Source organism: Abyssibius alkaniclasticus, assembly GCF_020447305.1.
GTDB lineage: Bacteria > Pseudomonadota > Alphaproteobacteria > Rhodobacterales > Rhodobacteraceae > Abyssibius > Abyssibius alkaniclasticus.
This window is the reverse complement of the sequence record NZ_CP095732.1, coordinates 962,501-1,077,843: the sequence shown is the minus strand read 5'-3', so window position 1 is coordinate 1,077,843 and position 115,343 is coordinate 962,501. Positions and strand designations below refer to the sequence as shown.

The following is a 115,343-nucleotide window of genomic DNA, read 5'->3' as shown; positions in this document are numbered from 1 at the left end:
CCCGCGCTGCACCACTGTCAGCCTTGTGCGCATGGGCGATATGCGCGCGGGCAACGAAATTTCAAACTATGCCGCCGAGATGCTGGAATGGCAAAGCCCCACGGCCATTGCCTTTACATTGCGCGAAGGGTTGAACTGGACCAATGGCTACGGCCCCGTCACCACCGAAGATGTGAAATTCTCTTTCGAGCGCATCGCCGGGTCTGACAGCGCCTGGTCCTACCAGTTTGAAATGCTCGACCATGTCGAAGTGGTCGACGCGCGTTCGGGCATTATCCACCTCACCCAGCCTTTCGCACCCTTCATTGCAATCGCCCTGCCATTCTATGGCGGCCATATCGTCAGCAAAGCCGCAACCGAGGCGGTGGGCGGCAGCTTTACCACGCAGATGCCCGCCGAATGCGGCCCCTATCTGATGGAAAGCTGGGAGCAGAACCAGCGCGTAACGCTGGTGGCAAACCCCGACTGGACTGGCGAAGCCCCCAGTTTCCGGAAGATCGAGTTCTATATCGTGCCCGACGATCAGGCGGCCTTGCTGGCCTATGAGGCGGATGCCTTTGACATGACGCGCTTTGCCGTGACCTCGCTTGACACATTGCGCGCCAATATGCCCGCAAACTCGACGCTGATCGAGGCCCCCTCGACCACCTACACATGGTTGACCGTGAACATGGCGGCGGAAAACCTGCGCGATGCGCGCGTGCGTCAGGCCATCCAATATGCCTATGACAGCGACACGGTGCTGGCGGGGGCCTATAACAACGCGGTCGAACGCTCGGCAGGGGTTATCCCGCCCACCTCGCAATATGCGCGCGATGGCAATATCATCGGGGCGCGCGATGTGGAAAAGGCCCGCGCGCTGCTGGCCGAGGCCGGCATGTCGGACCTGACCCTCACGCTTTATGCCCTGAATGACAGCAGTTCACAAACCATCGCCCAGATCATTCAGGCGACAATGGCCGAGGCGGGGATCACCATCAATATCGAACCCGTGGACGAGGCAAGCTACTGGTCGCTTGGCGACAAGACTGCCGGCGATGACTGGCTGAATATCGAGCTTGTGCTGATGTCCTATGCGGGCGGCACTGACCCGACCGAGAACCTTGTCTGGTTCCGGCCCGATCAGGTGGGCGTTTACAACTGGTCGCATTTTGACAGCGCCGAGTTTGAAGAGCTTTATCAGGCTTCAATGGTCGAAACCGATGTCGCGGCCCGCAAGGTGATGTTCAACCGCATGGAAGACCTGATGGAGGAGTCCGGCGGGTTTGTGTTTATCTGTTTTGAGCCCTATCTTGCGGTGCATGACAGCAGCATCAGCCCGACCATCCTGTCCGACGGTCACCCCGACCCGACCCGTTTTACCAGAATGTAAGGCGCAGGCGGCGCCGTGTGCTGCGGCGCCGCAACTCTTGTGACATGACGATGGAAACCGACTCTCCGCGCTTTCGGCGCTATACTGCCGCACAACGCCGCGAAATGCTGATCGCGGCGGGGCTTGCCTGCCTTGCGCGTGGTGGCATAACCGGCTTTACGGTCGACAAGATCTGCGCCGAGGCCAACGCCTCGCGCGGGCTGATCACCCATCACTTCAAATCGAAAGAAGGTTTGCTGCGCGCGGTTTACGCCGCCGCCTATGACCGGATGCTCGGTGCCGCCGCCCCGGGCCGTGTGGTTGACGCCGATCTTGTCGAGATGATCGAGGCGCTGCTATCTGACGCGCTTACCGACCGCGACACGTTGCGCGCCTGGCTCGCGCTGTGGGGCGAGGTGGCCAATAGCCCGGCCCTGCGCGACGAACATCGCCGCTATTACGACCATTACCATGACAGGGTGATCGTCGGCATCCGCCGTGCTGCGGCGGGGCGCAAGCTGGCCATTGCCGAAGGGGCGCTGGCCATAATGTTCATCAGCCTGATCGACGGGTTATGGCTGCAACGCTGCATCGACCCTGAACGGCTATCCAGCCAGGATGTGCGCGATGCCTGCTACAACCTGCTCGAACCCTATCTCGGCCCGATCCGCCCACAGCAGGGTTAAGACCAACGCGCCACTCTCATGCGTGCCGGGCCGCCGCCTGGATCAGGGCAGCCTGTGATTTACCGTCTTGCTAATAACTGACCGGTCAGTTATTTATTTACGCATGGAACCCGACTCGCCCTCCGAACCGAAATTCCGCCGCCGCGCCAAGGCCCGCCCGGGCGAGGTGCTGGATGCCGCGCTTGCCCTGTTCACCGAACAGGGGTTTGCGCGCACATCCGTGGCGCAGATCGCCAAGCGCGCCGATCTGTCCAAAGGCGCGGTCTATCTCTACTTTCCCTCCAAAGACGCCATTCTCGAAGGCCTGGTCGAACGCATGATCGCCCCGCTCTCCGACGAGGTTTTCGAGCGGATCGCCAGCCATCAGGGTGACCCGCGCCCGCTTCTGGCGCAATTCCTGCGGATGCTGGCCGCCATGCTGGGCGATGATACCCGCCGCGCCGTGCCGATGATCGTGCTGCGCGAAGCCCTTGCCGCCCCGGATATGGCCAAGACCTTCCGCAAGGCCGTGCTGGACCGCGCCCTGCCCGCCGTGACGGCGCTGCTTGCACAGGGGATGGCGGGTGGCTTTATCCGCCCGCTCGACCCGGAACTGACCGCACGCACCGTGGTTGGCCCGATCATGGCGCATATCATCCTGCACGAGGTGTTCAGCATCACGCCGCGTGACGGCCTTGCGATAGAGCGGTTGGTTGAAAACCATCTTGCCATTCTGCTGGCCGGACTGGCCCCCGAAAAAGGCGCAAACACATGAGCAACCTGCCCGACTGGCTTGTTTCGATCATCGTGGTCTTCTACCCCGGTTTTGCCGGGCCAATGATTACCGAATATAATGGCTATGCCGAGGCGGATTATGTCTATGTTGCCCCCGCCGCCGCGGGCCGGATTGTTGAAATCAACGCCGAAGAAGGCGCGCCCATCGCCGCGGGCGCGGTGCTGTTTCGCATCGATGACACGCATCAAACCACCGCATTGCGCGCCGCCGAGGCGCAGGTTGCCGTGGCGCGTGCAACGCTTGACAACCTGGCCACGGGCAGCCGCGCGGCCGAAATAGACGTGATCCGCGCCACGCTCGCCCAGGCCGAGGCCGACCAGCGGCTTGCCCGGCTCACGCTTGAACGCTCGCAAAACCTGCTGGCCAGCGGCGCGGTCACACAGGCGCGGATTGATGGGGACACCGCCGCCTTGCAAGGTGCCGATGCGCGCGTTGCCCAGCTTCAGGCGCAGTTGCAGGTGGCCGAATTGCCCGCGCGCGATGCCCAGCGCATTGGGGCGGAAGCCGCGCTTGAAGCCGCGCTGGCGCAAGCCGATGATGCCCGGCTGGCCCTAAAGGACCGCACGGTGTTTGCCCCTGCCGACGGGGTGGTGGACGAGGTGTTTTATGCCGTGGGCGAGGTTGCGGGTGCCGGCGCACCCGTTGTCGCGATTTTGCCCGAAAACAGCCTGAAGGCGCTGTTCTACATTCCCGAAAGCGACCGCGCGCAGCTTTGGCTTGGGCAGGAATTTGCCGTGCAGTGTAGCGGCTGCCCGGATGGCATTACCGCCCGGCTGCTGCGCATCGCCCCCAGCCCGCAATACACACCGCCCATCATTTACAGCCGCGCGGAACGCGCACGGCTGGTGTTTCGCGCCGAGGCGGAAATCCTGAATGCCGCGGGCCTGCTGCCCGGCCAGCCGCTGACCCTGCGGCCATGACCATGCACGCCGCTCCGGCCATTTCCGTTACCGGGCTGACCAAGATTTTCGGCAAACGCAAGGTTGTCGATAGCTTTGATATGGAAGTGCCGGCGGGCGCGATCTACGGCTTTCTTGGCCCCAACGGTTCGGGCAAGACCACCACCATCCGCATGATGTGCGGGCTGCTCACCCCCGATGCGGGCAGCGGCACCTGCCTTGGCTTTGACATTCTGCGCGAGCAGAACAAGATCAAGGAAAATGTCGGCTATATGACCCAGCGTTTTTCGCTGTATGAAGATCTGACCATCCGCGAAAACCTCGACTTTATCGCCCGCATGTATCGACTCAAGGCGCGCAAGGCGCGGGTGGATGAGGCATTGGAACATCTGGGCCTAGCCGACCGCGCCAAGCAGCTTGCAGGCACGCTTTCGGGCGGCTGGAAGCAGCGGCTGGCGCTTGCGGCCTGCATGATCCACACACCTTCGCTGCTGCTGCTCGATGAGCCAACAGCGGGCGTTGACCCGAAAGCACGGCGCGATTTCTGGGATGAAATCCGCGCGCTGTCAGCCAAGGGTGTCACCGTGCTGGTCTCGACCCATTACATGGATGAGGCGGTGCAATGCGATTACATCGCCTATATCGCCTATGGCAAAAAGCTCATCGCCGGGCCTGCGGCTGAAATTCCGGCCATGATCGGGTTGCATACATGGCGCGTGACGGGGCCGGATATTTCGAAGCTCGAAGCCGATTTGCGGCTGGAACCCGATATCGGGCAGGTGGCGCGGTTCGGGGCGGTGCTGCATGTTTCCGGCACCAACCGCGACGAGCTTGAGGCGCTGGTGAAACATTATCAAAGCTACGGCACGCATGAATGGGTGGAGAAAAAGTCGGAGCTGGAAGAGGCGTTCATCTACCTCATGGCGGGCACGAAGGACAATTTCGCGGCAGACACACCATGAGATGGGGCTTTTCCATTGCGCGGTTTCTGGCGGTTCTCTCCAAGGAATTCGTGCAGATGCGGCGCGACAAGATCACCTTTGTGATGATGATCGGCGTGCCGATCATGCAGCTTCTGATCTTCGGCTATGCCATCAATTCCGACCCGCGCCACCTGCCTACTTTGGTTGAAATGGGCGATGAAGGCCCGGTCACGCGCGCCATTCTCATGGGGATGAGCAACTCGACCTATTTCGATTTTCAGGGCACGGTTACAGGCCCGGAGGAAGGCGACCGTGCCCTGCGCGATGGCAGCGCGAATTTCGTCATCGTCATTCCGCAGAATTTCGAGCGTGATATTCTGCGCGGCCTGTCGCCCGATATTCTGCTCTCGGCCGATGCGTCCGACCCCGCCGCCGTTGGCGGTGCCGCAAGCGCCATGAGCGGCATTGTCGCCACCGCCATTGCCGAAACCCTGACCGGCCCGCTGCGCTTTGCCGCCGGTGCGCCGCCGCCGGTGGGGGTGGTTGTGCATAAGCAATATAACCCCGAGGGCAGCACCTCGATCAACATCGTGCCGGGGCTTTTGGGGGTGATTCTGTCGCTGACAATGGTGATGATCACGGCGGTGGCCATTGTGCGTGAAAGCGAGAAGGGCACGATGGAGACACTCATCGCCACGCCCGTGCGCCCGTTCGAGGTGATGCTCGGCAAAATCCTGCCCTATGTGGTGGTTGGCTATGTGCAAACGGCGGTGTTCCTGCTGGCCTCGCGCCTGTTGTTCAATGTGCCGTTCATCGGCGCGCCGCTGGCGTTTTTCATTGGGTTCAACCTGTTTGTCATCGTCAATCTGGCGCTGGGTTTCCTCATCTCAACCGTGGCGCGCAGCCAGATGCAGGCCATGCAGCTTTCGTTTTTCACCCTGTTGCCCACGATTTTGCTGTCGGGCTTCATGTTCCCCTTTGCCGCCATGCCGGGCTGGGCGCAAACCATTGGCAGCGCCATCCCGGCCACGCATTTCCTGCGGCTTGTGCGCAAAGTCATGCTGAAGGGCGCAAACCTGGCCGATATTGCGGGCGATCTGGCGAATATCGCGCTGATCTTGCTGGTCATTTCGGTCATTGCCTTGCGCCGCTACCGGCAGACACTCGACTGAGCAATAAACCTACTAAAAAAATCAGGATTGACATACCCAACTCTTTTAGTAGGTTTAGCGCGCAATCGTCAAAACCAATACCAAGGACCATTTATGACCCGCATCTTCACGGCCAGCCTTGCCACGGCCCTGCTGGCCGCCCAGCCGCTTCTTGCCGTTGAAAAAGCCGATGTGCTGACCACCTATGCCGATATCGCCGCCGCCAAATACCGCGACAGCCTGACCAGCGCGCAACAGCTTGATGCCACGATCGCCGCCTTTCTGGCCGCCCCGTCGCAAGACGGGCTGAACGCCGCGCGCACTGCCTGGCGCGCCGCCCGCGTGCCCTATATGCAGACCGAGGTTTACCGTTTCGGCAACCCGCTGGTTGATGACTGGGAAGGCCGCGTCAATGCCTGGCCGCTCGATGAAGGGCTGATCGACTATGTCGACCCGGCCTATGGCGGTGCGACAGACGAGAACGGTTTTGCCGCGCTCAATGTCATTGCCAACCCGATATTCACCCTGTCCGGCGCCGAGATTGATGCAACCGAAATTACACCCGAACTGCTGCAAAACACGCTGCAAGAGGCAGACGGGGTGGAGGCCAATGTCGCCACGGGCTATCATGCCATCGAATTTCTGCTTTGGGGGCAAGACCTGAACGGCACAGGGCCGGGTGCCGGCAACCGCCCCTGGACCGATTATGCCACAGACGATGCCTGCACCGGCGGAAATTGCGACCGCCGCGCCGCCTATTTGCGCGCAGCCAGCACATTGCTGGTGGCCGACCTTGACGAAATGGCCGCGGCCTGGGGCGAGACTGGCGCGGCACGTGCCGCCGTTCTGGCCGATGAAAACGCCGGCATTTCCGCGATGCTCACCGGCATGGGCTCGTTGTCCTACGGCGAATTGGCGGGTGAGCGCATGAAGCTTGGTGTGCTGCTGAATGACCCCGAAGAAGAGCAGGACTGCTTTTCCGACAATACGCAATATAGCCATTACTATGATGGCGTCGGCATTCAGAATGTCTATCTGGGCCGTTATACGCGCATTGACGGCAGCATTGTTTCCGGCCCGTCGCTGGCCGATCTGCTGGCCGAGGAAACCCCCGAGCTTGCGTTGCGGCTTGAGGCTGAAATCGCCGCATCGGTTGAAGCACTTGGCGCGATTGTCGATGCCGCAAAAGCCGGCATGGCCTATGACATGATGCTGGCGCGCGACAATGAAGCAGGCGAGGCGCTGATCCTTGGCGCGGTCGATCGGCTTGTCACCCAAACCCGCTCGATTGAACGCGCGGTGACAGCGTTGGACCTGACCGCCATTTCGCTTGAAGGCTCTGACAGCCTGGACGCGCCGGATGCCGTGTTCCAGTAAACCCATAAAAACGCCCCCGCCCGGCTGCGGCGGGGGCTTGATCCTGCATAAAAGTCTGTTCTCATGTTCCTGTCTGGCCCGTTGAAAATTGCCGCCGCGCTTGGCCTTGGCCTCAGCGCCTTTGCGCTGGCCGCGCAAACGCCAGCCGGTTGGGATATCACCCGCGCGCCCTTGCAAACCATCCCGCGCACGGCGGAAGAAGCGGCGCGCATCGCCACGGTCACGGCCCCGACAACCGATTTTTCATCGGCCGAGCCCTTCGAGGTCAACAGCGGCGGCGGCACAACCGTGCGCGCGCGCAATACAACCGATGCCTTCTCGCTGCCCTCGGCCAACACCTCATTTGCGCGCGAACTCGACTTCAAGCTTGGCAACGGGCTGTTCACGAAGCTCTGGGTGTCCTCACCCTCGTCAACCCTGGCCTCCGACGGGCTTGGCCCCTTGTTCAACGCCCGTTCCTGCCAGTCGTGCCACATCAAGGACGGGCGCGGCCATCCGCCCGAACCAGGCGATGACAACGCCGTGTCGATCTTTCTGCGCATCTCGGTGCCGGTGGATGGCATGGCCGACCTGACCCCGATCGAAGCCTATCTTGCAGCACTTGATGGCGCGGTGCAGCGCAGCGCCCCCGACCCGACCTATGGCGGCCAGTTGCAGGATTTCGGCGTGCTTGGCCATGCCGCGGAATACAGTTTCGACGTGGCTTATGACGAAATCGAAGTTCCGCTTTCAGATGGCGAGGTCGCCTATCTGCGCGCCCCGACCTATACCGCCGCCAACCTTGGCTATGGCCCGCTTGCGCCGGGGGCGATGCTGTCACCACGTATTGCCCAGCAGATGATCGGCCTTGGCCTGCTCGAAGCCATCGCGCCCGCCGATATTCTGGCGCTGGAAGACCCCGACGATGCCGATGGCGACGGCATTTCGGGGCGCGCGCAAATCGTCTGGTCTGACGAGTTTGGCCAGCCAATGCTGGGCCGTTTCGGCCACAAGGCGGGCCAGCCCAGCGTGAATGCGCAATCGGCTTCGGCTTTCGCGGGCGATATCGGCATTTCAAGCCCGCTGTTCAACACGCCGTCGGGCGATTGCACCCAGGCGCAGGCCGCATGTATGGCCGCGCCAGACGGCAGCACCGGCAGTGATGACGCAACGGAAATCAGCGCCGAGGGGATGTCGCTTGTCACGTTTTATGCGCGCAATCTTGCCGTGCCCGCCCGCCGCGATGTCGACACCCCCGAAGTGCTGCGTGGCAAGGACATATTCTACACGACCGGCTGCACCGCGTGCCACACACCGAAATTCGTGACCGACCGGCTGGTCGACCAGCCCGAGCAGAGCTTCCAGCTGATCTGGCCCTATACCGACCTGTTGCTGCATGATATGGGCGAAGGCCTGGCCGACAATCGCCCCGAAGGCCGCGCCAATGGCCGCGAATGGCGCACGGCCCCGCTTTGGGGTATCGGGATGACCGAAACCGTCAGCGGCCAAAGCAATTTTCTGCATGACGGGCGGGCGCGCAACCTGCTGGAAGCCGTGCTATGGCATGGCGGCGAAGCCGAGGCGCAGCGCGATGCGGTCATCGCCATGCCCGCCCCCGACCGTGCCGCCCTTATCCGATTTCTGGAGAGTCTATGAAAAAGCTGCTGACCCTGCTCGCGCTTGCCGCCGCACCCGTACAGGCCGATATTGCCGAAGTGGTCGAGGGCTACATCCTGCCCGGCTACATGGCCTTTGCCGAAACCACGGCAGAATTTGGCGCCATAGCGGCTGAAAGCTGCGAATTGCCGGTTTTGCGCAATGCGTGGAACGACAGTTTCGATGCCTGGCTTGCCATCAGCCCCATACAGTTCGGCCCGGTCGAGCTGCAGGGCCGCGCGCTTGCCATTGCCTTCTGGCCCGATGAACGTGGCACAGGTGCGCGTGTATTGGCATCATTGCGCGCCGATCAAGACCCGATCATTTTCGAGCCCGGTGGCGCGGCGCGGCTTTCGGCGGCGGCGCGCGGCTTCTTTGCGCTGGAATATCTGCTGTTTGACGAGGCGTTTATACCCACCTCCAGCTATGATTGCGCGCTGATTGCGGCCCTCGGCGACGATCTGGCGCAACAGGCGGCGGCAGTGCTGGAAGCGTGGCAAGGCGGCTTTGCCGAAACGCTGCAAACCGCTGGCGCGGAGGGAAACCTGACCTTTCTTAGCGCGCGCGAAGCGCAGCAGGCCTTGTTCACCGCCCTGCTGGTCGCGATTGAATTCAATGCCGATACCCGGCTGGGCCGCCCGATGGGCACGTTCGAGCGGCCGCGTCCCTTGCGCGCGGAAAGCCGCCGCGCCGGGCGCAGCTTGCGCAATGTGGCGCTTTCGCTGGAAGGGGCCGCGCAACTGGCCCGCCGCCTGACCACGGTGGAAACCCCGAACACGACCGCCGCCTTTGCCCATGCCCAGGCGCTGATTGCCGATCTGGATGACCCGGATTTCGCCGGGGTCGCCACCCCGCAGGGCCGCTTCAAGCTCGAAGCCTTGCAACAGGCCATCCGCAGCATTCGCGACGCGATCCTGCTTGAAATCGGCCCGTCGCTCGGGGTTGTGGCGGGCTTCAACGCATCAGATGGAGATTGATATGGCAACGCGACGTGGCTTTCTGGCATCGGTTCTGCTCACCGCATCCCTGCCGCAACTGACCTGGGCCGATGCGGGCGCGCCCGCCTATCTGGGTGCTGCAAAGGAACCCGATGGCAGTTTTGCGCTTTTCGGGCTTTCAGCGGCTGGCGAGGACAGGTTTCGCCTGCCCCTGCCGGCGCGCGGCCATGCCGGCGCCGCGCATCCGATGCGCCCGGAAGCGGTGATATTTGCGCGCAGGCCCGGCACCTTCGCGCGGGTGCTGGACTGTGTGACCGGCCAGGTCATGCACGATCTGGCCGCACCGCAAGGCGCGCATTTCAGCGGCCACGGCACCTATTCCGGCAATGGGGCCTTGCTGTTCACCGGCGAGGTGAACAATGCCAGCGGGCAGGGCCAGATCGGCATCTGGAATGTCGATGAGGGCTATGCGCGCCAGGGCAGTTTCGCCTCTGGCGGTATCGGGCCGCATGAAATCATGTTCTCGGTTCGCAACAACTTGCTGGTCGTGGCCAATGGCGGCATTCAGGCCGCGCTGGATGATGAGCGCACCACGCTGAACCTTGAAACCATGCAGCCGAACCTGACCTATCTGTCGCAGGGCGGCGAGGTTGTCGACCAGTTGCTTCTGCCCGCTGAACTTCGGCTCAACTCTATCCGGCATCTGGCGCAGGCCGCCGACGGCACGGTCGCCTTTGCCATGCAATGGCAGGGGGAAGCGGGCGTTGTCACCCCGCTTTTGGGCCTGCACCGCCCCGGCCAAAGCCCGGTTCTGGCAGAAATGCCCGACATGCTGGCGCTGCGGCTGAAGGGCTATGCCGGCAGCGTGGCCTTTTCGGGCGATGGCGCGCGCGTGGCCATAAGCTGTCCGCGCGGCGGGCTATTGGTGGTTTTTGACCGCGACGGAACGCTGCAAACCAGCCACTCACGCGCCGATATATGCGGGCTTGGCAGCGCGCCTGACGGGTTTTTTGCAACCGATGGTCTGGGCGGCATTGCCCGCGTGCAGAACGGGGCGCTGCACATGCTGAACGCCGCCCCACGCGCATGGGACAACCATTTGATTACCCTTTAGCGCGGCGGCAGGCGCACGGCCCCGTCCAGCCGGATGGTCGTGCCGTTCAGATAGGCGTTCTCGACAATCTGGCAGGCCATCAGCCCGAACTCCTCGGGCCTTCCCAGACGCGCCGGAAAGGGTATGTTCGCGGCGATCTGCGCGGTGGTCTCCGGTGGCAAAGCCTCCATCATCGGGGTGGAAAACAGGCCCGGCGCTATCGCCATCACCCGAATGCCCGGCTTGGCGAATTCGCGCGCGGCCGGCAGGCACATGGCGGCAATGGCCCCTTTGGACGCGGCATAGGCCGATTGGCCAACCTGCCCGTCTTCAAAGGCTGCCGAGGCGGTGTTGATGATCACGCCCCGCTCGCCGCTTGCAAGCGGTGCCAGCCCCATCATTGCCCGCGCAGCATAGGACATCACGTTGTAACTGCCGATCAGGTTCACGCGGATCACGCGCTCAAACAGCTCGAGTGCCAGCTTGCCCTCGCGCCCGACGATGCGCGCCGCCGAGGCGATGCCCGCGCAATTCACCACAATACGCGGCGCATCGCCGAAATGGGCGATGCTTTGCGCCACGGCGGCTTCAACCTCGGCGGCATTGGCCACATCGCATTTTATGGAAAATCCGCCAGTTTCAGCGGCAAGCTGCGCGCCCTTCCCGGCGTCAAAATCGAGTATCGCCACGCGCGCCCCGCGCGCCGCCATTGCGCGTGCCGTGGCCGCCCCAAGCCCGCTGCCGCCCCCGGTTATCAGTGCCACCTGCTGGTCAATCTGCATCGCGCGCCCCTGTTGTTACCACGGTATCACAAACAGCGTTATAACCGGAAACGCCACCAAAAGCGCCACCCGAAGCACATCGGAGGCGACATAAAACAGCACGGCGCGATAGGTGTCGCGGATCGGGGTTTCGCGGTCCATCGCGTTGATGATGAACAGATTCATGCCCACAGGCGGGGTGATCAGCCCGACCTCGACCACCACAAGCACCAGAATGCCGAACCAGATGGCCAGCTGTTCAAGGTTGATGGCGGCAAGCGCCCCGGCATTCACCCGCCGCAGCCCGAGCGCGGCAATCTGCTCGCGGCTCAGCTCTGCGCCTTGGGCGATTGCATCGCTGATCCCGGCCAGCATATCGGGCGCAAGCTCTGCCCCTTTGGCCAGGGCGGCGGTGGCGCGATTTGCATGAAGCTTGGCCATGCTGACAAAGGTAAAGTCCAGCCCCTGCACCACCGGCCAGAAAATAGGGATGGTGAGCAGGATCATCGACAGGCTGTCCATCAGACAGCCAAGCACAAGATAGAATGCCAGAATGATAACCAGCACCAGCCAGGGGTTCAGCCGCTGTTCCACCACAAAGGCCGCAAGCTCTTGGGGCACCTGTGACAGCGCCAGAAAGCCGTTGTAAAACGCCGCCCCCAGCACGATGAAGAAGATCATGGCCGTGGCGCGGCCGGTTTGAAGAAAACTTTCGGCAAGGGTTGCGCGGGTCAGCCCACCATTGAGCCGCGCGATGATGCCCGTGGCCAGCGCGCCCACGGCGGCCCCTTCGGTTGGCGTGAAAACGCCCGCATAAATGCCGCCCACCACGGCGACAAACACCAAAAGCACCGGCCAGACCCGCGCCAGCGCGGCAAAGCGTTCGCCATAGCCCATGCGCGGGCGAATGCCGGCCGCAGCCGGATACAGCCGCACATAGATCGAGATGACAATCACATAGCCCAATGCGGCCAGCAGGCCCGGAATGACGGCGGCAAGAAACAGTTTGGCGATGTTCTGCTCGGTCAATATGGCATAGATGACCAGCACGATAGAGGGGGGAATGAGAATGCCAAGCGTGCCGCCGGCCGCCAGAGTGGCGGTTGAAAACCCGCCGGAATAGCCATAGCGGCGCAGCTCGGGCAGGGCCACGCGGCCCATTGTGGCGGCGGTGGCCAGCGAGCTGCCGCAAATCGCCCCGAACCCCGCACAGGCGCCCACCGCCGCCATTGCCACACCGCCCCGCCTGTGCCCAAGCCAGCTTTCGGCGGCTTTGAACAGCGCCTGGCTCATCCCGCCCAGCGTGGCGAACTGGCCCATGAGCAGGAACATCGGAATGATGCTGAGCGCGTAGTTGGAAAAGCTCGTATAGGTTTCGGATTTCAGCCGCGCGAGCGGCTGCGTTGCATCGCCGGTGATGATGGTCAGCCCGACAAAACCCGTGACAAACATCGCCAGCCCGATGGGAATGCGCAGAAAGATCAGACCCAGCAGCGCGGGGAAGGAAAGCAGGCCAATGGCAAAATCGCTCACCTGTCGGCCCCGCGATTTTCGAAAGAGCTGGTGCCACCCAGGGCCGCGCCCCACTGCAAAACCGCCAGGTAAACGGCGACAAGCGCCGCGGCGACCGCCCCGATCAGGCTGGCGGCATAGGCCCACCACAGCGGAAATTCGAGCAGAAAGCTCGTTTGGCCTGAGCCGTATTTGCTGAGCAAGCCGCGCGCCAGTTGCACGGCGATCAGCACCAGAACGGCAGCGAACAGGGTATCGGAAACCCGTGCCAGCACCCGGTTGGCACGGGCCGACATGCGCGCGGTAAATACATCCACCGCCGCATGGCCGCCGCTGATCTGGCAGAGCGGCAGAAAGGCGAATACGGCAAAGGCCACGCCCGCTTCCACCAGCTCAAAATCTCCGTTGATCGGGCCAATGCCAAGCCCGAGCAGCCATGTGGCCAGCTCGGGCATCTGTGCCTGCGCCCAGGCGCCATGCAGCAGCCTGTTCAGGCTGCGCCCGAGGATCGACAGGCAGGTCAGCAGCACGAGCAGGCACAGCACGGCACCACCCAGATAGGCCATGATGCGCGCCAGTTTCAGCATGAAACGGTGCATGTTCAACCCGGTCCGGAGCATGGCGCGCGGCCTAGTTGGCGGCGCTGTATTCGGCCATGAGCGCGCGCGCCTCATCAATCAGCGCCTGCCCGTCTATGCCTTTCGTGGCCATTTCCGCAACCCAGGTATCATAGATCGGCGCGGCAAGCGCCTGCCAGCGTTCGGCCTCGGCCCGGGAAATGGTGATGATGTTGTTGCCCAGATCGACCGCAACCTGCCGCGCCGGGCCATCGGCGGCCTGCTGGGTATTGCCTGCAAATACCGAAAACTCCAGCCCGGAATTGGCATCGATCACGGCCTGCAAATCGGCCGGCAGGCTGTTATAGACATCCTCGTTCATGGCCAGCACAAAGGTCAGCGTATATAGCGCCGGGCCTTCAAATTCGGTGTGGTTGCCGACCAGTTCCGCCACTTTCAGCGAGGTTGTCACCTCCCAGGGCACGGTTGCGCCGTCTATCACGCCCTTGGACAGCGATTCTGAAACCGCGGGCACGGGCATCCCCACGGGGGTTGCGCCCAGAATTTCCAGAAGCTGGTTCACGAGCCGCGAGCCGCCGCGAATGCGCATCCCGACCAGATCATCCGGCGTTTGCACCGGATCGGCCGTATGAAACAGGCCCGGCCCATGCACCCAGGTGCCCAGCACATGCAGCCCTGAAAATTCGGTATCGGCCATATGCTCTTCAAACATTTTCCAATAGGCATAAGACGCGGCACCGGCATCGCTGACCATGAAGGGCAGTTCGAACACTTCGGTCGAAGGGAAGCGGCCCGGCGTATAGCCGACCACGGTCCAGATAATATCGGCCACACCGTCCTGCACCTGGTCGATCAGCTCGGGCGGAGTGCCGCCAAGCTGCATCGAGGGATAGCGCTCGATCTTGATACGGCCGGCTGAATCACGCTCGACATTATCGGCCCAGACATCGAGAATTTGGGCCGGCACGGTCGATTGCGCGGGCAAAAACTGGTGCAGTTTCAGGGTGAATTCCTGCGCCAATGCGCCGCTTGCAGCAATTGCCGCCAAAGCCGCCGCGCCAAAAAGCCCGAAAACAGTTCTACGGTTGGTCATGTTCATCCTCCATGAAACCTTTTCCGCCTTCGCCCTTTATGGGCAGGCGAATGCCCGGAATCATCCATCAATGTTTGCTTATTAGCGTCGCGGCGATGCGCCTGCGACGGGTCATGGCGCGAACCCTGTGCGCCATGCAACGTAGCGCCAAATATGCACATTTGGCGCGGCGCTGCAATCCCGACTATACCCGTTCGATGACCAAAGCGCTGCCCTGGCCAACGCCCACGCACATTGTGGCCAGCCCGTAGCGGCCGCCGCCGCGGCGTAGCTGATAGGCCGCCGCCATGACCAGCCGTGCGCCCGACATGCCCAGCGGGTGGCCCAGCGCGATGGCGCCGCCATTGGGGTTTACGTGATCGGCATCATCCGCCACGCCAAGCGCGCGCAATGTGGCCAGCGCCTGGCTTGCAAAGGCTTCGTTCAGCTCGATCACATCCATCTGGCCAATTGTCAGCCCCAGCCGCGCCAGCAGTTTCTGGCTCGCGGTCACGGGGCCAATGCCCATGATGCGCGGGGCCACACCGCTTGCCGCAAGGCCCAGAATGCGCGCGATGGGCTTTAGCCCATGCGCCTTGGCCGCCGCTTCCGAGGCGATGAGCAGCGCCGCCGCCCCGTCATTCACGCCCGAAGCGTTGCCAGCCGTCACAGCTAAATCCGCGCCGTTGATGCCCCTAAGCTTGGCCAGCTTTGCCGCGTCGGTATCGGGGCGGGGATGTTCATCCGTGTCCACAACGACCGCATCTCCCTTGCGCTGCGGGATGGTGACGGGGGTGATTTCATCGGCAAACAGCCCAGCCGCCTGCGCCCTGGCCCAGCGCGCCTGGCTGCGGGTGGCAAAGGCGTCCTGGTCGGCGCGCGTAATACCGTATTCGGCCGCCACATTATCGGCGGTTTGGGGCATTGAGTCTGTCCCATAATCCGCCTGCATTTTCGGGTTGATGAAGCGCCAGCCGATGGTCGTGTCATAAATTTCGGCGGTGCGCGCAAAGGCCGCTTGCGCCTTGGGCATGACAAACGGCGCGCGGCTCATGCTTTCCACACCACCGGCGATGATCATATCCTGATCGCCCGCGCGAATGGCCCGCGCCGCCATGCCCACCGCATCCAGCCCCGATGCGCAAAGCCGGTTGAGCGTGACGCCCGGCACCGTTTCGGGCAAGCCCGCCAGCAGCGCGGCCATGCGCGCCACATTGCGATTGTCTTCGCCCGCCTGGTTGGCCGCGCCGAAGATCACATCATCAAGCCCGGCCCAATCCAGCGACGGGTTGCGCGCCATGAGCGCGGCAATCGGCAATGCGGCCAGATCATCGGCGCGTATGCCCGACAAGGCACCGCCATAGCGGCCAATCGGGGTGCGGGTTGCGTCACAAATCAGGGCATCCATAGGGGCAGTCCGTTGGTTTGGGCGTGGCTGGTCTTGGTTTGCGGGAATTTTGCGGCTTTGGCAATCATCGCTCGACGCCAATTCACGCATTCGCTAGCCTTGGGCAAGCATAACAACCGATGGCCGCCCGCATATGTATGATGAAAATGACGCAACCGGCCTTGCGGCGCTTGTCGCCAAAGGTAAGGTTTCCCCCGATGAGCTGCTCGATGAGGCGCTTGCACGTGTGGCCGCGCGCAACCCCGCCATCAACGCCGTGGTGCTTGTGCAGGAAGACGTGGCGCGCAAATCCATTGCCAAAGGCCTGCCCGAGGGGCCGTTCAGGGGTGTGCCGTTCCTGCTGAAAGACCTTGGGGCCGAAGCGATAGATTTTCCCACGCATAGCGGCTCGCGGCTATCTGCCAACACGCGCTACAGCTATGACAGCGAAATTTTCAAACGGATGCGCGCCACGGGCGTGGTCACTTTCGGGCGCACGACATCGCCCGAGGGCGGGGTTGGCCCGGTGACAGAGGCGGCGGTCTATGGCGGCCCCACGCGCAACCCCTGGGGGTTGGCGCATACGTCGGGCGGCTCGTCGGGTGGTGCGGGGGCCGCGGTAGCGGCGGGCATTCTGCCAATGGCGCATGGCTCGGATGGTGGCGGTTCGGTGCGGATTCCTGCCTCTTCCTGCGGTTTGTTCGGCTTCAAGCCCACGCGCGGGCGCTTTCCCGACGGGCCAGCGGCGGGCGAAGGTTGGGCCGGCATGGCAATCGATGGTTTCCTCACCCGCTCCGTGCGCGACAATGCCGCGATGATGGATGCCTGTGCCGGCCCCGATCTTGGCGCGCCCTATGTCGCCCCGCCGCTGGAAAACGGCTATCTGGCCGCCATCCAGCGCCCGCCGCGCCGCTTGCGCATCGGGCTTTGCGATACGAATTTCAGCGGCCAGCCCATCCATGAAGATTGCGCCGAGGCTGTGGCCAAGGCGGGTGCCCTGCTGGAAAGCCTTGGCCATAGCGTGGCGCCAACCCGCCCCGATGCCGACCATATGGGCATGATGCGCGCCTGGACGCGCATTGTTGCCTGCGGTGGCGCGCTTTCCTTGCAGCAGGCCGTGGCCAGACGCGGCAAACCGCTGGCCGCGGATGATGTGCAGGGCATTTCGCGCGGCGCGCTGGCCTTTGGCAAAACCCTGAGCGGGGCCGACTATCTGGCGGCGGTCGAGAAAATCCACAGCTATGGCCGCGAAATGGCCCGCGCGCTCCAGCCCTATGATGTGCTGCTTTCGGCCACTTTGGCCGAGCCGCCTGCCAAGGTCGGCCGGTTTCACCATGACCGCGAGGATTTCGAGGCCTACCGGATTGGCAAGGGCGGGGTGTTTGAATATTCGCCCTTTTGTGCCGCCTTCAATGCCAGCGGCCAGCCTGCCGCCTCTGTGCCGCTGCATTGGAACGCGGCGGGCCTGCCGGTTGGGGTGCATCTGGCCGCGCAATTTGGCCAGGACGAGCTTCTCATCGCACTTTGTGCCGAGTTGGAAGCCGCGCAACCCTGGGCCGGCAAGCGGCCGGATTTCGCCTAGGAAACCGCCTTGCGCGTTATTCCGCGCAAGGCGCAGTTGCCTGTCGAATCTTGGCCAGCACCGTGTGATACTTGCCCGGACACGCGCCCGAAACATGGACCAGATGTGAGCAGAACCCTGAGACACCAACTGCTTGTTGCCGCACTTGCCGCAAGTATTGCAGGCGGGCTGGCCTGGCCCGCCAAACAGGTATCTGCCTTTGAAATATTCGGCATAAGGCTGTTTGGCAGCGACACCCCGCCTGCGGGCGGCTATGCGCTTACAATTGATGAAGGCAGCCTGACAAAGGCGTTGTTGCGCGATGTGCGCGCGGCCTCGACACTCTGGGCCAAGCGGCGCAGCGCGCTGGGTGAGGGTGACAATCTGCTGACAATGGCCAATGCCGATTATCGCGCCATTCTGGCCAGCCTGTATGCCAATGGCTATTACAGCCCGCAAATCTCGATCACGCTGAACGGGCGCGAGGCGGCCGACATCCCCTTTGATGCCGAAATCGGCAGCGGGGCAGATGTGGCGGTTTCTGTCATTCCCGGCCCGGCCTTCAGCTTTGGCGCCGTCAGCATTGGCCCGCTTGCACCCCCGGCCCAGCGCCGCAACGACCGTGTCGAGGCACCGGGGTCCACCGGGCTTGTGGCAGGTGCGCCCGCCCGTGCCGGCGCCATTGGCGATGCGACAGATCTTGCGATTGAGGCCTGGCGCCAGCAGGGCCACCCGCTGGCCAGCGTGGCGGCGCGCAGCATCACCGCCGATCATGCCCGCAGCGAAATGGATGTGCGTGCCACCATCGACCCCGGCCCGACCGCTGGCTATGGCCCTGTCACCTTTGGCGGCCAGACCCAGACGCATGACCATTTTCTGGCCCTGATGACCCGCCTGCCCGAAAATGCCCTGTTCGACCCTGACGACCTGGAGGCCATGCGCGCGCGGCTGTTGCGGCTGGGTGTGTTCAGTTCGGTGCGCATCGAAGAGGCCACGGCGCTCGATGAAAACGGGCAACTGCCCATAAATGTCAGCCTGCGCGAATTGCCCTTGCGGCGCGTTGGCGTTGGGCTGACACTGTCTTCGGTCGACGGGTTCGGGGCCGAAGCCTTCTGGTTTCACCGCAACCTGTTCGGGCATGGCGAGCGGCTGCGCTTTGACGCCGCCATTTCCGGCCTTGGCCTCGGGGTGGATTTCAGTGCCGCCGATTATGCGATCGGCGCCGCCTTCACCCGCCCCGGCGTGCTGTTGCCCGACCTCAATTTTGTGATGGAGTTTACCGCCGAGCGTGAAACCACATCCGGGTTTGTAACGCGCAATGCCGAATACCAGATCGGCTTTCAATACCGCACGGGCCCGTTCAGCGCCGATGCGGCCGGCTTTGCCGCCTATAGCGACATTGACGACGGTATCGGCTTTCAGCGCTATAACATGCTTGGCCTGCATTTGGGCGCGCGCTATGATCGGCGCGACAGCGAACTCGACCCGCGCCGCGGCTTTTACCTTGAAACCGAGCTTACCCCGTTCTGGGAATATCAGTCTGGCCAGGGCGGGCTGGCGGCCGTGCTTGAAGGGCGCGGCTATATCCCCCTTGGTGCGGACGAAAAATTTGTGCTGGCGGGGCGGGCGCGCATTGGCAGCCTGATGGGCTTTGATGCCAGCAACGCCCCGGCCAACATGTTGTTCTTGTCCGGCGGCGGCAATTCGGTGCGCGGCTATGGCTATAACAGCCGCGGCATTGGCAGCGGAACATCGCTTGCCGGTGGGCTGTCGCTGATCAACCTGTCGGTCGAGGCGCGCTGGGCAGTAAGCGAAACGTTTGGCCTGGTTGCCTTTGCCGATGCCGGGCTGGTGGGCAGCACCGCCCTGCCGGGCGAAACGGGTGAGTGGCATACCGGCATTGGCCTTGGTCTGCGCTATCAAACCGGGCTTGGCCCGCTGCGCGTGGATATTGCGCGCGGGCTGAACCGGCAAAGCGGAGATCCGGAAGTGGCGCTTTATATCGGTCTGGGGCAGGCGTTTTGAACATTCGGCAGATCATACTCACCGGCACGCTGCTGCTGGCCACGCTTGCCAGGCCCGTGCTGGCGCAAGACAGCGAAAACGGCGCGATCCTGTCCTGGATCGAGGAGTCCATCTCCAGCCCCGGCAGAATGATCAGCATTCGCGGGGTCGAAGGCGCGCTAAGCTCATCGGCGCGGATTGCCGAAATCACCATTGCCGATGAAGATGGCGTCTGGCTGCAATTGCGCGATGCGCAGATCGACTGGCGGCGCACGGCCCTGCTGCGCGGACGGCTGGAAATTGACAATCTGCAAGCCGGGCAGATCAACTTCATCCGCAAACCCCTGCCAATGGATAGCGGCCCGAGCCCCGAAGCCAGCGGCTTCAACCTGCCGGATTTGCCGGTCGATATCGAAATCAGGAACGTCTCCAGCGATGACATCCGCCTTGGGCAGGATGTGATCGGGCTGGAAGCGCAGCTTGCCCTGCAGGCCGCCTTCACGCTGAATGGCGAGGGGCTGAATGCCGAGCTTGGTGCCACGCGGCGCGACGGGGCGGGGGGCGATATTGCGCTGTCCTTGCGCTATACGCGGCAAAGCACCGAATTTGTTATCGATGCCACGGTGAACGAACCTCAGGGTGGTGTCATCGCCAATGCGCTTGGCCTTGACGGCGCACCGGCGCTGGCCGCGCAGGTTTCGGGCGCGGGAATACTCGACAATCTGACCGTAACGCTTGGGGTGGATGTTGGCGGCGCGCGGCTGATCGCGGGGCAGGTGCAACTGGCCGACTATGCCGATGGCCGCAGCCTGGAACTGGCGCTGAGCGGGCAGATCGCCGGGCTTTTGCCCCAGTCCTATCGCCCGTTTTTCGAGGGTGAAAGCGCAATTGCCGCGCAAGGTATTCTGCGTGAAGCCGGCGGGATGCGGCTGGACCAACTGACGGTGGACACCGCCGAAATGCAGATCAATGGCAGCCTTGATACCGCTGATGACGGGTTCATACGCCGCGCAAACCTGTCCATTGCCATTGCCCGCGCCAATGGCACGCCGGTCACGCTTCCCTTTGGAAATGCGATTGCCCTGGCCGCGGCCCGGCTGAACCTGAGCTACGGCGAGGCGCAAAACGGCCGTTACACGCTCGATTTCACGGCGCAGAACCTTGTTGTGCCGGGCTTTGATATTGCCGAAATTTCGGGCGCCGCCTCGGGCTTGGCGCTGAACCTCGATACGCCCGAAGCGCGCGCCATCAGCGGCGAATTCAGCGGTGCGCTCAGCGGCGTTGTGCCGGATTCCGCGGCAACCGCACAGGCGCTTGGCAGCGAAATTGCGCTTTCTGCCGCCTGGGATTGGGAAAGCGGTGCGCCGCTGAACCTGCAATCGGCCAGCCTGTCGAGCAAGGGTTTGCAGCTTGGCGCCAGGGGCGGGATTGCCGGGGTCAGCTTTAACGGCGAGATCGACGCGACCATCGCCGATTTGAGCGCGTTTTCGGCACTTGCCGGGCGCGATATTGCCGGTGCGATCGCGCTGACGCTGAACGGGCAACTGCCGCTTCTGGGCGGGCAGGTCGATGTCGAGATCGACGCGACCGGCGAAAATCTGCAAATAAGCCAGCCGCAGTTTGACGCCCTGTTCGCAGGGGCAAGCACCGTCACCGGGCGCGTTTTGCGCAACGAGGACGGGGTGACGCTTGACGGGCTTGTGCTGACCAGCCCGCTGGCCAATCTGGCGATGGGCGGCAATCTGAACAGTGACACGCTCAACCTTACCGGCACGGCCGAACTCAGCGATATCGCCCCGCTGATAGCGGAGCTTTCAGGCCCGGCCAGGCTGCGGTTTCGCGCCTCTGGCCCGCATGAGGCGCTGGCGTTTGGCGCGGGGCTTGACACCGCGCTTGGGGCAAGTGCGAATGTTGAAGGCACGCTGGGCACCCTGCTTGATGTGAATGCCCGCTTCGCCAATCTGCCCTTTGCGGCCCTGTCCAGCTTCGCACCCGAACTGGGGCTGGTCGGCACAGGCTCGGGGCAAGCGCGGATCGGCGGCAGCGTTGATGACCCGCAGCTTGCATTTTCTGCCGAGGTTACGGGTTTTGGCGCGACACTGGCGCAAGGCAATGGCCTGCCGCTGCTGGATATACGCGCAAACGGCACGGCCAGTGCGCGGCAGATCCGGCTGGATTCGGCCGAAATTTCCGGCGATGGCGGGCTCAATCTGCAACTGGCGGGCGATGTTGCGCTGGATGCAAGAACGCTTGATTTGCGCGCTGGTTTTGAAAGCCTGCCGCTTGCGCTTGCCAACGGGTTTGCCCAAGGTCTGGGGCTTGCGGGCCAGGGCACAGGCCAGCTTCAGCTGACCGGCAGCTTTGATGACCCGCGCGCCGATTTCACCGCCGAGATTGCGGGTTTCGGCGCTGCTTTGGCGCGCGATTACGGGCTTGGGGCGCTGAATATTAGCGCAAGCGGAAATGCCAGCCTGCAACAGATCAACCTGACCTCTGCCACATTTTCCGGTGCCGGCATTGCCATGACGCTGTCAGGCACGGTCGCGCTGGACCGTCAACTGCTGGATTTGCGCGCAGCAGGCCAGGTGCCGCTCGCGCTGAGCCGGCGCTTTTTGGAAAGCGCGGGGATCGGGCTGACCGGTCAGGCCGATTTTGCGCTGACCATCGGCGGCAGTTTTGACAGCCCCGCTTTCGAAGGGCGCGCCGCAACCAGCGGGGCCAGCCTTTATGCCCCCGCCTATCGCGTGCGGCTCGACAATCTGGACCTGCGCACGAATATCACCCGCGATGCCCTTAACATTGCCAGCGCCACGGCCGATTTTCAGGGTGGCGGACAGATCAGCCTGAACGGGCGCATCGGCCTTGGCGCGGGGTTTCCGGCGGCGCTTGTGGCCGAGCTTGACAGGCTCACCTATTCCGATGGCGAGATGGTCACCACCACCCTGAATGCCAGCCTTGCGCTGAGCGGCCCGGTTCTGACGGCCCCGCAGCTTTCAGGGCGGGTGGATCTGCTCAACACCGAAATCCAAATTCCAAGCGGGTTCGGCGCGGCCGCCATTCCCGACATCACCCATATCAACATTCCCCGCCCCGTGCGGCGCACGCAGTTGCGCGCGGGCCTGGAGCCGGAAGCCGCCAGGGCCGGGGCGCCCTTTGCGATGGGGCTGGATGTGGCCGTATCTTCGAACGGGCGGATTTTCGTGCGCGGGCGCGGCCTGGATGCCGAGCTTGGCGGCACTCTGCGCGTGACCGGGCGCAGCGGCAATCTGGCCACCACCGGCCAGTTCGACCTTGTGCGCGGACGCATGGATTTGCTGGGCCAGCGGCTGGTTTTCACCCAGGGCAGCGCGCGCCTGCTTGGCCGCCTGATCCCGATTCTGGATTTACGCGCCCAAACCCGCAGCGGCGACTATACGATCAACCTGCAACTGGCAGGCCCGGCCACGGCACCCGACATCATCCTGTCATCCGTGCCCGAATTGCCGCAAGACGAGGTTCTTGCCCAGCTTGTTTTCGCACGCGGCATAGACTCGCTTTCACCGTTCCAGATCGCCCAGTTGGCCAGCAGCCTGGCCGTGCTGAGCGGGCGGTCCAACGGTGGTTTGCTTACGCGCCTGCGCGAAGCCTCCGGGCTCGACAATCTCGATGTGCAATCTGTCGATGGGGCAACCTCGGTCACGGCGGGGGGATATCTGCAAGACAATCTCTATTCAGAGGTTGAAATCAACGACCAGGGCGATGCGAGCCTGAGCATCAATATCGACATTATCGACGGTCTGCGCGGGCGCGCCGCGCAGGGCAGTGGCGGCGATACCAGTATCGGAATTTTCTTTGAGCGGGATTATTGAACCCCGCCCGCATTTCAGCCGCTAACGCACCACATAGACCGAACAATTGGCATGGCGCACGACCCGCGCGGCATTGGGGCCAAGCAGAAAATCTTTCAGATCGGGGCGGTGGGCGCCAATGACGATGAGATCGGCCTCGTTGATCCTTGCGGTTTTCAGCACTTCTTCATAGACATTGCCAACGCTGATGATGCGCCGCACGCTGGCCGAACGTTCGACGCCCAAAACATCGACGACCAGCGATTTGAGCTTCACGCCCGCCGTATCGCGCGCCGAGGTTACGGCATGGTCCTTGAAATACGCACCCACCACGGTTGAGCCGAAATCCGGCATCACGGTGATCACGTCAAGCTGCGCATCATGCGCCATCGCCATTTCATTGGCCACTTCAAGCAGGCGGTGCTGCTCATCCGGGCGGTTGATGTCGACCGAGCATAGGATTGTGTCCATCATGCCGTGGCTCCTTTCAGCGCGTGGGTTCTGGCGCGGCGCATCTGCACAAAGCCGACAAGGCCCAGCAACAACAATGCCGGAATGAAGATCAACTCCTTCGGCAACTGGCTGGCCGGCGAGGTGACGGCAGTGATCGACACAACCTCGTCGCCGTAAAAGTCGAAATCCGCTAGCGTTTCGCCAAATTCGCTGCCGAAAGCCGGCTCGTCCAGACGCTGCACACCGTCTTCGGGGATGAGGATGATGCCCAGCGCATCGAGCCGTGCCTCGGCCCCGTCAACATCGGGGGTAAGAATGCGAACGGTCACATCCTTCATTTCCAGCGTGTCAAAGTCGGGGCCGGATATTACAAGCCTGAAGGGGCTGCCCGGTTCGGCATTGGCCAAAGCCTCGCTAAAACCTGCCGGGTCAGTTTCATCGAAGGGCGCCTGAATCTGGTCCATGAAAATGCCGGGGCGGAACAGCGCCAGCGCAATGGCCAGCAGCGCCACGGTTTCCCAGATACGGCTTTTGGTCATGAACCAGCCCATTGTGGCGGCGGTGAACACCAAAATCCCGATGGTGGAGACCACGAACACGATGATCCCCTGATACCAGGTGACATTGATCAACAGCAGATCGGTATTGAAGATGAACACGAAGGGCAGGGCCACGGTGCGCAGGCTGTAAAAGAACGCAATGAAGCCGGTGCGGATGGCATCACCCCCCGACACGGCGGCAGCAGCGAAACTCGCCAGCCCCACAGGCGGTGTGACATCGGCCATGATGCCGAAATAGAACACGAACAGATGCACGGCTATCAGCGGCACGATCAGCCCGGATTGCGCGCCAAGCTCCACCACAACGCTGACCATAAGTGAGGATACAACGATGTAGTTGGCCGTGGTCGGCAGGCCCATGCCCAGTATCAGCGACAGGATCGCCACGAAAATCAGCATCAGGACAAGGTTGCCGCCCGACAGGAATTCGACAAACTCGGCCATGACCTGCCCGATACCGGTCAGCGAAACCGTGCCGACGATGATGCCGGCAGTGGCCGTTGCAAGGCCGATGCCGATCATGTTGCGCGACCCGTCGATCATGCCGTCGATCAGGTCTTTGAACCCGTCCTTCAGGCGGCTGATGGCATTGGCTTCGCCACGAAAGAAGGCTTTCAGGGATTTCTGTGTCAGCAGAATGCCAAACAGCAGGAAGGTCGCCCAAAAGGCCGACAGGCCCGGCGATTTACGCTCGATCATCAGAAAATAGACCAGCACGATGATCGGCAGCAGGTAGTAAAGCCCGGATTTGTAGATTTTCGCAAGGTCGGGCAGTTCTACCACCTCGGCATTCGGGTCATCCGGCTCCAGATCTTCGGATTTGGAGGCCAGCCAGATCAGCGCCAGATAGACCAGCCCCAGAAGCGCGGCCAGCACCCATCCGGCACCGTTGGGCACCAGCGAGACAATGGCCTGCACGGGGTATTGCGTGGCATAGCACAAAGCCGCGAAACCGGCGAAAAATGCAAACATGCCGCCGATCGTGCGGCCCATTGAAACCACCTTGTTGCCGATTGTCGGCATTCTGGTTTTGACCGCTTCAAGATGCACGATATAGACCAGCGCGATATAGGAGATGACGGCAGGCAGGAAGGCGCTGGTAATCACCTCGACATAGGAAATGCCGACATATTCCACCATCAGAAAGGCCGCAGCCCCCATGACCGGTGGCATGATCTGCCCGTTGACCGAGCTTGCCACTTCGACCGCGCCCGCCTTTTCCGAGGAAAAGCCAACGCGTTTCATCAGCGGAATGGTGAAGGTGCCGGTGGTCACGACATTGGCGATGGACGAGCCCGAAATCAGCCCCGTGGCCGCCGAGCCGACAACCGCCGCCTTGGCCGGGCCGCCGCGCAGATGCCCGAGCGCACCAAAGGCCATTTTGATGAAGTAATTGCCCGCCCCCGCCTTGTCGAGCAGGGCGCCGAACAGCACGAACAGGAACACGAATTTGGTGGAAACGCCCAGCGCAATGCCAAACACCCCTTCGGATGTGATCCACATATGGCTCATCGCCTTGCGCAGGCTGGCCCCGGCCCAGCGAATCTGGTCGGGCACCATTTCGGATGAGCCGAAGAACACATAAGCAAGGAAGATAACCGCCAGCGCGACCATGACGGGGCCAAGCACGCGATAGGCCGCAATGAACAGCACGATCAGCCCGGCCAGCGCGAACAACGCGTCGCTATCATCGGCAAGGCCGCCATTGGAAACGATCTTGGCGTAGAAGAAATAGCCGTAAAGCGCAAGAAATGCGCCGCCAAGGCCAAGCACCCAGTCATACCAGGGGATATAGTCGCGCGGGCTCGACCTGAACAATGGATAGGCCATTGCCGCAAGGAACACCGCGAAGGCCAGATGAATCTGGCGGGAATTGTTGATCAGGTCGCCGGGCAGGATATAGGGCGCCACGGGCGAGGCCAGAAGCACCTGGAATATGGCCCAGATCAGCGCAACAGCAGCCACAAACAGGCCAACACTGCCAACCGGGCTACGCGCGCCGCTATCGCTGGCGGCGACCAGTTCCTGAAGCTCTTCCTCACTCAACGCGCGTTTTTCTGATTTTGACATATGCCCCCCTGTCGCCGATTTCCGGCTGGTTTTGTGCTGTCAGCCCCGGCCCTTTTGAAGGCGGGTATCCGGTGGCAACGCATCGCCACCGGACCTGTTTTGGTTTTAGTGTCGACGCAAACGCCTACTCGATCAAGCCGGCTTCGCGGTAGTAACGCTCGGCCCCGGGGTGAAGCGGCGCCGACAGGCCTGCGGTTGCCATTTCGGCAGGGTCAAGATTGGCGAAGGCCGGGTGCAAACCGCGGAAGTCTTCGAAATTGTCAAAGACCGCCTTGACCAGCACATATACAACATCGTCCGACACATCGGCCGAGGTTACGAGTGTGGCACCCACACCGAAGGTGGTGACATCCTCATCATTGCCACGATACATGCCGCCCGGAATAACCGCGGTGCGGTAGAAGGGGTTGTCGGCAATCAGCGCCTCGATTTCGGGGCCGGATACCTCGACCAGCACGGAATCACAGGCGGTGGTGGCTTCCTGGATCGAGCCGGAAGGATGGCCAACGGTATAGACCATCGCGTCGATCTGGTTGTCACACAAGGCGGCCGACTGTTCGGCGGCCTTAAGCTCGGTGGCAAGCGCAAAATCGTCGGTTGTCCAGCCCATAGCCTCCATGACAACTTCCATCGTGCCGCGCTGGCCTGAACCGGGGTTGCCGATATTCACGCGCTTGCCAAGCAGGTCTTCAAACGAGGTGATCCCGCTATCGGCCCGCGCCACAATGGTGAACGGCTCCGGATGGATGGAGAAAACCGCGCGCAGTTTTTCAAACGGGCCTGCATCGGCAAAGGACGATGTGCCGTTATAGGCATGATACTGCCAGTCGGACTGGGCCACACCGAATTCCAGCTCGCCCTCGCGAATGGTGTTGATGTTATAGACCGACCCGCCGGTCGATTCCACCGAACAGCGCACGCCGTGGTCGCGGCGGTCTTTGTTCACAAGCCGGCAGATGGCGCCGCCTGTCGGATAATAAACACCCGTCACACCGCCGGTGCCGATTGTGATGAACTCCTGGGCAATGGCGGCGGGTGCCATCAGCGTTGCCGCAACAACGCCCAGCGCCGCATATTTCAGTTTATCAAACATCATAGTCTCCCTTTGGTTATTGATGTCGCGATTGCTGTCACTGGTCGTAAACTTCGGCCAGTAGAACATTGGTTTGTGCAACCTGCGCGATGCGCGCCCGCGCCCGCTCGCCCGACCGGCTCAGCACAAGGCCGATGACGGTTTCCACGAAGAACAGGGTTGTCACATAGGATGAATAGAAATGCGGGCTGGCGGTTGGCACCACGAACCCGGCCGAGGCAAAGCGCAGCGCCGGGCATAAATGCGTATCGGTGATGACTATCACATACACGCCCTGTTCATGCGCCAGTTTTGCCGCCGCGATCGAGCGTTCGGCAAAGGGCGGTTTGGTGACGATCAGCACCACATCATCCTGCGTCAGCCCGGTCAGCGCGCCGCCCAGCGAGGCCCCCATCCGCCCGGCCATATGCCAGTTGGAGGCACAGAAATTTGCCATATAGGACAGGTATTCGACAGCGCCGGTCGAGCCCAGCGCCCCCAGAAGCACGACCTGATGCGCCTGCACGAGCTTGTCCACCGCCGCATCCAGAAGCGCCCGGTCGATTCCGCGGCCAAAGCTGGTCAGGTTTTGCTGGCAGGCCGCCAGATGCGCATCCAGAAAGCTGGTCTGCTCGTCGCCATGATCTTGCTGCAAACGCTCGGCCTTGTTGGCAAAGCTGCGATAATCACGCTCGATCTTGCCGCGCATTTCTTCGCGCAGCTCCTCAAAGTCGGAATAATTCAGGGCCTGTGCAAGCCGGCTGAAGGCGGCAGGCGAAACGCCACTATCAAGCGAAACCTTGCGCAAGGGGCGGGTGGCAATATCAAGCGGGTTTGACACCAGAAACTGCGCCGCATGACGCAGCGCGTCTGACAGCCCATCATACTGGTTTGCCAACCGTGTCTCAAATGACAATGACACTCGCGCCCCCCGCTTTATACCGTTCTGGTAGTGTTGACTTTGTTTCACTCTTTGTCAAATGGTGTATCATTTGTTTCAGAGTCGCTGCACCACCGTCCCTGCCTCAGCCAAAACCGGAACCCCCATGAACCATGTTTTTCCCCGCAACCCGAAATCGCTTCCGCCCATCGCCATGCGCGGCGAGGGTGTCTATCTCTATGATTCGACAGGAAAACAATATCTCGATGGCTCCGGCGGGGCGGCGGTGTCCTGCCTTGGGCATGGCGATGCGGATGTGACCAGCGCCATCAAGGCACAACTCGACAAGCTGGCCTTTGCGCATACCGGCTTCCTGTCTTCCGAGCCGGCCGAATCATTGGCCGACAGGTTGGTCGCCCATGCCCCGGCGGGAATAGACCGGGTCTATTTCGTCTCGGGCGGCTCGGAAGCGGTAGAGGCGGCAATGAAGCTCGCCCGGCAATATATGATTGAAATCGGCCAGCCGGAGCGCAGCAAATTCATTGCCCGCAAGCAAAGCTACCACGGCAATACGCTCGGGGCGCTCGGCACGGGCGGCAATATGTGGCGGCGCGCACCGTTCGATGCGGTGATGGTTTCCGCCAGCCATATCGAGCCGTGTTACGCCTATCGTTTGCGCGAGGATGGTGAAAGCGAGGCCGATTACGGGCTGCGCGCAGCCAATGCGCTGGAGGCGGAACTGCTGCGCCTTGGTCCGGAAAACGTGATCGGCTTTCTGGCTGAACCTGTGGTCGGTGCCACGCTTGGCGCCGTGCCTGCCGCGCCGGGCTATTTCACCCGCATCCGCGAAATTTGCGACCATTATGGCATATTGCTGATACTGGACGAGGTCATGTGCGGCATGGGGCGCACCGGCAGGCTGTTTGCCTGCGAAGCCGATGGCGTTTCGCCCGATATCGTGACCATTGCCAAGGGGTTGGGCGGCGGCTACCAGCCGATTGGGGCCATGCTCTGTCAGGGCAAAATCTACGATGCCATCCGCGAGGGTTCCGGCTTTTTCCAGCACGGCCATACCTATATCGGCCATCCGGTTGCCTGCGCGGCAGCCGATGCCGTGCTGAAAAAGCTGACCGAGGGTGGCATGGTTGCGCGCGCGGCCAGAATGGGCGCCAGGCTTGAAGCAGCCTTGCGCAATGCTTTTGGACAGCACCCGCATATCGGCGATATTCGCGGGCGTGGCATGTTTCAGGGCCTTGAAATCGTAAGGGACCGCGAAAGCAAAGACCCGTTCGCGCCGGGCTTGAACGTGGCAGCGCGGCTGAAGAAGGCCGCCTTTGCCAACGGGCTGATCTGCTATCCGATGGGCGGCACGATCGACGGGCAGCGCGGCGACCATATCCTGCTTGCCCCGCCTTTCATCATAACCGATGCGCAAATCGACGAGCTGGTTGGCAAGCTCGCAACATCATTGGTCGAGGTGCTGTAATGCACCTGCCCAAGCTTATGGTTGCCCCCAATGGCGCGCGGTTGCAAAAATCCGACCATCCGGCAATTCCGATCACCCTGCCGGAAATGCTGGCCTGCGCGGCTGATTGCGCCAAAGCTGGGGCCGATGGGCTGCATCTGCATATTCGCGACCAGAGGGGCCATCATTTGCTGGATGCCGGGGTTTACCGCGAAGCCGTGGCTGCGCTGGCCCAGCAATGCCCCGACCTTACCGTGCAAATCACCACCGAGGCGGTTGGCATCTATTCGCCCGCCGAACAACGCGCCGTGGCGCTGGAGTCGGGCTGCGCGCATGTCTCGGTTTCCGTGCGCGAAATCAGCCGCGATGGCCCCGCTTTTGCCACGCAGTTGTTTGCCGATTGTGCGGCGCGCGGCATCCATTTGCAGCACATTTTGTATGACCTGGCCGATGCTGAATTGCTGGCCGGCCTCGTGCCCGCCGCGCAGCTTTCATCGCCCGATCTGCAAGTGCTTTTCGTGCTGGGCCGCTATAGCGCCACGCGCAATTCCGACCCGGCCGAGCTTGACCCGTTTATCGGCTGGATGGATGCGCTAGGCATCCGCCCCGACTGGGCGGTTTGCGCTTTCGGTGCCGGGGAAACCGCCTGCCTGTTGCGCAGCGCAAAACTGGGGGGCAAATGCCGCCTGGGGTTTGAAAATTCAACCCTTATGGCCGATGGTAGCATCGCGCCTGATAACACCGCGCGGGTGGCGGAAGTGGCGGCGCTGCTGGCCAAAGCCTAGCGCCGTGCGGCAATTGCCTGGCCTGCCGCTACCGCCGATGACCAGGCCCATTGAAAGTTGTAACCGCCCAGCCAGCCGGTCACATCCACCGCCTCGCCAATGGCAAACAGGCCCGGCACGCGGCGCGACTCCATCGTTTTGGATGAAAGCGCGTCGGTATCGATGCCGCCCGCCGTGACCTCGGCCTTGGCGAAACCTTCGTTGCCCGAGGGGCGGAAGCTGAGATTCGTCAGCGCCTCGGCTGCCGCCTTCAGAACTGCATCGGGCATATTGCCAAGCTGGCCCGCAAGCCCCAGCCGCGCGGCCAGAAGATCGGCCAGCCGTTGCGGCAGATGCACGGCCAGTGCGGCCTTGAACTGGGCGCGCGGCATGTCGCGCTTGGCGGCCAGCAATTTGCTTTCTGCATCGGGCAGCACGGTCAGCGTAATCGTATCGCCGGGGTGCCAGTAAGAGGATGCCTGCAAGATCGCCGGGCCGGACAGGCCCTTATGCGTGAACAGCACCGCTTCATCAAAGCTGGCACCATTGGCGCGCGTCTGCCCCTGAAAAGACACACCGGAAATCTCGCGAAATGCGGCATCCTCTGGCGGCAGGGTCAGCGGCACAAGGGCCGGACGCGGGGGAATGACATTCAGCCCGAATTGTGCGGCAATCTCATAGGCCACGCCACTTGCGCCCATTTTTGGAATGGAAGGCCCGCCCGTGGCGATGACAAGGCTTGCCGCCTGCGCATCGCCCACATGAAACGCGCCATCGGCATGGCGGATTTCGCCAATCGGGGTGGAAAGCCGGATTTCGACCCCGCCCCTGGCGCATTCTTCCAGCAGCATCGCCACGATTTGCCGCGCCGAACCATCGCAAAACAACTGCCCCAGCGTTTTTTCATGCCATGCAATGCCGTAGCGTTCGACCAGCGCCACAAAATCCCATTGCGTGTAGCGGCTTAGGGCGGATTTCGCGAAATGCGGGTTTTGTGACAGGTAGCAGGCCGCATCGGTGCGCATATTGGTGAAGTTGCAGCGCCCGCCACCGGAGATGAGGATTTTCTTGCCCGCCTTTTCTGCATGGTCCAGCAGCAATATCCGCGCGCCTGCCTGGCCCGCAGTGGCCGCAGCCATCAGCCCGGCCCCGCCGGCGCCCAGAACAATCGCATCATAGACCATGCGGCGTGCTTCCCGTTGCAAAACCTGCCCAATGGCAGCATTCAGGGATTTACACAAGCACGCCGCAACTGGCCACCATGCTTATGCGCGCACCTTCTGGGTTTGCACGCCAAGCCCTTCAATGCCAAGGCGCACTGTTTCGCCACCCGCCAGATAGCGCGGTGGCTTCTGGCCCATGCCCACACCCGGCGGTGTGCCGGTCGAGATGACATCGCCGGGTTGCAGGCTCATGAATTGCGAGCAATAGGCTATGAGATGCGGCACTTTATACACCATCGTCGCCGTGGTGCCGTTCTGGTAGCGCTTGCCATCCACCTCTAGCCATAGCGCAAGCGCGTTGAAATCGCCTACCTCGTCGGGTGTTACAAGCCAGGGGCCGGTCGGGCCGAACGTATCGCAGCCCTTGCCTTTGTCCCATGTGCCGGCGCGCTCGATCTGGTATTCGCGCTCGGAAACATCATTGATCACGCAAAAGCCTGCGACATGGTCCAGCGCGTCGGCCTCGTCTATATAGCTTCCGCCCTTGCCGATCACCACGCCAAGCTCGACCTCCCAATCGGTTTTGACCGAGCCGCGGGGAATTTGAATATCGTCATCCGGGCCGATGATGGCCGAGGTCCATTTGTTGAAAATCACCGGTTCGGGCGGCACATCCAGCCCGCTTTCGGCGGCATGGTCGGCATAGTTCAGCCCGATGCAGATAAACTTGCCCACCTGCCCCACGCATGGCCCAAGGCGCAAACCGTTCTGCGGCGTGCCGCTCACCACGGGCAGCGCGGAAATATCAAGGGCTTGCAGCCGCGCAATCGCCTCGGGCAGCAGCGCATCGCCCGCAATATCGGCCACATGGCCCGACAGGTCGCGCACCTGTCCTTCTGAATCCAGGCAGCCGGGTTTTTCACGGCCTTCAGGCCCGTAACGCAGAAGTTTCATAATATCCTCAATGTTCAGATTTTGCAGGGGCAGTGCAGCCCAGGCCCAGCCTGGACTGCACCTCGTTTCAGATCAATCGTAAAGAACGGCGGCAATTTCCGGATCGTCGATATTGGCCTGGTTGTAGTAGTAAAAGCCCGTATCGATGATGGGGGGCAGGTCTTCGCCATTCAGCGCCGCAACCGCAGCACGCACGGTTTCATAACCAATGCCAACCGGGTTCTGGGTAATCGCGCCGGCCATCAGCCCTTCGCGAATCGCATCGGTCTGGGCCTTGCCAGAGTCAAAGCCGATAATGGTGAGGCCTTCGCTGCCCATTTCGCGCACGGCGTTTACAATACCAATGGCAGAGCCTTCGTTGGTGCCGAACATGCCGTCAAGCTCGGGGTTGGCGGTAAGGATGGCCTTGGCAACCTCGGTCGACTGCAACTGGTCGCCCGCGCCATACTGAACGCTTACGACCGTAATGTTCGGATAGGCTTCGGCGATGCGGTTCAAGAACCCGTCGCGGCGGTCAATGCCGGTGCGGCTGGTCTGGTCATGGGCAACAACGGCCACCGTGCCTTCGCCGCCAATCAGTTCGGCCATCATATCGGCAGCCAGCGATGCGGCGGCCACGTTGTCGGTTGTGGCAGTCGTGACTGGAATGTCGCTATCGACACCGCTGTCAAAGGCAACGACCGGAATGCCCGCTTCGGCCGCTTCGCGCAGCAACGGAATGGCGGCCTGGCTGTCAAGCGCGGCAAAGCCGATGGCAGCAGGGTTGTTTGCCAGTGCGGCCGACAGCATATCAATCTGGCGGTCGACCATCGTTTCATTGTCGGGGCCTTCAAAGGTGATGCGCACGCCAAATTCTGCGGCAGCCTGGTCGGCACCCGATTTCACGGCCTGCCAGAACTGGTGCTGGAAGCCTTTGGAGATGAGCGGGATGTAGATTTCGCCATCCTGGGCATAGGCCGATGGGGCGGCCCCGAAGGCGAGTGTGGCGCTAAGAGCGCCGATGAGTAGGCGACGTGACAACATGTGGTTTCCTCCTTGGTTGTCGGTTGTTCCGGCTGGTTTTTCTGGCCGGGGTTCTTGGGAATTTCGACTAGTTCGACTTTTTGCGGCGCATCATATCGGCATAGACCGCCAGAATGATGATCGCGCCGGTGACAACGGTCTGCCATTCCTGGGCGACCGACAGCACGCGCAGCCCGTTGGTCAGCACGGCCATGATCAGCGCGCCGATCAACGAGCCGAGGATCGAGCCGCGCCCGCCCGAAAGCGAGGTGCCGCCGATAACCACGGCCGCAATGGCTTCCAGCTCATAGCCAAGCCCCAGCGCCGGTTGCGCCGAGTTCAGCCGCGAGGCGATGAGCAGCCCGGCGATGCCCACAATCGCCCCGGCCAGCGCATAGATCGCAATTTTCCAGCGGTCGGTATTCACGCCCGACAGGCGCACCGATTCCTCGTTCGAGCCGAGCGCAAAGCAATAGCGGCCCAGCACAGTGCGGTTCAGCACATAGGCGGTTGCGCCGGCAACAATGAACAGGATCAGCACGCCATTCGGAATGGGCACGATGGGGAAGATCTCGCCAATCAGCGAGCCGCGCGAAATTTCGCTAAAGCCCGGCGTGTCGTTGAAATAGATCGGTCTTGTGCCGGAGATGACAAGGCTCAACCCTTTGAGGATGAGCATCATGCCGAGCGTTGCAATGAAGGGCGGGATCTTCATTTTCGCAACAAAACTGCCGGATAGCGAGCCACATACCGCCCCTGTGGCCACCGCAGCGACAACGCCAAGCAACAGGGGCATTCCGGCATAGGTAAGGACAACGCCGGTAATGACGGCGCAAAAGGTCATCATCGTGCCGACCGAAAGGTCAATCCCGCCGGTAATGATCACCAAAGTCACCGCAATCGCCAGCACACCATTCACCGATGTTGCCTGCAAAATCGCGATCATGTTCGAGGTTTGCATGAAATTCGGCGAGGCGATGGAAAAGCCGATCAGCAGCACGATCAGGCTGGCAAAGGCCAGAACACGCTGGTGGGTGCCCGCCGCAACAAGGCGCGACAGCGCCGATTTCGGGGTGCTGGCTGTGGTGCTGCTCATACTCTCTCCTCCGCGACAGGCCGCGCGGTGTCGCGCTGTGTTGCCAGTTCCATGATATCTTCCTGAGTGGTGCCCGCCCCGCCCGGCAAAACGCCGGTAAGCCGACCTTCGCACATGACCGCAATGCGGTGCGACAGGCGCATCACCTCGGGCAGTTCCGATGAAATGACGATGATTGCGCGGCCCTGTGCGGCAAGTTTTTCCAGCAGGGCGTAAATTTCCGATTTCGCGCCAACATCAATGCCGCGCGTGGGTTCATCAAAGATCAGCACATCGCAATCGCGCAACAGCCATTTGGCAATAACCACCTTTTGCTGGTTGCCGCCCGACAGCAGGCGCACATCCTGCATATCCGATGGCGTGCGGATGCCGAGCCTGTCGATATAGGCAAGCGCCGTGTGCTTCATGGCGCCCTCATCCAGCACGCCTGCGCGGTTGGTAAACCGGCCCATATCGGCCATCGCAATATTGGCGCGCACGGTCATATCAACCGCAAGGCCAAAATGCTTGCGGTCTTCCGACAGATAGCCGATGCCCGCCTGCACCGCCATATAGGGGCTGCGGATATCGACGGGCTGGCCGCCGACCAGAATCTCGCCCGCATCACGCGGATCGGCCCCAAAGATGATGCGCGCAACCTCGGTGCGGCCCGCGCCCATAAGGCCGGCAAAGCCCAGAATCTCGCCCTTGCGCACCGAAAAGCTGACATCGCGCACGTCTTTGCCGCGCGACAGGTTGCGCACTTCCAGCGCGACCGGGCTTTGCGATGTATCGGGCACATCGGGCGCATTCTGGGTGACTTCGCGCCCGACCATAAGCTGGATGATCTTTGACAGCGGTGTGTCGGCGGCATTCAACGTGTCGATATAGGCGCCGTCGCGCAATATGGTCACACGGTCGGCGATGCGCTTGATCTCGTCCATCCGGTGGCTGATATAGACAATGCCCACGCCATCGGCCTTGAGCATTTCGATCACCCGGAACAGCTCGGAGATTTCGGCATCGTTCAGCGCGGCGGTCGGCTCGTCCATGATCAGAACGCGCGGGTTGTAGGACAGCGCCTTGGCAATCTCGATCAGCTGCTGGCGGGCAATGGTTTGCGTGCTGACCTGTATGCGCGGGTCCATCACAAGGTTGAGCGAGGCGAAAATCTCGGCGGCCCTGCGGTTCAGCGCCGCCTCGTCCAGCCGCCCGAAACGGCGGCGCGGCTCGCGCCCGATCAGCACGTTTTGTGCGGCGGTCAGATCATTCATCAGGCTCAGTTCCTGATGGATAATGCCAATGCCAAGCGCCTGGGCTTCGCGCGGGCTTTCGGGGGCAACGGGCTGACCGTCGACAAACATTTCGCCGCCATCGCGCGCGTAAATGCCCGACATGATTTTCATGAGCGTCGATTTGCCCGCGCCGTTTTCGCCCATCAGGGCATGAACTTCGCCGGGGCGGAGATTGAATTGCACGTCTTTCAGCGCGTGAACGCCCGGAAAGCGCTTTTCAATCCCCTTCATTTCGACCAGATAACTCATCCTCCCGGCCCTCCCAAGCCAGTTTTCGTCTCAGATCGTCACTCCACCATCCACCAGAACGGCCTGCCCGGTGACAAAGCGGCTGCCATCCGACAGCAGATGCACCACGGTGGGGGTAAGATCATCAACCGTGGCCAACCTTCCCATAGGCTGGCGGGCGATGAAATCTTTTTCGGCCTGCACCGGGTCTGGTGCCGAGGCGATGCGCCCGCGCAGCGACGGTGTATCAACCGTGCCGGGGCAAAGCGCGTTGCAGCGCAGATTCCGGGCGACAAAATCGGCGGCAATCGCCTTGGTCAACCCGATCACCGCAGCCTTGGTTGCACCATAAGCCGTGCGGTTGATGAAGCCTTTTTCCGACGATGCCATCGAGGACATGTTCAGAATTGCGGCACTGCCCTCGCTTTTGGCACGGCGCAACAGGCCGGGCACAAAGGCGCGGCACATGCGCACCATCGAGGTGACGTTGAGGTCGAGCGCAAAGTTCCAATCGGCGTCGGTCAGCTCCAGCACCGTGCCATGATGCACGACACCGGCACAGTTGAACAAACCGTCGAGGTCGGGCAGGTCTGCGGCCAGCGCATCGATCGCACCCTGATCAGTAACATCCAGCACGCGGGTCTGGATATTCGGCTCATCGCCAAGCGCCGCCAGCAGACCGGCATCCAGATCGGTGGCAATCACCTGCGCACCGGCCGCGGCACAGGCGCGCGCCGATGCCGCGCCAATGCCTTGGCCTGCGGCGGTTATCAGGATCGTTTTGTTCTTCAGCACCATGTCAGCCCTCATATTCACATCACCGCGCCAATTTGCCAGGGCACGAATTCCACCCCGCCAAAGCCCAGCTCTTCGCTTTTTGTTTGCCCGCCCGAGGCGATGGCGATGAACATTTCAAAAATTTCGCGGCCCTTCTCCTCAAGGCTCACCCCATCGGTGACGATGTCGCCGCAATTCACATCCATATCTTCGGACATGCGGCGATACATTTCGGAATTGGTGGCCACCTTGATGCAGGGCGTGGGCATGTAGCCCGACACCGAACCCCGCCCGGTGGTAAACACAATCAGGTTGGCGCCCGAGGCGATTTGCCCGGTCACCGAACAGGGGTCAAAGCCCGGGCTGTCCATGAAGACAAAGCCCTTCTTGTCGATCTTTTCGCCAAACAGATACACATCGGTCAGCGGGGCGCTGCCGCTTTTGGCCACCGCACCGAGTGACTTTTCCAAAATCGTTGTCAGCCCGCCGCGCTTGTTGCCGGGGCTCGGGTTATTGTCCATCTCACCCTTGTTGCGCGCGGTGTAATCTTCCCACCAATGCACGCGCTCGATCAGCTTTTCGCCCACCTCCACCGAAACAGCGCGGCGGGTCAGCAGATGCTCGGCACCATAAATTTCCGATGTTTCCGACAGGATTGTCGTGCCGCCATGCCGCACCAGAATGTCGGATGCCACGCCAAGCGCCGGGTTGGCGGTAATGCCGGAATAACCATCCGAGCCGCCGCATTGCATTCCGACCATAAGCTGTGACAGCGGCGCGGGCTTGCGCGTGGCGCTATTGGCCAATGCGGCAATGCCGTGCAGTTCCGTCAGGCCCTTTTCAATGGTCTTGCGGGTGCCGCCCTCGTGCTGAATGGTCATGTAACGCAAAGCACCATCGGCGCGGATGGCGCGCCCCCCCACCAGATCGGCGATCTGCATCACTTCGCAGCCAAGGCCGATCAGCAGGATACCCCCGAAATTCGGGTGCTGGGCATAGCCCGACAATGTGCGGAACAGCGTGGCATAGCCCTCGTTGTCGCCCGACATGCCACAGCCCGTGCCATGCGTGATCGGCACAATCCCGTCGATATTCGGATAGGCGTCCAGAAAGCCGGATTTCTGCGCCGCCTCGGCAATGAATTTTGCAACCGAGCCTGAACAGTTGACCGAGGTCAGAATGCCCAGATAGTTGCGCGTGCCGACACGGCCATCGGCGCGATGAAACCCGTTGAATGTGCGATTGTCGCTGATCGGCGCAAGGGCCACGGAATCGCGCGCAAAGGCATAGTCCTGCGTATGCTCGCCCATGCCCAGGTTTTGCACATGCACATGCTCACCCGGCGCAATATCGGCCTTGGCCTGGCCAATGATCTGCCCGTAGCGCAGCACGTTTTCACCCGCTGCTATAGGTGAAATGGCAAGTTTATGCCCCTGTTTTATGGTTTGCGCCGCCACCGCGCCCGTCTTGCCAATCGCTTCGCCTGCGGCAATATCGGTCAGGGCCACGGCGATATTGTCCTGCGGATGCAAAACCAGCATACGATTTTTCAGGCTCATGGCGCGCGCTCCTCTGGCCGACCATCGGCGCTTTGGGTAGGATGATGACTAGCTTGACTTGCTGCATATGTCAACTAACATGTCAGTTGAAGGAGTCAAAATGACCGAGCCGCCGCGTATGCTGGATATTGAAGGATTGGACGGGCCATTGGGCCAGCGGGTTTATGGCGTATTGCGCGATAAAATCCTGAACATGACATTCGAGCCTGGCATGGTGCTGCGCAAAGGCGCGCTTTGCGCCGAGCTTGGTGTATCGCGCTCGCCCGTGGCCGAGGCGCTCAGCAGGCTGTCATCCGAAGGGCTGGTCGATATCGTGCCGCAATCCGCCACGCGCGTGTCGCGGCTGTCGCTTGCGGAACTGCGCGAGGAAAGCTTTTTGCGCGAAGCGGTCGAGGTGGCCGCCGTGGCCAAAGTGGCGCAAGAGCGCAGCGACGAGCAACTGGCCAGACTCACACGCAACCTGCGCCTGCAGGGGCTGCTGGTTGAAGATGCGGATATTCCGGGCTTTTTTGAAGCCGATGTCGCCTTTCACGAGCTTATCCTCAGCTTCACCGGCTTTCCCAAGGTCGTTGCGGCCGCGGGCCAGTTGTCGCTGCAATTGCAGCGCGCACGGATGCTGCTCTTGCCCGCCCCCGGCCGCCCGGCCGAGGCGGTTGCCGAACACCAAACGATTCTGGATGCGATCCGTGCGCAAAACCCAAAAGCCGCACGCGATGCGATGAGCTACCATCTGGGCCAGCTGATCGACCGGATCACCCCGCTGGAACGCCAGCACCCCGGCTATTTCCGCACGACCATGTGAAAGGCACAGCATGAACCTGACCAGGACCCGCCTGTTGAACCACCGCACCGCCCGGCCCATTGAACTGACCCAGCTTGGCTTTGGCTCGGCACCGCTTGGCAATCTCTATCACCGGGTAGAAGAGGAAGACGCCCAGGCCACCTTGCAGGCCGCCTGGGATGCGGGGCTACGCTATTTCGACACCGCGCCGCAATACGGGCTGGGGCTGGCCGAACAGCGCGTTGGCCGGGCCATTGCACGTTTTGGCAACACGCTGACCCTGTCCACCAAGGTCGGCCGGCTGCTGAAGGATTGCGCCCCAAAAGATGTTACCCCCGAAGCCTTTGTCGATGTGCCGCAAAAGCGCATTGTGTTCGACTATACCTATGACGGGATCATGCGCAGCTATGATGACAGCATCGCCCGGCTTGGCAGCGACAGGATCGACATATTGCTGCTACATGACATAGATGCCGGCACGCATGGGCAAGAAGGCGAAGACAGGAACCTGCGCGAATTGTTCAGCGGTGGCGGCTATCTTGCGCTGAACGAGCTGCGCGAGGCCGGGCGCATTGCCGCCATCGGCGCGGGCGTCAACACCTGGCAGATTTGCGAAAAACTGCTGGGCGAAGGCGCGTTCGACTGTTTTTTGCTTGCCGGGCGATACACGCTATTGGAACAGGACCCGCTTGAAACCTTTTTGCCGCTTTGCACCAAACGCGATGTCGGCATCATTCTGGGTGGCCCCTATAATTCCGGCATTCTGGCCACGGGGCCGATAGAGGGCGCGCGTTACAACTATGCCCCCGCCCCGCCTGCAATTCTGGATCGGGTTGCAAAGATCGCCGCCATATGCGCCGATCACGCCACCCCGATGATTGCCGCCGCCCTGCAGTTTCCGCTGGCCCATCCGGCGGTGAAAACTGTTATCCCCGGCGCCGCCAACCCGCGCGAACTGCGCCAGAATATTGCGATTTTTGAAACGGATATTCCAGTTGCCCTGTGGTCAGACCTCAGATCGGCCGGGCTGATCCGCGCCGATGCACCCCTGCCCAAGGAGCCACAAGATGCTGCGTAACATTCCCGCGCTGCTTTCACCCGAGCTGCTGCACAGCCTGCGCGCTATGGGGCATGGCGATGAAATCGTCATTGCCGATGCCAATTTTCCGGCCACAAGCCATGCAACACGCTGTCACCGGCTGGACGGTGTCAGCGCGACCGACACACTTGCCGCGGTTCTGGCGCTTTTGCCGCTCGACGGTTTTGTGCCCGATCCTGCACTTGTGATGGAGGTGGTGGGGGATCCGGACACCGTGCCGCCCATCATCGCTGCGTTTCAAGACATCATCGATTCAAAGGCCGACGCCCCGCGCCCCGTTGCCAAGCTGGAACGCTTCGCCTTTTACAGCCGTGCCAAAGCCGCCTTTTGCATTGTGCAAACCGGCGAGACCCGGCTTTACGGCAATATCATCCTGAAGAAAGGCGTCATCGGCCCATGATCATCGACGCCCACCAACATTTCTGGCAGCTAGATCGCGGCGATTATGGCTGGCTGACCCCTGCGCTTGCACCGCTTTACCGCGACTTTGCACCAGAAGATCTGGCGCCGCTGCTCGATCAACATGGCATTGGCGGCACCATCCTTGTGCAGGCCGCTCCCAGTTTGGCCGAAACCGAATTTCTGCTGAATATCGCCGCAAAGACCCCCTTCGTTCTGGGCGTTGTGGGCTGGGTCGATTTTGAAAGCCCGAAGGCCGCTGCCGACATCGCCCGCCTTGCCGCAAATCCCAAACTGGTTGGCCTGCGCCCGATGATTCAGGACATTGCCGATGATGGATGGATGCTGCGCGACGCGCTGACCCCGGCCTTTGAGGCGATGATCACCCATGATCTGACCTTTGATGCGCTCGTTCTGCCCCGGCATCTGCCGCATTTGCGCAGCCTTCTGGCGCGCCATTCAAAGCTGCGCACGGTCATCGACCATGCCGCAAAGCCCGAAATCGCCGCCGGGCATTTCACAAACTGGGCCAGCGACATGGCGCTGCTCGCCCGCGACAGTCGCGCCTATTGCAAACTTTCCGGCCTGCTGACCGAGGCGGGCGATGCATGGACGACGGCCAGCCTGCAACCCTATATCGCGCATATGTTCGAGCATTTTGGCGGCGACCGGCTGATCTGGGGCAGCGATTGGCCGGTCCTGACCCTGGCCGCACCCTATGAGGATTGGTTCAATCTCGCGCAGTCATTCACCAGAAATCATGGTGCTGAAGGCAAGGTCTTTGGGCAAAACGCACTGGCTGCATATGGGCTGAGCCCCGTGAAAGACTGACGCCCGGCTGTTCAGGCAAGGGCGAATGAACAGAATTTGCGCGCCATTGTTCACTGGCCGTCGTATCCGCAAAGGCAGGGAATGCCCAGTCGGTGTGGTTGAACATCGGCGCAGCATCAATCATATAACTTCATACATCTGATCGTTTTTGCTTGCTTTCTGAATGTCATTGCGCCACATGTTGGGCGACGACACAGGAGAGCAGCATGGCAACCAAAGCGGCGATAATAGGTTCGGGGCATATCGGCACCGACCTGATGGTGAAGATCCTGCGTAAATCCCAAACGCTTGAACTGGCAGCGATGGTGGGGATTGACCCCGCCTCCGAAGGCCTGGCATTTGCGCGGCGACAGGGCGTGGCGGCAATCGATACTGGCGTAGCAGGGCTGCGCAATCATCCAGATTTTGCCGATATCGGCGTGGTGTTCGATGCAACATCGGCAGCTGCGCATCGCCATAACCTGGAAGCACTTTCCGACAGCCGCGCCGTGATGGTTGACCTGACACCAGCCGCCATTGGCCCCTATGTTGTGCCGCCGGTGAACCTTGCCCGCCATGCGGGGGCCAAGGTGGTGAATATGGTCACTTGCGGTGGGCAGGCGACCATTCCGATCGTGCGGGCAGTCTCTCGGGTGGCCAAGGTCGCCTATGCGGAAATAGTTGCCTCCATCGCTTCAAAATCGGCCGGGCCGGGCACGCGGGCGAATATTGACGAGTTTACCACCACCACGGCCCGGGCAATCGAACAGGTTGGCGGGGCAGAACGTGGCAAGGCGATCATCATTCTCAACCCTGCCGAACCACCGCTGATCATGCGCGATACGGTAATCTGCCTGTGCGCGGAGGCCGCGCCCGAGGCGATCGTCACCTCGGTTGAAGCGATGGTCGCCGAGGTGCAGACCTATGTGCCGGGCTACCGCCTGAAGCAGGCCGTGCAGGTCGAATCCGTGCCGTCCGGCCTCTGGCCGGGCGCTCCGGCGGGCATGAAAGTCAGCGTGTTTCTGGAGGTCGAGGGCGCCGGGCACCATTTGCCCACCTATGCCGGCAATCTTGATATCATGACTTCGGCCGCGCTGCGCACGGGCGAATTTCTGGTTACAGGCGCATTGGAGGCGGCACAATGAGCGACAAACGCATTTACATTACCGATGTGACGTTGCGCGACGGGATGCACGCCATCCGCCATCAGTATGATATTGGCCATGTGCGCGCCATTGCTCAGGCGCTTGATGCGGCCGGGGTCGATGCGATCTCGGTTGGTCATGGCGACGGGCTGTCGGGCAGCAGTTTCACCTACGGGTTCGGCGCGCATTCCGATGCGGATTGGATTGAGGAAGCCGCCAAGCATTGCAAATACGCCAAGCTGACCACATTGCTTTTGCCGGGCATCGGCACGGTTGAAGACCTGCGGCGCGCGGCCGATATCGGTGTGCGCGCCGTGCGCGTGGCCGCCCATTGCACCGAGGCGGATGTGACCGCGCAGCATATGGCAGCGGCCAATGACCTGGGGCTAGAGGTGACGGGGTTCTTGATGATGAACCACCTATCACCACCCGAGGCAGTCGCCCGGCAAGCCGGACTGATGGAAAGCTATGGTGCCAAAGTTGTGTATATCACCGATTCTGCCGGGGCCTTGCGTATGAGTGGCGTGCGCGACCGCGTGGCCGCCTATCGCGCGGCGCTGAAGCCGGAGACCCAAATCGGTATCCATGCGCATCAGAACCTGTCGCTGGCTGTGGCCAACACCATTGCGGGCATCGAGGCGGGTGCGCGGCGGGTCGACGCCTCGCTGGCCGGAATGGGCGCGGGTGCAGGCAATTGTCCGCTTGAGGCGTTCATCGCCGCGATCGAGGGGATGGGCTGGGAACATGGCTGTGATGTCGGTGCGCTGATGGACGCCGCCGATGACCTTGTGCGCCCCCTTCAGGACCGCCCCGTTCAGGTGGATCGTGAAACGCTGACCATTGGGCAGGCCGGGGTTTATTCGAGCTTTCTGCGCCATGCCGAAAAGGCCAGCAAAGCCTATGATGTGCCGACCCGCGCGATCCTGGCAGAAGCCGGGCGGCGCAAGCTGATCGGCGGGCAGGAAGATATGCTGGTTGACATTGCCCTTGATCTGGCACGCGGCGCATGAGCGGCGCGCTTCTGATCACCGGCGCTTCGCGCGGTATTGGTGCCGCCTGTGCGATCGCGGCCGCCGCCGATGGCTGGGCGGTGGGTGTAAACTACAATTCCAACGCCGCGGCGGCTGAAAAGGTTGTCGGCGCAATCACCGCATCCGGCGGGCACGCCATAGCCCTGCCCGGCAATGTTGCCAGAGAGGCAGATGTGCGCGCCATGTATGACGGGCTGGAAGCCGCCTTTGGCCCAGTGCGCGGGCTCATCAACAATGCCGGCATTCTGGATGCCCCCGCGCGGCTGGTCGATATCGATCTGGCGCGCTGGCAGCGGATTTTCGACACCAACACCACGGGCAGTTTTCTGGTTTTGCGCGAGGCGCTGCGCCGCATGGAGGCAGCGGGCAATGGCGGGGCGGTTGTGAACATGTCCTCGATGGCTGCACCTTTGGGCGCGGCGAACGAATTTGTAGACTATGCCGCCAGCAAGGGCGCGGTGGAATCCATGACCATCGGGCTGGCGCGTGAAATGGCGCCGCTGGGTATTCGCATCAACGCCATCCGCCCGGGCCTGATTGATACCGATATGCAGAAAACTCCCGGCGGGGGTGATCGTTTGGCGCGGCTGATGCATAGCGTGCCGATGGGCCGCGCGGGGCGGGCCGATGAGGTGGCGGCGGCGGCAGTCTGGTTGCTGTCGGATGCAGCAAGCTACATTACCGGTGCGATTATACCGGTCAGCGGCGGTCGCTAAACCCGCAGCACCTCGATGCCCGCCAATTTTGCATCCGCGATCATCGCATCGCTTGCGCCGGTATCGGTTATGATTTTCGAAACCCCTTCAAGCGGGGCGATTTGCGCGGGCAGACACTGGCCGAATTTGGAATGGTCGGCGACAATCCACACTTCGCGCGCCTGTTCCAGCATCACGCGGTTCACATAGGCTTCGGATGAATCATAGGTGGTCAGCCCGCCCTGCGCATCGATTCCATCGACCCCGATCACGGCAATATCGAAATTGACATCGCGCAACGTGCGCTCGGCGATATGGCCCACCATTTCGGCCGTGCGGCGGCGCAATGTGCCACCCGTCAATGTGACGGCCACGTCGCTTGCATCGCGCAAATCGAGCGCGACATTCACCGCTGTGGTGACCAGTTTAAGCTCCATCCGCCGGATTGCGGGCAAAATCTGCATAACCGTTGTGCCGCCGCCCAGCGCAATGGTGCTGCCCGGCGCGATCATGCTGCCCACATGCGCACCAATGCGGCGTTTCTCCGGCAGAAAGGACATGACCTTTGCATCAAACGGCAACTCCTCGCGCCGTTGCGGCAACGACGCGCCGCCATGCGTGCGGGTCACCGCGCGCAATTCGCTCAGCTCGGCAATATCGCGGCGAATTGTGGCCAGGGAGGCATCCAGCAGAGTGGCCAGATCCTGCGCCGACACGGTGCCGCGGCGTGCAAGTTCTGCCAGTATGCGTTCGTGTCGTTCGGCGCGGATCATAGGTATTTTCCTCTGGGTTGATTGGGATTGCCGCAACTGGCCGCAAATTGCAATCTTTCTGAAAGGATAGCCGATAAACGCGCAAAAGCAATCATTTCTATATAGACTTTTGCGCGTTATTGCCTAGACTGGCTGCCAAACAACCCAGATTCGGAGAGCCATATGTCACGCCACAAACTTGTTCTTATTGGTGCCGGAAGCACCGTTTTCACACAAAGACTGGTGGCCGACATTATTCTGGCGGGCGAAGAAAACCTGTGGGAACTGGCGCTGGTGGATATCGACCCTGTGACACTGGATGCCGTGAACAAGCTGGTCGGCAAAATGCTTGTGGCCAAAAATGCCAATATTCCTGTGACCGCAACGACCGAGCGGCGCGATGTGCTCAAGGGTGCCGATTTTGTGGTAACGACCATTGCCGTAGGGGGGCGCAAAGGCTGGCAGCGCGACATCGAAATACCGCGCAAGCACGGTATTTACCAGCCAGTGGGCGATACGGCCATGCCCGGCGGCATCAGCCGCGCCATGCGCATGATCCCGCAGATGCTTGCCATTGCCAATGATGTGGCCGAGCTGTGCCCCGATGCGCATTTCTTCAACTATTCCAACCCGATGACCGCAATTTGCCGCGCCATCCGCCGTGAAACCGATGTGCCGGTTGTGGGGCTGTGCCACGGTGTGCATCATGTCGAAGGGGTGATCTCGCGTTTCCTGGGCGTTGAGGAGGGTGATCTGACCAGCTTTGGCATCGGGCTCAACCACCTGACATTTCTGACACGGTTGCGCCACAAGGGCTCCGATGCCGTGCCAATGCTGCAAGCCAGGCTCGATGCACAGCAAGACGGTTTGGCCGAAGAACTGGCCGGCAAGAAAATCTGGGATAACATCGTGCTTGGGCGCGCACCGCGCTGGGCAGATGACCCGTTTGCATGGGGCATGTTCCGCACATACGGCATTTTCCCCTGCGCAATGGACCGGCACGCGGTTGAGTTTTACCCCGAACGCTTCCCCGGCGGCGCCTATCATGGCCACAGGCTGGGGCGCGAAGCCTTCCCGATTGATGAGCGGATTGCGCTGGGCGATACCTGGTATGACGAGATGCTCGCCATCGCCAATTCGCCCGAACCGCTGCCGCCCGCCTATTATGAAAACGTGCCCGGCGAAAGCGAACAGCTTCTGGAGATCATGCACTCGCTGCTGTATGACAAGCGCGACGTGTTTTCGGTGAACCTGCCCAATACCGGACAGGCGCCTTATTTGCCCAATGGTGCAGTTCTGGAATGCAACGCGGCTGCTGTTGGCGGCGGGTTCGCCGCACTTCAGGCCGACCCGTTGCCACCCGCATTGGTGGCCAAGCTGAACGCAAAAATCGAGGCGATTGAAATTACCGTCGATGCCGCTGTGAAGGGCTCGCGCGATTTGATGGTCGAAGCGCTTTTGGCTGACGGCACGGTCGGCACACCGGATGTGGCGGCGAAGCTTGCTGACGAGCTGATCGACAGCCATCGCGAATTTCTGCCACAGTTTGCATAAAGGGCACCAGATGCTGATTATTGATGCCGATCCGACCCGCATGATTGACCTTCCCGGCGTGGGCCCCTGCCCGCGCCCGGTGGATATTGACCAGTCTGTCACCGGGTTCAAACGCCTGAAATCGCTGCGGATTTACAGCTTTCAGCCCGAAGTGACGATCGAGGGTGAAAGCGAGGGCGACGAGGTTTTTGTGTTGCCTCTGGGCGGCACGGTCGCGATGGAGATTGCCGGCGAACACCCGCTTTCGGCCCATCTGTCCGATATGGGCGATTGTGCGCTGTATATGATGCCTGATCATGCCTATACGCTCAGACCGCAAAGCCATGTGAGGGTTGCCTATGCGCGCGCGGCGGCATCGGGGCGCATACCCAGCTATACAAGCGATGCGCAGGAGGGCAATACGGCCGAGGCGCTGGCGTATCAACTGGCCGATCTGGCCAATGGTGCAATGCTGAGCCTGCCCGCCAATCGCGAGCGCCTGGTGCATTTACGCCACGGGGCGCTTATGGCTGGCGACAGACTGGTGCGCGCGCCGCAAACGCTGGCGCTTGCAAAGGGCGAGTCGGTTTCTCTTTGCGCAAAGGGCGCAGCGCGGGTGTTGGTGCTAAGCGCCTGAAACGCCTTGCGGCGCCGTGCAATTTGCCGGGCCGTTTGGCCTTTTGCGCTAGCCTGCCACCCTTGGCAAACGCTGCACCGCGAAATTGGAAAACAGGAACTCGTAGCCTGCCTTGTCGACCGCGGCATCGGCCACAGGGTTTTCGCCGTAGCGCCCGCCAAACAACCAGGCAAAGGCACGCACAGGGTGGCCAAGCTCGCGGATAAAATCCTGCTGGGCGCCTACGATCTCATCCTCGACCACTTGCGGGTCTTCCATGCTGACTTTGGTATGGTTACGCGTATGGCTGGCCACGACATGTGGGCCATCCAGCGCGCGCAACTCATCCCATGACAACGCGGTGCGGCCATCGTGGTATTCGCCCTTGACCGTGGTGAGCGTGCGACGGGCACAGAACTCGGGCTGGGCCGCAGGCGGGCAGGATGAATAGGCGGTAACCGCCATGAACCAGCCGACCAGCCCGTGGCGTTCAAGCAAGGGGCGGGCCACATCGTAATTGTTGCGATAGCCGTTATAAAAGACCGGCAGAATGCCGGGGCGCGCCATTGGCCAGCGCCCGGTGGTCAGGTATTCGGCCAGATCATCTTCGCGCACCGGCGCATAGCGCGCGGCCAGCGCGGCAAATTCGCGGTCATAAATGGCGGCGTTGGCCGCCGGGGTCAGGTGGTAGTTGACCACCCGCAGGCTGGGCATGGTCATTGGATTTTCTGCAAACGGAAATTGGAGAAAAGATAGCGATAGCCTGCCTTGATCAGCAGATCATCGGCGCGCTTGTTGAGGCCAAACTCGGCCCCGTAAAGGTAGCAGAATGTGTCGACCTCGGCGCCAAGCCCGTCTTCAAGCTCTTGCTTGGCGATGACGATTTCATCATGCAGCACATCATCCGGCGTATCGGGGTGCAGGGCTGTGTGGTTGCGCGAATGGCAGGCCACGAAATGCCCGCGCGCATGGGCATCGCGCAACTCGGCCCAACTTAGCGCGATGCGTTCGCCCGCATATTCATCCGGTCCGTAATGCAGGCTGTGGCGGGCGGCAAATATGCGCTGGCGACGGGCCGGAACGTTGAGGAAATGCGACGGGATGAAGAACCATGCCGCAAAGCCGAATTCTTCGAGTATGGGCAAAAGCACATCGTAATTGTCGCGAAAACCTTCAAACAGGATCGGGGCAAGCACGGGTTTTACACCCTGCTTGCCCTGCATCAGCCCTTCAATCCCGCGTTCGTCCAATGACGCGAACCGCCCGGCGCAGGCAGCGATCTGGTCGCGGTATTCCTGAGCGCATGACTTGGGCGTGGCGTGGTAATTGATCAGATGAATCGCGCGACCGGTGCGAAAACCGGCCGTAAGCTCGGCCGCGGTTTCAGCCGGACCTTTGGGCAGAATGATCATCGGGCAAGCTCGGAAAACGGGTGTGACAGGAAGTGACGATCGGCCAGAACCTCCAGCACATGTGCGATGTCGCTCGTTGAAAGCGGACCGTTACGCGCCTCAAGCGCCTGGGTGACAGCGGTAAACAGCGCGGCCATCGCCTCGCCATCCGGGTCGGGCGTGGCGGCGGGTGCAGCCCCCGTCAGGTCTTCTGGCACCAGATACATCGGCACGCCTGCTTCGGCATATGTGCGGCGCGACAGGCGCACGATGTCATCCTCGAAGGCATCGAGATAGGCGTCATCGATCTTGATTGTCATAATTTACCCTTTGACAGCGCCGGCAGTCAGCCCGCGCACATAGTAGCGTTGCAAGAACAGGAACGTGATTATGACCGGCACGATGGACACGGCGAGTGCGGCCTGTTGCAACGACAGGCTGGCCTGGTCGATAAAGGCGCCACGCAGCAGGTAAATGCCCACTGGAATGGTTTGCAAATCGGGTGCGGTGCGGGTGACGGTCATCGTCCAGATCACCTCGTTCCACTGATAGACGAACACGAAAATGCCAAGCGTGGCGAGGCCCGGCAACACCAGCGGCAGCGCGATGGAAAAGAAAATGCGAAACTCGCCCGCGCCATCGAGCCGGGCTGCATCCATAAGCTCATCTGGCAGGCCAATGAAGAACTGGCGCATGAGGAAAATGCCATACCAGGTTACGGCAAAGGGCAGGATGATGGCGGCATAGGTGTTCAGAAAGCCCGATCCGCCCTGCCCGAATATGTCATTCCCGCCAAAAAGCGGAAAGTAGCGCAGGATGAAAAACACCGGGATGAGGAACAGAAAGAACGGGAACATCTGCGCACCCAACACCGAACGGAACAGGAAGTTTCGGCCGCGAAAGCGATATTTTGCCAGCGCATAGCCCGCCATTGCCGAGGTGAGCAGCTGCAGGGCCGTGATTGTTGCAGTAATGAACAGGCTGTTGGCCATCCAGCGCAACATGGGCAATTCGGTGAAAACACGCAAATAGTTGCCCCATTGCGGATCACGCGGGAAATAGACCGGCGGCTGTGAAAGCCGCTCGGCGGGGGTGCGCAATGCGCCTAGGAACATATCGGCAAAGGGCGCGACCATGATGAAGGCACCAATGCTCAGCAAACTGTATTTTGCGATCGTGCCCAGCCTGGCCCAACGGCTTTTGGTTTGAACGATGGCCATGTCAATGCGCCTCCACGCCGCCGCGTCTGAAGACGCGCAATTGGATGAGCGTGATCACCAGGATGACCGCAAACAGGATATAGGCCACCGCCGAGGCACGCCCCATGCGCAGGTCGTTAAACGCCATCTGATACATGTAAAGCCCGGTGACGGTGGTCGAGCGCAGTGGCCCGCCATTGCCATCGGTCAGCACCAGCATGAGCGTAAAGTAGCTGAGCCCCGAAATGAAGTTTGTGATCAGCACAAACAACGTGGTGGGCATGAGCAGCGGCACCGTGATTTTCATGAACAGCTGGCGTTCGTTTGCCCCGTCAAGCCGCGCGGCCTCGTAATAGCTTTCATCGATATTCGCGAGCCCGGCGGAAAACAGCAGCATGTTATGGCCAAGTTGCATCCACACGAAAATCAGCACGACAGATGTAAGTGCAAGGGTCGGGTCGGTCAGCCAACCGGGTGCGCCGAGGCCAATGAAGCCAAGCGCGCGGTTAAGCAACCCGTAGCGATCATCAAGCACAAACCGCCAGATATAAGCAACGGCAACGACATTGGTGATCATCGGTAGCCAGTAGATCGAGCGCCACAGGGTTTGCCCGCGCGAGCGGGTAAACGCATAGGCCAGCACCATTGCCAGCGGCACGCCAATGCCGATGGAGGCACCGGCGAAATACATGGTGTTCCAGAAGGTTTTCCAGAAAACCGGATCGGTGGTGAGGATGTATTTATAATGGTCAAGCCCAACCCAGCGCGGGGGCGAAAGGCTGTCCCAACGGGTCAGCGAAATGTAGAATGCATAGATCAGCGGCAGGATGAAGAAGATCACCGCAAAGACAAGCATCGGCGACAAGAACAACCAGGGCGCCACTTTCTTGGAGCCAAGCCGCGCCAGAAATTTCTGGCGCGGCGGCGCTATGTAAACCAGGTCGGGCAGCTTTTCGCCTTGAGCAGAGGGGGAGGTGGTTGTCATCGCAATCCCTTTCGGCTTGGTCGCATTGCTGCCCGGTCTGGCCTTGGCTACGGTTGCTCGTTCAGCACCGCGGTGACTTCGGCATCGGCGGCGGCCATCGCGTCGGCGGCACTCATGTTACCAGCCCAGACCTGTTCGATATAGCTGCGCAATGTCCGGTCATTTTCCGAGGCCTGCCAGATGTTCGGCTGGCTCTTGGCTGCACCGCTTTCGATCGCGGCCACAAACGGGGCGGTAAAGCTGTCACCCGTATCCATGCCCGCAAGGTCGGCGAGATTGCCCGAGAGCGCGCCAAGGTTGTTGAGCATTTCGCCGGTGCAGGATAGCGGCTTGCCCTCTTGTGCGGTGTTCAGCCATTGCAGCAATTCCCAGCTTTCAGCCTGAACATCGGATGTGCTGTCAACTGCCCAAAGGAAGGAATAAAGCATGGTGCCGGCCGGGCCGCCATTGTTGGGAATGGGCGCAATACCAACGGTGTTTTCAAACTCGTCCCCATAGACCTCTTGCAATTCGGCCTTGTTCCAGTTGGCCGCAATCATCATGGCCGCACTGCCCGCCGCAAAGTCATCTGTGATGTTGGTGTTCGAGGTGATGCCTTCGGCGAAAAGCGCACCCATCCGCTCGACGATCTCGATCGATTCCGGACTGGTGAAGTTGGTGCTGCGGAAATCATCGGCAAATGGCGGCACACCTGCGGCATACATCTGGCTGTAATAGACATGCACGGCATTGGCGACCGAGGGACCGTAAACATAACCGGCCCGGTCGATCACACCCTGATCGTTGGTGGTGGTGATGGCTGCCGCCATGTCATGCAGTTCCTGCCAAGTGGCGGGTGGCGCATCAAAGCCTGCTTCGGCCAGGATTTTCTTGTTGTAGAACAGTTGATAGACGGAAAGTTCGGTCGGAATGCCCCAGAGCGTGCCGTTGATGGTCGCCGCGCCAACCGAACCGGCGCCATAAGATGCGCGAATCCAGTCCTGCACATCGGCGGGCGGTTCGGCCAGCGTGCCGGCTGCGGCAAGCTGCGGCGCCCAGATCGAGTAGATGTTATAAATGTCGGGCGAGGTGCCGCCAACGCGCGAGGTCAGGATGGTTTGCAGAAAGTCGCCATAGGCGGCCTGCTGAAACTCGATGGTGATGCCGGGATTGCTTGCCTCATAAGCAGCAAAGCATTCCAGCAGCGGGCCCATCTGGGCTTCGTTGTAATGCGTGGCAATCTGGATAGTTTTCGCCTCTTGCGCCGAAACAGCGCTCAGCGCCGTGCTGGAGGCGAGAAGTGCGGCCAGCGAGGCTTTGGTGAATGTCTTGGTCATCAGTCTCTCCCTAAGTTTGGGCCGATTCTGGCCCCGTCAGCTTCATTGGTCATGATCGTATCATGAAAACGTCATATTCCAACATTTTTCTGCGCGCTTTTGCGCACTTTTTGTATGATCATTGGTAACTTGTTGTATTCAATGGCTTTCTCGTGGCGTGGTCATGGGGGCAGACTCGACCAAGAAATCCATATCGCAGCCCTCATCGGCCTGAAGCACATGTTTGACATAGAGCTTCTGGTAACCGGACAGGTTTTGCAGTGTCGGACGCACCCATTTGGCGCGCCGTTGCGCAAGCACGTCTTCGGGCACATCCAGGTGCAGCCGGCGCTTGGTGACATCCAGCTCGATCATGTCACCGTTTTCCACAAGCGCCAGCGGACCCCCCTCGGCAGCTTCCGGTGCCACATGCAGCACCACCGTGCCATAGGCCGTGCCTGACATACGCGCATCGGAAATGCGGATCATGTCACGCACGCCCTGCTGCAACAGCCTGGTTGGCAGGCCCATATTGCCCACCTCGGCCATACCGGGATAGCCCTTTGGCCCGCAATTCTTCAGAACCATGATGGAATTGGCATCGATTGCCAAATTGGGGTCGTCGATGCGTGCCTTGTAGTCTTCAATCGTTTCAAACACGACGGCCGGACCGCGATGCCTGAACAGATGCGGTGAGGCAGCCGAGGGCTTGATGACCGCACCGCGTGGTGCCAGATTGCCCGTAAGCACCGCCAGACCACCCTGCGCGGCGACGGGGTTATCCCAAGTGCGGATCACTTCGGGGTTGTAGTTTTCCGCGTCTTTCACATTCTCCCAGATCGTTTTACCATTCGCCGTGATGGCATATTTGTGCAACAGACCCTGCTCGCCCAAAGCGCGCAGCACCACGGGCAGGCCACCGGCATAGTAAAAGTCTTCCATCAGGAAGCGGCCCGATGGCATCAGGTCAACCAATGCAGGCACGTCGCGGCCCAGAGCATCCCAATCGGCGAGGTTCAGATCAACCCCGATGCGTCGCGCCAATGCGACAAGGTGGATGGCGGCATTGGTTGAACCGCCAATCGCACCATTCGCACGAATCGCGTTTTCAAATGCTTCGCGCGTCAGGATTTTTGACAGGCGCAGATCTTCGGTGACCATATCCACAATCCGCCGCCCGGCAAGCTGCGCCAGCCGGTTGCGCCGCGAATCAACCGCCGGGATGGCGGCGTTTTCGGGCAGAGCCGCGCCCAGGGCCTCGACCATGCTGGCCATCGTGCTGGCTGTGCCCATTGTCATGCAAGAGCCGGGCGAGCGCGATTGCCCCTGCTCGGCCTCGGCCAGATAGACATCATCAATCAACCCGGCCTTGCGGTCTTCCATCAACTGCCACACGGCGGTGCCGGAACCGATCTGCTTGCCACGCAAACGCCCGTTGAGCATGGGGCCACCCGAAACGGCAATGGTCGGCAAATCGCAGCTTGCCGCGCCCATCATCAGCGATGGGGTGGTCTTGTCACAGCCGACCAGCAGCACGACACCGTCGATCGGATTGGAGCGAATCGCCTCCTCGACATCCATCGCGGCCAGGTTGCGATAGAGCATCGCCGTTGGCCGCGAGTTTGATTCGTTGACCGACAGAACCGGAAATTCGACAGGAAAGCCGCCTGCCTCGAACACCCCGCGCTTCACCCGTTCGGCCAGGCCACGCAAATGCGCGTTGCAGGGCGTAAGTTCCGACCATGTATTGCAAATTCCAATGATCGGACGGCCATCAAAGGCGTCTTCGGGCATTCCCTGGTTCTTCATCCAGCTTCGATGCATGAAGCCGGGCTTGTCATTTCCGCCGAACCAGTCGCGCGACCGCAGCTGCGGCGTGTTGGTCTTGCTCATCGCTTTGCCTTTGAATTGCGTTCTTTGGCACAGCCTGCAGGCCTTGCGCACAACAATCAAGCATTTTCGTGCATTTTTGTGTTTACTTTTGATCGTTTTTGGATAGCCTACAGAAATGTTCACCAAAGCACCCCCCTCATCCGCAGGCTTTGCCCGGGCGGTATTTGCGGCAAACCTTGCCGGCGCACCGATGGGCCTGACGGCAGTGTGCAGCGCACATCCGCTGGTATTGCGGGCCGCCCTTGCGGCCGCGCGCGAATCCGGGCAGATCGCACTGATCGAGGCGACCTGCAATCAGGTAAACCAGGACGGTGGCTATACGGGAATGCAGCCCGCTGATTTTGTGGCGCGTGTCAGGGGTATTGCAGCCGAGATCGGCCTGCCTGCCGACAGGCTGTTGCTGGGTGGAGACCATTTGGGCCCACAACCCTGGCGCAACCTGCCCGCCGCTGACGCAATGAAAAACGCTGTGACGATGGTCACGGCCTATGTGCTGGCGGGCTTCCAGAAAATCCACCTGGATTGTTCGATGCGTTGCGCGGGTGACCCGGAGATCCTGCCCGAAGCCATATGCGCCGAACGGGCCGCAACACTGGCACAGGCCGCCGAAGCCGCCCTGCCCGAAAGTGCCCCGCGCCCGATTTACGTCATCGGCACCGAAGTGCCCCCACCCGGCGGCATGGGCGCAGGTCACAAGATTGTGCCAACCGACCCCGCCCATGTCGGTGCCACCTGGCGCGCGCATAAGGACGCATTCGCCGCTTTGGGGCTGGAAGCCGCCTTTGCCCGCGTCTGTGGCATTGTCGTGCAGCCGGGGCTGGATTTTGGCAATGAATCCGTGGTGCATTTCGCCCCCGATGCGGCGCGGGGGCTCACCAGCAAGGCCGCCAGCCTGAACGGCGCGGTGTATGAGGCGCATTCGACCGATTACCAGCGCCCAGAAGCCTATGCCGCGCTTGTGCGGGGACATTTTGCGATTCTCAAGGTCGGCCCGGCAGCCACATTTGCGCTGCGCGAAGGGCTTTACGCGCTTGATATGCTGGCGGGTGAAATCCTGGGGCGCAAGGCCCCCAAACTGCGCAGCGTTCTGGAAACGGAAATGCTTGCCAACCCGGCCCATTGGCAGGGCCACTATAGCGGTGATGCAGACCATGTGGCCTGGCTGCGGCATTTCAGCTGGTCCGATCGCATCCGCTATTACTGGACAGCACCAGCGGTCGAACGCGTGCTGGAAGCCTTGTTCGAAGCACTCGATGCCTGCTATTGGCCGCAGCCGTTGCTCAGCCAATACCTGCCGCACGATGTCGATGACCTTGCTTCAGGGCGCGCAAGGCCGCGCTGTGCTGATATTGTTACCCGCTATGTGCGCCGCGCACTTGCACCCTATTATGCGGCATCGGACCCACATTTGACCTTGGAAAAGGAGTGCTGAAATGGGCACTGTAACCCTGCGGAACCTGCACAAGTCCTTTGGCAGTGTTGATGTCATCAAAGGTGTGAATGTCGACATTGAAGATGGCGAGTTTGTCATTCTAGTTGGCCCCTCGGGCTGTGGAAAATCCACGCTTTTGCGCATGGTTGCGGGGCTTGAGGATGTCACCAGCGGCGATGTGGCCATTGACGGGCAGGTGATAACCCATGTCGCCCCGAAAGACCGTGACATCGCAATGGTCTTTCAGAATTACGCGCTTTACCCGCATTTCACGGTCGAAAAGAACATGGGCTTCTCGCTGAAACTGGCAGGCGTGCCCAAGGAAAAGATTAGGGAACAGGTTCTGGCCGCCGCAAAATCGCTGGGGCTGGAGGAGTATTTGCACCGCTACCCGAAAGAGCTTTCGGGCGGGCAGCGCCAGCGGGTTGCGACGGGCCGCGCCATTGTGCGCAATCCCAAAGTGTTTCTGTTCGATGAACCGCTTTCCAACCTCGATGCCAAGCTGCGCGTGCAGATGCGTTCGGAAATTCGCGATCTGCAACGCCGTCTGGGCGTAACCTCGATTTACGTTACCCATGACCAGATCGAAGCCATGACAATGGCCGATAAAATCGTCGTGCTGCGCGCAGGCATTGTTGAGCAGGTGGGCAGCCCGCTGGAACTGTATGACCGGCCCGCCAACCTTTTTGTGGCCACGTTCATCGGCTCGCCCGCCATGAACCTGCTGGAAGGGCCGGTTGAGGATGGCGCCATCAGGCTGTTTGCGGATTGGGCGGCACCGCTGCCGGCCGATCTTGCCGCCGATGCCCGCATGACCCTTGGACTGCGCCCCGATCATATTGCGGCTTACGAGGTTGAAACCCAGGGCGCCGTGCCCGCCATCGTAACCTCTTTCGAGGCGACGGGCAGCGAAACCATGCTCTTTGTTGAAAAAGACGGGCAGGCGCTGACGATCGTCACCAAAGCCCGCTTGCACGTGGATACGGGCAAGACCGTCTGGCTGAAACCCGACCTGAACCAAGCGCATTTTTTTGCCGCCGATGGTGTGCGCGCCACAAAGAATTGATTTGAGCATGAAGCACATTCTTGTAATTTCCGACAGCCTGCATGACCTGCCGAAAGCCGTGACCGCGCTTGAGCAATCGGGCCATAACGTCACCTATCTCGATGACCTCATCCCATTTGCACGAATCGCCACCGAAGGCCTGGCAGAATTAGCGCGCTTTGACGCCATCGTCATGGGGCGGGTGATGAACACCGATGCCGCGGCGCTGGATCTTGTGCCAAAAGTGAGGGTGATCGCGCATCACACCTCTGGCACCGATAATATCGATCTCGATGCCGCCAGCGCGCGCGGCATTGCGGTAACGAATGTGAAGGGCGTGAACGCCAATCAATGCGCCGAGTTTTCCATCGGGCTGATGCTGGCCATAACGCGCCAGATACGGCGCGGCGATATTGCCATTCGCGCAGGGCGATGGGCCGCCGATACGCCGGGAAGCATGGATGTATTTGGCGCGACTTTCGGCATGGTCGGGCTTGGGCAAATCGGCCGCGCCGCCGCGCGCCGGGCCGCAGCCTTTGGCATGAAAATCATCTGCCATACCCGCACGCCCGACCCGGATTTCGGTGCCGAGCTTGGCATCAGCTATATGTCGCTGGACGAGGTGATGGCCAATGCCGATGTTGTCAGCATCTATGCTTCGCTCAACGCGCAAACCCGCGGCATGATCGGGGCGCGCGAAATAGGTTTGATGCAGCGCCACGCCTATATCGTGAACATCGCCCGTGGCGAGTTGATTGACGAAGCCGCACTTTGCTCGGCCTTGCAGACCGGCAGGATTGCCGGAGCGGCACTCGACGTGTTCAATGTCGAACCGCTGTTTGAAAGTCCGCTCTTCGCGCTCGATAACGTCATCCTGACCCCGCATCTGGCGGGCCTCACGCACAAGGCCAAATCTGACGCGGCCGAAGCTGCGGTGCGCAATGCGCTTGCCGTGTTGAACGGCGACACACCACCAAACCTTGTTAACACCCCCCTTATACCTGGAGTCTGATCATGACTGGACATGTAACCTGGCGCGAACTGATCAGCCAACCCGATGCCTGGAAAGCGCTGCTTGGCCGGCTTGAAAGCGGTGCGCTTGCCCTGCCCTTTGCCGTTGAAGACTTCGATGAATTCATCCTGCTCGGCTCGGGCACGTCGTATTATCTTGCGCTCAGCGTGGCCGACTGGATGCGCCGGCGCGGCTTGAATGCGCGCGCAATCCCGTCTTGTGAGGTGCTGCTCGATGAATATGAAACACGGCCAAGCGCAGCACGGCGACTGGCCATCGGCTTTAGCCGTTCGGGTTATTCGAGCGAGCTGATCCTGGCCAATCGTGCCCTGAAAGCTGCCGGGTTCAGACTGTTGGGCATCAGTTGCACAGAAGAAAGTGATTTGCTGAATGAGGCCGATCATGGCCTGCTCATTTCTGAAGGCTATGAAGATGGTTTGGTGATGCTGCGGTCATTTTCGACCATGCTGATAACCGCGCAATATCTGTTTGGCACAGCGAAGGACCGCAAAGCGCTTGTCAAACTTCCTGCATCCGGTCGTGCCGCGCTGGCCTTCGAAGGACCGCTGAGCGCATTGGCCAATGCGCGCCCCTATGACCGGTTTGTCTTTCTTGCTTCGGGCCCTTCGCACCCGCTGGCACTGGAAGCCGCGCTCAAAATACAGGAAATGGCAATTGCGACCTCCGAGGCCTATCACAGCCTTGACTACCGCCACGGCCCCAAGGCCTGCGCCGATGAAAATACTGCCGTCGTGCTTTTTGCCCTTTCCGAGCGCGATCATGGCTTGGCATTGGCGCGTGACATCAAGGCACTGGGTGCAAGCGTGATCGTCATCGGCCATGATGCCGCCGCCTATGCCGATATTGCCGAACTTGCCTGCCCTGTTTCTGACATGGATGATGCAACGGGTGCCGCAGCCGTGTTGCTTCCGGCGCAAATCTTTGCCTATGCCACGGCATTGCGCCGCGACCAGAACCCCGATGCCCCTGTCAATCTGTCCAAAGTCGTGATGTTCTAGCGCCATGAAACGGCAATTTGATGTTCTTGCCATTGGCGAGTTGAACCCCGACCTGATCTTGTCTGGCTTCACGGTCGATGGCCCGCGTCTTGGCACCGAGCAAGCCTTTGAAAGCGAAGTTCTGACCTTGGGCAGTTCCACCGCCATTGCCTGTGTGCTTATGCAGCGCCTCGGGTTGAAAACCGCGATGTGCAGCATGGTTGGCGATGATACCTACGGCCAGTTCTGCCGCGATGCGCTGATTGCCGAAGGTGTTGATATTTCGGGCATAAAGGTGGCACAGGGCCAGCAGACGGGTATGACAATCTCGCTGTCATACCCAAAGGACCGAATGCTTTTGACGCGCTATGGCACCATGAGCAATTTTGGCACTGGCGATATTGATATGGACCTGCTGCACGATGCGCGGCACCTGCATGTCGGCTCTTTCTTCATTCAATCTGCCTTGCGGCCGGGGCTTGAAGATTTGTTCGCCGCCGCCCGGTCCGAGGGCCAGACAACTTCGCTCGACCTTGGCTGGGACCCGTCTGAAACCTGGGACCAGGCTGCACTGACGGCTGTGCTGCCGCATGTTTCAGTCATCTTTCCCAATAAGGTTGAACTCGCAGCAATTACCGGTTGCGCCGATGTTCATGATGGGTTGGAACGGCTGCACGCTATGGGCGCCCAAACGATTGCCCTGAAACTTGGAGCCGACGGCGCGCTGTATTCTTCGGCTGACGGCCAGATCCGCCATCCGGGATTTCCTGCAACTGTGATAGATACGACTGGCGCAGGCGACAGCTTCAATGCTGGCTTCCTGCACGCAATGCTAAAGCGCAGCAAACCCGCAGACTGCCTTGCACACGCCAACGCGTGTGGCGCCCTGACCGTTCAGGCAACAGGCGGCACCGGCGGATTGCAAAACTACGCGCAGGTAAAGAAGCTGTTGAATTCTTCAGGCAGGTGAACCGGCAAAATCCACGAAGATCTTCCAAAGTTCCTTCAAAACACTCCGTGAATTCAGGGCGAAACTATCAGATATTTCGGGAAATTCTGGTTGCGGGGGTAGGATTTGAACCTACGACCTTCAGGTTATGAGCCTCATAGGCGGGTGACTGATGGAAATTGCTGAAGATATTTTTAACGTTCTTTGTCAGTATGTTAGATAGGTTCATGGCTTTATCGTCAACGCTGAACATTGCCCAAAATTGCTCCATAGTGTAGCACCAGCGTAGCACCACCGTAGCACCAGTTTGGGAGTAACCATGGCCAGCCATCATTTGAACTTCACCAAAGCCGCGCTCTCAAAGGCACCCGCTGCCGTTAAAGGCGGTAAGGATTACTACTACGACGAGCGCGAGAAGGGCTTGGTGATGGCTGTGACGGGGGCTGGCACAAAGAGCTTCTATTTGTACAAGCGCATAGACGGTAAGCCCGAGCGGCTCTTGCTGGGGCGGTTTCCCGATATCTCGGTTGAGAATGCCCGCAAGCTCGCTATGGCGGCTAGCAAAAGAAATCCGGCAAGAGTGTTACTTGGCAAGCCGGACTGCATCGCACCATCAATCGTCAATTGCGATGGCTGACCATTATAGATGTTAATCTTGCCGGTATTGATCAAGTCGTAAATAAGTGCCGGATTTGTCATTCTACAATCTCCAATTCATCGCAATTTGCACGTCGCATCCAATGAACATTCACGGTACTCGGTGCCCGCTCGTTAAACTCCTGCCACTCCTGAGCTGAACATTCCCGGCTCGCCAAACCAAGCGTGGCCAAGGCGCCCGCCAAATCTGTAAGATAAAACAGGTCGCCACGCACAGTTGGCCAGCTTGGTTGCCTTGGAAACTCGGAAGTTGAGGAATCCATCGGGTAGAAAGGAGCGTTCAATCGGCAATTCGAAACGACAACATCATCTTGCCTATAGATGCCGCTACAACTAATTTCTCGGTTAAGAGTGACAAACTCCAAAACCTCAGGATCGATCACTGTCGCCCACAGCCTGTATTTGACGTAATAGTCTCCGCCACTATCACAACCTTCAGGGATCGGCACCTTCAAGGTTAGAATGCCATTTTCATCGGAACCGACGACCAACCCACTTGGTGATAATTCACTGTTATCGGAATCCGCCAACACGCCAACCGATGGACAAGCAAAGGACATCTCACCAGAAATATACCTACCATTATGTTCAATGATATCGACGTTTGAATTTGCCTCTTGAGCAATTCCAGGTGTAGGCATCACACAGAGGGCAACAATTTTCAGCCAATTCATTTTACGTTCCCACACTTTACTTTTCGAAACGAGTAACGCGTTAAAGTCGACGTGACAACAATACTATTCCACCTTAGGCAGTTTTATGCTATTGGGATAGGACAACGGACGGCGTATCCGAATGGCATTTGTAGCACCATTGTAGCACCACGCGTTTCCCCAACGCAGACGTCCCCGCGGATGCGGGGCGTAAGGTATTGTATTTGCGTGTAAAGTTTGGTTGCGGGGGTAGGATTTGAACCTACGACCTTCAGGTTATGAGCCCATGGAAGGGCAAAACGGAATAATCATCGAAATCAGCGTCTTACGGAGCAAGCCTTTGTTATGGCGTGATTTTCACCCTCGCAAACATCAGCATTCGCACGGATTCACACGCAAGACCGGCACGAGGCCTACAGTCGCAGGTTGATGTGGTGTTGATGTAGCCCTCGCGCCCTCCCCCGCAGATCATCATCGCTGACCGCCTTGTCGGCCTTCATTTCCGATGATCCTGAAGCCCAAGCTCGACCCAAATCCAGCCAAAATCGTACTCGGCAATCGGCCCCTCCCCATGTCCGGCGCTGCGGTTCTCCAGCATCTTCAGCCAGTCGATCACCTTCTCGCGCCCCGCAGCCGTCCGGACAGCCTGACGTGGTGACTTGCCGCCCAGCGCCGGGATCGGCGCGTCCAGCGCTTCGCGGTAGTGCTTGTCCAGGTGATCCCGCATGAGCTGGCGCGCGATCTCGGGCGGGATTTCATCGGCGGCGTCACTTGGCCCGTCACGCCGTTGGTCGGCCCGCATCTGCTCAACCGTCCGGATCGTGGTCAACGGAGCCCTCAGCAGATCCCCGGCGGCCGCGCCGATCAACTTCTGGACCTTGGCCGCCCGCTCGGCCGAGTTGACGGTCACTAGCAGCCTCTTACCCGTCAGTTCCAGCGAGCCCAGAACGGTGGCCCCCTCCTCCATCTGCGTATCCAGCATGATGCCACCGCCCGCCTTTCCACCGCGCGCCTCGCGAGTGGCCAGCCAGTTCCAGAACTTCGGCCCCTCGGCCAGGAAGCCCTTCACCCGGTCCAAACGCTCCGCCACTGCTTTCTGCGTCACGCCGCTGGCAAGCGGGTAGCGCAGATCGTGGAACAGCACATCGTCGCCGTCCGAATTGGTGAACTGCGGCTGGTCCGGAGTGAGAGCGCGGTCAATCTCGATGAACAGCCAGGTGGAGGTGAAGATGGGCGCGCAGCCCATCAGCTGATCGTGCGAAAGCCGCAGCGCATCTCGTTTCTTCAGCTTCAGGGCATCGCGCAGCCCGGCAAACAGGAAATCCACCGCCTCGGCCCGGTAGGGCAACAGCGCCCCGGAGATGACATGGTGATCCCGCTCGGCCACCACCCGAACGGCAATCCTGTCCCATTGCTTCAGCGTCCGCGTGGCGGATTTCTCTCTGACCGTTAGGGGTGCGGCATCCGACAACAAGTCGCGCAGCACCATAGACGTCCCGGGCTGGACATCGCTGACTTCGTAAAGACTGACCGGCGCATCCCTCAGCGCGGCGAAATAGGCCTTGTTCAGCGCCGTTTCCTTCCAGCCGCGCCGTTTCAGGTAGAGATCGACGATGTTGCCGTCCTCATAGCGCTGGCCAAGGAAATCCTCGAAACCACAGCCCCAAAGGACGCCAGACCACTGCTCGCCCAGCAGGTCGGCCAAGCCGTCCTGGTCGATCTCGAATTCCTCCAGCGCGGGCATCAGGTGTTCCGCGACCACGTCCTGCAGCCGCTCCCGCCAGTCACCTTCACGGCTGATGAAGGCCAGAAGGCCCGATATGTCGTTGCGCTCGGCCAACACCATTCCTTTTGTCCGTAACGCGTCGCGAAATTAAGGTACGTAACATCACGTCGTCCGTGGCGTTAAACACATCTTCAATCAAACGATGACCGCCGGCCCCGCGACTGCTTTCTCAATCAGTAATTTGAGTTCTGGCGCAGCGACAAACCCCTCGGGAATATGGAACGAATTCAGCAAAGAATCGTCCTTGCCTGCCGCCTTCACGATTGGTTTCAGTGCAGCATGAAGTTTCTTTCCCTTCACCGTTGTGGGGATGGGCCCTCCGGCACTGTCCCACATAGCTTCTGCGTCTGGCGATCCGCCATTGGGCCAAATGACGCGAACGACATTCTGGCGTTTAGCAAAAAAGGTCTCGCGTGCCTTTGACACCTTCTTGGCGGCATCGTGTCGCCAATTCTCCGCAATTTCTTCAGACACACCATAGAGCGCACAGAGATAGTCCGTCTGACAGAAGTAGGCCTCAATATCGGCCCCACTTGTAACCCAAGGGAAGACGCCAGGGGTCTTGAATCCTTTCCGCCAGCGATCAGCTTCATCTGGTGTCATGAAATCACCGTCTCGATGAAGAAGCGCATTGATCTTCAGCTCGCCGTCAATCAGAAGCCCTTCCAACAGCTTGTCGCGAGGAAGATTCTCGATACCGAAGCAACGGCATACGGCAATTTGACGTGCCAAGTCTGGCCACTGACGAAGCAGGGCCCGAAGAGGCTTGTCATCTTCGTCTTCGACAAAGAACAGCGCCCCCTTGTCGAGACCTCCCCATCCGAGCAAGCGCCGGATAGCTTCGTCATCTTCCGTTTCTACCGTGCCATCCCTCATCCACACAAGCTTTGCTGTTGGGCTCGCTGCACGAACGATGTGAGGGCTATGTGTGGTCAGGATGATTTGGGTATCATATTCCGACGCAGCGCTTTCCAGCGCTTCGATCAACCGCTCCTGCTTGTCGGGATGAAGATGTGCGTCTGGCTCATCAATAAGCATCACCTTCGGTTCGAAGAGGATCAAGTAGGCAAAGATTTGAACCACTTGGAGAACACCTGTTGCAGCGGTCTCCAGCGGCCGACTTTGCCCAATGAACCCATCTGTCCGAATACTTGCCGTGATATGATAGTCTTCACGGTCATCGAAAGACACATCGACATGTGCGCCCGGATGCACACGCTGAACCATTTGATTTAACTTAGCGAGTCGATCTTTTCCTTTTGCATCGTCGGTCTCGTCAGGCCTTCGGCTTCGCAGGTTGAGCAGTATGTTTCGCAGTACGCCACCTGCATCACCGCTTGCCGCCTGTCGACGTAGAGTTGGTTGCGCCAAGATGGTCTCTTTCTCTGAAAGACCAGCAAGACCAGGGATATAGGCAGTGATGAATTGGATACGCTGTTTGTAGGGGGTAACGGCCGCGCCACCATCCATGTAGACTGTGACCCCCCCGCGATTCCGCGCTGCGCGAATACGGATCGTCGACTGAATTGTCTCTTCGCTGGTTGAGCGATGAGAAAAAACAACTTCGACTGGGACTGAGGCCGCGTCAGACTTCAATTCCCCTTTGTGAAGAGTTGTGAGTGGATCGCTTGACGGAACATAATCAAGTCGCTCAAACGATATCATTTCTTTGGTGTTTTTCGGCAGAACATAGCTTGCCGATCGCGCCGCCCAATGGATGGCCTGAAGAACGGACGACTTGCCACAACCATTTGGGCCAACAAGGATTGTTACTCGATCCAGTGGTATCGTGGCTTCTTTGGTTGCCTTGAACCCACGGACAGTGATCGATTCAAGCGTGCTCCATCGACGCGCTCGGACCGACCGCGTGTCAGGCAAGCCAAGAACTGAAGTTGGTGATCCCGTCTTGACACCTTTCAGGGTCACGGCCTTGGGGTCGGCTGCCGTTTCCCCATCACCTGATTGGTCGTGGACATCCACCGCCGCCAGTTGCCCAACATTAGAGTCGGTCACTGTCGTTGAAGTGGGAATCGCAGTCTCTGCGGCGTTGTGGTCGGCATCGTTCATCATGCCAGCAGTGATGCCTGCCCATCTTGGTTTTGTCCACAAGTGAGCAGCGCTTTCGCTTGACACCATCGTTGGCAGACAAGCCCTCTCGCTTATCCACAGCATCGATCTGGCCACCCCCTTGCTCCGAATCGAGGCCCGCGTCAGGGTGCATCCTAGAGGAGAGCAGCCCTCAACCAAAAGCATAACAGGTCTATCGGAACACCAGTCGCTCTGACCGAAGGCGCCTCGGCGCCTCTCGTGTCGTTGCGCCCGATCACTTAACCCGTGCCGCCCTTGGCACGGGCTGCAGGCGGTATGAGTTCGGCCCGTCCTCGGTTCATGTGAGGATGATCTGTCATGGCTTTGCCGCCACGCGTTTACTACACCCTTCAGGAAGTCACGGCCCGTTGGGGCTGCAACATCGCCGACGTCGCAGGCTGGGCCGCGGCGGGCAAGTTCCACATCATGACCGGCATCGGCCTGGTGCGTTGCGGCGAGGAGATCGTCGCCGGTCGGGTGGCCGTCTCGCCGATGGACCTGATGCCGTTGTTCCGCCGCTGCGGGACCGGCCCGACCGAGGGCGTAGTGCGCCGAATCATGACGGGCGACAAAAGCCAATGGCAGATCATCACCGATCCTGTCGGCGGGGTCACGGTGGCGGTCGCGGACATGATGATCATGGCCGATGAGGTGCATGGCTTCGAGGAAGAGAACGATATGGTGCGGCGTGTGCCGAGCGGGCCAGGTGCTGCCACTCCCTACGATTGGGAGGGCATGAACATTGCCCTGATCGTGCGGATCCATGACCACGGGCTGCCTGCCACTCAGGCCGAGCTGGTTGCCGAGATGCAGGACTGGTTCGCGGATCGGTCGGACGGCAAGAAGATGCCCGACAGCCGTTCGATCCGCAGGCGGATCACGCCGATATGGAGGGCGCTGCGACGGGAGGAAGCGTGATGATCAGGGTCCGTGCTTGCCCGGGTCAGGCGGTCTTTCGGCCGCCCTGATCGTCAGCGTCATGGACGAGCCGGGGCTTCGGCCGGAAGGCGCTGGCCACGGCGTCGACCCCGGCGCGAAGGGGCGAATCCATCAGGTGGGCATAACGCAGGGTCGTCTGCATCTGGCTGTGCCCCAGCAGCTTGCCGATCATTTCCAGCGAAGCCCCGCCACTGACCAGAAGCGATGCGAAGGTGTGGCGAAGATCGTGGATCCGGACGTCCTGTAGCCCACATTGCTTCTGGACCTGTGCCCAGAAACGGCGGACCTCCTGCACCGGCTGGCCGGGCGTGTCGCCGGGAAAGAGCCACGGCGATCCCTTTGGCACGAGCAGCAGCCGCTGGCGCACGATGGCGGCGGTCTCGTCCGAGATCGGCACACGATGGGCGCGGCGCTGCTTCGTCATCGTGGGCGGCTTTGACCAGCTCATGTGCTCGAGGTTGAACTGTTCGAACCGGGACTGCCGCACCTCGCCCAGTCGGGCGCCGGTCAACATGCACATCCGGATGATGTCGGCCGCTCGCCGATCTTCTGCGGCATCCAGCGCGGCGGCGAGGCTGGCGATTTCTTCCTTGGACAGGAAGCGTTCGCGCGGGGTCTCTGTCCGGCGGTGAAAGCGCTGGGCGGGGTTGTCCTCGCACCAGCCCCACTGGACCGCCAGCGTGAACATCTTGCGCAGCACCTCGCCGATCCGGTTGGCGCGCACCGGCGTGGGCTTGGCCCCCTGCAGCTTGCGCGCCCGGTTGTTGGGCTTTTCCTTGTGGGGCCGCGCCCTGCCTTCGGCGATCTTGGTCAGGAGCTTGTCGACATCGGTCGGCGTGATCTCCGTCACCAGCTTCCGGCCCCAGACAGGTGCCACCATCTTGGCCAGCGCCGACCGCTGGTCGGCCGCGCTCCGCACTGACAGCTTCGGCAGATGCTCGGCGCAGTAGCGCTCGATCAGGTCGGTCACACGCGGGGCTTCGCGCTTCGCCTCGCGCTGGCCCAAGGGATCGGCCCCGGCGTCGATCTCGCGCCGCAGTTCCTTGGCCCGTTCCCGGGCAGCCGACACCGACCATTCCGGCCAGCGCCCGAAGGTCATCCGGCGCTGGCGCCCGGCATGACGGTAGTCCAACGTGAAGGCCCGCCCGCCGCCGCGGTAGATGCAGGCTGCGAAGCCCCGGACGTCGGTGTCGAAGATCTGGTAGTCCCGCCCCGGCACCGGCTCAGCGTCGCGCAGCACTTTCTCGGTCAGCTTGATGCGTTCGGGCATGGCTTTGGTCCTTCTTGCATCCGACATGAGGCGTGGTTTCGCCTGACTATCAAGGCAAGCATGGCGCCCCATGTGGCGGGGAGGCGGAGGGTGGCAGGAAGGTCGCCAGAGCTGTGCCACCCCTTGTTTTCTTGGGTTTAAGGCGCTGGGCGGCTCGATGCGCGACTGGCGCCGACGTGTGCAATGGGACGTCTGAGGCCAGAGACGCGGTCATCACGCTGCAAATCTGGCTTTTGAAGAGCCGCACAGCGACAAATCCTCAATGAATTCAATGGGTGGCAGGGGTGCCATGTCGGGTGCCACTCCCTCTTTGCCCATCAATGCCGGTCAAACACGGTCAATCCGGCTGTTCGCTGGTGTTTGCGGCCTTGGCGTCCGTTTCGTCCATCTGGCAGGACTGGCCGTAATTTCCCCACGCCTTCCGACCACCATCGGAAATCCCAACAAAACAAGGGGTGGCACAAGGGTGTCATCCTTTCTGCCACCCTCCGCCTCGCCGCCACCCCTCGGGCTCTGCGCTCACTGGTCCCCGCAAGACGTCCCCGATCTTCGGGGCCAGGACCAGGAGACCCCGATGCCGCATCTCGGATCGATGCCAGACCCGAAGGACAAACCCCGCACCCTGCTGGTCGGCTGGATCAGCCGTCTCGACCTTGCGCTGGAACTCGGCCTTTCGGTCGACACCCTGCGCCGCTGGGAGGCGATGCGGACGGGTCCACCCTGCGTGCGGGCCGGGCGCAAGGTCTACTACCGCCGCGCCGCCGTCGAGGAATGGCTGGAGGAGCAGGAACAGTCCGCCCCGCGCCGTCGCCGTACCGGAGGGCGCCGGTGATGGCGATCCACCCTCGCAATTTCGCCTGGCCCGCCGACCGCGTGGCCGAGGCCCGCGCCGTTATCGCGGACGTTGCGCATCACAGCGATCTGCTCATCCGCCTCGCCTGCAATGTGCTCGCCCAGCATGGCGAAAGCGCGGCCGAGCGGGCGGAGGCGCAGCGCCTGCTGGTCATCGTTGACGCTCGACGGCCGGTGCGACGTGCCCAGCGCGAAGATCAGGGGAGGGCCGCGCAATGAAGCGCCGTGGCACGCCCGAAGCAGATCTGCAGCGCGCCGTGGTGCAAGCGCTTCGCATCGCTCTGCCCCGCACCGCCATCATCCACCACTGTGCCAACGAGGTGACCGAGGCAGGGCCCCGCGGGGCCAAGCGCCAGGCGATCCTCGTCGGCATGGGCGTCCATGCCGGGTTCGCCGATCTGATGATCCTGTGCGAGGGGCGTATCCTGTTCCTCGAGTTGAAGGCGCCGAAGGGGCGGCTGCGGCCAGAACAGGAAGCGTTCCGCGACGCCGTCCAGGCGCAGGGCTTTGGCTGGGCGTTGGTGCGCAGTCTCGACGACGCGCTGGGCGCGCTGGCCGATCACGGCTTCACCACGCGCATCGCTCCTGCCCCGCGGAGGCCCGCGCCATGAGTCACGAGGCCACCAACTGGGCCATCAAGCAGCGCGGATTGAAGCCCACGACCAAGATCGTGCTCTGGCACCTTTGCGACCGGTTCAACCCCGACTACGGCTGCTTCCCGTCGCAGGACCGGCTGGCGCATGACTGCGAGATCAGCCGGTCGACGCTGAACGATCACCTTGGCCAGCTCGAGGCCGTGGGCCTGCTGCGGCGGGTGCCGCGGCTCGACCCCGTGACCAAGCGCCAGCTGCCCACCCGCTACATCCTGGGGTTCGAGCCGGGGTTCACACCCGTGGCTGTGGTGCCGTGTCCGGAAATCGGACACGGCGAAGGCGACGGTGCGGAAATCGCTGAGATGGTCGAGGGTTCGCGCCTTGATGGTGCTGCCGACGCCCTGCCGTGTCCGGATTTCGGACACGGGCCGGATGCCGGAGCCGTGTCCGATTTTCCGGCCGAGCCGTGTCCGGAAAATCCCGAAAGCCGTGTCCGGAATTCGGACACTAACCCTGTAAGGGAACCTTTAAGTAAACCAGTAAAGGAGGAGGAGGGCGCGCAGGCGCGCAAGGCGATTTCCGATGAGGTTTTGGGGGACCTGCTGGCAGCGCTGGGTCTCGACCCCGACGCCCTGCCCGGCTGGTGGCAAGGCTGGCCGCCCCGAATGCACGTCCAGCGCTGGCGCGACGAGCTGGGGCTGACCGAGGCGGAGATCATCGCCGCGGCCGAAGCGAGCCGCCAAGAGCACCCCGAACCGCCCGATGGGCCGAAGGCGCTGGACCGCGTCATGCAGCGCGCCGCCCAGCGGAAGGTCGAGGATGCCGGTCGCAAGCGCCGGAAGCCCAAGGCGGCCCCTGCCCCGGCAGCGAAGCCGATCATCGACCTGCCTGCGTTCTATGCCGATCTTGTCAACTCCGACCGCTACCTGCCGGTCAGCGCGATCAGCAACACGATGCGCGATGCGATGCTGGCCCGGGGGCTGGTCACGGCCGCACGCCTGCGCGAGCGCGGGGTGCGGTGAATGGCATGGTGTCACGTCCCCGGCACGGATTGTCCCTCTGCGCAGGCGGCGGAGGCCTTGATCTGGGCCTCATGCTCGCCGAGCCCGGCTATCACACCCGCGCCTTCGTGGAATGGGAGGACTGGCCAAGGGCGGTCCTCATCGCGGCCCAGCGCGCCGGATACTTCGCCCCGGCCCCGATCTGGACAGACCTGCGCAGCTTCGACGCCCGCCCCTTCCGCGGCGCCTTCGACGCAGTCCTCGCCGGATACCCTTGCCAGCCCTTCAGCGCAGCCGGAAAGCGCGGTGGCGCTGACGATCCCCGCCACCTCTGGCCCGACGTCGCGCGCGTCATCGGCGAATGCCGTCCCGAATGGGTGTTCCTCGAAAACGTCGCCGGGCACGTCACCCTCGGCCTTGAAACCGTCCTGCGAGAGCTTTGGGGATTGGGCTACACGCCTGCGGCGGGCCTGTTCTTGGCGGCAGAGGTCGGCGCGCCGCACGAGCGGCTGCGGATCTTCATCCTGGCCCACACCGATGAGCCTGCATCCCGGCACAGGCCGCTACAACCCGGCCGGGAACAGCGACTTTACCCGGAAGGCGGAAGCGCTGGCGCTGGGCATCGCGAAATCCCTGCCGAACCACTGGCCGACCCCGGCGGCGCAGAACTGGAAGGGCAGTTCGGAGGCCAGCATCACCCGCACCGACGGCAAGTCCCGGATGGACCTGCTGCACTACCGGGCGGAACAGGGCTTCACCCTCCCGGCCCAGCCGACCTTTCCGGATGGTCAGCAGTCCTTGCCGCACGCCCCGATCTCGCGCCCGCTCTGGGCTTCGATGATTGCCTCGCATGGGCGCGTCGTCTCGCGGCGGATCCTCAAGGGCCGGTCACGGCGGCGGCTGAACCCGCTCTTCGTCGGATGGCTGATGGGCTGGCCCATCGGTCACGCGCTCTGCGCCTGCTCGGCAACGGAGTTCACCCACTGGCAGCAGCACATGCGTGGCGCGCTCTCGCAGCTGCCCATGGCCTCGGGCCCCTGGATCTGGCGGCCGACCGATGCGCCCCAGCGCCCGGCGCAGATGGATTTCCTTGAAGGGTTGAACCCATGAGTTTCCACGGCCGCGTCAGCGGCACCAGGATCAAGCGCGCGCTGGGCGTGCAGGCCGCGCTGGAATGGGCGTTCCGGGTGGAACAGGCACAACTTGACCTGCCCCTGCCCCCGGACATCACCGAGGAGGGCTTCGGCTTCGGTCTGGAATACGTTCTCCTCCAGCGTGCCGTGCTGGGCTGCAAGATCGACGGAGGCCAGCACAAGATCGGCGGCTACACCCACGAGGACGCCGAGGTCATCGCCGCCACCGTGGCAGGGATCCCCGACAGTCTCGGCGGTAAGCGCATGGCGATCAGGGTTGCCGAACTGGCCCGCGCCGGGCTGACCCCGGACTGGATGCCCGGCGCCATCCCGCGCTGCGTGCCGACCATCGTCAAGCAGAACCAGCATGGCACGCATGTGGGCACCGTCGTCGTGGGCACCGAGCGCATCCGCGTGCGCGGCCCGGGCGCCCGTGCCACATGGAAAACCATCGACGTCATGGCTTGCCCGGTCACGTTCTCGCCCCACCCGCAGCAGATCGAGGCCGCCCGGCGTGGATATGACGACTGGTGGCAGGCGCTGAGTTGGGTCAGGGACGGTCTGATCGAATGCGGGATGCTGCGGGAGGTTGAGGTGACGGCGGCGATGCCGAAGGCACGGCCTTGGGGGGCGGCCAGATAAGGCCACGCGCCGTTCAACGCCCTTCAACCCTTTGGAAACCCCGAGCAACCGGCCTAAACCGCTTCCGTTAGGCGGATGTGCCGTCTATTGTCGCCGGAAAACGATGTCGCGGCGGCGGCAGCCGGGGCAGGAAGGTATCTGATGACGACGATTGAACAAGCTGAGGTCCGCTTTGTCGAGTTGATGGCGGAACTGTTTCAGCTGGATGAAGCGGAACGCCTTGACTTCGGATTTTACCGGATCATTCGCCATCACAATCAGGAAGTGAAAGCATTCCTCGGTCAGGTGGTCGAAAAGAACGGCACCAAGGCGCTGGAAGGTGGAAAACTATCTGAAATCCTCGCCATGGCCTTTCGCAAAGCAGATGATGAGGAATCAGCCGGGGATCGTCTTCGGCTTAAGCAAATCGAAGGCGAATTCGGCATAAAGCCGGGCATGAACGACCAAGAACGGCGCGATCTGCTTGATCAGGCCGAGCGCTTCCCCGCCTTCAAATCGAAAGTCGACGAATACCGCTCACTTCAAGAACAGCTGCGCGCCAGCGAAAATGTCGGCACCGACCGCCGCGAGGTGTTGAACCGCCTTTATCAGTTTTTCTCGCGCCATTACCAGGACGGTGATTTCATCGTCGAACGCCGCTATGGCCGGGATGGTAGCCGTTACATCCGCTCGACCGGTGAGGACACTGAGTTCCACTGGGCGACGGAGGATATGTATTACATCAAGTCGGGCGACACGTTCACCGACTTCACCGTTCGCCTGTCCAATGGCGAACGCATCGTCTTCTCGGTCGAACCCGAAGAACTGCAGAAGACGCGCGCCAGCCTGAAGCCGACGGACAAGGCGCATTACGAGATCGATACTGTTACCAAGGCCGAAGATGGCCGGTACATCGTCTTGCTGAAGTATCTGAAGGGCGCGCAGTCCAACAAGCAGAAGGACGACATCGTCAAGGCCATCCAGGGGCACATCAACGCCGACGAGGCTGAACTGAAGCGCTGGCTGAACCACTTCGTTGCACGCAACCAGTCGGATTTCTTCATCCACAAGCGGCTGGGCGCTGCCCTGCGCGAAGACCTCGACATCTTCCTGAAGACCGAGGTGCTGAACGCCGACCAGCTGCTGATCGACACCGACCTGCCCCGCCGCCTGATCAGGGTCGGCCGGATCGTGCGCGAGATCGGCCAGCAGATCATCGACTTCCTGGCGGTGCTGGAGGATTTCCAGAAATCCCTGTGGGAGAAGAAGAAGCTGGTCTTCACCACGCGCTATGTCATCACGCTCGACAGGATTGCCAAGCTGGCAGGCGAAGACTGGCTGGTGAGCCATCTCCCGCAGATCATTGCCGCGCAAAGAACTGAGTGGAAGGATCTGGGGCTAGGGGACATCTCGAAGGCAGATCAGTGTCGTGAGGTTGTTCCCGCCGATCTGGCTCAAGAAGCTCAGGCCCGATGGCTTCCTTTGACGATCGACACAAGGAACTTCCCCGATACCCTCCGGTGGAGCCTCACAAAGGCAATAACCGCCACGAATGATCTTGATGCTGTGCTCGATGGAGTGGCGATCCACTCAGACAATTGGCAAGCTCTCAACACGATTACTGAGAAATATCGCGGGTCCGTCCAAGTTCTTTATAACGACCCACCTTACAACACCGACGCCGGCCCGATTTCTTACAAGAATGGATACCGCCACGCGTCATGGCTTGCGATGATGGCAGACCGCCACTCATCGCTGAAGCCCATCCTGACATCTGATGCGATCCTCTGCATCACTATCGATGACTCGGAACTGCACCGCCTGAGATCATTTATTGACACTGATCTGTCGGAGTATGGTGTTCTTGGAATCTGTCCTATCAAGAATAACCCTGCAGGTAGAACGGCAACGACGGGCTTCTCGATCTGCCATGAGTATGCAGTGTTCCTCGGAATTGAAGGATGGGCCAATGTCAACCGGCTTGAACACAGCGAAGACCAGAAGGCCCGCTACAAAGAGAAAGATGAGTTTGGATACTTCGAATGGACGAACTTCCGGAAGCATGGCGGAGTCAACACCTATCGCACAACCCGACCACGGCAATTCTATCCCTTTTACGTTAAGGGTGCGGATATCAGAATTCCAAACCTGGAATGGGACAACGAACAACGGAACTACAGGATCATTGACGAACCAGACGCCGATGAGGAAGTGATTTGGCCCATCGACTCCAAGGGCAATGAGCGCATTTGGGATTTCACCGTCCCTACCGCCAGGAAGAACCTTCACCACTTCAAAGTCAGGAATGACTCCAAGGGTAAAACCGCTATCTATCGTAAATGGCGCATCAACGATGACGGTTTGCTCCCTCAGACCTGGTGGGACAAGAAGGAATATTCGGCTGTCGAGTACGGGACGAACCTTCTTTCCCGAATGTTCGGCAGCGCGCACAAATTCATTTTCCCAAAATCAGTACACGCCGTTGCAGACTGCCTGCGTGTCTCGGGATTGAGAAATAACCTTGAGGCGACGGTTATCGACTGCTTCGGTGGATCTGCGACCACAGCCCATGCGACCATGTTGCTTAATCAGCAAGATCACGGGCACCGCCAGTTCATTCTATTTGAGGCGAACGATTACTTTGAAGTCGCCACACTACCTCGTCTGAAGAAGGCTGCTGCGTCAAATGTGTGGAAAGACGGCAGCGCAGTCGATCTGCGGGGACCCGGCATATTCATCCGCGTCCAGCGGCTTGAACAGTACGAAGACACGCTAGAGAACCTCGCCTTGGTGCAAGGCGGCGAACAAGACGCCCTCGCGTTCGAAAACCTAGCCTTTTCCATCCAGTATCGCCTCGACCGTGAAGCGCGAAAGCTGTTCCAGTCGGTCGACCATTTCCGCTCACCCTTTGGCTACAGCATCAAATGCGCGCAAGGCGGCGGTGAGGCCGTGGACCGCGAGGTCGATCTGGTCGAAAGCCTGATCTATCTGCTCGGCCTCGATGCCGCGCGCCTCTACCGCGAAGATCAGGGCGTGGTCATCACCGGCACTGACCGTCGCAATCGGTCTGTCACCGTGCTGTTCCGCGAATGCGACCAGGAAGGGAATGAGGCCTGGTGCAAGGCGAAGATGGCCGAGCACCCCGCCGATCGCTTCCTGACGAACGCGATGCCGGAGCTGGCCTTTGAAGGCTGCGAGCGGTTCGAGGCCATCGAAGCCATCTTTGCCACCCAGTTCGGGGGGCGCTGATGGCATCCGGTCACGCCAGGCTGAAGAAGGCCCTCGTCCTGCGCGATGCGCTGGCCTACGAACTCGGGCTGGATCTGGCCGCCGTCATGCGCGGGCTCTCGACGGTCGAAGACACGATGACAGCCGATCTGGCGATGGCAGACGGCAACTATCTGTCGCTGCTGGAATCGCTTTGCCGGGGTGATGCATCCCTGCTGACAGAGGCGGATCAGGCGGTCCGTGCCGCGTGCCAGACAGTGAAGCTGGCGCCGCGCTATGCGCAATATCTGTCGCTGATCCTGTTCGCGCATTGGCAGAAGTGCCGCAGCACGGACGAGGGTGCGTTCCTTGAGCGGCTGAATGCCTTCCTTGCCGATTGGGCACAGAAGAACCGTAGCGAGACGATCAGCCCCTTCACCGCGGACGATCTGCAGTTTGCCGCGTTCTGGATGGCCACCGGTTCCGGCAAAACCCATGTGCTGCACGCCTGCATCGCGATGCTTCACGCCGCGGGTACATGGGATCGCACCATCCTGATCACGCCATCCGAAAACCTGTCGCGCCAGCATGCCGACAAGCTGAGGGAAACAAAGGCGTTCGATGTCTTTGCCTATCCGATGGATGGCGATGCCTCGAGCCTAGGCCGCCTGCATCCTGACACTGTGATCGTCGTCGACATCAACAAACTGGCCGAAACCAAGAAGGGCGACGGAGTGACCATCCCCACATCGGTCTTCCGTGATGGGCGCAATCTCGTTTTCGTCGACGAAGGGCATAAGGGCCAGCGCAGTGAAGAAAGCGTCTGGAAGAAGCTGCAATCTGACCTCGCCGGGATCGGGGACAGCCAGCCCGACCATCGCGGCATGCTGGTCGAATTCTCGGCGACCTTCGGCCAGGTGGCGGAGGCCGAGGCCACGTTCGGCCGCTATGCCAAAGCCATTATGCTCGACTATGCCTACGACCGGTTTCATGCCGATCTTTACGGCAAGGATTTCTGGAATGTGAAGCTCGACGGGCACGACGAGACCACCGAGGAAATCCAGCACACGACCCTGACCGCGGCGCTGATCGCGTATTGGTATCAGTTGGCATCCTTCGGCAAATCGGATGTACAGAAGCAAATCAAGGACCGGGGTATTCGTATCGCGAAGCCGCTATGGGTCCTGCTCGGCCTTTCCGTGATCGGCGGCAAGAACGAAGGCGACAAGGAGCAGACGTCCGACGTCATCGATGTCCTGCGGTATCTCGACCGGGCGCTTTCAGAAGATGACTTCATCTCGGAAGGCATCACTCGCGTGCTGGATGCAGCCCGACAAGGTGCCAGCCTCCTGCCTGAGGTCGTGACCACAGGGTTGCAGGGGATGTCTGCGGCGGCAATCCAAGCCCGAATACTGAACGACGTGTTCGGCTGGCAGGACGGTGACGTTCCGTTGTTCCGTGTCTTGAAGACGTCACCGGGCGAGATGGGGCTCGGCCTTCGTCGCGGCGACAGCGTGCATTACTATGGCGTCGTGAACGTCGGCGATGTGAAGGGCCTGAAAGATGCGCTGGAGGCAGCGTCCCTCGAAGTCGAAGATGACGCTTTCACCGCATCACTGTTCGCGGACCTGGAACTGGCCAACTCGGGCGTGAACCTGTTGATCGGCTCTCGCCGCTTTGCTGAAGGATGGGACAACTACAGGGCCTCGAGCTTGACCCTTCTTCGTCTGGGCCAGAACGAAGGCTCGCTCATCATCCAGATGTTCGGGCGGGTCGTTCGATTTGCTGGAACGAACGGCAACGGCAAGCGCCTGCGCGATATCAAAGGCGATTTGGCTGCGCTGCAGACGGCCTTCGTCTTCGGCCTGAAGTCCCGGTATCTGCAGGCTTTCCTTGCTGGGCTGTTCGAGAACGGAATCGGAGAAAAGACCAGGACCGTCTGCGACGTACAGAACTGGCTTCCCGAAACACCCGCGCTTCTGTCCATCAAGGCCGTCGGCCCGCAACAAAGCGCGTTCCTTGTCGACCTTCGCGAGCCAAAATGGCTGAAATCCGTAAACAAGGTTGTTGTGTCTTATGCGGCTGGTGTCGCAACCGCACGCATCGGGCGAGATGGTCTGGATGAGAATGCAGCCCGTGTTGGCTCCGACGTCACTGCAGCGTTCAAGCAGACCGCGCATCTCCTCGACATCGACGCGATCTATTCAGATCTCGTCCAGTGGAAGGGCATTGGAAAACGGTGGAACCTCCGGTTCGATCGTACTTCGGTCAGCACAGCCCTTCATTCGGGCCCGTACGAGGTTTGGGCGCTGCCGGGCTTCTGCAGCATTCAAAGTCGGCAGGACATGCAGCGTCTTCAGATAGCGGCCAGTACGGTGGCGAGGAAATTGTTCGAAAGCGCTTACCGCAAGATCGAAGCCAAGCACAGCCGGTACGAGATCATTGGCGCGTCGGAAAGCGGCATTCCAAGCCAGTATTTCAAGGAAATCACTAATGCCTGACAAATCCCAACCGAATTTGTTCGGTGACCGTGTGCTGTGCCCTGACGTGCAGAATCTGCCCCTGATTGTCAGCGCCACCAGCAATAACTGCGAAGTTCTCGCCCCTGGAAGCGTCTACCAACCCCTTCTGCTCGACCAGCAGGGCTCAGGCGTTTTGTCTGGGCCCGGGGCATTGAACCGTGAAGAGGAGAAGTTCGTTCGCGACCTGATCACCTACCTCTATCCCAAAAAGGACTACCCAAAGGCGGCTTCTACGCCCCTGGTCTGGGGAAAACGAAAGGTCTGGCTGAAGCGGAACATAGAAAAGGACGCCAAGTCCTTCAGGCTACGGGTTGATTCTTCGGACTGGTACTATCCCGACTTCGTCATCTGGATCGTTGATGAGGAAAACCGCACCCAGACTTTCGGGTTCGCAGATCCGAAAGGCCTTGCGCTGGGCGCTCATGCTGGTTGGGGTGAGTACAAAGTCGTTTGCACCCAGATCGTGCCGCATTTTCTACACGACGAGATCGGCCCGGTCACAATAGACGATCAGACTTGGACGTTCAGAATTCGTGGAGTCCTAGTGTCGACATCGAGTTTCGATGGCCTGCGGGAACAACGCAAGTTTTTGGTAAGAGACGCGAACGACGACACGCACCCGCCGACCAAGGAGCAGTTCGCCCAGGCACGAATTGTGTTCCAAGAGGCACGCGCCGACGACTACATTCCGGAGGTCCTGCGCCTGCTGATCGAGGATAACGCTCTGGACGAGGTATGGAAGCTCGCGGCAGAATTCTATGGCAAGTCGGCTCCTGTGCAGTTTGCCAGCGAAATCCAGGCGGACTTGGCCATTCGGCATCGAAAGGCAAGAACCGTCAGCGATTTCACGTCGTCAATTGTGGACGACTACCTCTTGCCCGGCACGGATGGCAGTTTTGGATCGCGTGCGCGTCAGAAGAGGCATGACCAAGTCAACAGGTTGATCACTTCTTCGGATTCCGTTGCGCGTTCGCTTTGGGACGCGTGGGCCGATAAGGACCAGCCAAGTCGCTTCCTGCTCGCGCACTTCTCCGAAACGCTCTGACCCAAAACGGGCCGAAACCGAAGGTTATCCCCCCCTCCTCTGGTTCCTCCCCGGCCCTGAACGTATGCGGGGGGGCGCAGCGCGGCGGTTCGCTAGCGTGAGGCGTTTTCACCGGGGAAGCCAGGCGGAAGCCACCTAGCGCGCTGATGCCGGAATTCTTGAGTCAGATCAGCGGCTTGCGGAATCACGATCTGGCCGGGGTGGATTCCCGGCGGGAAGCCAGGGAAGCCACCTCCGGGGAAGCCAGGTAGCCGGAAGCCACCCCTGGAAGCCAATTCGTCAGAAGCCGTTGAATCCGCTTCACTTTTCGGGTTGACAGACCTGCCCCCATTGACCTACCCCTTGATCATCGAAGAATTGCGCCCGGAGGAACCCCCTCGCGGGCGCTTTTCATTTCCCCTCCCCCACATCCCGAGCCCCATCCCATGGACCTCGTCTTCGCGCCGAGCCAGATTGAAACTTGGCCGATTGCCCGGCTGCGCCCCTATGCCCGCAATGCCAAGATGCACGGCTACGACCAGGTGGCGAAGATCGCCGCCAGCATGGCCAAGTTCGGCTGGACCGTCCCCTGCATGGTCGCCGACGACGGCGAGCTGATCGCGGGCCATGGTCGGGTGCTGGCTGCGACCATGCTCGGGCTGACCGAGGTGCCGGTGATCCGGCTCAGCCATCTCGACGAGGCGGAACGCCGGGCCTACCGGATCGCCGATAACAAGCTGACCGAACTGGGCGAGTGGGACGAAGCCCTGTTGCGCGACGAGATCGCGGGGCTCTTGGCCGAGGATTTCGACCTGACGCTGCTCGGCATCAGCGACGATGACCTCGACGCGCTTCTGCGGGATCCCGAGGCGCTGGGCGGCGACGGCCCGGTCGAGGGCGAGGACGATGTTCCCGATCTGCCTGTCACGCCAGTTTCGGTGCCGGGCGACATCTGGCAGTTCGGCGCGCACCGGCTGATCTGCGGCGACAGCACCGCGGCCGATGTGGTGGGGCGGCTACTCGGTGATGTGCGTCCCCTGCTGATGGTCACCGACCCGCCCTATGGCGTCGAATACGATCCCTCCTGGCGCAATGCCGCGGGGGCCGCGAAGACGAAACGCACTGGCAAGGTACTGAATGACGACCGCGCCGACTGGCGCGAAGCCTGGGCGCTGTTCCCCGGCGACGTCGCCTATGTCTGGCACGGCGCGCTGCATGCCGCGACCGTGGCGGACAGCCTGACCGCTGCTGGTTTCGCGATCCGGTCGCAGATCATCTGGGCGAAGGACCGGCTGGTCCTCAGCCGCGGCGACTACCACTGGCAGCACGAACCCTGCTGGTATGCGGTGCGCGCCAAAGGCCAGGGGCACTGGGCCGGGGACCGCAAGCAGACCACGCTGTGGCAGATCGCCAACCGGGATCAGGATGCCGACACCGTACACGGCACGCAAAAGCCGGTCGAATGCATGCGGCGGCCGATCCTGAACAATTCCAGCCCCGGCCAGGCGGTCTATGAACCCTTCATGGGATCCGGCACCACCCTGATCGCGGCGGAAACCACGGGCCGGGTGTGCTTCGGGGTCGAGTTGAACCCGGCCTATGTCGACGTGGCCATCGAGCGCTGGCAGTCCTTCACCGGCCAAGAGGCTGTGCTGGCGGAAACCGGCGAAACCTTCGCCGCCCTCAAGGCGAAGCGGCTCCCGGCATGAACGCGCCCCTCCTGCCCGGCCGGATCGAGCATTGGCCGCTGGCCCGCCTCCGGCCTTACGCGCGGAATGCCAAATCCCACGATGCCGACCAGGTCACGAAGATCGCCGCCAGCATGGCCGAATTCGGCTGGACGGTCCCCTGCCTCGTCGCCGCGGATGGCGAGTTGATCGCTGGCCATGGCCGTGTCCTGGCGGCCGCGCAACTTGGCCTGTCCGAGGTGCCGGTCATCGTGCTGGGCCATCTGACCGAAGCGCAGCGGCGCGCGTATCGGATCGCCGACAACAAGCTGACCGAACTGGGCGGGTGGGACGAGGCGCTGCTGCTCGAGGAACTGCGGGGCCTGATGGCCGAGGACTTTGACCTCGGGTTGATCGGCATCCCCGAGGACGAACTGGACGCGCTGCTGAACGATGCCGACGACCGCACACCCATCGATGATGACACCGCCGATACGATCCCCGAGGCCCCGGCCGATCCGATCACCCGACCGGGCGACATCTGGGCGCTGGGCGATCATCGGCTGATCTGCGGCGATGCCACCGACCCTGCCGTGGTGGCGCGGCTGATGGACGGTGCGCAGGCGGCGCTCCTCTTCACCTCGCCGCCCTACGCGCAGCAGCGCGACTATGGCGCGGCGAAGGAAAAGGTCGGCGACTGGGATGCGCTGATGCAGGGCATGTTCGCCGCGGCGCCCGTCACCGCCGATGCCCAGCTGCTGGTGAACCTCGGCCTCGTCCATCGCGATGGCGAGTGGATCCCGTATTGGGAGGGTTGGCTCGACTGGATGCGCGCGCAGGGCTGGCGGCGCTTCGGCTGGTATGTCTGGGACCAGGGGCCCGGGCTTCCGGGCGACTGGAACGGCCGCCTCGCGCCGTCGCACGAGTTCATCTTCCACTTCAACCGCCAGCCGCGGAAGCCGAACAAGACGGTAGAGAGCAAGCACGCAGGCGAGACCCTCGGCGGCGGCGGGTTGCGCGGGGCCGACGGCACGGTCCACCGCAAGACCGGCTTCGGCAAGGCGATCCAGAGCCATCGCATCCCCGACAGCGTGTTCCGGATCATGCGCCACAAGGGCGGGCTGGGCGCCGCCGGATCCCACCCGGCCGTGTTCCCGGTGGCGCTGGTGGAGGCGGTGCTGGAGGCATTCTCCGACCCCGGCGACCTGGTGTTCGAACCCTTCTGCGGCTCCGGCACCCAGCTGATCGCCGCGGAACGCACCGGGCGGCGCTGCTGCGCGGTGGAACTGGACCCGGTCTACTGCGACGTTGCCGTGCGGCGGTGGGAGTTGGCGACGGGGCGGAAGGCGATACTTGCGAGCGATTAACGTGGTAGAGAACCAGACGCTGTGTCAGCTTTGCGGGACGGAGGGGACGTTGCTCACAACCGCGTCTTGTTTGCTTCGTCAATTTCCCAGCATCTGCGAGAAGGTCATGTCCACACGACACATTCGGCAAGGCGGCTTTCCATCCTCTAAAGTCAGGATATCGCCTTCAGAGACCTCTTCCACACCCAGATCATCATGGATTCGGTTGGCCTCAAGAAATGCAAAAACCCCTCCCCGATCTTCAAAACTATCGGGGAAGGTGACAGTGATAATGTCGATCACTGTGAGAGTTTTCGGGGAGCCTTGACTGATCTGTATTGTCTCCCCGGACCAGTTGCCGGTCAGAACGTCAAATTGACCGGGATTCCACATAAATGTGCGGCCATCCTGAGCAAAGTATACGACGCCTGATCCGTGCCTATCAGATAAGAAGCGGGCAGTTTTTCCCGCCAGCTCATTCGACACCGCGCTGGGGGTGGACGCGGCTTCGTCCTGCTGCGCAAAGACATTACCGGGCCAGCCCATCAAGAGAGATGACACAGAAACCGCACTCAGCACGCGCAACATCGCTTGAACCTTCCACATTCTATTTGCCCCTTGCGCGCCATAAATGGCGCAATCCGACCATGTGTTTAGCTTTCAACAGTGACGAAACTTTGTCGCGAAGACTCTGCCTTCATCTATAGCGGGTGACCGCTATGGGCTCATCGCGTCGTCATCCGATCCGATACACCATCCCCCTACCCTCAACCTTCTCGGCGGTGATGGGCAGGCCCAGCTTCTTCTTCAGGGCACCTGAGATCGAGCCGCGGACCGTGTGCGATTGCCACGAGGTGGCCTCCACCATCTCGGCAATGGTGGCACCCTCGGGACGCTGAAGCATGGCGATGATCTGGGCCTGCTTGGTGCCAGCGCGGATGGCGACGGGCTTCGCGGTGCCGGTGTCTTCGGGCGCTTCCGCGGGTTCCGCCTTGGGCTTCGCCCTCCGCGCGCTGACAACCGCACTGGCCACCACCGGCTCGATCCCGATGGCCTCCAGCCCGGCCTCGGTGGCGATCAGCGTGGTGCCATGTCCGTCGCCGGTCTCGCGCCACATCGGCTCGCCACGGCGCAGGTTGGCCTCGACCTCCTCGAGCCAGCCGCGGGCGATCATCTTGCCGACAACCATCTTGGCTGCGGCGCCGACCAGCCCCTCGGGCAGCGGCAGGGCGAGGTTGCCCGGCCGGGTCGCGGCGCGGGAGAGGATCAGGGATTGGGTGTCGGACGGGGTGGTCATGGGGGCCTCCGGGCGCTGTGGCGCGCGGTGTGCACGCCTTCTACGGAGGCAAGCCCCGTAGTCGGACGGGGCGGCCTTGGCGCCGCGCGGAGCGTCAGGCAGCGTGCTCGCCTTCCTTGAAGGCGCTGTCGGTGATCTGACGCAGCAGGCCCGCGTAGTGCTTCAGCGTCCCGACATGCCCCCAATGGATCTCGTCGGGGTGGGTCTCGAAATGGTCGTCGCTGAGGGCCTTCAGGCGCTCCAGCATCACGTCAATCTCGGCCTTGGCGGCGATGAAGGCGTCGAGGGATTTGTCGTTCGAGGCGGCGCGGCGGGTGGTCATGGCGGGCAATCCTTCGCTGAGTTGCATCGTTTCCTTGCGATCAGACTCGCTCTGTCGCGCCCTCTAATCAACTGAGTACCAAGCGATATCATTGGCTTGATTGGATTATCCGCACCATGAAGGGCATGAGCGAACGCGAGTACGCGGCGCATTCCGGCCTGTCTCGCGGCGGGGTGCAGAAGGCGCGCAAGAACGGGCGGCTGGTGGTCCATGACGACGGGTCGATCAACGCCGCGGCCTCGGATGTGCGGCGGGCCGAGATGACGGATCCCGACCAGCAGCGGCGCAGCGTGAGTGGGGATGGGCTAGCCAGCGGTGCGGGCGAGACCTCGTCATACATCAAGGCCCGCACGCTTCTGACGGTCTATGCCGCGCAGGACAAGCAGATCGCGGTCCAGAAGAAGAAGGGCACTCTGGTCGACCGCGCGCGGGCGGAAACGCTGGTGTTTCGCCTCGCGCGGCAGGAACGGGATGTCTGGGTCACCTGGCCCGGACGGGTGGCCGCGCTGATGGCGGCGCAGATCATGGCGGAGGTGGAACGGCAATCCGGGGCATCGGTGACGATCGAGACCGCGATCATGCAAAGGGTGCTGGAAGCCCATGTCCGCGAACAGCTCGACGCCCTCGCCGACCTCCGGGTCTCGCTTGCATGATGAGGACGATGACAACGACCTGACGGCCGGTCTCGACCTCGGTTTCGATGGTGCCGAAGACCTTTTGCGGGTCTGGCGGCAGGGAATGCGGCCTGATCCGAACCTGACAGTGTCGGAATGGGCGGATCAGCATCGCTGGCTGTCCTCACGCGGCGCGGCGGAGCCGGGGCGCTATCGCACCGCCCGCGCGCCCTACTTGCGCGAGATCATGGATGCGCTCTCTCCCGGCCATCCGGCGCAGCGCATCACCTTCATGAAGGCGGCGCAGGTGGGCGCGACCGAGGCCGGGAACAACTGGATCGGCTTCGTGATCCATCACGCTCCGGGGCCGATGCTGGCGGTGCTGCCAAGCCTGGAACTGGCGAAGCGGACCTCGCGGGGCCGTCTTGATCCGCTGATTGCGGACAGCCCGGTGCTCCGCGAACGGGTGAACCCGGCAAGGTCGCGGGATGCGGGCAATTCGATGCTGTCGAAGGAATTTCCCGGCGGCATCCTGGTGCTGACCGGCGCGAACAGCGCCACCGGCCTGCGGTCGATGCCCGCGCGCTATGTCTTCCTCGACGAGGTCGACGCCTATCCGGCCTCGGCCGACGAGGAAGGCGATCCAGTCACGCTGGCCGAGGCGCGGACCACGACCTTCTCGCATCGGCGCAAAGTGTTCATGGTCTCGACCCCGACGATCCGGGGGCTGTCCCGGATCGAGCGCGAGTTCGAGGCAACCGACCAGCGGCGCTACTTCGTCCCCTGCCCGCACTGCGGCACGATGCAGTGGCTGCAGTTCGACCGGCTGCGCTGGGCAAAGGGAAAACCCGAAACCGCCGCCTACCACTGCGAGGGATGCGAACGGCCCATCGCCGAGCACCACAAGACCGAGATGCTGGCCCGCGGCGAATGGCGGGCGACGGCGCTCTCCAGGAATCCTAAGGCCATCGGCTTCCACCTCTCGGCGCTCTATTCGCCGCTCGGGTGGAAAAGCTGGTCCGACGTCGCGCGGGAATGGCTGGCGGCCCAGGGGTCGGACGAGACACTGCGCGTAGCACGCAACACGCTCTTAGGCGAGACATGGGTCGAAAGCGGCGATGCGCCGGAATGGCAACGGCTGGCGGATCGGCGCGAGGCGTGGAAGCCGGGCACCGTGCCTGCGGCTGGCCTGTTCCTGACCGCAGGCGCCGACGTGCAGAGGGACCGGATCGAGGTCGACATCTGGGCCTGGGGCCGGGGCCTCGAGTCCTGGCTCGTCGATCACATCGTCATTCCGGGCGGGCCCGACGATCCGGCGGCGTGGGACAAGCTGACCGCCCTTCTCGGCCGGTCGTGGCAGCATGCCAACGGTGCCTTCATGACGGTGGCACGGCTTGGCATCGACACCGGCTATGAGGCCGCGGCGGTCTACGCATGGTCGCGCAAGGTCGGGTTCGAACAGGTAGCGCCCCTGAAGGGGCTTGAGGGCTTCAACCGCGCAGCCCCTGTGTCGGGCCCGACCTTCGTTGACGCCACCATCGGCGGGAAACGGCTGCGCCGCGGCGCGCGGCTCTGGTCGGTGGCGACCGCGACGTTCAAGGCCGAGACCTATCGGTTCCTGCGGATCGAACGCCCCTCGGATGAGGACCGCACCTCCGGAGTGCTCGACGCTCCCGGCACGATCCACCTGCCCGGCTGGGCCGACACCGAATGGCTGAAGCAACTCGTTGCCGAGCAGCTGGTCACGATCCGCAACAAGCGCGGCTATGCCCACCAGGAATGGCAGAAGATGCGCGAACGGAACGAGGCGCTGGACTGCCGGGTCTACGCCCGTGCCGCGGCATGGATCCTCGGCGCCGACCGATGGGACGAAGCCACCTGGCGGCGGCTCGAGGCGCAGGCGGGCGTCGAAACGCGCATGCCCGCGGCCGTCGCAACTGACACCACACCACCCGATCCGGCCCAGCCCAAGGCCGGAGCCCTGACCACGCCACGCCGGAAACGGCGGGCCTATACCCCGAACTTCATGAGGGACTGATGGACCTGGAACGCATGCAGGCCCTGCTGACCACGCTGCAGGAAGCCCGCTTTGCCGGGCTGCGCAGCGTCAGCTACGACGGCAAGACCGTGACTTATGGATCGGACGCCGAACTGGCGGCGGCGATCCGGGATCTGGAGGGCCGGATTGCTACGGCCTCTTCTACTCCGCGTCGCCGCCGCTGGGCCACGGTCGCGACGAAGGGTCTGTGACCATGGTGCTGGATGCCTTCCGTCAGCGCCTTGGCTCGATCATCGGTGGCTTCGACGCCGCGCAATCCCATCGGCGCATGCGCGGGTTCCGCGCCACCCGCGCCCATGTGAACACGCTGATCGCGGCCTCGGGCGAGACCATCACCGCACGGGCGCGCTGGCTGGTCAGGAACAATGGCTATGCGGCCAACGCCGTCGATGCCTTTGCCAACCATGTTGTGGGCGACGGGATCAAGCCCTCGTCAAAGATCACCGATCCCGCCAGGAAGGAGGAATTGCAGAAGCTCTGGCTCGCCTGGACGGACGAGGCCGATGCCGAGGGGCTGACTGACTTCTTCGGCCTTCAGCGTCGCGCCGCGCGCGAAGTGTTTCTGGCAGGTGAGGTCTTCCTGCGCATCCGGACGCGGCGGCCGGAGGATGGGCTGACCGTGCCGATGCAGTTGCAGATGCTGCCCTCGGAAATGCTGCCCCAGGACATGACCCGGATCCTGCCCGGCGCGGGATCGATCCGGCAGGGCATCGAATTCGACGGGATCGGGCGGCGCGTGGCGTACCACTTCCTGCGCCGTCATCCGGGCGACATGACTGATCCGGGGCTGGCGAGCGAAACGGTGCGGGTTCCCGCCTCCGAGGTGATCCACATCCTCGACCCGGTGGAGGCGGGCCAGCTGCGCGGCGTGTCACGCTTCGCCGCGGCCGCGGTGAAGCTCTTCACCCTCGACCTCTACGACGATGCGGAACTGGAGCGGAAGAAGACCGCAGCGATGTTCGCGATGTTCATCACATCGCCTGCCCCGGAAACCGCCCTCGACCCGGCCGAGGACGACCTCGAGGTGGAACCCGGACAGGTGGTGCGGCTTGACCCGGGCGAGGATGTCACCACGCCATCAACGCCGGACTCGGGCAGCACTTACGAGCCGTTCCAGTACCGCACGCTTCTGCAGATCGGCGCGGCGCTGGGCGTGCCCTATGGGTACCTGACCGGCGACACGGCGAAGGGCAACTTCTCGAACACGCGGATCGCCCTCGTCGACTTCCGGCGCCGCATCTCGGCCTTCCAGCATTCGGTCATGGTCTATCAGCTCTGCCGCGCTGTCTGGACACGCTGGATGGACATGGCGGTGCTGGCGGGCGCCATCGATCTGCCAGGCTATGCGACCGACCGGCGCGCATACCTCGCCTGCGACTGGCTCCCCACCAAGTGGGACTGGATCGATCCGGCCAAGGATGCGGCGGCCGAAATCCTGCAGATCGAAGCAGGCCTGAAATCCCGAACGCAGGCCATCGCCGAGCGCGGCTACGACGCAGAACAGGTCGACCGCGAGATCGCTGCGGAACGCAAGCGCGAGGCGGAACTCGGGCTCGACTTCCGGCGGCCAGGATCGCCCGCGCAGGCGGTCGGTGGCGGCGCTGGGTCAGGTGATGCCGAGGACCGGCAGCAAGATCAGCAGGACGACGGCAATCAGGAAGACGACGGCGAGGACCGGGAACCCCGGCCCGCGGAGGACGCATGATGCACCACACCCAGATCGCCCAGCGCGTCTTCAACACACCGCTGATGGTCGATCCCGCCAAGGCGCTGGCCTTCCTGACCGGGCTTGGTCCGCGGATCACCGGCAGGGAAATCACGGTCGAGGGAATGCCCGTGGATCCCGCAGATCAGGCCACTGCCGCACTCCCTGCCCGCGCCTCTCTCTTCAACGACGACCTGACCAGCCGCCAGGCGCGGAACGGAAGCCAGCCCTTCGCTGTGGTGGACGGGATCGCCGTCATCGAGATCGCGGGCACGCTGGTGCATCGTGGTGCCTGGATCGGGCAATCCTCCGGTCTGACCTCCTACGAGGGGATCGCGACCCAGCTGCAGGCGGCCGTCACCGATCCGGCGATCCGCGGCATCGCCCTCGATATCGACAGCTTCGGCGGCGAAGTGGCGGGAGCTTTTGACCTCGCGGATCGTATCCGGGCCGCTCGGACGCAGAAGCCTGTGCAGGCCTTTGTCGCCGATCACGCCCTCTCAGCCGCCTATGCGCTGGCCTCGCAGGCCGACCGGATCATCCTGCCCCGCACCGGGGCCGTCGGAAGCATCGGCGTCGTGGCCATGCACAGCGACATGAGTGGGGCGCTGGACCAGAAGGGCATCGCGGTCACGCTGATCCATGCCGGGGCCCGCAAGGTCGATGCGAACCCTTACCAGCCCCTGCCCGAGGCCGTACGCGACCGGATCGCGGGCGAGTTGGAGGACCTGCGGCAGCTCTTCGCCGAAACCGTCGCCGAAGGTCGTGGTCGCCGCCTCGAAGCACTTCGGGCGCTGGGCACCGAGGCCGCCGTCTTCCGCGGGGAGGCGGCGGTCTTCGCCGGTCTCGCCGACGAGGTGGCCGATCCCGTCACCGCCTTCCGCGCTTTCGCCGCCGCACCCCGCGGCACAACCCCCCCCATAGGAAAGGGTCCGATGATGACCACCGCCCCCGAAGATCATGCGCAGCCTGCGGCCGCACCTGCCGCCAGCACCCCGCCGGAACCGGCCGCGCCCACGGCAGTCGCGCCGCCGAAAACCGAGGCGGCCGCGATCTCCCCCGAAGCGATCCGCGCCGAGGCGGCCGAGGTCGCGCAGGTTTGTGCGCAAGCCGCCCGGCTCGGCATCCAGATCGATGCCGCCGACGCCGTCGCCAAGGGCGTGAAACCCGAAGCCTTGCGCGCCAAGGTGCTGGCCGATCTCGCCGCGCGCAGCGATGCCGCGGGCATCATTGCCACCGCTCCGGCGGCTGGCGCGAAGGAAAGCCCCATCGTCGCGGCTGCGAAGAAGTCGGCCGCCGCCTCGCGCTGAACCCAGCGCACCCCATCCCCCAACATCATGGAGACTGAACCATGCCCGTCCTGACGGAACCGCCCAGCATGGGCGATGTCCTCAAATATGAGGTCAACCCGAACTACACCCGCGAGGTGGTGACGCTGCTCGCGGGCATGCCCTATCCCGTCGGCGCCGTCCTCGGCCGCATCACGGCCAGCGGCAAATACAAGCTCGCGACCAGCGGCGGCACCGATGGAGCACAGACCGCCACGGCGGTGCTCCTCTATGCCGTCGACGCCACGCTGGCAGATGCCTCCGGCATCGTCGTCGCCCGCGGCCCGGTCATCGTCTCGCGCGCAGGCCTCGCCTACGACGCCACCGTCGATGACGGCACCAAGATCGCCGCAAAACTCACCCAGTTGGCCGCCGTCGGCATCATCGCCCGCGACGCCGTCTGACGCTGCCCAACCGGCCGCACCCATCCCCTCACCCCCGGAGCATCCCCATGACCCTCGTCCGCAATCCCTTCGACGCTGGCGGCTATTCGCTGGCCGAGATGACGCAGGCCATCAACATCCTGCCCAACCTCTACACCCGCCTCGCCCAGATCGGCCTCTTCCGCTTCGAAGGGGTCAGCCAGCGCTCGGTCATCATCGAGCAGTACGAGGGCGTCCTGAGCCTGCTGCCCTCCGTCCCCCTCGGCGGCCCCGCCACGGTCGGCACCCGCGAGGGCCGCTCCATGCGCAGCTTCGCACTGCCGTGGATCCCGCATGACGACGTGGTCCTGCCTGCCGATCTTCAGGGCCAGCCCGCGCTGGGTGCGATCGACGCGGCCGATCCGCTGGTCGAAGTGATGAACCGCAAGCTGCTGCTCATGCGCCGCAAACATGCCCAGACCCGCGAATACATGGAGATGAACGCGCTGCGCGGAATCGTGAAGGACGGGGCCGGGACCACCCTCTACAACTACTTCACCGAATTCGGCCTGGCGCAGATCTCGGTGGACTTCGTCCTCGGCACTGCGGGGACCAACGTGCAAGGCAAGGTCCGCGAGGTGCTGCGGGCCATCGAGGACAACCTTCTCGGCGAGGCGATGACCAGCGTCCATGCCCTCGTCAGCCGCGAGTTCTTCGACAAGCTGATCGCACACCCGAAGACCGAGGAGGCCTACAAGTTCTACGCCTCGACCGGTGCCCAGCCCCTGCGCGAGGATGTGCGGCGCAACTTCCCCTTCGGCGGCATCCTGTTCGAGGAATACTCCGGCACCGTCACCCTCTCGACCAAGGCGACCGAACGGCTGGTCCCGGCAAACGAAGGCGTCGCCTTCCCCTTAGGCACGATGGACACCTTCACCACCTATGGGGGCCCGGCGAACCTCCTGGAAACCGCCAACACCATCGGCCTGCCCCTCTACGCCCGCCAGCATCTGGACGAGAAAGGCCGCTGGATCGACGTCATGACCGAGGCCTCGATCCTGCCGGTCAACAAGCGGCCCCGGCTGGCGATCCGCCTGCATACGTCGAACTGACGGACCAACCCATGTCCGTCTTTGCCGCCGCCATGGACCGCATCTTCACCCATGCCTCCATGGCGGCCCCGGCCCTCTGGATCTCGGCCACGACGTCCGAGGAACGGCCGATCCGCATCATCCGCCGCGCGCCCGACCGTGTCACCGACTTCGGCGCGGGACGCTTCGTCAGCGACACGACGATGGTGGATGTGCGCGTGGCCGACCTCCCCGCCCCGCGCCCGGGCGATGTGATCGTCATCGGCGCGGACAGTCATGTGATCCAGGGAGAGCCGCTGCGCGACCGCGAACGGCTGATCTGGACCCTCGATCTGAGGCCAGCATGAGGCTGAAGCTGGAAATCAGCCCCGACCTCGCCGCCCTGATGCAGGCGGAAATCTCCGCGGGTGAAAGGGCCGTCACCACCGCCATGCGCGAGGCGGGCGCAGGCCTCAAATCCGCCTGGCGCGGCCAGATCACCGGCGCTGGGCTTGGCACCAGGCTCGGCAACTCGATCCGCCTCGCGACCTATCCCAAGGGCGGCGAGAGCCTGAACGCCGCGGCGATGGTCTGGTCGAACGCCCCGGTGATCGTCGGCGCGCATGACGCGGGGCCGCTGATCCGGTCAAAGGAAGGATTCTGGCTGGCCATCCCCACCCCGGCCGCGGGCAAATCCACCCGCGGCGGACGGATCACCCCCGGCGAATGGGAGCGACGGACAGGGTTGCGCCTGCGGTTCGTCTATCGGCGTCGCGGCTCGAGCCTGCTGGTGGCCGAAGGGCGGCTGAACACGAAGGGTCGCGCGGTGGCGTCGCGCTCGAAGACAGGCCGGGGCGTCGTGACTGCGCCAGTTTTCCTGCTGGTGCCGCAGGTCAGGTTGCCGAAGCGACTGGATCTGGCGCGGGATGCAGAGCGGGCGGTGGATGGCGTACCGGGGCTGATCGTGGCTGGGTGGATTAATTCATCACGAATGACAAAATGAAGGCGACCACAATAAGAAATAGACCTGCGAACCTTGTGTAGGACTCAATTGTAAGTCTGCGAGCTACTCGAGCAAATAGTTCGACCGGAAGAACCACGATCCAAAACAACAGTCCCGCAATTAAGAACGCAACAAGATTGAATGCGTTAAAGATCAATGAGACCATCAAATAATATATCTCAAACAGAACATAGAACACCATCATCAAAATGGCAGGAACAATGCTGAGAACTGGCAAAACTGTTTTCACCAACGTAAGCCCAAAAACATAAGGAAGGATGAGTAGCGCCCTCCATATTGTCGCTCTTGGCTGTGAGCTTGGATCATGCGGATGCGGAAACTCGTCGAACAAGAAAACAGCCGACTGCTTTCCACTCACTTCACCACTTTGATCCTGGATCTCCTTGAGAAAGCCAGAACCCAAGTTTTCGTCATGCTTCATGCTCAGGTGCATACGCATAATCGAGGCATGCGCACTTTGCGAAAATTCAAACGCTTTCATAATGTGATGATCGATGAGCGTTGAAAAAAGCGGGTTACTGGGAATTCTAACAATGCCAATAATGGGGATCCTTACGAACGGCGCCAAGTGTATAAAGAATCGTTTGGGGCTCGTCGGGATAAAGTCTCGATTGAAAACCTCTTCGTCCTGCACAACCTCGAACCCAAACAAGTTTGGAGGTAGGACTTGAATCTTGTGAACAAAGCCTGAAACAAACGAGTAAGAGAACCCTTCCGTGACAACTTCGGTGCGATCAGGATGATAAAAATAGAAAACACTTACCTGAAGTGCGTCATCACTAAAATCCTTACCCCAGCTCTCATCGCTCGATCCAAGGTCAACCAAGACCCCCCCTTCTTCTCCAAACCTCTTCCATGACTGCCTAACATACTTCGGATCTGCGACTATATATGGCCCGCTGCGATTCAATCCCTTCCCACGATCAAAAAAGAAGATGCCAGAAAGTATTGACCAGATGCGCGATGATATTCGCGACCGGAAGATGTCCCCAAATGAAAGGCCCCTTAGCTCAGCCAAAGCCTTTTTTTCAAACTCAATAAGGCGAGCCGTTCCGAAAAGATTGGAAGCCATTAGCAGTCCACCAATGAACGCCAAGATCGCAGAAAGAAGCTGCATCATATCGACCCCTCGCGCTCAAGCCGCTGTCAAACGCGCGAAGCCTATTTGGAATCTAGAATGATGACAATCCGCGAAACCGTCCTCGCCGCGCTGCATGCGCGGCTGCAGCCCCTTGCCGCCCTCACTCTGCGCGATGATGTCTTGCCAGAGCGTATCCCGGCGTCCGGGCTGATCACCCTGCGCGACGGCCAGCCGGGCGAGCCGGATGTGACGCTGTCGCCCCTGCGCTATCACTACCAGCACCGCGCCGAGCTGGAGGTCGTCGTCCAGGCGGGCACCGGCCGGGGCAGCGCCTTCGATGACCTGGTCGCCGCCATCGGCGCGGCTCTGGAGGCCGACCGGACGCTGGGCGGCCTTTGTGACTGGGTCGAACCCGAAGCCCCGGCCTCGGTCGACCTGCCCGTCGAGGGCGCGGCGGCCCTGAAGGCGGCGGTGATCACCGTCGTCCTGCACTACTCCACCACCGGCCCTCTGGCCTGAATTCACCCACATAGGAGACCCCCATGGCACGCGCACAGGGCGCGCGGGCGCAGATGGCGCTTGCGTTCGAGACGGTTTACGGCACCCCGCCCGCCAGCGGCTATCGGCTGATGCCCTTCGCCCGCACCACGCTGGGCGCGGAACAGCCCCTGCTGAACAGCGAGCTGTTGGGCTACGGCCGTGATCCCCTGGCCCCCATCAAGGACGCCGTCACCGCAGATGGCGAGGTGGTGGTGCCGATCGATGTGGAGGCCTTTGGCTTCTGGCTCAAGGCTACCTTCGGTTCCCCGACCACGACGGGGACCACGCCCAAGACCCACACCTTCCAGTCGGGGAACTGGACGCTGCCCTCGATGGCCATCGAAGTGGCGATGCCCGAGGTGCCGCGGTTCGCGATGTACGCGGGCTGCGTGATGGACCAGCTGTCGTGGCAGATGAACCGTTCGGGCCTCCTTACGGCGACTGCCCGGCTGATCGCGCAGGGTGAGGCCATCGCAGCCGCTACGGCCGCAGGAACAACGACCGCGCTGGGCCTCCAACGCTTCGGCCATTTCAACGGGGTGGTGAAGCGCAACGGCACGGCGCTCGGGAACGTCGTCTCGGCCGAGATCACCTATGCCAACGGTCTCGACCGGATCGAGACCATCCGCAACGACGGCAAGATCGAAGGCGCCGATCCGGGCATGGCCACGCTGACTGGCCGGATCGAGGTGCGTTTCGCCGATAGCGCCCTCGTCACCCAGGCCATCGACGGCACGCCCTGCGAGCTCGAGTTCGCCTACAGCCTCGGCGCGAATGCCAGTTTCACCTTCACCGCCCATGCCGTCTACCTGCCGGTACCGCGGATCGAAATCCCCGGACCCCAGGGCATCCAGGCCACCTTCGACTGGCAGGCCGCGAAGGCCACAAGCCCCGCCCGGATGTGCACCGCCGTCCTCGTCAACACCGTCACAGGATACTGACCATGATCCGCCTGAACCTGTCGAACCGGCCCGAATGGCTGGACCTCTTGCCCGGCCTGCGCGTCCTTGTAGCACCCCTGACGACCGCGTTGATGGTCTCTGCCCGCGCGGACCCCATGATCGACGGCCTCTCGGAAACCTCCAGCCAGGAGGACATGGCGCTGGCCATGGCCAAGGCCGTCGCCCGCCGCGCCGTGCTGGAATGGGACGGCGTCGGTGACGAGGCGGGCAACCTCGTGCCCGTCAGCCCGGCCGGGATCGACGCTCTTTTGGAAATCTGGCCGGTCTTCGAGGCTTTCCAGGCGCAATATGTCGCCCGCGGCCTGATGCTGGACGCGGAAAAAAACGCCTCCGCGCCCTCGCCGACTGGTCCTTCGGCGGGGGCAACGGCTACTGCGCGGCCTGCGCGGGCCCCTGCCCGGACTGCCCCGCAAGACTGAACCGGCCGCAGACGGTCGAGGGCTGGCAGGTCTGGGACCTGACCCAGCGCCTCGGCGGCCAGCTGCGGATCGCGCCGGGGGCGGTCATCGGTTGGGACATAGGCGCGGCGCTGGCATTGGCGCAAGCGCTGGGCGTCAACGCCCTGATCGCCGCCGAACTGCTGCCCGAGATCGAGGCGGTGATGGTGCGCAAGCTGAACGAGCAGATGGAAGGACGCCGGAATGGCTGAGAAGAAGGTCTCCGTCCGCCTCGTGGCGGAGGGCGGACGCCGCGTGCGCGCGGAACTGGAAGGGGTGGGCGAGGCCGGAGCCCGCGGCTTCGGCCGCCTGTCGCGCGAAATGGAACTGGCGAACACCCGGCTGGCCGCTTTCGCGCGACGCACTGGCCTTGCCCTCGGGGCCGCTGCCGCCGCCGCCACGGCTTCGCTCGGTCTGATCGTTCGGTCCACCGCGGAGAGCGCCGCGCAGATCCGCCAGTTCTCGCAGGTCGCCAATGCCACGCCAGACGCCCTGCAGCGGTGGTCGGCCGGGGCGCGGACGGTAGGCATCGAACAGGAGAAGCTGGCCGATATACTGAAGGACGTGAACGACCGGGTCGGGGATTTCCTCCAGACCGGCGGCGGGCCGATGGCGGACTTCTTCGAGAATGTCGCCCCGCGCGTTGGCGTCACCGCCGACCAGTTCGCGCGTTTGTCGGGGCCGGAAGCCCTGCAACTCTACGTCGACACGCTGGAGCGGGCGGGCCTGAGCCAGCAGGAGATGACCTTCTATCTCGAGGCCATGGCGTCTGACGCCACGCGCCTGCTGCCGCTTCTGCGGAACGGCGGGGCCGAGATGGCGCGGGTGGGCGACCAGGCGTCCGATCTCGGGGCGGTGCTTGACGGCGACGCACTCGAGGCCCTGCGCCGCACGCAACTGGCGCTGGGCACAGTCTCGCTGGTGTTCGACGGCCTGCGCAATCGTATCGCCGTGGCCGTCGCCCCTACCATCGAAGCGCTGGCAAATACTTTCGTGGCGCTGGCGTCCAATGGCGGGATCCTGCGCTCGGCCATCGACGGGCTGATCGGCAACCTCGGGCGCATGGCGTCCTATGCGGCCACGTTCGCGGCCGTCATGGCCGGGCGATGGGTGGCGGGTCTCGCTGCCGCGGCCCTGTCGGTGCGCGGCCTCGCGACAGCGCTCGTGTTCCTGCGCGGCGCCCTGATCCGCACCGGCATCGGCGCGCTGATCGTCGGGGCGGGCGAGCTGGTCTACCAGTTCTCGCAACTGGTGACCCGGGTCGGTGGCGTGGGCGAGGCGTTTCGCCTGCTGGGTGATCTGGCGCGCGAGGTCTGGTCACGCATCGGTCTGTCGCTGGATGCGGCGCTGGCGCGGATGGCGGCCGGATGGGAGGGGCTGAAGGCAGCGGGTCTCTCGGCGCTGGAAGGCACCATTGCAGGCGTCGTCAGCTTCGGCGACCGGACTGCGGCAGTCTTCCAGGGCGCTTATGACGCGGCGGTCGCAATCTGGGGCAGTCTGCCCGGGGCCATCGGCGACTTCGCTTTCCAGGCCGCGAACGGGCTGATCTCCGGCGTCGAGGCGATGCTGAACGGCGTGGTCACGCGCATCAACAGCTTCATCGAGACGCTGAACGCTGCGCTGGCCCTCCTGCCCGAATGGGCGACGGGCGAAGGTGGCGTGCGGATCGGCACACTTGATCCTGTGGAACTCGGCCGCATCGGCAATCCCTTCGAAGGGGCTGCGACCGCTGCCGGTGCTGCCGCCGCGGATGCCTTCTCGGCCGCACTCGCGCGCAGCTATCTCGAACCGCCCGATCTCGGGCTCGGGGCCATGGCTGACGATGCCCGCGCCCGGGCCGATGGTTATCGCGAGGCCGCAGGCATGCTGGCCGATGCCGCCGGTCGGCCGCTCGCCAGCTGGCAGGCGCTGAAGGATGCGGTGACCGGCACTGGGACCGAGGCAGAGACCGCCCTGGCAGATGCCGCCGCCTCGGCCGATGCCCTGACCACCGGTCTGAACGATACGGCCACCGCCGCCGAGGGCGCAGGCGGCGCCGCACGCGACGCCGGGGCTGCGGCCGCCGAGGGTGCGGACACGGCCTTCACCGGCTGGCAGGCCGTCACGGCAGCACTTGCCGACTATGCCGCCAAGGCGCGCGACATCGGCGGGGACATCGGAAGCGCGCTGGTCGGGGCCTTCCAGAGCGCCGAGAACGCCATAGGCGACTTCGTGAAGACCGGCAGACTCGACTTCCGGGATCTGGTCACCTCGATGATCGCCGACCTCGCGAAGCTCGCCGCCCGTCGTTTCATCCTAGGTCCCATCGCCAACGCCCTTTCCGGCGCGCTGGGCGGGGCGGGCGGGATCTTCGCGAACCTCCTCCATGCGGGCGGCACGGTCGGCGCCCCAAGCCCCGGCCGGATGGTCCCGGCGCTGGCCTTTGCGGGCGCGCCGCGCATGCACAACGGGGGCTGGGCCGGTCTGCGGCCCGACGAGGTGCCCGCGATCCTGCAACGCGGCGAACGGGTTCTCTCCCGGCGCGAGGCGGCAGGGTACGGCCAGGCGGGCGCCTCGACCGTCAATGTCACGATCAACGCCCGCGACACCGAAAGCTTCCGCCAGTCGCGGACGCAGGTTGCCAGCGACATTGCCCGCGCCGTGTCGATGGGTCGGAGGGGGATATGATGGCGTTTCACGAGGTCCGGTTTCCGGACAACATCAGCCGTGGCGCGCGCGGTGGCCCGGAACGGCGCACCCAGATCGTCGAACTGGCGAGCGGGGCCGAGGAGCGCAACGCCAGCTGGGCCAACAGCCGCCGCCGCTACGATGTCGCCTACGGCATCCGCCGCGCTGACGATCTGGCCGCGGTCGTGGCCTTCTTCGAGGCCCGCAATGGCCGCCTTCATGGCTTCCGCTTCAAGGACTGGGCTGACTTCAAGTCCTGCCTGCCGTCGCAGACGCCTGGCCCGACCAACCAGCCCATCGGCACCGGCAACGGCATCACAACCCAGTTTCAGCTCACCAAGCGCTACACCTCCGGCGCGCAGTCCTGGACGCGGGCCATCACCAAGCCCGTCGCCGGGACGGTGACCATCGCCCTGAACGGCACGCCCCAGGCTTCCGGCTGGTCGGTTTCCACGACCACTGGCCTAATCACCTTCACCACCGCCCCGGCCACGGGCGTCGCCATCACCGCAGGCTTCGAATTCGACGTCCCGGTCCGCTTCGACACCGATGCCCTCGACGTCACCCTCGACCTCGAACGCCTCGGGTCGATCACCTCGATCCCTCTCGTGGAAATCCGCACATGAAAGCCCTGAACCCGGCACTGCAGGCCCACCTTGACGAAGGCCCCACGACACTTGCCTGGTGCTGGCGGATCACCCGCGCCGATGGCGTGACCTTCGGCTTCACCGACCACGACCGGACGCTCAACTTCGACGAGACGAATTTCGAGCCTGAAAGCGGGCTGACCGCGTCAGAGGTGCGGTCTGGCTCCGACCTCTCGGTCGACGCGCAGGACGCGCAAGGCGTGCTGTCCTCCGACCGGATCACCGAGACCGACATCTTGGACGGCCGTTGGGACAATGCGGCGGTCGAGGTCTGGCGCGTGAACTGGGCGAGCCCGGCGCAACGCGTGCTTCTGCGCCGCGGGGCCATCGGCCAGATCCGGCGCGGGCGGCTCGCCTTCGTAGCGGAGGTGCGGAGCCTTGCCCATGTCCTCGGCCAGACGGTCGGGCGGACGTTTCAGGCGAGTTGCGATGCCGCGCTGGGCGATGCGCGCTGCGGGGTGAACCTTGATGCCCCGGCTTTCAAGGGGAACGGTGCCGTGATCGATGTGCTGCGCGACCGCGCCTTCACGGCCTCCGGCCTCGGCCCCTTCGCGGCAGGCTGGTTTGCCTACGGGCTGGTCGAATGGTCGACCGGTGCGAACGCCGGGCGGCGCGTCGAATTGCTGTCGCATGACCTCGCCGACGGCGTGGCGATCCTGACCCTGCTGGAAGCGCCGGTGCGCCCGATCACAGCGACGGATGCTTTTGTGGTCCGGGCGGGTTGCGACAAGCGGATCGCCACATGCGAGACGAAGTTCGCCAATGTCGCCAACTTCCGAGGCTTCCCGCACATCCCGGGTCAGGACGCGGTCCTGCGCTATGCTACGAAGGACGGCGGCCACGAGGGGGCGGTGTTGTGATGAAACTGTCGGATCGGCTTCAAGCGTTCACTGTGTTTCCGGGTCGGACTTACCGCAATGGGAACTTGATGTCGTTCCCGAAGGTCAACCTCGACACCTCACAGGTCTTACGAAGTGCCAATACCAGTTGATCCTGGCTGATGTTCTTGCTGATCCACCATCCGGCATCCGTTTGAAGCACCGGCAAATGGGGGCTGTAAGGATGGATATGACAGGGATTCATTGCGACAAGGCGCCGCCCGCGTGTACGGATTTCGGACAGCGACGCCAACGCTTCCGGCGCGACTTCAGCCATCATTTCGACGATCCGACGAAACACACCGGCAAGCGTATCGGCCGCGAAACGCACCCCCAGAAACTCTGCGGCGTACTTTCCGCGCTCTGGCGTAGGGATCAAATGCGACGGCTGATCGGATACAGGCCGGTCAAGCTTTCGCGCGATCTCAAGGCTCTTGTGCAGGGCCACTGCCGCATCGTCATCGAGCGCTGATCGCGCCGCCAGAATGGCCTCGACGAAAGGCATAGGCAAGGAGACAAGGACCGCATTCGTCATGCTTACGTGGTTCATGATACTCTCCTGTGCTTTCTGCCTTGGGCAGAGGCCGCCTTTCCGCTGTTGTGATAGATCGTCACGAGGCTCTCGCCCTCAACAATGACCTTGGTGCCGCGCAGACGTTCAAGCTGCTGGATTTCCCGACGACGTCGCTCAATCTCGCGGGCGGCGTCTTTGTCGCTGAGAAAGAAAGCATCGTCTGCCACACGGGTTGCGACACTGAGGACAAGGCCGATGTCGGCGTTGCGGAACCCGCGCTGTCGCATCCTTGCTTCGGCGTGACGGGTGAAGCGGACGTCAGGCATGATGGCCATCCTCCCCCTTATCTGACGCATCTGTAGAGGTTTCGACGTCCAGATCGCCGACAAACGCAAGAAGCTCGGCCATCTCGGCCTTGCGCTTTTCGAGTTCTTCAGAAGGAATACGGCCGACGATCCAGGCTATCCTTTCGTCCGCATGCTCATCTCCGAGCAGGTTAGCCGGGATGTCCTTAAGCCTGACATGCCCGCGCAACAGGGCATACTCAGCATCGGGATCATCTCCTGTGAGATCGCTGATGAACTCTGCGCCAATCCGATATTCGGGCATACCCTCACTGGTTTTCCAACCAGAATCGCGATCAAATGAGATTGTCTTAGCCCCAACCTGTGCCGCGAAGTGCCTGATGAAATCCGCGAAGGGGTTGTTCTGGGAGGGGTCGTAACCAAGGTCATATACATCGTCCGCGATTTCTTTTCCGAAAAGATCGCGGTTCTGAATGCACTGCCTCTCCTGATGCGCACCATCTTCAGCGCGATACGCAGAGTTCGCGAAAGCGAAGTGGCCACCGCCGAGGGCCATCAGCCTTGCTGCAGCTTCCTCGATCTCAGCGACACGTTCGCGGCGCCAGGCAAGGCTTCCTTCCGCCAGAAGTGCCGCAAACAGCGGCGCCATCACAATCTGCGAATGAACGGGAATGCCGTAGATGTGCTGGACCATGTTGAAGGCTAGGGCTGTCTCTGCATCAAGCATGGCGCGCAACGGGCGATAGCCGAACTTCCTGAGCGACGCCTCACGCTCTGCCTCGTTGGTGGGCGGCTTCGAGAGAGCATCTGCCGTGACACCGAGAGCCTTCGCCAAGCCTTCCGCAGTGCGACCTTCGGCGCGATAGAAGGCACTCTTGGTGCTTTCGATCCGCTTGATCGTCGGCAGACTGACTCGGTTCTTGCCTTTGGTCGCGTCGGCGAGCTGCTCCTGCGTCCAGCGTTTTTCGTCCCGGTAGTACTTTAGCGCGGCGGGATGGATCTTCGTGGTCATTTGGTAGCCTCCTAGGTCATGCAACAAATATGATCCCCCATGCCTCACAAGAATAGGATCATCTTTATTTAATGATACCATTGATTAGACAATTCGCCGCTCACAACGCCGGTGCGCACGAGACTGAAGGGATACTCTTGATGCCAAATTCGCGTGCATTGAGTAGGCGACGACACCCCGGTGATGCTTCCCGGTATCACTCGGACGAATCATCGAACGAAGTGACAGTGTCCGATCCGACCCGCGTCATCGCCGCCGCGCGGTCCTGGCTGGGCACGCCCTATCACGACCAGGCCAGCTTGCGCGGGGTCGGCTGCGATTGCCTCGGCCTCGCGCGCGGCGTCTGGCGCGAGGTCGTCGGGCCGGAGCCGTTCCCGATCCCGCCCTACAGCCGCGACTGGGGTGAGACCGGCCCGCGCGAGGTGCTGGCTGATGGGGCACGGGAGATGATGCCGGAGATCGCACCGGCCGACGCCCCACCTGGCGCGCTGGTCCTGTTCGGCATGATGCCCCGCGCCATCGCCAAGCATGTGGGCATCCTGACCGGCCCCGACACCTTCCTCCACGCCTATGAGCGGCTGGGCGTGATCGAGGAACCGCTGACACCCGCGTGGCGACGGCGCATCGCCTTCGCCTTCCTGTTTCCTGCACGCTGAGATTTCCACATGGCCACGCTCGTCCTCGGTGCCGTCGGTTCTGCCATCGGCGGAGCCTTCGGCGGCGCGATCCTCGGCTTTTCCGGGGCCGCCATCGGTGGCTTCATCGGCTCCACCATCGGTTCGGTGGTCGACAGCTGGATCGTGTCTTCGCTGGCGCCAGCGCAGAAGATCGAGGGCCAGCGGCTGGATTCCCTGCGGATCACGTCGGCGACCGAAGGCGCCATCATCCCGCGCCTCTACGGCCGCATGCGCATCGGCGGCAACATCATCTGGGCCACGGATTTCCGCGAGGAGACGAAGACCACCACGCAGGGCGGCGGCAAGGGCGGCGGCGGCGGCAAGGTCCGGACCACCGAATATCTCTACTACGCGTCCTTCGCCGTGGCGCTCTGCGAAGGCCCGATCACCGGCATCGGGCGCATCTGGGCCGACGGCAAGCCGCTCGACATGACGGGGATCACCTGGCGCTGGTATCCGGGGAACGAGACCCAGACGGCCGACCCGTTCATCGCGGCCAAGATGGGCGCCGCCAACACCCCGGCCTATCGCGGCACCGCCTATGTCGTCTTCGAGGAGCTGCCGCTTTCCACTTATGGCAACCGCCTGCCGCAGCTGTCGTTCGAGGTTTTCCGACCACTGGCCGATCCCGACACGGCCGAGGGGCTGGTGAAGGCCGTCACCATGATCCCGGCCTCGGGCGAGTTCACCTATGCGACCGCCCCGGTCAAGAAATCCACTGGCGCTGGCGGCATGACCGTCGCCGAGAACCTGAACGCGATCTCCGACACCGCCGACATCGTCGTGGCCCTCGATCGGCTGCAGGCCATGGCCCCGGCTGTCGAAAGCGTCAGCCTCGTCGTCGCCTGGTTTGGAGATGATCTGCGCGCCGGGAACTGCAAGGTGCGGCCGGGCGTCGAGGTGGACACCAAGACCACGACACCTTCGACTTGGGTCGTGAATGGCGTCAGCCGTGCAGACGCATTTCTGGTCAGCCGAGATGCCGAGGATCGTCCGGTCTATGGCGGCACGCCTGCGGATTTCGCGGTAGTTCAGGCCATTCAGGAGATGAAGGCACGCGGGCTGCGGGTGACCTTCTATCCCTTCCTGCTGCTTGACGTGCCGCCCGGCAACACCAAGCCCACTCCCTACAGCGCCAATGCCGCTGCCTTGGGCCAGCCGACATTCCCCTGGCGGGGGCGGATCACCTGTTCCCCGGCTGCGGGTTTTGCAGGGTCGGTGGACAAGACCGCCCCCGCTGCCACGCAGGTGTCGGCACTGTTCGGCACGGCGGCGCCCGCGAACTTCAGCGTGTCAGGCACCAATGTCAGCTGGACCGGCCCGGTCGGCGAATGGTCGCTGCGCCGGATGATCCTGCACTACGCGCATCTGTGCAAAGCGGCCGGGGGCGTCGATGCCTTCCTGATCGGCTCCGAAATGCCCGGCCTCACCACAATCCGGTCGGGTGCCAGCAGCTATCCCGCCGTCACCGCCTTCAAATCCCTCGCGGCAGATGTGCGCGCGATCCTCGGCGCGGGTCCAAGGATCGGCTATGCCGCCGACTGGTCGGAATACTTCGGCCACCAGCCGAGCGACGGCAGCGACGATGTCTATTTCCATCTCGATCCGCTCTGGTCGGATGCCAACATCGATTTCATCGGCATCGACAACTACATGCCGCTGTCGGATTGGCGCGACGGGTTCGATCATGCCGATGCCCTCGAGGGCTGGCCCGCAATCCATGACCGGGGCTATCTGCAAGCGAATATCGCCGGTGGCGAAGGCTTCGACTGGTTCTACGCCTCGGCCGCCGACCGGTCGGCCCAGATCCGCACGCCCATCACCGATGGCGCCGCGGGCAAGCCTTGGGTGTTCCGCTACAAGGATCTGCGGGCCTGGTGGTCGAACCCGCATTTCAACCGGCCGGGCGGGGTGGAGAGCGGCACGCCGACGTCGTGGGTGCCGCAGTCGAAACCCATCTGGTTCACGGAACTCGGCTGCCCGGCCATCGACCGGGGCACGAACCAGCCGAATGTCTTCTTTGACCCGAAGTCGTCCGAAAGCTTCACGCCTTACTTCTCGCGCGGCTGGCGCGATGATGCCATCCAGCGCGCCTATCTCGAGGCGAGCTACCTCTGGTGGGGCGCCTCGGCCAACAATCCGGTGTCCGCGATCTACGGCGGCCGGATGGTGCATGTCCCCGAATGTTCGGCGTGGACCTGGGACGCGCGGCCCTATCCGTTCTTCCCCGAACTAACGGGCATCTGGACAGATGGCCCCAACTGGCGGCTTGGCCACTGGCTGACGGGGCGGTTGGGCGCGGTGTCACTTGCGGCCCTCGTGCGCCACCTCTGCATGCGCGCTGGGCTGGCGGAAGACCTCATCGACGTCTCCGGCCTCTGGGGCGCGGTCGAAGGCTATGTGATCGGCGCGCTGGAAAGCCCCCGCGCGTCGATTTCCACCCTGGCCCGCCACTTCGGGTTTGACGCCATCGAAACGGAGGGGGTGATCCGCTTCGTCATGCGCGGGCGGGCATCCAGCCTCACCCTGACGGTGGATGATCTGGCGGCCAGCCGGGAAGGCGAGGCGTTTGAGCTAACCCGTGGCCAGGAGACCGAACTGCCCCAGGCCCTGAAGTGGCAGGCCGCGCGAGCGGATGAGGACTATGACGCCGCGCTGGTCGAGGCACGGCGCATCACCGTCGACACGACGCGCATTGCATCCGAGTCCTTCCCCATGGCAATCCCGCCCGAGGAGGCCGAACGCCGCTGCCGCCGCGCACTGATGGAAGCCTGGATCGGCCGCGAGACTGCCACATTTCGCCTGCCGCCCTCGCGTCTTTCCCTCGATCCCGCTGACGTGATCCGGCTCGCGCATGACGGACGCGAGGTGGAATTCCGGCTGGTATCCGTCGCCGATGCCGAGGCGCGGGGCGTTGAGGCGGTGCGCCAGGACCGCGCCGCCTACGATCTGCCACCCGGCGATCCGCGCCCGGCCTCGCTCGCCAGCCCCGTCGTCTTCGGCACGCCCGAGGTGGTGATGCTGGACCTGCCGCAGATCAGCGAAGACCAGCCCGTCCATCGCCCCCTGATTGCCGCCCATGCCAGCCCCTGGCCGGGCGAGATCGCGGTGTTCCGCAGCGCATCCACGGATGGATTCGCGTTGCTGACCACCTTCGGCAGTCGGGCGCGGATCGGGACGTTGGCCTTCGACTTCTTTCCGGGGCCGACCTCGCGCTTCGATCTGGGCAACGCGCTGGTCGTCGAGCTCCTGTCCGGAACGCTGGAGAGCGTGACGGACGTCGCGCTGTTCGGCGGGGCCAATGCGCTGGCGGTCGAGTGCGCAGCAGGGGTCTGGGAGATCGTCCAGGCCGGAGCAGCCGAACTGATCGCGCCAGGCCGGTACCGCCTGACTCGCCTCCTGCGCGGCCAGCGCGGAACGGAGAATGCGATGGGCAACCCGGCCCCGGCGGGGGCGCGGGTCGTGGTACTGGATGCAACGCTGTCCTCGCTGCCCATCGCCGAGGCTGACCTTGGCTTGCCGTGGAACTGGCGCGTTGGCCCGGCCGCACGGGCGGTGAGCGACGACAGCTATGCCGCGCTGGGGTTCACCCCGACCGGGCGGGGCCTCGTGCCCTTCGCACCGGTCCATGTCGAACAGCCGTGGCGGATCGCGCGCAGCCCCGGCGATCTGACCATCCGCTGGACGCGCCGATCCCGCGCGCTGGTCGCGGATGCCTGGGAACAGGTCGAAGTGCCGCTGACCGAGGACCAGGAATCCTACGACGTCCAGATCCTCGACGGCGCTGCGATCAAGCGCACGCTGACCAGCAGCACAACCTCCGTCCTCTACACTGCCGCCCTACAGACTGCGGACTGGGGCGCGCCGCTTGGGCCCGGCCAGACGCTGGCGATCCGCATCTATCAGCTTTCGAACCGCCTTGGCCGCGGCACGCCCGCCGCGGTCACGCTGCAATTCTGATCCCAACCCACGGGAACCCAAATGTCCGACACCACGACCCATCTGGGCCTGCCTTACCTGTTGGCGGCGCAGGCGCAGAAGCATGTCACGCACAACGAGGCGCTGCGCCTGCTCGATGCCATGGTGCAGCTGTCGGTCCTCGACCGCACGCGGACTGCACCGCCCGCAAGCCCCGCCGACGGCAACCGGCATCTCGTGGCCTCGGGCGCGACTGGCCTCTGGTCAGGGTGGGACCTGAACATCGCCTTCTGGATCGACGGCGCGTGGATCCGGCTGGTGCCGCGCATCGGCTGGCTCACTTGGGTCGCGGCCGAGGGCCTGTTCCTCGTCTGGACCGGCAGCGCCTGGGATGTGGTGGGCGAGCCCCGCGATGTGTCGGACGCGGTCTTCAGCCTGGTGAACGACGCAGATCCGACGAAGAAGGCGACCTTCTCGCTGGCAGGGATCAGCGCAGGGACCACGCGCAGCTTCACGCTGCCCAACACATCGTCGGAACTGGCGATCCTCGCAGGCACACAGACCTTCACCGGGAACAAGACGTTTTCAGGCACGTTGACGGCCTCGGGAACGGTGACGACATCCGGGGCCACTGCGACCATCGGGACCGCAACCGGCACTGCGACCTATGGCATGGGGACCGGCGCTACGACGACCGGCGTCACAAAGACCGTGAACCTCGGCACCGGCGGCGCGTCCGGATCGACCACCGTCGTGAACATCGGCTCGGCGACGGCAGGGGCCGGGGGCACCACGGTGGTGAACACGCCGACGGTTACCTTCGCCAATGCCGTGACGCAGGTCGGCATGCCCCAGGCGAACCTGACTGCGCAACTCTTGGGCCTCGGCGGGGCGACGGCCGACAGCTACAATCGGCTTTCGGTCAACACGCCTGCGGTCCTCCTGAACAACGCGGGCGCGGGGATCGAAGCGACGGTGAACAAGGCCGCCCCGACGAACGACGCGGCCTTCGCCTTCAAGACCGGCTTCTCGGCGCGGGCGCTGATCGGCCTTCTCGGCAACGACGATTTCAGCTTCAAGGTCAGCCCGGATGGCTCGGCCTTCTATGACGCGATCAGGATCGACCGCACCAGCGGACAGGTGGAACTGCCGCAGCCGACAGTCCTGCCGGGGCTCTCGGCCGCGCCGACCCCACCGCCCACCGGCAAGGCATCGGTCTATGCGCGCAACCGCGCCGGGGCGCCGTGGATCGACGTGATGCGCCCTTCGGGCCGGGACTTCCCGCTCCAGCCGCATTTCGGAGTCAATCGGATCGCCAACTGGGCGCCCTCGACCGGCACGACGATCACCAGCGAAGGCCTACCCATCACCTCGGTCGGCACGGTCTCGCACCCGACCCTCGCCGCCACGAACCTGGCCGCCAGCATGCGCCGCTGGCGGCTGACCTCGGCGGCTGTGGCGGACTCGGTGGCGGACCAGCGATCTGCTGGCTGGGCCTGCTGGCGCGGCAATGCCGCTGGCCTTGGTGGCTGGACCTTCGTCACGCGCCTGTCCCTCACGACCCTGCAGGCGACCGGCATGGGGTTTATTGGCCTCTACGGGTCGACGGCCGCGCTGGCCACCACCCTGACGCTGGCCGCCGCGGGGAATTGCATCGGCATCGGCTTCCAGCGCGGCACACATACGAACTGGCAGCTGGTTCGCAACGACGGCACCGGCGCACCGACGTTGACGGACATGGGCGCGAGCTTCGCCATCGCCACGGGTGGCGTGTTGACCCTGTTCATCGCCGCCCCGCCGAATGGCGGGTCGGTCTGGGTGCGCGTCGTGGACGAGGTCTCCGGCGCGGTCTTCGAACAGGAAATCACCGCCGATCTGCCCGCCGCGACGCAATTCCTGTCGCCGCGGCTGTTCCTCAACACCGGCGCGACCGCCGCTGCCGTCGCCTACGACTGTGCTGGGGTCTACCTCGAAACCGACTTCTGAACAGCATGACCGCGAAAGGACCATCATGAACGACCAGACTACCCTGACCAGCGAGGTCGCGCAGGCCTTTCGGGACCACGGGATCACCGCCGCGCTCACCGCCCTGATCGGCGGCACCATCGCCCTGATCGCGGCGATCACGCGCAAGGCCTTCACGAACGAAGCCCTGCTTGACCGCCTCGACCGCGAGCTGGTCTCCGAGCGGGACAGGATCGACCGCCAGCGCAGCGAGGACCGCAAGGCCGACGGTGACCGGTTGGACCGGATCGAGACCGACATCCGCTCGATGCGGGACATGCTCTTCGACGCCTTCCAGCGCGGCCGATCCGACTGACCGGCAAGCGACCGCACCACCACGACCACATCCCCCGCCCCCGAGGCGGGTTTTTCATTTGGAGAATCCCATGCCCACCCTCACCTACCCCCACTGGCGCGACGTTCCCGCGCAGGCCTGGCGCTGGCCGAATTTCTCGGCCGCCGAGATCGCCTGCCGCGGCACCGGCGCGATCAAGATCAACACCGAAGCCATGGACAAACTGCAGGCCCTGCGTGACAGGCTGGGCAAGCCGCTGATCGTCCGCTCCGCCTATCGCAGCCCCGAACACAACCGCGCCGTCGGCGGGGCACCGGCTTCGAAACACATGCAGGGCACGGCCTTCGACATCGCGATGGCGAACCACGATCCCGCGGCCTTCGAGGCGGCCGCGCGGGCGGTCGGGTTTCTCGGCTTTGGCTCTTACCCGCGATCTGGCTTCATGCACATCGACCTCGGGCCTGCACGGTCCTGGGGCGATCCCTTCCCGGCCCGGCCCGTGCCCTTCGCGCCGGAACTGCCGCCTGCACGCGAGGTTCTGGCCGAAAGCCGCACGCTGAGTGGTGGGGGTGCGGCGGGCGCAGCCACAGTCGGCGCCGCCGGTATTGAAGTGCTGCAGGACGTCCTCGTCGAAACCCAGTCCACCATCCAGCCCCTGGTGCCCTATCTCGACACGCTGCGCTGGGTGCTGATCGCCATCGCGCTGATCGGCATCGCGGTCACGATCCACGCCCGGCTCGATGACTGGAAACGGGGCCAGCGGTGATCCTTTGGCTCCTCGCCCATGGCCCGGCGCGTAAGGCGCTGGGCCTGATCCTCACCTCTGCAGCGATCCTGCTGTTCCTCCTGAACCTGCGCCGTGCAGGCGAACGCGCCGGGCGCGCCGCCGAACGGCTTGACGCCAGAGAGAGAAACGATGCCATCCACCGCCAGATGCTCGACGCCGCCGCCCGCCGCCCTGCTGATCGCGATGCTCTGGCTGACCGGCTGCGCGATGGCAGGTTCTGAAGCCCGCGCGCCCTGCCCGCCTGTGGTCGATTACACCAGCGCTGACCAGGCTCGGGCCGCCGATGAGGTCGAGGAGCTTCCGGGAGAGGCTGTCATCGTCCGGATGCTCGGCGATTACGCCGTTTTGCGCGATCAGGCGCGGGCGTGCAGGTGAAATCCGAGCCGGGCGAAGCCTGCCACGAGGCAAGCTCCAGACGCCTCGACCGCGGCGCATCGCCCGGCCCGGTTCATGGATTCACGATGTCAACGAGCAGCAGGGCTTCGCTGCTGGTTGATGATGTCAGGTGATGCCCTGATTGTCTCACGGAGTGATGGGCACAATTGTGCACCTCGCAGGGGCTGGCCGTTCGCCCTCACGGGAGTGAGGGGGACATTTCTTCGAGGCCAGTGAGTATCCGAGCACGAATGCGATCCACCAGGTCGGTACCGGTGGAGATGTCAAAGCTCGCCGTTTCCAGCAGCGTTTCCTGACCTGTCACACGGAACCGCGCGCGTATCCCTTCCTCGTCACCCAGACCCGCATGGTGGGGATAAAGCAGCGTCAGGCGCGGGGCCTTGTAGAGGTGGGCGTAGGCCATCATCTGATAGACGTCCGCCTGGGACACCCCCTGCTTCGGATCGTCGATCCGGTCGGAAATCCGCTTCCATTTGGTGTCGATCACATGGGCGACCTGGCCAGCGCGCCAGATCAGGATGTCGGGCTTGGTTTGGAACACCCCCCGTTCGTCATCGACCGATGTGAGGCAGAAAAGGCGGCCACCCTGCAAAGTCACGCGGAACTCGGCCCCCGCAAGCGCCCGCGTCACCAGACGGCCTATGTATTCCTCGAACAGGGCATTCATCTCGAACAGCAGGGCCGAACCCTGCCCCGACCCGGCGCTGGTGGTCTGGTATCGGTTGTGTAGAAACAGTTGCGCCATTCCAAAGAGTTCCTGCCACGCGCTGTTCGTGCGGTCGATGACGACGTCGCCCCACCGCAAGGCGGGGATCTGCACCTCCGAGATCTCGGCATAGACGAAGGCCAGTTCCCGCAGTCGCTGCACGTTCGCCGCGTTGCGCGACATGCCCGCCAGATGCGAGATGGTCGCCTTCATGATCCGGTTGAGGGCGATATCCTCGGACAACTCGTCATAGTGGCACGCGAGGCGGCCCGGGTTGGCGAGATGGCGGGTGAACTGGCGCGGGATATCCAGCGATCCGCGCAAGGTTGGCAGATCGTCGTCGTGGAGAGTATAGCGCCGCGGCATGCCTCGGCGAACCGCCTCGGTCAGCTTGTCGCAAAAGATGCGGATCAGGATTTCCAGCAGCGTTTCGCGCTGCCAGTCGAGGTCGGTCATGCGTCCGGTCTGGATCTTCAGGTCGAGCGCCACCGCCAGCATGTGGACAAGGCGCTTGCGAATTTCGCGCGTCTCTTGCGCCGAGCCTTCCTTTTCGCCAACGTCGATCTTCGGCAGGATTTCGAGGGTGCAGCCGGGCACCGCTAAAACGCCGACCACCCCGCGAGCCTTCAAGTCATGGCGGCGATCCTCCAGCACGCCACCGCCGCCACGCCCGGCGAAGGGGGATGCCTTGGCCAGTGCCACAAGGCGCTGGGCAAGGTGCGGCGGAATACACCCTTCCCCATCACCATGGGGCACAGCCTCCCATTCGCGGACGGAGAAGGCGGGCATCAGGCCGCGAACTCGGAAAAGTCGAACTTGTCCTTCACCCGCCAGCGCAGTCTCTCGCCGCTGAAGTCATCAGCGGCAATTCCGGGCGGCGCAGTCAGTCGGCGCGCCTCCAGAAACCGGGATGGGCCCTGCGGGCCATCGCCCAGAACAGCGGCGACCTTCGACCAATCCTCGTAGAAATACTCGGACAGGAGCGGAATGACCTTGTGCCGCATCACGTCCTCGACCTCTTCGGCAGACTTGCAGCCGGTGAAATAGGCGTGCCCGATCTGGTGTTCGCGGTCGAAGAGGTACTCGATGCGGTCGTTGATCGTGGTCAGCAGCTTCTGCAGGTTGATCCCGCCGACATTCGGGGACAGGACCGCCGGGTTCGGCATCAATTCCTTGAAGGTGAACCGGCGGCGCAGGGCGGTATCCAGCAGCGCAATCGAGCGGTCGGCCGTGTTCATGGTGCCGATGATGTGTAGGTTGGGCGGCACCCCGAAGCGCTTCTTCGAGTAGGGCAAGGAGAGCTGGATTTCGTCGCGCCGCCCGAGGCGTTTGTCCGGTTCCAGGAGCGTGATCAGTTCGCCGAAGACTTTCGAGATATTGGCCCGATTGATCTCGTCGATGATCAGGACATGCGCAGCTGAGGTGTTGTGCTCGACCCGGACTGAGACGCCCGACGTCTGCTGCCCGCCATTCGTTCGAGGATTCGAGGACGCTGCCACTGCTGCGTCCGCAGGCACCAACCATGCCTGGTCCGGATGACTGGCCCAAGTGGGCATGTTGTGTTTCTCCCAACCGCCGGTCGGCTCAATGCCCGTCTCCCGACCGGCGCTCACGAGGGCTTCTCGATACTGTTGGAGGGAGAAACCTTGTGGGTGTGCCTGTGCCAACTCCTGCGCGACATTTTGGGCGAGTTTCCGGAAAGTGCCATCGCGCACAGGCGGCAGTTGACCCACGGTGAACAGGTCATTTTCCAAACCCTGTTGGGGCTGACGATCTCTGTTATCTAAGGAATCAGTCTCGGGCGGCACAGACACAGCGACGTCCAGCTCTGGGGCATCAGGCATCGCTTCATCTGCATCCTGCCCGGTGCTCGCGCCATCCCATGCACTGGCCTCTGCACGCCGAACAACACGCTGGAAGATCCCGGCGACAGGTTCAAGGCGGAAGCCAGCACCATTTTCCGACAGATCGTCCTCGTCGATGCCAGGTCGCAACCCCTCGACAAATTCCTCGTATGACATCGACTGGTGGAAGGTCACGAACTCGATCCGCCCCTCGGACATCAAGCGCCGGTATTCCGCCATCAACTGGTTACGCTTGTTCTCGCCCAAGAGATCAGCGGCAACGGTGTCGCCCAGACAGAGGCGAACCGCCTCCCACGCCGTCTGGTAGGTCTTGCCGGTGCCGGGAGGTCCGTAGAGGATCAGGTTGGTTGTCTCGAACTTTGTGGCCTGCGACATGGACCGATCCTTCGCCTTTCCGTCCTGCGTCAGGACAAAGGTATACTCGGTCGTGGTGCTGCGCTCCGGCCCGGTCCGAGTGGGGGCCGGGACCGAAGCAAGCTGCTGGAAAGCCTCTTTCTCCAACGCCTGGCAGACATTTGCCCAGTTTTTCACAAGGCCCGACATGTCGTGCAGGTCACCGGCGCGGATGGTTACCGAATGAAGTCCGGCCTCCCGGGCGGGCTCGATGAAATAGTTGAGAGCCACGAGACGCGCGCGTTCTGCCCCGCGCACCAGGTGCGTGTGCTGTTCGGGTAGCGGCAACGGCGTGTCATGCTGATCGACGATAATGTAACCCGCCGAATGTAGTCTTGCGGCCGCGTCGCCCGGTTGGCTCCACCCGCCATTGAATGTGTTCGACGCCTTGCCCAAGAGGTACCCGACAATTGGCTTCGTCGGGAAGCGCTTGTCCTGGCGCGGGCGGCTGGACCGCACCCAAAAATCCTTCGGCTCGCCGAAACTCGAGAACGCATCGGCATGTGCACCTGACCTGCGGAACTCTTCGTAGGCGTCCATCGCACCCTCGATACTCTCGCGAGTGAAGGCGTCATCCTTGCCATTGGTCCCCTTGCGAATGATCTGGAACCCTAGAGTCTCAAGTTTGGCGAATGATTGGGCCTCTCCGAAGCCGTTGAAGAATTCCTTCGCTGCGAGGGCGCGGCCATCGGGAAGATGCCCCAAAGCTGCTGCGACGGTGGCCTTCGCGGGATAGGTCTGATCCTTGCCTTCATCGCTGACCCAGACCTGTGGGCTGGCAAAGCCACCACGGGCGAGGAACGCCTTCAGGCCAAGTTGATCGCATTCCTGCATCGCCGCCTCGACTTCCTCGCGGGTGAGGCGGTCGACCAATGCCTGGTGTTCTGCCTTGTCGGGCACATTGGACTGTTCGGTCAGGAAGGAATGGTACAGCTTCAGGGCCTGCTGGAGGCTGGCAAGACCCGTGCGCAAGACACCGTCGATGGGAACAGGCGAGGGATTGGGGCGTTCTGCCCGTTCATCCTCGGCGGTGTAGGCAAAGCGGTTAAGGACGCTGTCCCGATCCTCTTGCGCGAACAACTCGTCCAGATCGCCCAGATACTGTTCAACGCGCCTGGCGCTGCTCGCCCGAGACGAGGCAGTTGCCTCCGTCTGGCCCTGAGCGACAAGCCACTTCCGGAATTCGTCCTGTTGCATCGTATCGCCGCCCGCCTCGCCGAATGGTGACGTTCCAAGGTCAGGAAGCCGAGGGCAGAATCCGTCGTCGTCAATTCACCGTCTGGAACTACAGGGCCGATGATGGCCGGAACAATGAAGGTGCGCAACTGCGAGTTGCCCGCCATTGCCTGCGACTGCGCGCTTATGCGTGCTGGTGCGGTTTTTCTGGCTGGGTGTTGATGTGGCGTTGATGTAAACTGGAACGTCAAAAACCCGACGGTTTGTGTCGGGTTCTAAGTATCTGATATCTTTGAGGATTTTGGTTGCGGGGGCAGGATTTGAACCTGCGGCCTTCAGGTTATGAGCCTGACGAGCTACCGGGCTGCTCCACCCCGCGATGGTTGCGCATTTGGGCGCGTGGTTTGCCGTTTCATCCGTGGCGGCGTCGGGAGGGTGCATCCCGGTTTGGTTTTGTTTTGCCGCATTTGCGGCGGAGCTGCTCCACCCCGCGATGGTTTGCGCATATGGGCGCGTGGTTTGCCGTTTCATCCGTGGCGGCGTCGGGGTTGCGCCCGGTTTGGCCGCGCCCGGTTTGGCCCCAATGGGTTTAGGATTGGGGGTTTATGAGATCGTATTGAGAGCAATCGAAGCCTGGTGCTATGGGCTGTTCTTGTCAGGTTTGGCGGTGACCTACTCTCCCACGACTTAAGTCGCAGTACCATTGGCGCGGTGGCGCTTAACGGCCGAGTTCGGGATGGGATCGGGTGTTTCGCTCACGCTGTGACCACCAAACCAGGAAAGAACAGCAACACGAGATTTGTCTTTATGTTTGTCGCATTTCCGAACCGCAAAACCGGTTCCCAGTTTTGCTGGAAATGCTTTTGTTCATCGCATTTCCAAAGTGCAATGCGCCATGTCTAAGTATACCGATAACGCGTTTGCGTTATGTAGTTAGGTGCGAATGACTTTCATTGTATTCAGTGCGGATGGAACTCTGTGTTGGAGTTCGTCGTTTACTGGATCAAATCAAGCCTATCGAGCGATTAGTACCGGTCAACTGAATGCATTGCTGCACTTACATCTCCGGCCTATCGACGAGGTGGTCTTCCTCGGCTCTCAGGGAGATCTTGTTTTGGAGGGGGCTTCCCGCTTAGATGCCTTCAGCGGTTATCCTGTCCGTTCATAGCTACCCAGCACTACCCTTGGCAGGATAACTGGTCCACCAGTGGAACGTTCACCCCGGTCCTCTCGTACTAGGGGCAACTCTCCTCAAATCTCCTACACCCACGGCAGATAGGGACCGAACTGTCTCACGACGTTCTAAACCCAGCTCACGTACCTCTTTAAATGGCGAACAGCCATACCCTTGGGACCTGCTCCAGCCCCAGGATGAGATGAGCCGACATCGAGGTGCCAAACACTGCCGTCGATATGGACTCTTGGGCAGTATCAGCCTGTTATCCCCGGCGTACCTTTTATCCGTTGAGCGATGGCCCACCCACGTGGGACCACCGGATCACTATGGCCGTCTTTCGACTCTGCTCGACTTGTCAGTCTTGCAGTCAGGCGGGCTTCTGCCATTGCACTCTACGGTTGATTTCCGACCAACCTGAGCCCACCATCGCGCGCCTCCGTTACTCTTTAGGAGGCGACCGCCCCAGTCAAACTACCCGCCACACAGGGTCCCGGATCCGGATAACGGACCGCGGTTAGACATCAGATAAGCGAAGGGTGGTATCTCAAGGGTGGCTCCACAGAAACTGGCGTTCCTGCTTCAAAGCCTACCACCTATCCTGCACATCTCTGACCTGATGCCAGTGTGAAGCTGTAGTAAAGGTGCACGGGGTCTTTCCGTCTGACCGCGGGAACCCCGCATCTTCACGGGGAATTCAATTTCGCTGAGTCTGCGTTGGAGACAGCGGGGAAATCGTTACGCCATTCGTGCAGGTCGGAACTTACCCGACAAGGAATTTCGCTACCTTAGGACCGTTATAGTTACGGCCGCCGTTTACTGGGGCTTCAATTCAAAGCTTGCACCTCTCCTTTTAACCTTCCAGCACCGGGCAGGCGTCGGACCCTATACGTCGTGTTGCCACTTCGCAGAGCCCTGTGTTTTTAGTAAACAGTCGCTACCCCCTAGTCTGTGCCCCCCGCCTCTGGTTGCCCAAAGACGGGGCCTCCTTCTCCCGAAGTTACGGAGGCATTTTGCCGAGTTCCTTCAACGCAGTTCTCTCAAGCGCCTTGGTATGCTCTACCAGTCCACCTGTGTCGGTTTAGGGTACGATCTTACGGAGGGCTATTTCCAGGAACCGTCCGGCAGCCACCCCAATCCGTTAAGGGATAACTACGCTTTCGATCCGTCACCATCTCCTGGCCCAGGAATATTAACCTGGTTCCCATCGACTACGCCTTTCGGCCTCGCCTTAGGGGTCGGCTTACCCTGCTCAGATTAGCTTTAAGCAGGAACCCTTGGACTTTCGGCGACAGGGTCTCTCACCCTGTTTATCGCTACTCATGTCAACATTCTCACTTCTGTACGCTCCAGATTAGGTCACCCACATCCTTCACCGCATACAGAACGCTCCGCTACCACATGCACATGCGTGCATATCCTCAGCTTCGGCTCATGGCTTGAGCCCCGTTACATCTTCGCCGCAAGACAACTTGTCTAGACCAGTGAGCTATTACGCTTTCTTTAAATGATGGCTGCTTCTAAGCCAACATCCTGGTTGTTTTGGTCGTCTCACATGCTTTCCCACTTAGCCATGAATTAGGGGCCTTAGCTGGAGGTCAGGGTTGTTTCCCTCTTCACGACGGACGTTAGCATCCGCCGTGTGTCTGCCAGATAGTACTCACCGGTATTCGGAGTTTGGTTAGGATCAGTAAGACTGTAGGTCCCCATTACCCATCCAGTGCTCTACCCCCGGTGGTATTCGTCTGACGCTCTACCTAAATAGATTTCGCGGAGAACCAGCTATCTCCGAGTTTGATTGGCCTTTCACCCCTAGGCACAAGTCATCCCGATCTTTTTCAACAGATGTGGGTTCGGACCTC

General features: G+C 62.3%; 102 protein-coding genes, 1 tRNA gene, 2 rRNA genes and 1 pseudogene (2 of these 106 running past the window's edge). 66 read left to right on the top strand and 40 right to left on the bottom strand.

The window, feature by feature from the left end; genetic code table 11:
• From LGT41_RS05540 to LGT41_RS05495, 10 genes are all read left to right on the top strand, one after another.
• On the top strand, positions 1 to 1,372 hold the 3' portion of the coding sequence (locus LGT41_RS05540) for an ABC transporter substrate-binding protein (protein ID WP_274129094.1). It extends 179 nt beyond the left edge of the window; only the last 1,372 of its 1,551 coding nucleotides appear in the window; its start codon lies off the left edge, out of view; the stop codon is at positions 1,370 to 1,372.
• A 50-nt stretch (positions 1,373 to 1,422) separates the two neighbouring features.
• Entirely contained in the window at positions 1,423 to 2,037 is a 615-nt protein-coding gene (locus LGT41_RS05535) for a TetR/AcrR family transcriptional regulator (RefSeq protein WP_274129093.1), read from the top strand.
• Between the two features lie 103 nt (positions 2,038 to 2,140).
• Entirely contained in the window at positions 2,141 to 2,791 is a 651-nt protein-coding gene (locus tag LGT41_RS05530; RefSeq protein ID WP_274129092.1) for a TetR/AcrR family transcriptional regulator, read from the top strand.
• Positions 2,788 to 3,732, top strand: a complete 945-nt coding sequence (locus LGT41_RS05525; RefSeq protein WP_274129090.1) for an HlyD family secretion protein — start codon at positions 2,788 to 2,790, stop codon at positions 3,730 to 3,732. Before LGT41_RS05530 ends, LGT41_RS05525 begins: the two co-directional genes overlap by 4 nt.
• A gap of 2 nt (positions 3,733 to 3,734) precedes the next feature.
• Positions 3,735 to 4,673, top strand: a complete 939-nt coding sequence (locus LGT41_RS05520) for an ABC transporter ATP-binding protein (RefSeq protein WP_274129089.1) — start codon at positions 3,735 to 3,737, stop codon at positions 4,671 to 4,673.
• On the top strand, positions 4,670 to 5,806 hold the full coding sequence (locus tag LGT41_RS05515; protein ID WP_274129088.1) for an ABC transporter permease: 1,137 nt from the start codon (positions 4,670 to 4,672) through the stop codon (positions 5,804 to 5,806). Before LGT41_RS05520 ends, LGT41_RS05515 begins: the two co-directional genes overlap by 4 nt.
• 93 nt (positions 5,807 to 5,899) lie before the next feature.
• Complete coding sequence (locus tag LGT41_RS05510) at positions 5,900 to 7,162, top strand: imelysin family protein (protein ID WP_274129086.1); 1,263 nt, start codon at positions 5,900 to 5,902, stop codon at positions 7,160 to 7,162.
• Between the two features lie 63 nt (positions 7,163 to 7,225).
• Entirely contained in the window at positions 7,226 to 8,797 is a 1,572-nt protein-coding gene (locus tag LGT41_RS05505) for a di-heme oxidoreductase family protein (protein ID WP_274129084.1), read from the top strand.
• Positions 8,794 to 9,774 (top strand): imelysin family protein, encoded by a 981-nt coding sequence (locus LGT41_RS05500; protein WP_274129083.1) that lies wholly within the window; start codon positions 8,794 to 8,796, stop codon positions 9,772 to 9,774. The genes LGT41_RS05505 and LGT41_RS05500 overlap by 4 nt, the downstream gene beginning before the upstream one ends.
• A 1-nt stretch (position 9,775) precedes the next feature.
• Positions 9,776 to 10,849, top strand: a complete 1,074-nt coding sequence (locus tag LGT41_RS05495; RefSeq protein WP_274129081.1) for a DUF1513 domain-containing protein — start codon at positions 9,776 to 9,778, stop codon at positions 10,847 to 10,849.
• Here the strand turns inward: LGT41_RS05495 and LGT41_RS05490 are convergent.
• The 5 genes from LGT41_RS05490 to pcaF form a co-directional block, all read right to left on the bottom strand.
• Complete coding sequence (locus LGT41_RS05490; protein ID WP_274129080.1) at positions 10,846 to 11,610, bottom strand: SDR family NAD(P)-dependent oxidoreductase; 765 nt, start codon at positions 11,608 to 11,610, stop codon at positions 10,846 to 10,848. The two genes, LGT41_RS05495 and LGT41_RS05490, sit on opposite strands and share 4 nt — an antisense overlap.
• 15 nt (positions 11,611 to 11,625) lie before the next feature.
• Positions 11,626 to 13,122, bottom strand: coding sequence for a TRAP transporter large permease (locus tag LGT41_RS05485; protein WP_274129079.1), 1,497 nt, complete (start codon positions 13,120 to 13,122; stop codon positions 11,626 to 11,628).
• Positions 13,119 to 13,700, bottom strand: a complete 582-nt coding sequence (locus LGT41_RS05480) for a TRAP transporter small permease (RefSeq protein WP_274129669.1) — start codon at positions 13,698 to 13,700, stop codon at positions 13,119 to 13,121. The genes LGT41_RS05485 and LGT41_RS05480 overlap by 4 nt, the downstream gene beginning before the upstream one ends.
• 31 nt (positions 13,701 to 13,731) lie before the next feature.
• Entirely contained in the window at positions 13,732 to 14,772 is a 1,041-nt protein-coding gene (locus tag LGT41_RS05475) for a TRAP transporter substrate-binding protein (protein WP_274129077.1), read from the bottom strand.
• Positions 14,773 to 14,956: 184 nt separating this feature from the next.
• Complete coding sequence (pcaF, locus tag LGT41_RS05470; protein ID WP_274129076.1) at positions 14,957 to 16,159, bottom strand: 3-oxoadipyl-CoA thiolase; 1,203 nt, start codon at positions 16,157 to 16,159, stop codon at positions 14,957 to 14,959.
• A 133-nt stretch (positions 16,160 to 16,292) separates the two neighbouring features.
• Here pcaF and LGT41_RS05465 point away from each other — a divergent pair, with 133 nt between their 5' ends.
• From LGT41_RS05465 to LGT41_RS05455, 3 genes are all read left to right on the top strand, one after another.
• A complete protein-coding gene (locus tag LGT41_RS05465) occupies positions 16,293 to 17,720 on the top strand; it encodes an amidase (RefSeq protein WP_274129075.1) in 1,428 nt (475 codons plus the stop codon).
• Positions 17,721 to 17,825: 105 nt separating this feature from the next.
• Positions 17,826 to 19,724 (top strand): autotransporter assembly complex protein TamA, encoded by a 1,899-nt coding sequence (locus LGT41_RS05460; protein WP_274129074.1) that lies wholly within the window; start codon positions 17,826 to 17,828, stop codon positions 19,722 to 19,724.
• A complete protein-coding gene (locus LGT41_RS05455; protein WP_274129073.1) occupies positions 19,721 to 23,551 on the top strand; it encodes a translocation/assembly module TamB domain-containing protein in 3,831 nt (1,276 codons plus the stop codon). The genes LGT41_RS05460 and LGT41_RS05455 overlap by 4 nt, the downstream gene beginning before the upstream one ends.
• Positions 23,552 to 23,572: 21 nt before the next feature.
• Here the strand turns inward: LGT41_RS05455 and LGT41_RS05450 are convergent, their stop codons facing one another.
• The 4 genes from LGT41_RS05450 to LGT41_RS05435 all read right to left on the bottom strand — a co-directional run bounded on the left by LGT41_RS05450 (position 23,573) and on the right by LGT41_RS05435 (position 28,607).
• Positions 23,573 to 24,004, bottom strand: coding sequence for a universal stress protein (locus LGT41_RS05450; RefSeq protein ID WP_274129072.1), 432 nt, complete (start codon positions 24,002 to 24,004; stop codon positions 23,573 to 23,575).
• Positions 24,001 to 26,613 (bottom strand): TRAP transporter permease, encoded by a 2,613-nt coding sequence (locus tag LGT41_RS05445; RefSeq protein ID WP_274129071.1) that lies wholly within the window; start codon positions 26,611 to 26,613, stop codon positions 24,001 to 24,003. Before LGT41_RS05445 ends, LGT41_RS05450 begins: the two co-directional genes overlap by 4 nt.
• Before the next feature lie 124 nt (positions 26,614 to 26,737).
• The gene (locus LGT41_RS05440; RefSeq protein WP_274129668.1) at positions 26,738 to 27,706 is read right to left on the bottom strand and encodes a TAXI family TRAP transporter solute-binding subunit; all 969 of its coding nucleotides are present in this window, start codon (positions 27,704 to 27,706) and stop codon (positions 26,738 to 26,740) included.
• Positions 27,707 to 27,743: 37 nt separating this feature from the next.
• Positions 27,744 to 28,607, bottom strand: a complete 864-nt coding sequence (locus LGT41_RS05435) for a MurR/RpiR family transcriptional regulator (protein ID WP_274129070.1) — start codon at positions 28,605 to 28,607, stop codon at positions 27,744 to 27,746.
• 124 nt (positions 28,608 to 28,731) lie between these two features.
• Here LGT41_RS05435 and LGT41_RS05430 point away from each other — a divergent pair, with 124 nt between their 5' ends.
• Positions 28,732 to 30,051: an aspartate aminotransferase family protein gene (locus LGT41_RS05430; RefSeq protein WP_274129069.1), complete on the top strand. Its 1,320-nt coding sequence runs from the start codon at positions 28,732 to 28,734 to the stop codon at positions 30,049 to 30,051.
• Complete coding sequence (locus tag LGT41_RS05425; RefSeq protein WP_274129068.1) at positions 30,051 to 30,815, top strand: beta-keto acid cleavage family enzyme; 765 nt, start codon at positions 30,051 to 30,053, stop codon at positions 30,813 to 30,815. Before LGT41_RS05430 ends, LGT41_RS05425 begins: the two co-directional genes overlap by 1 nt.
• On the opposite strand, the gene LGT41_RS05420 is transcribed toward LGT41_RS05425, so the two are convergent.
• The 7 genes from LGT41_RS05420 to LGT41_RS05390 form a co-directional block, all read right to left on the bottom strand.
• Positions 30,812 to 31,978 carry a BaiN/RdsA family NAD(P)/FAD-dependent oxidoreductase gene (locus tag LGT41_RS05420; RefSeq protein ID WP_274129667.1) on the bottom strand — a complete coding sequence of 389 codons (1,167 nt, stop codon included), beginning with the start codon at positions 31,976 to 31,978 and terminating at the stop codon, positions 30,812 to 30,814. The genes LGT41_RS05425 and LGT41_RS05420 overlap by 4 nt on opposite strands.
• Positions 31,979 to 32,059: 81 nt before the next feature.
• Positions 32,060 to 32,911, bottom strand: coding sequence for a fumarylacetoacetate hydrolase family protein (locus tag LGT41_RS05415; RefSeq protein WP_274129067.1), 852 nt, complete (start codon positions 32,909 to 32,911; stop codon positions 32,060 to 32,062).
• A 72-nt stretch (positions 32,912 to 32,983) separates the two neighbouring features.
• Positions 32,984 to 33,934: an ABC transporter substrate-binding protein gene (locus tag LGT41_RS05410; RefSeq protein WP_274129066.1), complete on the bottom strand. Its 951-nt coding sequence runs from the start codon at positions 33,932 to 33,934 to the stop codon at positions 32,984 to 32,986.
• A 67-nt stretch (positions 33,935 to 34,001) separates the two neighbouring features.
• Complete coding sequence (locus LGT41_RS05405) at positions 34,002 to 35,009, bottom strand: ABC transporter permease (protein ID WP_274129065.1); 1,008 nt, start codon at positions 35,007 to 35,009, stop codon at positions 34,002 to 34,004.
• Entirely contained in the window at positions 35,006 to 36,532 is a 1,527-nt protein-coding gene (locus LGT41_RS05400; protein ID WP_274129064.1) for a sugar ABC transporter ATP-binding protein, read from the bottom strand. Before LGT41_RS05400 ends, LGT41_RS05405 begins: the two co-directional genes overlap by 4 nt.
• Before the next feature lie 30 nt (positions 36,533 to 36,562).
• Positions 36,563 to 37,309 carry an SDR family oxidoreductase gene (locus LGT41_RS05395; RefSeq protein WP_274129062.1) on the bottom strand — a complete coding sequence of 249 codons (747 nt, stop codon included), beginning with the start codon at positions 37,307 to 37,309 and terminating at the stop codon, positions 36,563 to 36,565.
• 14 nt (positions 37,310 to 37,323) lie between these two features.
• Entirely contained in the window at positions 37,324 to 38,847 is a 1,524-nt protein-coding gene (locus LGT41_RS05390; protein WP_274129061.1) for a UxaA family hydrolase, read from the bottom strand.
• Between the two features lie 100 nt (positions 38,848 to 38,947).
• Here LGT41_RS05390 and LGT41_RS05385 point away from each other — a divergent pair, with 100 nt between their 5' ends.
• From LGT41_RS05385 to LGT41_RS05355, 7 genes are all read left to right on the top strand, one after another.
• On the top strand, positions 38,948 to 39,649 hold the full coding sequence (locus LGT41_RS05385; RefSeq protein WP_274129060.1) for a GntR family transcriptional regulator: 702 nt from the start codon (positions 38,948 to 38,950) through the stop codon (positions 39,647 to 39,649).
• Between the two features lie 10 nt (positions 39,650 to 39,659).
• A complete protein-coding gene (locus tag LGT41_RS05380) occupies positions 39,660 to 40,706 on the top strand; it encodes an aldo/keto reductase (protein WP_274129059.1) in 1,047 nt (348 codons plus the stop codon).
• Positions 40,696 to 41,127, top strand: a complete 432-nt coding sequence (locus LGT41_RS05375; RefSeq protein ID WP_274129058.1) for an RbsD/FucU family protein — start codon at positions 40,696 to 40,698, stop codon at positions 41,125 to 41,127. Before LGT41_RS05380 ends, LGT41_RS05375 begins: the two co-directional genes overlap by 11 nt.
• Complete coding sequence (locus LGT41_RS05370; RefSeq protein ID WP_274129057.1) at positions 41,124 to 41,957, top strand: amidohydrolase family protein; 834 nt, start codon at positions 41,124 to 41,126, stop codon at positions 41,955 to 41,957. Before LGT41_RS05375 ends, LGT41_RS05370 begins: the two co-directional genes overlap by 4 nt.
• Positions 41,958 to 42,163: 206 nt before the next feature.
• A complete protein-coding gene (locus LGT41_RS05365) occupies positions 42,164 to 43,081 on the top strand; it encodes an acetaldehyde dehydrogenase (acetylating) (protein ID WP_274129056.1) in 918 nt (305 codons plus the stop codon).
• Positions 43,078 to 44,091, top strand: a complete 1,014-nt coding sequence (gene dmpG / locus LGT41_RS05360; protein ID WP_274129055.1) for a 4-hydroxy-2-oxovalerate aldolase — start codon at positions 43,078 to 43,080, stop codon at positions 44,089 to 44,091. The genes LGT41_RS05365 and dmpG overlap by 4 nt, the downstream gene beginning before the upstream one ends.
• Positions 44,088 to 44,828 (top strand): SDR family oxidoreductase, encoded by a 741-nt coding sequence (locus LGT41_RS05355; RefSeq protein ID WP_274129054.1) that lies wholly within the window; start codon positions 44,088 to 44,090, stop codon positions 44,826 to 44,828. The genes dmpG and LGT41_RS05355 overlap by 4 nt, the downstream gene beginning before the upstream one ends.
• On the opposite strand, the gene LGT41_RS05350 is transcribed toward LGT41_RS05355, so the two are convergent.
• On the bottom strand, positions 44,825 to 45,580 hold the full coding sequence (locus LGT41_RS05350; RefSeq protein ID WP_274129053.1) for a DeoR/GlpR family DNA-binding transcription regulator: 756 nt from the start codon (positions 45,578 to 45,580) through the stop codon (positions 44,825 to 44,827). The two genes, LGT41_RS05355 and LGT41_RS05350, sit on opposite strands and share 4 nt — an antisense overlap.
• Before the next feature lie 162 nt (positions 45,581 to 45,742).
• Here LGT41_RS05350 and LGT41_RS05345 point away from each other — a divergent pair, with 162 nt between their 5' ends.
• Together LGT41_RS05345 and LGT41_RS05340 are read left to right on the top strand one after the other, a co-directional pair.
• A complete protein-coding gene (locus LGT41_RS05345; protein ID WP_274129052.1) occupies positions 45,743 to 47,113 on the top strand; it encodes a family 4 glycosyl hydrolase in 1,371 nt (456 codons plus the stop codon).
• A gap of 10 nt (positions 47,114 to 47,123) precedes the next feature.
• The gene (locus LGT41_RS05340; RefSeq protein ID WP_274129051.1) at positions 47,124 to 47,729 is read left to right on the top strand and encodes a hypothetical protein; all 606 of its coding nucleotides are present in this window, start codon (positions 47,124 to 47,126) and stop codon (positions 47,727 to 47,729) included.
• A 48-nt stretch (positions 47,730 to 47,777) separates the two neighbouring features.
• Here LGT41_RS05340 and LGT41_RS05335 read toward each other — a convergent pair whose 3' ends face one another.
• The 7 genes from LGT41_RS05335 to LGT41_RS05305 form a co-directional block, all read right to left on the bottom strand.
• Positions 47,778 to 48,428 carry a polysaccharide deacetylase family protein gene (locus LGT41_RS05335; protein ID WP_274129050.1) on the bottom strand — a complete coding sequence of 217 codons (651 nt, stop codon included), beginning with the start codon at positions 48,426 to 48,428 and terminating at the stop codon, positions 47,778 to 47,780.
• On the bottom strand, positions 48,425 to 49,120 hold the full coding sequence (locus tag LGT41_RS05330; protein ID WP_274129049.1) for a polysaccharide deacetylase family protein: 696 nt from the start codon (positions 49,118 to 49,120) through the stop codon (positions 48,425 to 48,427). The genes LGT41_RS05335 and LGT41_RS05330 overlap by 4 nt, the downstream gene beginning before the upstream one ends.
• Complete coding sequence (locus LGT41_RS05325; RefSeq protein ID WP_274129048.1) at positions 49,117 to 49,419, bottom strand: hypothetical protein; 303 nt, start codon at positions 49,417 to 49,419, stop codon at positions 49,117 to 49,119. Before LGT41_RS05325 ends, LGT41_RS05330 begins: the two co-directional genes overlap by 4 nt.
• 3 nt (positions 49,420 to 49,422) lie before the next feature.
• Entirely contained in the window at positions 49,423 to 50,319 is an 897-nt protein-coding gene (locus LGT41_RS05320; RefSeq protein ID WP_274129046.1) for a carbohydrate ABC transporter permease, read from the bottom strand.
• Between the two features lies 1 nt (position 50,320).
• Positions 50,321 to 51,283 carry a carbohydrate ABC transporter permease gene (locus LGT41_RS05315; protein ID WP_274129045.1) on the bottom strand — a complete coding sequence of 321 codons (963 nt, stop codon included), beginning with the start codon at positions 51,281 to 51,283 and terminating at the stop codon, positions 50,321 to 50,323.
• 47 nt (positions 51,284 to 51,330) lie between these two features.
• Complete coding sequence (locus tag LGT41_RS05310; protein WP_274129044.1) at positions 51,331 to 52,599, bottom strand: ABC transporter substrate-binding protein; 1,269 nt, start codon at positions 52,597 to 52,599, stop codon at positions 51,331 to 51,333.
• A gap of 138 nt (positions 52,600 to 52,737) precedes the next feature.
• Positions 52,738 to 54,471, bottom strand: coding sequence for an IlvD/Edd family dehydratase (locus LGT41_RS05305; protein ID WP_274129043.1), 1,734 nt, complete (start codon positions 54,469 to 54,471; stop codon positions 52,738 to 52,740).
• Between the two features lie 115 nt (positions 54,472 to 54,586).
• Between LGT41_RS05305 and LGT41_RS05300 the strand changes: the two genes are divergently transcribed.
• The 6 genes from LGT41_RS05300 (at position 54,587) to LGT41_RS05275 (ending at position 60,544) form a co-directional block, all read left to right on the top strand.
• Entirely contained in the window at positions 54,587 to 55,903 is a 1,317-nt protein-coding gene (locus tag LGT41_RS05300; RefSeq protein ID WP_274129042.1) for a class II D-tagatose-bisphosphate aldolase non-catalytic subunit, read from the top strand.
• Position 55,904: 1 nt separating this feature from the next.
• Complete coding sequence (locus LGT41_RS05295; RefSeq protein WP_274129041.1) at positions 55,905 to 56,969, top strand: ABC transporter ATP-binding protein; 1,065 nt, start codon at positions 55,905 to 55,907, stop codon at positions 56,967 to 56,969.
• Positions 56,970 to 56,976: 7 nt separating this feature from the next.
• Positions 56,977 to 57,960 (top strand): 2-hydroxyacid dehydrogenase, encoded by a 984-nt coding sequence (locus LGT41_RS05290; protein ID WP_274129040.1) that lies wholly within the window; start codon positions 56,977 to 56,979, stop codon positions 57,958 to 57,960.
• A gap of 2 nt (positions 57,961 to 57,962) precedes the next feature.
• Positions 57,963 to 58,979, top strand: coding sequence for an SIS domain-containing protein (locus LGT41_RS05285; protein ID WP_274129039.1), 1,017 nt, complete (start codon positions 57,963 to 57,965; stop codon positions 58,977 to 58,979).
• A 4-nt stretch (positions 58,980 to 58,983) separates the two neighbouring features.
• Positions 58,984 to 59,928, top strand: a complete 945-nt coding sequence (locus LGT41_RS05280; protein ID WP_274129038.1) for a carbohydrate kinase family protein — start codon at positions 58,984 to 58,986, stop codon at positions 59,926 to 59,928.
• A 298-nt stretch (positions 59,929 to 60,226) separates the two neighbouring features.
• Positions 60,227 to 60,544 (top strand): Arm DNA-binding domain-containing protein, encoded by a 318-nt coding sequence (locus tag LGT41_RS05275; protein ID WP_274129037.1) that lies wholly within the window; start codon positions 60,227 to 60,229, stop codon positions 60,542 to 60,544.
• Positions 60,545 to 60,602: 58 nt separating this feature from the next.
• Here the strand turns inward: LGT41_RS05275 and LGT41_RS05270 are convergent, their stop codons facing one another.
• The 3 genes from LGT41_RS05270 to LGT41_RS05260 form a co-directional block, all read right to left on the bottom strand.
• Positions 60,603 to 61,238 (bottom strand): hypothetical protein, encoded by a 636-nt coding sequence (locus LGT41_RS05270; RefSeq protein ID WP_274129036.1) that lies wholly within the window; start codon positions 61,236 to 61,238, stop codon positions 60,603 to 60,605.
• 475 nt (positions 61,239 to 61,713) lie between these two features.
• Positions 61,714 to 63,063: a DUF7986 domain-containing protein gene (locus LGT41_RS05265; protein WP_274129035.1), complete on the bottom strand. Its 1,350-nt coding sequence runs from the start codon at positions 63,061 to 63,063 to the stop codon at positions 61,714 to 61,716.
• 75 nt (positions 63,064 to 63,138) lie between these two features.
• Positions 63,139 to 65,073, bottom strand: coding sequence for an ATP-dependent nuclease (locus LGT41_RS05260; RefSeq protein WP_274129034.1), 1,935 nt, complete (start codon positions 65,071 to 65,073; stop codon positions 63,139 to 63,141).
• Positions 65,074 to 65,409: 336 nt separating this feature from the next.
• Here LGT41_RS05260 and LGT41_RS05255 point away from each other — a divergent pair, with 336 nt between their 5' ends.
• Entirely contained in the window at positions 65,410 to 66,009 is a 600-nt protein-coding gene (locus LGT41_RS05255; protein WP_074556166.1) for a hypothetical protein, read from the top strand.
• Positions 66,010 to 66,034: 25 nt separating this feature from the next.
• Here the strand turns inward: LGT41_RS05255 and LGT41_RS05250 are convergent, their stop codons facing one another.
• The gene (locus tag LGT41_RS05250; protein WP_274129033.1) at positions 66,035 to 67,300 is read right to left on the bottom strand and encodes a tyrosine-type recombinase/integrase; all 1,266 of its coding nucleotides are present in this window, start codon (positions 67,298 to 67,300) and stop codon (positions 66,035 to 66,037) included.
• A gap of 574 nt (positions 67,301 to 67,874) precedes the next feature.
• Here LGT41_RS05250 and LGT41_RS05245 point away from each other — a divergent pair.
• The 12 genes and pseudogenes from LGT41_RS05245 (at position 67,875) to LGT41_RS05190 (ending at position 81,287) form a co-directional block, all read left to right on the top strand.
• The gene (locus LGT41_RS05245; protein ID WP_274129032.1) at positions 67,875 to 68,132 is read left to right on the top strand and encodes a helix-turn-helix transcriptional regulator; all 258 of its coding nucleotides are present in this window, start codon (positions 67,875 to 67,877) and stop codon (positions 68,130 to 68,132) included.
• Complete coding sequence (locus LGT41_RS05240) at positions 68,132 to 68,371, top strand: hypothetical protein (protein WP_274129031.1); 240 nt, start codon at positions 68,132 to 68,134, stop codon at positions 68,369 to 68,371. Before LGT41_RS05245 ends, LGT41_RS05240 begins: the two co-directional genes overlap by 1 nt.
• A complete protein-coding gene (locus LGT41_RS05235; protein ID WP_274129030.1) occupies positions 68,368 to 68,763 on the top strand; it encodes a VRR-NUC domain-containing protein in 396 nt (131 codons plus the stop codon). Before LGT41_RS05240 ends, LGT41_RS05235 begins: the two co-directional genes overlap by 4 nt.
• Positions 68,760 to 69,767 carry a helix-turn-helix domain-containing protein gene (locus LGT41_RS05230; RefSeq protein ID WP_274129029.1) on the top strand — a complete coding sequence of 336 codons (1,008 nt, stop codon included), beginning with the start codon at positions 68,760 to 68,762 and terminating at the stop codon, positions 69,765 to 69,767. The genes LGT41_RS05235 and LGT41_RS05230 overlap by 4 nt, the downstream gene beginning before the upstream one ends.
• Before the next feature lie 5 nt (positions 69,768 to 69,772).
• Positions 69,773 to 70,234: pseudogene (locus LGT41_RS05225) on the top strand (DNA cytosine methyltransferase); the annotation flags it as partial.
• A 49-nt stretch (positions 70,235 to 70,283) separates the two neighbouring features.
• Positions 70,284 to 70,856 (top strand): DNA methyltransferase, encoded by a 573-nt coding sequence (locus LGT41_RS05220; RefSeq protein ID WP_274129028.1) that lies wholly within the window; start codon positions 70,284 to 70,286, stop codon positions 70,854 to 70,856.
• Positions 70,853 to 71,521, top strand: coding sequence for a hypothetical protein (locus tag LGT41_RS05215; RefSeq protein ID WP_274129027.1), 669 nt, complete (start codon positions 70,853 to 70,855; stop codon positions 71,519 to 71,521). Before LGT41_RS05220 ends, LGT41_RS05215 begins: the two co-directional genes overlap by 4 nt.
• A 141-nt stretch (positions 71,522 to 71,662) precedes the next feature.
• Complete coding sequence (locus LGT41_RS05210) at positions 71,663 to 74,749, top strand: DNA methyltransferase (protein ID WP_274129026.1); 3,087 nt, start codon at positions 71,663 to 71,665, stop codon at positions 74,747 to 74,749.
• Positions 74,749 to 77,208, top strand: coding sequence for a DEAD/DEAH box helicase family protein (locus LGT41_RS05205; protein ID WP_274129025.1), 2,460 nt, complete (start codon positions 74,749 to 74,751; stop codon positions 77,206 to 77,208). The genes LGT41_RS05210 and LGT41_RS05205 overlap by 1 nt, the downstream gene beginning before the upstream one ends.
• Positions 77,201 to 78,274, top strand: coding sequence for a hypothetical protein (locus tag LGT41_RS05200; RefSeq protein ID WP_274129024.1), 1,074 nt, complete (start codon positions 77,201 to 77,203; stop codon positions 78,272 to 78,274). The genes LGT41_RS05205 and LGT41_RS05200 overlap by 8 nt, the downstream gene beginning before the upstream one ends.
• 425 nt (positions 78,275 to 78,699) lie before the next feature.
• Complete coding sequence (locus LGT41_RS05195) at positions 78,700 to 79,962, top strand: site-specific DNA-methyltransferase (protein WP_274129023.1); 1,263 nt, start codon at positions 78,700 to 78,702, stop codon at positions 79,960 to 79,962.
• A complete protein-coding gene (locus LGT41_RS05190; protein ID WP_274129022.1) occupies positions 79,959 to 81,287 on the top strand; it encodes a site-specific DNA-methyltransferase in 1,329 nt (442 codons plus the stop codon). The genes LGT41_RS05195 and LGT41_RS05190 overlap by 4 nt, the downstream gene beginning before the upstream one ends.
• 78 nt (positions 81,288 to 81,365) lie before the next feature.
• On the opposite strand, the gene LGT41_RS05185 is transcribed toward LGT41_RS05190, so the two are convergent.
• The 3 genes from LGT41_RS05185 to LGT41_RS05175 all read right to left on the bottom strand — a co-directional run bounded on the left by LGT41_RS05185 (position 81,366) and on the right by LGT41_RS05175 (position 82,885).
• Entirely contained in the window at positions 81,366 to 81,872 is a 507-nt protein-coding gene (locus tag LGT41_RS05185; RefSeq protein ID WP_274129021.1) for a hypothetical protein, read from the bottom strand.
• Positions 81,873 to 82,002: 130 nt separating this feature from the next.
• Complete coding sequence (locus tag LGT41_RS05180; RefSeq protein ID WP_274129020.1) at positions 82,003 to 82,563, bottom strand: DUF3489 domain-containing protein; 561 nt, start codon at positions 82,561 to 82,563, stop codon at positions 82,003 to 82,005.
• A 94-nt stretch (positions 82,564 to 82,657) separates the two neighbouring features.
• Entirely contained in the window at positions 82,658 to 82,885 is a 228-nt protein-coding gene (locus tag LGT41_RS05175; RefSeq protein ID WP_274129666.1) for a hypothetical protein, read from the bottom strand.
• A gap of 116 nt (positions 82,886 to 83,001) precedes the next feature.
• Here LGT41_RS05175 and LGT41_RS05170 point away from each other — a divergent pair, with 116 nt between their 5' ends.
• From LGT41_RS05170 to LGT41_RS05130, 9 genes are read left to right on the top strand one after another with little or no spacing between them, the layout of a single operon-like run.
• Positions 83,002 to 83,538, top strand: a complete 537-nt coding sequence (locus tag LGT41_RS05170) for a hypothetical protein (protein ID WP_274129018.1) — start codon at positions 83,002 to 83,004, stop codon at positions 83,536 to 83,538.
• The gene (locus LGT41_RS05165) at positions 83,486 to 85,537 is read left to right on the top strand and encodes a phage terminase large subunit family protein (RefSeq protein ID WP_274129017.1); all 2,052 of its coding nucleotides are present in this window, start codon (positions 83,486 to 83,488) and stop codon (positions 85,535 to 85,537) included. Before LGT41_RS05170 ends, LGT41_RS05165 begins: the two co-directional genes overlap by 53 nt.
• Positions 85,537 to 85,749 (top strand): phage head-tail joining protein, encoded by a 213-nt coding sequence (locus tag LGT41_RS05160; RefSeq protein ID WP_274129016.1) that lies wholly within the window; start codon positions 85,537 to 85,539, stop codon positions 85,747 to 85,749. Before LGT41_RS05165 ends, LGT41_RS05160 begins: the two co-directional genes overlap by 1 nt.
• 2 nt (positions 85,750 to 85,751) lie before the next feature.
• Positions 85,752 to 87,263 (top strand): phage portal protein, encoded by a 1,512-nt coding sequence (locus LGT41_RS05155; RefSeq protein ID WP_274129015.1) that lies wholly within the window; start codon positions 85,752 to 85,754, stop codon positions 87,261 to 87,263.
• Complete coding sequence (locus tag LGT41_RS05150) at positions 87,263 to 88,573, top strand: S49 family peptidase (protein WP_274129665.1); 1,311 nt, start codon at positions 87,263 to 87,265, stop codon at positions 88,571 to 88,573. The genes LGT41_RS05155 and LGT41_RS05150 overlap by 1 nt, the downstream gene beginning before the upstream one ends.
• A gap of 41 nt (positions 88,574 to 88,614) precedes the next feature.
• Complete coding sequence (locus LGT41_RS05145; protein WP_274129014.1) at positions 88,615 to 88,995, top strand: head decoration protein; 381 nt, start codon at positions 88,615 to 88,617, stop codon at positions 88,993 to 88,995.
• Between the two features lie 47 nt (positions 88,996 to 89,042).
• Positions 89,043 to 90,065 carry a major capsid protein gene (locus tag LGT41_RS05140; RefSeq protein WP_274129013.1) on the top strand — a complete coding sequence of 341 codons (1,023 nt, stop codon included), beginning with the start codon at positions 89,043 to 89,045 and terminating at the stop codon, positions 90,063 to 90,065.
• 11 nt (positions 90,066 to 90,076) lie between these two features.
• Positions 90,077 to 90,391 (top strand): head-tail joining protein, encoded by a 315-nt coding sequence (locus tag LGT41_RS05135; RefSeq protein WP_274129012.1) that lies wholly within the window; start codon positions 90,077 to 90,079, stop codon positions 90,389 to 90,391.
• Positions 90,388 to 91,026, top strand: coding sequence for a DUF6441 family protein (locus LGT41_RS05130; protein ID WP_274129011.1), 639 nt, complete (start codon positions 90,388 to 90,390; stop codon positions 91,024 to 91,026). The genes LGT41_RS05135 and LGT41_RS05130 overlap by 4 nt, the downstream gene beginning before the upstream one ends.
• Here LGT41_RS05130 and LGT41_RS05125 read toward each other — a convergent pair.
• Positions 91,001 to 92,167 (bottom strand): hypothetical protein, encoded by a 1,167-nt coding sequence (locus LGT41_RS05125; RefSeq protein ID WP_274129010.1) that lies wholly within the window; start codon positions 92,165 to 92,167, stop codon positions 91,001 to 91,003. The two genes, LGT41_RS05130 and LGT41_RS05125, sit on opposite strands and share 26 nt — an antisense overlap.
• 57 nt (positions 92,168 to 92,224) lie before the next feature.
• Between LGT41_RS05125 and LGT41_RS05120 the strand changes: the two genes are divergently transcribed.
• Genes LGT41_RS05120 through LGT41_RS05095 form a run of 7 tightly spaced genes read left to right on the top strand, consistent with a single transcriptional unit; the run spans position 92,225 to position 98,241 of the window.
• Positions 92,225 to 92,647 carry an acyl-CoA transferase gene (locus LGT41_RS05120; RefSeq protein ID WP_274129009.1) on the top strand — a complete coding sequence of 141 codons (423 nt, stop codon included), beginning with the start codon at positions 92,225 to 92,227 and terminating at the stop codon, positions 92,645 to 92,647.
• 23 nt (positions 92,648 to 92,670) lie between these two features.
• Positions 92,671 to 93,609, top strand: a complete 939-nt coding sequence (locus tag LGT41_RS05115) for a phage tail tube protein (protein WP_274129008.1) — start codon at positions 92,671 to 92,673, stop codon at positions 93,607 to 93,609.
• 2 nt (positions 93,610 to 93,611) lie between these two features.
• On the top strand, positions 93,612 to 94,049 hold the full coding sequence (locus LGT41_RS05110; protein ID WP_274129007.1) for a hypothetical protein: 438 nt from the start codon (positions 93,612 to 93,614) through the stop codon (positions 94,047 to 94,049).
• Positions 94,046 to 94,279 (top strand): DUF7697 family protein, encoded by a 234-nt coding sequence (locus LGT41_RS15940; RefSeq protein ID WP_420720208.1) that lies wholly within the window; start codon positions 94,046 to 94,048, stop codon positions 94,277 to 94,279. Before LGT41_RS05110 ends, LGT41_RS15940 begins: the two co-directional genes overlap by 4 nt.
• Positions 94,272 to 96,734: a phage tail tape measure C-terminal domain-containing protein gene (locus LGT41_RS05105; RefSeq protein ID WP_274129006.1), complete on the top strand. Its 2,463-nt coding sequence runs from the start codon at positions 94,272 to 94,274 to the stop codon at positions 96,732 to 96,734. Before LGT41_RS15940 ends, LGT41_RS05105 begins: the two co-directional genes overlap by 8 nt.
• On the top strand, positions 96,734 to 97,360 hold the full coding sequence (locus LGT41_RS05100) for a DUF2460 domain-containing protein (RefSeq protein WP_274129664.1): 627 nt from the start codon (positions 96,734 to 96,736) through the stop codon (positions 97,358 to 97,360). The genes LGT41_RS05105 and LGT41_RS05100 overlap by 1 nt, the downstream gene beginning before the upstream one ends.
• Positions 97,357 to 98,241, top strand: coding sequence for a DUF2163 domain-containing protein (locus LGT41_RS05095; RefSeq protein WP_274129005.1), 885 nt, complete (start codon positions 97,357 to 97,359; stop codon positions 98,239 to 98,241). Before LGT41_RS05100 ends, LGT41_RS05095 begins: the two co-directional genes overlap by 4 nt.
• Positions 98,242 to 98,290: 49 nt before the next feature.
• Here the strand turns inward: LGT41_RS05095 and LGT41_RS05090 are convergent, their stop codons facing one another.
• Genes LGT41_RS05090 through LGT41_RS05080 form a run of 3 tightly spaced genes read right to left on the bottom strand, consistent with a single transcriptional unit; the run spans position 98,291 to position 100,090 of the window.
• The gene (locus LGT41_RS05090; protein ID WP_274129004.1) at positions 98,291 to 98,809 is read right to left on the bottom strand and encodes a hypothetical protein; all 519 of its coding nucleotides are present in this window, start codon (positions 98,807 to 98,809) and stop codon (positions 98,291 to 98,293) included.
• On the bottom strand, positions 98,806 to 99,099 hold the full coding sequence (locus LGT41_RS05085) for a hypothetical protein (protein ID WP_274129003.1): 294 nt from the start codon (positions 99,097 to 99,099) through the stop codon (positions 98,806 to 98,808). Before LGT41_RS05085 ends, LGT41_RS05090 begins: the two co-directional genes overlap by 4 nt.
• Positions 99,092 to 100,090, bottom strand: a complete 999-nt coding sequence (locus LGT41_RS05080; protein ID WP_274129002.1) for a helix-turn-helix domain-containing protein — start codon at positions 100,088 to 100,090, stop codon at positions 99,092 to 99,094. The genes LGT41_RS05085 and LGT41_RS05080 overlap by 8 nt, the downstream gene beginning before the upstream one ends.
• A gap of 227 nt (positions 100,091 to 100,317) precedes the next feature.
• On the opposite strand from LGT41_RS05080, the gene LGT41_RS05075 reads away from it, so the two are divergent.
• The 7 genes from LGT41_RS05075 (at position 100,318) to LGT41_RS05045 (ending at position 108,146) form a co-directional block, all read left to right on the top strand.
• Positions 100,318 to 100,746, top strand: coding sequence for an NlpC/P60 family protein (locus LGT41_RS05075; protein ID WP_420720202.1), 429 nt, complete (start codon positions 100,318 to 100,320; stop codon positions 100,744 to 100,746).
• Positions 100,747 to 100,755: 9 nt separating this feature from the next.
• The gene (locus LGT41_RS05070) at positions 100,756 to 104,727 is read left to right on the top strand and encodes a baseplate multidomain protein megatron (protein ID WP_274129000.1); all 3,972 of its coding nucleotides are present in this window, start codon (positions 100,756 to 100,758) and stop codon (positions 104,725 to 104,727) included.
• 21 nt (positions 104,728 to 104,748) lie between these two features.
• Positions 104,749 to 106,671: a DUF2793 domain-containing protein gene (locus tag LGT41_RS05065; protein ID WP_274128999.1), complete on the top strand. Its 1,923-nt coding sequence runs from the start codon at positions 104,749 to 104,751 to the stop codon at positions 106,669 to 106,671.
• Between the two features lie 25 nt (positions 106,672 to 106,696).
• Positions 106,697 to 107,005 carry a hypothetical protein gene (locus tag LGT41_RS05060; protein ID WP_274128998.1) on the top strand — a complete coding sequence of 103 codons (309 nt, stop codon included), beginning with the start codon at positions 106,697 to 106,699 and terminating at the stop codon, positions 107,003 to 107,005.
• A 70-nt stretch (positions 107,006 to 107,075) separates the two neighbouring features.
• Positions 107,076 to 107,750: a YcbK family protein gene (locus LGT41_RS05055; protein ID WP_274128997.1), complete on the top strand. Its 675-nt coding sequence runs from the start codon at positions 107,076 to 107,078 to the stop codon at positions 107,748 to 107,750.
• Positions 107,747 to 107,992: a hypothetical protein gene (locus LGT41_RS05050; RefSeq protein WP_274128996.1), complete on the top strand. Its 246-nt coding sequence runs from the start codon at positions 107,747 to 107,749 to the stop codon at positions 107,990 to 107,992. Before LGT41_RS05055 ends, LGT41_RS05050 begins: the two co-directional genes overlap by 4 nt.
• Positions 107,979 to 108,146 carry a hypothetical protein gene (locus LGT41_RS05045; protein ID WP_274128995.1) on the top strand — a complete coding sequence of 56 codons (168 nt, stop codon included), beginning with the start codon at positions 107,979 to 107,981 and terminating at the stop codon, positions 108,144 to 108,146. Before LGT41_RS05050 ends, LGT41_RS05045 begins: the two co-directional genes overlap by 14 nt.
• 199 nt (positions 108,147 to 108,345) lie before the next feature.
• Here LGT41_RS05045 and LGT41_RS05040 read toward each other — a convergent pair whose 3' ends face one another.
• The 5 genes from LGT41_RS05040 to LGT41_RS05020 all read right to left on the bottom strand — a co-directional run.
• Positions 108,346 to 109,662: an McrC family protein gene (locus LGT41_RS05040; protein WP_274128994.1), complete on the bottom strand. Its 1,317-nt coding sequence runs from the start codon at positions 109,660 to 109,662 to the stop codon at positions 108,346 to 108,348.
• Entirely contained in the window at positions 109,662 to 112,328 is a 2,667-nt protein-coding gene (locus tag LGT41_RS05035) for an McrB family protein (RefSeq protein ID WP_274128993.1), read from the bottom strand. Before LGT41_RS05035 ends, LGT41_RS05040 begins: the two co-directional genes overlap by 1 nt.
• Positions 112,329 to 112,609: 281 nt before the next feature.
• A tRNA-Met gene (locus tag LGT41_RS05030) sits at positions 112,610 to 112,686 on the bottom strand.
• Between the two features lie 280 nt (positions 112,687 to 112,966).
• A 5S ribosomal RNA gene (gene rrf / locus LGT41_RS05025) occupies positions 112,967 to 113,081 on the bottom strand.
• A gap of 230 nt (positions 113,082 to 113,311) precedes the next feature.
• Positions 113,312 to 115,343, bottom strand: a 23S ribosomal RNA gene (locus LGT41_RS05020) (it continues 817 nt past the right edge of the window).

Coding starts and splice junctions, on each gene's coding strand:
- LGT41_RS05535 (WP_274129093.1), top strand. CDS start 1,423: ATGGAAACCGACTCTCCGCGCTTTCGGCGCTATACTGCCGCACAACGC.
- LGT41_RS05530 (WP_274129092.1), top strand. CDS start 2,141: ATGGAACCCGACTCGCCCTCCGAACCGAAATTCCGCCGCCGCGCCAAG.
- LGT41_RS05525 (WP_274129090.1), top strand. CDS start 2,788: ATGAGCAACCTGCCCGACTGGCTTGTTTCGATCATCGTGGTCTTCTAC.
- LGT41_RS05520 (WP_274129089.1), top strand. CDS start 3,735: ATGCACGCCGCTCCGGCCATTTCCGTTACCGGGCTGACCAAGATTTTC.
- LGT41_RS05515 (WP_274129088.1), top strand. CDS start 4,670: ATGAGATGGGGCTTTTCCATTGCGCGGTTTCTGGCGGTTCTCTCCAAG.
- LGT41_RS05510 (WP_274129086.1), top strand. CDS start 5,900: ATGACCCGCATCTTCACGGCCAGCCTTGCCACGGCCCTGCTGGCCGCC.
- LGT41_RS05505 (WP_274129084.1), top strand. CDS start 7,226: ATGTTCCTGTCTGGCCCGTTGAAAATTGCCGCCGCGCTTGGCCTTGGC.
- LGT41_RS05500 (WP_274129083.1), top strand. CDS start 8,794: ATGAAAAAGCTGCTGACCCTGCTCGCGCTTGCCGCCGCACCCGTACAG.
- LGT41_RS05495 (WP_274129081.1), top strand. CDS start 9,776: ATGGCAACGCGACGTGGCTTTCTGGCATCGGTTCTGCTCACCGCATCC.
- LGT41_RS05490 (WP_274129080.1), bottom strand. CDS start 11,610: ATGCAGATTGACCAGCAGGTGGCACTGATAACCGGGGGCGGCAGCGGG.
- LGT41_RS05480 (WP_274129669.1), bottom strand. CDS start 13,700: ATGCACCGTTTCATGCTGAAACTGGCGCGCATCATGGCCTATCTGGGT.
- LGT41_RS05475 (WP_274129077.1), bottom strand. CDS start 14,772: ATGACCAACCGTAGAACTGTTTTCGGGCTTTTTGGCGCGGCGGCTTTG.
- pcaF (WP_274129076.1), bottom strand. CDS start 16,159: ATGGATGCCCTGATTTGTGACGCAACCCGCACCCCGATTGGCCGCTAT.
- LGT41_RS05465 (WP_274129075.1), top strand. CDS start 16,293: ATGTATGATGAAAATGACGCAACCGGCCTTGCGGCGCTTGTCGCCAAA.
- LGT41_RS05450 (WP_274129072.1), bottom strand. CDS start 24,004: ATGATGGACACAATCCTATGCTCGGTCGACATCAACCGCCCGGATGAG.
- LGT41_RS05445 (WP_274129071.1), bottom strand. CDS start 26,613: ATGTCAAAATCAGAAAAACGCGCGTTGAGTGAGGAAGAGCTTCAGGAA.
- LGT41_RS05440 (WP_274129668.1), bottom strand. CDS start 27,706: ATGTTTGATAAACTGAAATATGCGGCGCTGGGCGTTGTTGCGGCAACG.
- LGT41_RS05430 (WP_274129069.1), top strand. CDS start 28,732: ATGAACCATGTTTTTCCCCGCAACCCGAAATCGCTTCCGCCCATCGCC.
- LGT41_RS05425 (WP_274129068.1), top strand. CDS start 30,051: ATGCACCTGCCCAAGCTTATGGTTGCCCCCAATGGCGCGCGGTTGCAA.
- LGT41_RS05420 (WP_274129667.1), bottom strand. CDS start 31,978: ATGGTCTATGATGCGATTGTTCTGGGCGCCGGCGGGGCCGGGCTGATG.
- LGT41_RS05415 (WP_274129067.1), bottom strand. CDS start 32,911: ATGAAACTTCTGCGTTACGGGCCTGAAGGCCGTGAAAAACCCGGCTGC.
- LGT41_RS05410 (WP_274129066.1), bottom strand. CDS start 33,934: ATGTTGTCACGTCGCCTACTCATCGGCGCTCTTAGCGCCACACTCGCC.
- LGT41_RS05405 (WP_274129065.1), bottom strand. CDS start 35,009: ATGAGCAGCACCACAGCCAGCACCCCGAAATCGGCGCTGTCGCGCCTT.
- LGT41_RS05400 (WP_274129064.1), bottom strand. CDS start 36,532: ATGAGTTATCTGGTCGAAATGAAGGGGATTGAAAAGCGCTTTCCGGGC.
- LGT41_RS05395 (WP_274129062.1), bottom strand. CDS start 37,309: ATGGTGCTGAAGAACAAAACGATCCTGATAACCGCCGCAGGCCAAGGC.
- LGT41_RS05390 (WP_274129061.1), bottom strand. CDS start 38,847: ATGAGCCTGAAAAATCGTATGCTGGTTTTGCATCCGCAGGACAATATC.
- LGT41_RS05385 (WP_274129060.1), top strand. CDS start 38,948: ATGACCGAGCCGCCGCGTATGCTGGATATTGAAGGATTGGACGGGCCA.
- LGT41_RS05380 (WP_274129059.1), top strand. CDS start 39,660: ATGAACCTGACCAGGACCCGCCTGTTGAACCACCGCACCGCCCGGCCC.
- LGT41_RS05375 (WP_274129058.1), top strand. CDS start 40,696: ATGCTGCGTAACATTCCCGCGCTGCTTTCACCCGAGCTGCTGCACAGC.
- LGT41_RS05370 (WP_274129057.1), top strand. CDS start 41,124: ATGATCATCGACGCCCACCAACATTTCTGGCAGCTAGATCGCGGCGAT.
- LGT41_RS05365 (WP_274129056.1), top strand. CDS start 42,164: ATGGCAACCAAAGCGGCGATAATAGGTTCGGGGCATATCGGCACCGAC.
- dmpG (WP_274129055.1), top strand. CDS start 43,078: ATGAGCGACAAACGCATTTACATTACCGATGTGACGTTGCGCGACGGG.
- LGT41_RS05355 (WP_274129054.1), top strand. CDS start 44,088: ATGAGCGGCGCGCTTCTGATCACCGGCGCTTCGCGCGGTATTGGTGCC.
- LGT41_RS05350 (WP_274129053.1), bottom strand. CDS start 45,580: ATGATCCGCGCCGAACGACACGAACGCATACTGGCAGAACTTGCACGC.
- LGT41_RS05345 (WP_274129052.1), top strand. CDS start 45,743: ATGTCACGCCACAAACTTGTTCTTATTGGTGCCGGAAGCACCGTTTTC.
- LGT41_RS05340 (WP_274129051.1), top strand. CDS start 47,124: ATGCTGATTATTGATGCCGATCCGACCCGCATGATTGACCTTCCCGGC.
- LGT41_RS05335 (WP_274129050.1), bottom strand. CDS start 48,428: ATGACCATGCCCAGCCTGCGGGTGGTCAACTACCACCTGACCCCGGCG.
- LGT41_RS05330 (WP_274129049.1), bottom strand. CDS start 49,120: ATGATCATTCTGCCCAAAGGTCCGGCTGAAACCGCGGCCGAGCTTACG.
- LGT41_RS05325 (WP_274129048.1), bottom strand. CDS start 49,419: ATGACAATCAAGATCGATGACGCCTATCTCGATGCCTTCGAGGATGAC.
- LGT41_RS05320 (WP_274129046.1), bottom strand. CDS start 50,319: ATGGCCATCGTTCAAACCAAAAGCCGTTGGGCCAGGCTGGGCACGATC.
- LGT41_RS05315 (WP_274129045.1), bottom strand. CDS start 51,283: ATGACAACCACCTCCCCCTCTGCTCAAGGCGAAAAGCTGCCCGACCTG.
- LGT41_RS05310 (WP_274129044.1), bottom strand. CDS start 52,599: ATGACCAAGACATTCACCAAAGCCTCGCTGGCCGCACTTCTCGCCTCC.
- LGT41_RS05305 (WP_274129043.1), bottom strand. CDS start 54,471: ATGAGCAAGACCAACACGCCGCAGCTGCGGTCGCGCGACTGGTTCGGC.
- LGT41_RS05300 (WP_274129042.1), top strand. CDS start 54,587: ATGTTCACCAAAGCACCCCCCTCATCCGCAGGCTTTGCCCGGGCGGTA.
- LGT41_RS05295 (WP_274129041.1), top strand. CDS start 55,905: ATGGGCACTGTAACCCTGCGGAACCTGCACAAGTCCTTTGGCAGTGTT.
- LGT41_RS05290 (WP_274129040.1), top strand. CDS start 56,977: ATGAAGCACATTCTTGTAATTTCCGACAGCCTGCATGACCTGCCGAAA.
- LGT41_RS05285 (WP_274129039.1), top strand. CDS start 57,963: ATGACTGGACATGTAACCTGGCGCGAACTGATCAGCCAACCCGATGCC.
- LGT41_RS05280 (WP_274129038.1), top strand. CDS start 58,984: ATGAAACGGCAATTTGATGTTCTTGCCATTGGCGAGTTGAACCCCGAC.
- LGT41_RS05275 (WP_274129037.1), top strand. CDS start 60,227: ATGGCCAGCCATCATTTGAACTTCACCAAAGCCGCGCTCTCAAAGGCA.
- LGT41_RS05270 (WP_274129036.1), bottom strand. CDS start 61,238: ATGAATTGGCTGAAAATTGTTGCCCTCTGTGTGATGCCTACACCTGGA.
- LGT41_RS05265 (WP_274129035.1), bottom strand. CDS start 63,063: ATGGTGTTGGCCGAGCGCAACGACATATCGGGCCTTCTGGCCTTCATC.
- LGT41_RS05260 (WP_274129034.1), bottom strand. CDS start 65,073: ATGATGAACGATGCCGACCACAACGCCGCAGAGACTGCGATTCCCACT.
- LGT41_RS05255 (WP_074556166.1), top strand. CDS start 65,410: ATGGCTTTGCCGCCACGCGTTTACTACACCCTTCAGGAAGTCACGGCC.
- LGT41_RS05250 (WP_274129033.1), bottom strand. CDS start 67,300: ATGCCCGAACGCATCAAGCTGACCGAGAAAGTGCTGCGCGACGCTGAG.
- LGT41_RS05245 (WP_274129032.1), top strand. CDS start 67,875: ATGCCGCATCTCGGATCGATGCCAGACCCGAAGGACAAACCCCGCACC.
- LGT41_RS05240 (WP_274129031.1), top strand. CDS start 68,132: ATGGCGATCCACCCTCGCAATTTCGCCTGGCCCGCCGACCGCGTGGCC.
- LGT41_RS05235 (WP_274129030.1), top strand. CDS start 68,368: ATGAAGCGCCGTGGCACGCCCGAAGCAGATCTGCAGCGCGCCGTGGTG.
- LGT41_RS05230 (WP_274129029.1), top strand. CDS start 68,760: ATGAGTCACGAGGCCACCAACTGGGCCATCAAGCAGCGCGGATTGAAG.
- LGT41_RS05220 (WP_274129028.1), top strand. CDS start 70,284: ATGAGCCTGCATCCCGGCACAGGCCGCTACAACCCGGCCGGGAACAGC.
- LGT41_RS05215 (WP_274129027.1), top strand. CDS start 70,853: ATGAGTTTCCACGGCCGCGTCAGCGGCACCAGGATCAAGCGCGCGCTG.
- LGT41_RS05210 (WP_274129026.1), top strand. CDS start 71,663: ATGACGACGATTGAACAAGCTGAGGTCCGCTTTGTCGAGTTGATGGCG.
- LGT41_RS05205 (WP_274129025.1), top strand. CDS start 74,749: ATGGCATCCGGTCACGCCAGGCTGAAGAAGGCCCTCGTCCTGCGCGAT.
- LGT41_RS05200 (WP_274129024.1), top strand. CDS start 77,201: ATGCCTGACAAATCCCAACCGAATTTGTTCGGTGACCGTGTGCTGTGC.
- LGT41_RS05195 (WP_274129023.1), top strand. CDS start 78,700: ATGGACCTCGTCTTCGCGCCGAGCCAGATTGAAACTTGGCCGATTGCC.
- LGT41_RS05190 (WP_274129022.1), top strand. CDS start 79,959: ATGAACGCGCCCCTCCTGCCCGGCCGGATCGAGCATTGGCCGCTGGCC.
- LGT41_RS05185 (WP_274129021.1), bottom strand. CDS start 81,872: ATGTGGAAGGTTCAAGCGATGTTGCGCGTGCTGAGTGCGGTTTCTGTG.
- LGT41_RS05180 (WP_274129020.1), bottom strand. CDS start 82,563: ATGACCACCCCGTCCGACACCCAATCCCTGATCCTCTCCCGCGCCGCG.
- LGT41_RS05175 (WP_274129666.1), bottom strand. CDS start 82,885: ATGACCACCCGCCGCGCCGCCTCGAACGACAAATCCCTCGACGCCTTC.
- LGT41_RS05170 (WP_274129018.1), top strand. CDS start 83,002: ATGAAGGGCATGAGCGAACGCGAGTACGCGGCGCATTCCGGCCTGTCT.
- LGT41_RS05165 (WP_274129017.1), top strand. CDS start 83,486: ATGTCCGCGAACAGCTCGACGCCCTCGCCGACCTCCGGGTCTCGCTTG.
- LGT41_RS05160 (WP_274129016.1), top strand. CDS start 85,537: ATGGACCTGGAACGCATGCAGGCCCTGCTGACCACGCTGCAGGAAGCC.
- LGT41_RS05155 (WP_274129015.1), top strand. CDS start 85,752: ATGGTGCTGGATGCCTTCCGTCAGCGCCTTGGCTCGATCATCGGTGGC.
- LGT41_RS05150 (WP_274129665.1), top strand. CDS start 87,263: ATGCACCACACCCAGATCGCCCAGCGCGTCTTCAACACACCGCTGATG.
- LGT41_RS05145 (WP_274129014.1), top strand. CDS start 88,615: ATGCCCGTCCTGACGGAACCGCCCAGCATGGGCGATGTCCTCAAATAT.
- LGT41_RS05140 (WP_274129013.1), top strand. CDS start 89,043: ATGACCCTCGTCCGCAATCCCTTCGACGCTGGCGGCTATTCGCTGGCC.
- LGT41_RS05135 (WP_274129012.1), top strand. CDS start 90,077: ATGTCCGTCTTTGCCGCCGCCATGGACCGCATCTTCACCCATGCCTCC.
- LGT41_RS05130 (WP_274129011.1), top strand. CDS start 90,388: ATGAGGCTGAAGCTGGAAATCAGCCCCGACCTCGCCGCCCTGATGCAG.
- LGT41_RS05125 (WP_274129010.1), bottom strand. CDS start 92,167: ATGATGCAGCTTCTTTCTGCGATCTTGGCGTTCATTGGTGGACTGCTA.
- LGT41_RS05120 (WP_274129009.1), top strand. CDS start 92,225: ATGATGACAATCCGCGAAACCGTCCTCGCCGCGCTGCATGCGCGGCTG.
- LGT41_RS05115 (WP_274129008.1), top strand. CDS start 92,671: ATGGCACGCGCACAGGGCGCGCGGGCGCAGATGGCGCTTGCGTTCGAG.
- LGT41_RS05110 (WP_274129007.1), top strand. CDS start 93,612: ATGATCCGCCTGAACCTGTCGAACCGGCCCGAATGGCTGGACCTCTTG.
- LGT41_RS05105 (WP_274129006.1), top strand. CDS start 94,272: ATGGCTGAGAAGAAGGTCTCCGTCCGCCTCGTGGCGGAGGGCGGACGC.
- LGT41_RS05100 (WP_274129664.1), top strand. CDS start 96,734: ATGGCGTTTCACGAGGTCCGGTTTCCGGACAACATCAGCCGTGGCGCG.
- LGT41_RS05095 (WP_274129005.1), top strand. CDS start 97,357: ATGAAAGCCCTGAACCCGGCACTGCAGGCCCACCTTGACGAAGGCCCC.
- LGT41_RS05090 (WP_274129004.1), bottom strand. CDS start 98,809: ATGAACCACGTAAGCATGACGAATGCGGTCCTTGTCTCCTTGCCTATG.
- LGT41_RS05085 (WP_274129003.1), bottom strand. CDS start 99,099: ATGCCTGACGTCCGCTTCACCCGTCACGCCGAAGCAAGGATGCGACAG.
- LGT41_RS05080 (WP_274129002.1), bottom strand. CDS start 100,090: ATGACCACGAAGATCCATCCCGCCGCGCTAAAGTACTACCGGGACGAA.
- LGT41_RS05070 (WP_274129000.1), top strand. CDS start 100,756: ATGGCCACGCTCGTCCTCGGTGCCGTCGGTTCTGCCATCGGCGGAGCC.
- LGT41_RS05065 (WP_274128999.1), top strand. CDS start 104,749: ATGTCCGACACCACGACCCATCTGGGCCTGCCTTACCTGTTGGCGGCG.
- LGT41_RS05060 (WP_274128998.1), top strand. CDS start 106,697: ATGAACGACCAGACTACCCTGACCAGCGAGGTCGCGCAGGCCTTTCGG.
- LGT41_RS05055 (WP_274128997.1), top strand. CDS start 107,076: ATGCCCACCCTCACCTACCCCCACTGGCGCGACGTTCCCGCGCAGGCC.
- LGT41_RS05045 (WP_274128995.1), top strand. CDS start 107,979: ATGGCAGGTTCTGAAGCCCGCGCGCCCTGCCCGCCTGTGGTCGATTAC.
- LGT41_RS05040 (WP_274128994.1), bottom strand. CDS start 109,662: ATGCCCGCCTTCTCCGTCCGCGAATGGGAGGCTGTGCCCCATGGTGAT.
- LGT41_RS05035 (WP_274128993.1), bottom strand. CDS start 112,328: ATGCAACAGGACGAATTCCGGAAGTGGCTTGTCGCTCAGGGCCAGACG.